Consider the following 115343-nt stretch of genomic DNA (forward strand, 5'->3'; position numbering starts at 1 on the left):
CGTCACCTGATCGCAGATTTCCTGTACCTCCTCCAGCTTGTGGCTGACGAATACAAGGCTCACTCCATTGTCTCGCAGTCTGTAAAGTATCTTGAACAAGCCCTCGGTCTCGCTATAGGTGAGCGAGGCAGTCGGCTCGTCCAACAGCAGGACACGACTTTTCAGTGACAGCGCCTTGGCAATTTCGACAAGCTGCATCTGCGCAACGGAGAGTTCCGATACGGGCGTTGCTGGATCGATGTCGAAGTGTAGAGCGTCAAGCCATTCGCGCGCGGAACGGTTTAGTTCGGCGTAATTGATTGGCTTCAGGGCCGATCGACTCATCTGTTCCAGATGAATGTTTTCGGCTACCGAGAAACGGGGGATCAGATTTCGCTCCTGATGCACGACACCAATACCGTGCGCCACAGCGTCTCGCGTATTGGAAAACTGAACCTCCTTGCCATCGATCCGCAACTGCCCGCCTGTTGGGCGGTGGTAACCGGTGATGACTTTGATCAAGGTGGATTTGCCCGCACCGTTTTCACCGAGAAGCGCGTGGATGGAGCCCGGTATCAATGAAAGGGACACGCCGTCCAAGGCTTTTACGCCTGGAAATCTTTTTTCAATGCGACGTGCCTCGAAGGTTGGAGTGATTGTCATATCACGCTCTCCTGACGGCTCTGCGCGTTCCGCGAAGCCGGTTTATGCCAACTGCGGCCAATATCAGTGTGCCAAGGACCACTTGAACCAGAAACGGATCGATTGAAAAAAGAACCAGAGCCTGCGTGATCAGTGCAACGATCACGACACCCAGGAAGGTGGCCACAACACTGACATGTCCACCAGACAGCACGGCCCCACCGATAACGGGTGCTGCAAATGACAGGATCAGCCAATCATCACCGATTGATGGTTGACCTATCTGCAGCCTGGCAACAAGCAGAGTGCCGGCACATGCTGCAATAAAGCCTGAAATCGCGTGCGCGACGATAACAACTGTGCGAACCGAGATGCCGGAGAGCGATGCGGCATGCTCATTCCCGCCGACGGCCAGGATAAAGCGACCGATCGGCAGACGAGATAGAAGATACCAGAGGGCAACAGCGATGATCACCATTGGCAATGCCAGCATCGGCACCGAACCGAATGCGAGCGCGGAGCCGAATTCCTTGACACTTTCGGGTATGTCATAGAAGGGCTGAGCCTCTGTGATGCCGAGGTTTATTCCCTTGTAGATCGACAGGGTGGCGAGCGTTATGACGAAGGCTGAGATACCGGTGATATTGATCAGCACGCCATTCACGATGCCGCACAAAGTTCCGATCGCAAGTGCCAGAACAGCGGCCACCGGAACAGGTAATCCCCAGATCTGCAGCATGCCGGCAAAAGCAATCGCAGACAGGCCCCCGATTGCACCGACAGACAGGTTCATTTGACCAATGGCGATGATGATCATCTGCGAAAAGCCGATGAGCGCATTGATGGCAATTGCCAGAAGAAGAGTCTGGATGTTGAACGACGAGAGAAAGTTCGGACTGTACCAGCGGATGGCGATAATTGCGATCAAGGTGGCGAGCAGCGGGCCGAACCAGTCAGCCTTAGCAAGCCGTGAAAAATTGATGGTCGTCATGGACGGCTCCTTTTAGGCAAGGTTGCGATAGGCAAGATAGCTGCGGCGCACCTTGTCCATGAACACAGCGACGAGAAGAAGCAGGCCCAGGAAGGTCTGCACCCAGAACCCCCCAATTTGCATGAGGAGAAGGCCGCCGGTCAGCAGTGTCACGAGCGTCGCGCCGAGACAGGTGCCTAAAACGGGGGCTTTCCCACCGTTGAGTATAGCGCCGCCGAGTACCGGGCCTAGAAATGCGGGCAGGAGCCAGTCTTGCCCAAGCTGACCGGCCATTGATGGGATCGCCGCACCGTTGCGTGCCACCAGCATCAACGCTGCGACAGCAGCCAATGCGCCGGACAGACTATGGCAAAAAACGGTGATGCGCCCGACATGGATCCCCGAAAGCTCGGCAGCTTCGGGCCGAGCACCAGACGCCAGCATTTCACGACCAAGGACAGTGCTACGATAGAGCCAAGCAAGCGCCAGAGCGACCGCGATCGTCAAGATCAACAATGGCGAGACATAGTTCAAAAGCTTCATTTTTCCGAAGCCGGTAAACTCCGGTGGAAGACCACGGAATGCCTCGCCGCGGGTCAGAAACACCATGACGCCGAAGAATATGCTCATCGTTGCAAGCGTTATGATGAAGCTGTGCAGGCCGGTTCTAACAACGGCTATACCATTGACGAAGCCGAGGGCCGCTCCCATCGCAATGCCACAGACGAGCGCGCCGGGCCAAGGCAAATGCAAAACCTCGATCGCATAGCCGCAGAACATCGCTGCGCAAACGCCCACCGCACCAACAGCCAGACTAAGCCCGCCCGTCACGATCACAGTCATCATTGACAGACCAATCATGATGTTGACGGCGGTATTACGTCCGAGAGTAAAGAGGTTGAAGGGGCTCAAAAAACCCTTCGAGGACAGACTGAAAACGATGGTGAAAATCACAATCAGCAAGATCAGACCGAATTCGTTGGATACGAAAATGCGGCTGCGCGGTGGTCCTGCCTGCAAGCTCGGTCCCTTTTCCGAGAAGGGCGTGGCGGTTGTTGGAGTATCATGCGTTGGCATGGGACATTCCCTTGGAATTCTGATCGGTAGGCGCACACATACGCCCGCTGGAACAGGCAGGCCTCGAAGCCAAACCCGCCTGCCAATTGCAAGGAAGGGACAGTTGGCCCCTTCCTTGCTTTGCGCTCAGAAGTTTATTTGCAGGTCAGGTAGTTTTCGTCGAAGCCAGCCAGGAGCTTTTTCGTCTCGTCCTGCATCGTCTTGACGTACCCATCCACCTTGCTCGCATCGACAAAAGCAGTTCCGGAGTCGATGAATTTGGTCGTCAGCGCGTTCGTCTTGAACGGCGCATCTGCCTTTATTGTGCAACCTTCACGCAGTTTGTTGACCGCGTATGCGCCGACATAAGCCTGTCCATAGGGGTTCTGAATCATTGTTCCGTCGAGGAAGCCATCTTTAACGGCTTGAAGAACCGTCTGGTCGTGATCGATGCCAACCATATGGATGCGCTTGTCACCGATTTTCCGCAGAGAGTTCGCTGCAACGACGGCAGGTACCCACGCCGTTGCGATGATGCCGTCAACCTCGCTTGCATGTGCAGCCAGATAGGCATTGATCTTTTCTTCCGCGGGTTCGGGTGCGTCGATGTCGGCGATAACCTGTATGACTTCGTCGCCGGCTTCAGCAGCGGCCTTGTTGACAGCGTCAATGCGAAGCTGCGTGTTTGGATCGACCAGGAAGCCGGTAAGATGCAGGATGCGCTTCTTTCCCGTTCCCATCGCGCGGACCAATTCCTTGGTGCCAAGATAGGCAGAATTTCCGGTGTCCGTTCCGAGGCAGAATGCCGCGGTCGACGGATCCTTGAAGCAGCCGCCGGCAGCAACAACCGGAGCGCCATTTGACGTTAACTCGTCAGCCGTCGAGACCGATCCAACAGGATCTCCTGGGAAAATGACAAAGCCATTATAGCCCTGAGACAACAAGCTCTCGAGTAACTGGTTCTGCTGCGACAATTCCCACTTCTGTGGCACTTTGTAGTCGGCAGAAGTGAGGCCGAAGTCCTTCACCGCATCCGCACCAGCCTGCTCCCACGCCGCGAAATACGGATGCGGACCACCAGGCACCAGCGCGATGGCGCTGTCACTGGCCTGAGCCATGCCTGCAAAGCTCAACCCAAACACACTTGCGGCTGCGAGGCCGCGCAAAATCCTAGACATGTAAATCCTCCTCACTTCGAAACCTCCTCGATTGTCCTTCGCCAGTGGTGAGACACAACATCGCCGTTCGATCGCTCAATCATCTCGCCACTTGCAATAACATCTTGGACACTATAATACTTGTATCCAAGCTGTAAACAGAATTTTTGGCACTGCGTTTTCAGGGAGCGCCACTATGAAAAATCGATTGCCCGAATTGCCGATCGCCAGTGACGGGGGAGCAACGCTCGGAGCGACTGGCCTTGAAGGACTCGATCTGACGCTCGATCGCCAGCGTTCGGCATCCGACCAAGTCCATGCAGTACTGCGTCGCGCCATCATCGAAGTGCGACTGACTCCGGGAAGCCCGATCAGCGAAAACTCGATCTGTCGGCAGTTTGCCGTATCCCGCACACCAGTGCGGGCAGCTATACAACGGTTGTCCGAAGAAGGACTGGTGGACGTCTATCCGCAGGTCGGCAGCTTCGTTGCGCCGATCCGGTTAACGGGCCTGCAGGACAGTCACTTCATTCGGAGATCGCTGGAGATAGCTCTGCTGAGAGAAGTCGCGCCACTTTGGACGACCGAGATGAGCAATTCCATGCGCAAGGTCATTGAAGAGCAGGAGCGCTACATCAAGGCCCGGGACGGCGACGGTTTCTTTCGCGCTGACGAAGATTTCCATCATCTGCTCGGTACATTTGCCGGTCGCGAAGGTGTCTGGCAGGCCATTCTTGCCGCCAAGGTCTCGCTCACACGGTTTCAGCGGTCATGGCAAACGGCCGAACGTCTGCACGACGTCATCGTCGAGCACCTTGCAATCGTTGATGCCTTGGATCGCGGTGAAGCGATTGAAGCAGAGCAGGCACTTGTGACGCATCTCGACATGATTTTCGTGATTTTTGACCGCATGCCGGAACAACAGCGAAAAAATTTGGCCGTCTGAATTCGGGGCGGGGAGGAAATTGATGGAATTGCGTGGAAAGACTGCCCTGGTAACGGGTGCGGCTGGAGGAATTGGCGGCGCCATCGTTGCGTCACTGACAGAGGCTGGCGCAAAGGTGTTGGCGTTTGATCGAGATGCTGATGCCCTCCGACGTCTTGGGAAAACCTGCGAGCCCGTGGTTGTCGATCTGGCGAATCCGACGGATATATCAGCGACAATGCAAGACGTTCTGGCGCGCCACGGGCAAGTCGATATCCTGGTGAATAATGCTGGCATCCTGTCGCCTAACAAGCTGGCCTCAACTACGCTTGAGGAATGGCATCGCATCATGGCGATCAATCTGGATGCAGCCCTTCTTTTAACCCAGTCTGTGGTCCCTGGAATGAAGGCGAAGCAATGGGGCCGGATCGTCAATATAGCGTCATACGCCTGGAAGTCGGGCGGCCTGACAGCAGGCACGGGCTACGCCGTCTCAAAGGCAGCGCTGGTTGGATTGACCTACTCCACGGCGCGTGAACTTACCGCTGAGGGTGTGACCGCAAACGCCGTCGCGCCAGCTTATGTGGTGTCTCCGATGATCATGGAGCAGCTCTCGAAAGAGGACCGCGACCGCCAGCTCGCCGCAATTCCGGTTGGACGATTGTGCGAGCCCGAAGAGGTTGCGCATACGGTCCGCTTCCTTGTCTCGCCGCTGAGCGGTTTCATGACCGGCACGGTGATCGACATGAACGGTGGACTTCAATTCGGCTGATCGAAGCCGCGCTCGATCTCAATCGATTGGAAAATGACGTGTCTGAAATGCATCTCTCGGAATCCGTTCTCGCGAGTCTCCCAACTGGCATTACAATCCCCGCCTACGACCGCGCGAGCATAACGCCCGGCGTCGTTCATCTGGGTGTCGGCGCGTTTCATCGTGCCCATCAAGCTGTATTCATCGACGATTGCCTCGCTCGAGGTGAAACGGAGTGGGGCATAGTTGCCGCCTCGATGCGCAGTGTCGACACCCGTGATGCCTTGGCTCCGCAGGACAATCTGTATACATACAGCGAGCGTGACGGCCGAAGTGAGACGCTACGCGTCATCGGTTCCATCATCGAGATTCTAGTCGCGCCCGAAAACCCGGCTAGACTGATCGAGCGCCTATGCGATCCGCGGGTGCGCATCGTGACGTTGACAGTGACGGAGAAGGGTTATCTTGCGAACCTCCCGGATCGAAGCTTGCTGCTTGACCACCCCGACATCCGATACGATCTCGTCCATGGTGATAAGCCGCGCACGATCCATGGTGTCCTGACCGAGGCAACCCGCCGACGCAGACAAGAAGGAGGCGTACCGTTAACGCTCCTTTCTTGTGACAACATTCCGTCAAACGGTAAAGTCCTGAAAACCTTGTTGGTTCAGTTCGCGCAGCAAGGTGATCCCGATCTCGCAAATTACATTGACCAGAACCTGTCCTGCCCCTGTGTCATGGTAGATCGCATTGTGCCTGCAACGACGGATACGGACAGGACCGCTGTCGAGCAAGGACTCGGCGTGACAGACGCCTGGCCGGTTGTAGCCGAACCATATTTCCGCTGGGTGATAGAAGATAACTTCCCCCATGGGCGCCCGGCACTGGAAGCTTCCGGTGTTGAATTTGTCGATGATGTCGAGCCTTACGAGCACATGAAGCTTAGAATGCTGAATGGCGCCCATACAGCCATTGCGGCGATCGGTCAGATCACTGGTCTGGCGACAGTTGCGGACGTCTACGGAAATCCGCATGTAAAGCGCTTCATCGATTGCTATTGGCGCGAGCTGGAACCAACTTTGTCTGCCGCAGTCAGCGGCGGAGAATATGTCGCTGGCCTCAGGCAGCGCTTCGCCAACCCCGCGCTGCAACACCGTTCTGTTCAGATTGCCTCGGATGCATCGCAAAAGGTCCCTCAACGTATTTTAGCACCACTTGGCGAGTTGATCGGCGAGAAGAAGGAACATCGCGCGGTCCTTATGGCGCTTGCGCTCTGGATCCGCTCCTGCGCGCAAAAGGATGAAAACGGGCAGATAATTGTCATCCGCGACCCTGTTTTCAATGGATGGCCCCCTGTCGATCAAAACAGTCTGACAGCCGAGGAAGTGATCGACCGCTTTATAAGCTTCGACGGCGTGTTTGGAGCGGAATGGGGAGCGAATTCGGATTTTGCCACTGAATTGGTCGATGCCTATCGCGCAATCAAAACACATGGCGCTCTGGGCGCCATAGAGCTTATTGTCTAAGGAGAGTAAAAAATGCAGGAAACCTGGCGCTGGTACGGCGAAAACGATCCTATCACGCTCGAACATGTTCGCCAGACCGGTGCGACCGGCGTGGTCACAGCTCTTCATCAAGTACCGGACGGTACATCCTGGCCAGCAGAGAAGATCAGTCGACGCAAGGCCATGATCGAAGCTGCAGGTCTTGAATGGACAGTTTGCGAATCGATCCCCATGGAGCAGTGCGTGAAGCGCGGCGATGAGAACGCGCCGAAAGCGATTTCTCGGTGGAAGGATACGCTTGCCCAGCTCGGTCGTGCGGGTGTTCCGGTCGTCTGCTATAATTTCATGCCTGTGGTTGACTGGACCCGTACTGACCTGCGCTGGCGTTCTCCGCGCGGCACTGGCCTTGCCTTGCGGTTCGAGATGACAGATTTTGTCGCCTACGACGTCTTCATTCTCCAGCGCAAAAACGCTGCCGACAGCTATGACGCAGATCTTGTTGCGCGTGCCGAGCTACGTGTCGAACAGATGAATGAGGAAGAAAAGCTACGACTGGAACGTAATATTATCGCTGGCTTACCGGGCGGTGCGCTCGTTCAGACCCGACAATCAATCGCGGCGTTGCTCGAGTCCTTCGACGGGATCGATGCAACGACGATGCAAGGCAATCTGGTGGCCTTCCTCAAGGAAGTCGTGCCGGTCGCCGAGGAATATGGCGTGCTTCTTGGCATCCATCCGGACGATCCGCCGTTTTCTCTTTTTGGCCTGCCCAGAGTGGTATCAACCCCTGAGGATATCCGTACAATCCTGAGCGCTGTCGATAGCCGCAACAATGGCATTACGCTCTGCACCGGATCCTATGGGGCTCGGGCTGACAATGATCTTGTGGCGATGGCGAGGGAGTTTGCATCACGCGTGAACTTCGCGCACCTGCGTAACGTGACCGTCGAAGCGGATGGCTCATTCTTCGAAGATGATCACCTTGATGGCGGCACCGACATGGTCTCTGTGCTGGAAATTCTGCTTCGTGAGGAGCGCCGTCGTGCAGCAGTTGGCGATGATCGTCCGGCTATTCCGTTTCGACCGGATCATGGACATCTGCTTGGAGACGATATTTTGAAAGAGACCAACCCCGGCTATTCCTATATCGGACGCGTGAAAGGCCTCGGCGAATTGCGCGGCGCAATCCGCGCGATGGCGCGCCAAATTGATCGTGAGGAGACGACAGTATGAAGACCCGCACACTCGGAACAACGGGGCTGGAACTCTCGGCATTTTCGTTTGGCGCTGCCGGAATTGGCAATCTTTACCGGGAAGTATCGCGCGACGATGCCATGGCGACGCTGGATGTCGCTTGGGATGCCGGCATACGCTATTTTGACACGGCACCACATTATGGTCATGGCCTGTCCGAGCGCAGGCTTGGTGACTACCTGCGAGACAAGCCCAGGGGATCCTACACCATTTCAAGCAAGGTCGGCAGATTGTTGAAGCCGGTTGCGGAGGACAAGATACCTGATCACGGATTTGTACGTCCCCTGCCTTTCGCGCAGGTTCACGACTATAGCTATGACGGTATCATGCGCTCCTACGAGGACAGTCTTGCGCGCCTCGGTATCAACGCCATCGACATTCTCTATATTCACGATCTCGAGGTCGCGACGCTTGGCGAGAGCGGCTACGCTCATCATTTCAAGGCGTTCATGGATGGGGGCGCAAGGGCGCTTGACGAACTGAAGTCTTCGGGCGCCGTCAAAGCAGTTGGTCTCGGGGTAAACGAGGTGCCGGCATGCCTTAACCTCCTTGCCAGTTATCCACTCGACGCGATCCTGCTGGCAGGACGCTACACCCTGCTGGACAGATCGGCGGAGCCTGAATTGCTAGACCGCTGCCGGGAAACAGGGACGCGGCTGGTCATTGGCGGCGTCTTCAACTCCGGCATTCTGGCAACCGGCGCTCGGCCGGGTGCAACATTCAATTACACCGAAGCCCCGTCGGAAATCATGAAACGGGTCAGCGCAATGGAAACAGTGACAAAGACAGCCGGCATCACGCTCGCTGCCGCTGCACTGCACTATCCGTTGGACAATCCGATCGTGGCAAGCGTGTTGATCGGAACGGCAAAGCCTTCGAGCCTGAGGCGTAATGTCGAGATGTTCGATCAATCCATTCCAGACACTCTCTGGGCAGAGCTTGATCGCCACGCAATTGGCGCGCATGGATAACTGGCTCTGGCGAAAGGTCTTGTTGCGAGCCTTTGGGCTGAGACATTCAGGCGGCGCTTTGCCAAAGAAATGCGCGACAATCGGCCGGAAAGCTTGGTGACAAACTGCATCGCGATGAAGGTGTGCCGCGAGGCACTTACGGTAATGTGGGAGCCGAACTGCAAGGCAGACGAGGGCCCGGCCCCTCGGGTGTCAACAAAGGCTCGTTTGCCATAGACGGTGGGTGTCTTGCATTGAAGGCAGACCATTCGCCTGCATGAATGTGGTCGTCTGTGATATACTTGGGCGTTGAGCTGTCCAAGCGTTCGCGTGCGGCGGGATGACAACGCTTATGCACAATCTCTGACGCAAGAAAGCGTCATAGCTGGCGTGCGATCCTAGGCGCCATAGGCGGTGAACTGGCCGATCGCATTATCGATCTGATCCAGCAGCGGCTTCTATTGTGGGGCGTCGTCACCTATTATCAATCGTCAATTATGGTTGACCGCGGGTTCTGCATCCCCCGATCATTCAGATCGGGCCATATGTGTTGGGAGTGAGGAAATGAAATCCGTCAGTTGATCGCCCAGTAGCTGAACGTGATCGCAAGCCGCCCTTTGTGCCTCTTCCGGATTGCCGGCATCAATCGCATCCATGATGCGCAGATGCTCACTCAGGGTGCTCAACATTCGGCCCGGCTGATAGGTTGCACGAAGGCGATAGGCGCCGATGCGGCGGCGCAATTGCACGGCCTGATCCGCGATAAAGTGCGTATGTGCTGCTGTATAGAGAAGGTCATGGAAGGTTTGGTTGACCTTGTAGAAAGCGATGGGGTCACCTTCCTCATAAGCCTTCGTCAGTTCGTCATGGACCCTTCGCATGGCAGCACGCTCTTGCGGGCTTGCACGGCGCGCAGCAAGCCGCGCGCACAGACCTTCGAGCGCCGACATGACATCGAACATTTCAATCAGTGCCGGGATGGACAGGATCGCTACGTGCGTGCCCTGCCGACCGCGAGTCTCCACCAGACCAATGGCCAGAAGGGATTTGATCGCTTCGCGCACAGGCGTCCGCGAGATTCCAAACCGGCGTGCCAGTTCCATCTCGTCCAAACGCTCCCCGGGCACGAGGCGACCGTCCAGGATCATCTGCTCAAGCTGTTCGCGCAATTCACCCGAACGGGTGGGCGCGCGCATGCCGTTCCCGGCAGCCGGCAAGCGGATTTCTTCCTGATCCAACTCGTTTACTCCTCTCGCCTTCCGCGGAACGGCGGCAATGATTTTTGCTATGGTCATTTATAGATATCTTTCAACGCGGCATTCAATGTGTCGAATTCAGGTAGATCAGTCGAGAAAGGCAGGTTTTGATCTTTTCCACAATCATCGCGGGTGCTTCGACCATAGGGACGTGCCCGGAATCATAGGTCACAATCTCCGTCTGCGCAAAACAAGACATCGGATCGGGATGGGCAAGCTGCGCGACCCAAGTCGAATTGAGCAAGAGCCTGGCGCAGCTGACGAGCGGCCAGCGGTCTTCGACATTCCAGGCGAATAGGTCATCCTTGATGTCGAGGGCGAAATCGGGGGGGGCCGAAGAGACCATATCTGTGGTTATTGCTTGCCGCAGCTTCTCGCTCGTCGTCGGATGGACAATATTGTCGATCATGGTCCGCATGTTCGTCTCGTAGTCGACAGCAAACTCGTCATGCCGCCGGCGGATCTCGTCGTCCGGAACTCGACCGTAATAGTCGCGGTCGGAGAGCGTATCCAGACCGATCAACCCGGCGACCCTGTCGGATGCTGCGATCGCGACCTCAGCTGCAATCGGTCCGCCCATGGAATGCCCAATGAGGTAGACGCCGCGGATATCGAGATGTGCAAGAAGATGCGCCACAGCGGCCCCCATGGCCTCGATTGTCTCACCCGTTTTTGGTGGGGCGATCATACCGCCAAATCCGGGATGGGAGACGGTGAGGACACGGAAATTATCAGCCAGTTGTGGAGCAATCAGGTTCCATTGATCTGCATTGCCGCACCAGCCGTGAATCAGAACGAGCCATGGACCTTGGCTACCAAATGTCCGGTAGCCGATGAGACCGCCGTGCGGCGCGTCCATGAGAGTAAGGGGCGCACTTGCTTGCCGTTCGTCTGTCATTGTTAGCCCTTTATGCCGCTGGTCGTCATGCCCTGGGTGAAATATTTCTGCAGTAGCAGAAACAGCAGAACGAGCGGCAGCGTCGCAACCGTGGCCCCGGCGAAGGTTTCTCCCCAGTTGGGCAATTGCGTCGGTGATCCCTGCTGGGCAATTGCGACCTGGATGACCTGGATCGATGGATCCTGGACAATGACCAGGGGCCAGAGGAAACTGTTCCACGAGAACAGAAAGGTGATCAGACCCAGAGTTAGCATCGGCACCTTCACATTGGGTAGAACGATCGAGAAGAAGATGCGGACATGCCCGGCACCATCGATCCGGGCAGCATCTTCCAGTTCGACCGGCAATTCCTCAAAGGCCTGCTTGAGAAGGAAGAGGCCGAAGGGACTGGCAATCCAGGGTATCATGATGCCGAGCAGGCTATTGGACAGCCCCAGTCCTGAAACGACCTGATAGAGCGGCACCATCAGCGCTTCAATCGGCAGAAGGAAAGTCAGCAAAATCAACAGGAAAACAAATTTCGCGCCGGGAAATGTTATGCGCGTGAGCGAATAGGCGGCCATGGAACAAAACAGCAGCGTCAGCGCCACCTGCCCACCGGCAACCATGGCGGTATTCAAAAGCGCGGTCAGCACATTCGTGCGCGCAAACAATGTCCGATAATTTTCGATTGTCGCATCGACGGGGAAAAACGCCTTCCACGACAGCGGTGTCACATCATTGAACAACGTTAGCTGATTTTTGAACGAGGACGCGACGATCCAGGCATAGGGCGCCAAGAAACAGCCGACGATCAGAACAATGACCATCGCGACAAATAGGCCGCGCCTGACTTTAACAGATCCCATGTCAGTAATTCCAGCGAGAGCGCAAGAGGGTCATCTGGATCATCGAAATGACCAATACGACGAGCAACAGCACAACGGACAGTGCTGAGGCGTATCCCGCCTGCTGCATAATGAATGCGCTGTTGTAGATATGGTAGACGATGAGGTTCGTACTCTCTTGCGGCCCGCCCTGCGTCATTAGAAATGCAGGGGCGAATGCCTGCAAGGAGAAGACCGTCATGATGACCACGACGAATAGCGTCGTGCGTGACAATAATGGAATGGTGATATTCCACAAAACCTGCCGCTTTGTTGCGCCATCGATGCGAGCGGCTTCGGTGAGCTCTGCGGGCAATCCCTGTAAACCGGCCAGAAAAAGAATAGCACCGAAGCCGACCTGTTGCCACAAGGTCATGACGATCAAGGCGGCCAGCGATTGGCTGGTTGAGGTCAAAAAGGGTTGGTTGCCGATGCCTGCGAGGTTCAAGACGCCGTTAATGAGACCATTGGATGGATCGAGCAGGAAGGACCACATGGTTGCAACCACAACCGAGGATGTGACGACCGGCAACATGATCATGGTGCGCACGAGCGCGCGGGCAGGCAGTCTGGAGTTTAGAAACAGCGCCAGTGAAAAGGCCACGGGAATGACGAAAAGTACGACGCCCAGAGCAAAAAGAAACGTGACGCCGAAGCTGGCGGCGGCATCCTCATAGTCAATCATGTCGGTGAAGTTGCGCAACCCGACGAACTTCGCCGCCGCCGGGTTGAGCAGGCTGTATTGATAGACACTGTTTCGCGCCATTACCAGCAATGGAACATACTGGAAGACCAGCAACAGGATCATGAAGGGCGCAAGAAAGCCCGCCGCAAACAACCAGTCCCGCTTTTGCCGCTGCGTGGCAGGCTTTCGCTTTTTAAGCCTTGCATTGGCCGTATCCGGTAGGAGGGTGCGTGTGGCTGACATGCTTGCGTCCATTGCTTAGCGGTCGAGGACCCGCTGAACCTTTTTCTCGGCATCCGCCATGAGTTCGGCCGGATCGCCTCCGAATGCCACGGCGCGCAGGGCGTCGGTGACAATCTTGTCGTACTGAGCAAATTTCGGACCCGGCGGACGTGGCTGGCCCCATTCTTGAAGCTGGTCGACAAAGACCTTCATCGGGTATTGGCTGTACGTCTCAAACCGGGGGAACAGGCTCTTGAGCGTGGGCAGATTGCCGCGCTGGCTGACATTCATATAAGCATATTCGCCCCAGGACATGTCGACCACGAATTTGGCCGCGATCTCAGGATGCTTCGAGCGTGCTGTCACGCCAATCGTGGTCGAGCCGGTGTGCACGATAGGCGTCTTGAAATGCGGAATGGGCGTGATGCCCCATTCGATCTTCGGATCCTTCATCAGCGCGTTGCCGGCGGCTGGCGTATCAATGTAGAAACAGGCCTTGCCATCAAAGAAGGCGTTTGGAATGCCGACCTTTGGTGCCACACCTTCCGAGTTGAACAACGACTGGTAGAATTTCAGCGCTTCGATGGCTTCTGGCGTATTCAGATAACCTTCCACCGTTTTGCCGTCACGCGACAATGCCCAGAAGGTCTTGTAGGCAGAGCTTTCCGGATCGGCGTTCGGATCACCGGCGGAACGCTGATAGATCAGGTCCTGATAGACTAGGCCGGGTTGGCCGTTGCCAAAGCGTGTCGGACCAAGGCCCCAGACGGTCGGGGAGCCGGCAGGGCCTTGCTGGCAGGACTTGAATGCTTCCAGCGCCTGTGGCCATGTCCAGGCCTCGTCAAGTGTTTGCGGTGGCTTTATGCCCGCAGCTTCAACGAGTGTCTTGTTGTAGTACATTGCCACTGTGGTCTGCTCGATGCCTGGCGAGTAGACTTCGCCCTCATAGCTGTGTTCAGCCTTGGTGGCGGGCAGGATGTCATCGTCCCAGCCCGCAGGCAGAAATTTCGTCAGCGGCAGCAGGATACCGGATGCGGCATAGGACTGTGTGTTGGGCCCATCATACACTAGAATGTCGGGCGGGTTTGAGCTTGCGGCCTGTACCGAGATGGTATCTGCAAGCTGGGCGAAAGGCACCTCGTTGACTTCGAATTGCACACAAGGGTTCTCCTTCTGCCAGGCTTCCATGGGAGCGGCATAGGGGTAGTTGCCGGGCGTGCGCAGAATGCGCAAAGTTACCGTCTGGTCTGTGCAGGTGGCGCTGTCTTGCGCAAGGGCATTTGTGCCGCATAGCGCGGTTGCCCCAAGCAGGCCGGCCATGAAGAGATTGCGGGCATTCATCAGCTGTTCTCCTTATGATATATTTCTGATCGGCGACGGTGTCGTGACGGGACGTGTCAGAGTGCACGGCCGGTATCCGGATCGAATATCGACATGCGCCCGGATGCTATGTGAAGGGATTGCAGTTCGCCCTCTGCCACAGCCAGTTCCGGCGGCAGCATGGCGCAGCAGGTGACGCCCTCAAGCGTGAAGTGAACAAGCGTGGTGGGCCCCAGCAATTCTGCCATGTCAACCGGCACCGTAAATTCGCCCTTGCCGTCGGCTAGAAAATGCTCCGGTCTGAGCCCGATCTCCACTGAACGGCCCACGTAATCCGCGATGGCGTCCATGCGCTGCTCGGGAACCGCAACAGAGACGTCACCCAGTTTCACTACGGGCACGCCGCCCTTTGAAATGACCATCGCCGGTAAAAAATTCATGGTTGGGCTGCCGATGAAGCCTGCGACAAAACGCGTGGCGGGCCGTTCGTAGAGTTCGAACGGGGTGCCCTGCTGTTCGATCCGGCCCCTGTTGAGCACCACGACACGGTCGGCGAGCGTCATGGCCTCCACCTGATCGTGTGTGACATAGATGGTGGTCGCATTCAGACGCTTGTGCAGGCGACGGATTTCCGCACGCATCTGCCCGCGCAGCTTGGCGTCAAGATTGGAGAGAGGTTCGTCGAACAGAAACACGGCAGGATCGCGAACCATCGCCCGGCCCATGGCGACGCGTTGACGCTGGCCACCGGACAATTGCTTGGGTCGCCGCTCCAACAGTGCTGCTATATCAAGTACTTCTGCTGCATTATCTACGCGCTCTCGAATTTCTGCCTTGTCCATTCCTGCAAGACGCAGACCGAAACTCATGTTCTGCGCCACAGTCATATGGGGGTAGAGCGCATAGTTCTGGAAAACCATTGCGATGTCGCGCTCGCGTGGCTCCAGTTCATCGACGCGGCGGTCGGCAATCCAGATCTGTCCGTCTGAAAGTTCCTCGAGACCTGCGATCATCCGCAACGTTGTCGACTTACCGCAACCGGAGGGGCCGACGAGAACGACGAACTCGCCACTATGAATGTCTAGGTTCAGACCCTCGATCGTATTGGCCTGGGCCTTTTCATAGGTCTTTCCCACATTCTTGAGGGACACGTCTGCCATGAGGATAATTCCGTCGTCGTGAAAAATGGATCGCGGCCTTTTGAGCCGTTGAACTGACCTTGATGGCATTTCCGTATCCTCGCAATAGCAATTCGTATACAAAAATAAGAATTCCGCAGAATTTTCATTATTTGGCGAAAAATAAGTCAATATGCCCATCATGTCTGCGTAAAATCTATGCAAAATCAACTTTCTCCTCAAGCTCCGGTGCTCTTACGAAAGAAAATGGCTCGCAAGGTGGAAAAATAATGGACAGACATGAAAATTTGAGTATGCAGAATATAGATATATGTATTCAGATAGGAGAAGAAGGTGGAACTCAACCTTGCTGGAAAGACGGCGCTGATCACGGGAGCGTCGCAGGGCATCGGCTATGCGATTGCAAAAGTTCTGGCAGCTGAAGGGTGCCACCTACACCTCGCCGCACGTAATGGCGCCGCCATGGAAGAGTTGAAGGCGGAGCTGGCGCAATATCCTGTCAAAGTGACGGTCCACGAGGCAGATCTGGGCACCACGGAAGCTATGGTCACGCTCGACAAGGCGTGCGGCGACTACGACATTCTGATGAACAATGCAGGCGACATTCCGGCCGGCAACCTCGAGGACGTGAGCGACGAAGCGATCCGCCGCGGTTTCGACCTCAAGGTCTTCGGTTATATCACGCTGGCGCGTGCTTTCTGGACCCGTCGCAAGGGTAAAGGCGGCGTGATCATCAACGTCATTGGCAATTCCGGCGAAAATTGGGATGCTGCATATTTCGCAGGCTCCACTGGCAATGCGGCCTTGATGAGCTTCACAAAGGCGCTCGGAGGCCGCAGCATGGACGACGGTATCCGGGTCGTCGGCGTTAATCCTGGTCCCGTTGATACAGCACGGATGTTCAAGATTATGAAGCGCAAAGCCATAGACATGCTGGGCGACGAATCGCGTTGGGAAGAGCTCTATGACAAATATCCCGGCAAGCGTCCGGCAACAGCGGAAGAAGTTGCCGATCTCTGCGCCTTTCTGGCTTCGCCCAAGGCCGGTTACATCAGCGGAACAGTCGTCACCATCGACGGCGGCATCGCTGCTCGTGGCTCGGTGATCTGACCGCCATGGCTGACGCACGTACCCGGAACCGCTATTTCGACGACCTATTCTCCACGCCGGATCTGGCGTGGATGGGGCAGAATACAAATCACGTACCCGCCCATCCGGCGGTTGCAGAGGCGATGATCCGCTCCATTCAGGCCGGCGAGTTCAATGCTTATGCCCCACCGATGGGTTTTGAAGCGCTGCGCAGTGCCATCGTTGCAGATCTGGGTGCGGGCGCATCCGAAGCGCTTGTCACCGAAGGTGGTGTCAATGCGCTGGCCATGATCTGCAAGGCGCGCGCGAGGCCTGGCACAACACTTGTGACGACCGATCCGACGTGGAAGTGGCCGTGCATGTTTGCCGAGCAGGCAGGTGCCGAGGTGATCCAGATACCGATCTATGATCCGGCCACCCAATATAAGCTGACGCCGGACGCACTACGTGCGGCCGTCGATGAGCGCTGCGCAATCATCTATATCGTTGATCCCAACAACCCGCTCGGCATTCGCTATGACCGTGACGAGATCAAGGCCTTTGCCGAGATTGCCCGGTCGGTCGGCGCCTTGATGATTCACGACTGCACCTATCGCGACTTTGCCGATGGCCATACGCCGGTATTGCAGGTGGCACCCGAAGGCACCGTCGTGTCGCTGAGCTTCTCCAAATGGCTGGGCCTGGCCGGCATTCGCATCGGCGCTCTGGTTGCCGAACCAAAGCTGGTTGACGAATTTTCAGCCGCCTCGACATCGGTGTTGGGTGCTTCGGTTGTGGCCCAGCGCGCGGCCATAGCCGGCCTTTCGGTGAAAGCGGAATGGATGGAGGATGTGCGCCGCATCGACCGCGACAACAAGACGATGATCATTGCCGCAGCAAAGGAGGCAGGGCTTTCTGTTCCGATCCCGGTATCGCACGGTAATTTTCTCGTACTGGAGACAATCTCCACCGGTGTCTCACCCGAGGCAATCGTCGAAGCAGCCCGTCGCGAGGGTGTGATGATCCGCCAGGGGCGCTACCACACGGCCGCATTTGGTGACCGCTTCATCAAGGTGTCAACGTCGGTGCCCGGTGCATGGGCTGAGCGCTTCTGCGAGGGCCTGCCGCGCTATATTGAAACCGCCCGTACACTTAACGACGTTCCAGCCCTCTTTTAGGGTCGGCGCGACAAACGACGAGACGAGGCAAAGAGGTCATTATGTTCGCAACCGCCAAGGATGGAACGAAGCTCTATTACGAAACCGCAGGGGAAAGCGGTACGCCGATCCTGTTCATCCACGAATTCGGTGGCAATTACGATGCGTGGGAGCCCCAGATGAGCTTCTTCGCGCGTCGGCATCGCTGCATAACCTATGCGGCGCGCGGCTACGCGCCGTCGGATATCCCAGCCGCTATGGAAATGTATTCTCAGTCGATTGCAGCTGACGATGCGGTGGCGATCCTCGATCACCTGGGGATAGAAAAGGCGCACATCATTGGCCTTTCCATGGGCGGCTTTGCCACGCTTCATTTCGGGCTGCGCACACCTGATCGGGCGCTTTCGCTGACCATTGCCGGCGCAGGTTATGGCACCGAACGGGAAACGGCGGATTACTTCCGTAATACCTCTTTGAAGGTCGCTGAGAACTTCGAGAAGGATCCAGTCGAATTTTCGAAAATCTACGCGCTTGGTGCCAGCCGCGTACAGTTCCAGAACAAGGATCCGCGCGGATGGGCAGCCTTTGCCGATCGCCTGTCCAGGCATTCCGCCGTCGGTGCTGCAAACACCATGCGGGGCGTTCAGTGCCGACGCCCGTCCTTTTGGGATCTTGAAGATGAACTGAAGCGGATGATGGTGCCGGCACTGGTGATGAGCGGCGACGAAGATGATCATTGTTTGCAGCCGTCCATCTATCTGAAGAAGATGTTGCCTGCGTCCGGTCTCGCGATCCTTCCCAAGACGGGGCATACGCTCAATCTGGAAGAGCCCGCACTTTTTAATGCGCTGGTTTCCGATTTCATCGCCCAGGTTGAGCAGGGTGCTTGGACCGTTCGCGATCCGCGCGCCGATCCCGGCCAGGTCATGCGCACGGAGTAAGCATCATGACGCCGCCCAGGATTTCCGCTGACCGGTTATGGAAACGCCTAATGGCGCTCGGGCAAGACGGTGCGTTGCCAAACGGCGGTGTCAACCGGCAGGCGCTTTCGGTGGAAGAAATCCGCGCTTGGCGCCGTGTGATCGCCTGGGGCACAGAGGCTGGCCTCGTGCCTTCCACTGATCCCGCCGGCAATCTTTTCCTGACATTCAAAGGTTCTGCTCCCCAACTAGCGCCCGTCGTCGCCGGCAGTCATATCGACTCTCAGCCGACGGGCGGCCTTTTTGACGGAGCATTCGGAACTTTGGCAGCTCTTGAGGCCGTAACCGCCATCGTCGAGGCTAATCTTGCACCAGAGCGCTCCATCGTCGTCGTTGGATGGATGAATGAGGAAGGCAGCCGCTTTGCGCCCGGTATGATGGGCTCTGAACTGTTTGCTGGGTTGCGTAGCCTCGATGATGTTCTTGCCGTTCGCGATGCGGATGGCGTCAGTGTCGGCGAGGCATTGACGCGGGTCCATGAAGCATTTCCAGACATGGAGCATCGTCCACTCGGTTTCCCCATCCATTCCTATATCGAACCGCATATCGAGCAGGCCGATCTTTTAGAGAAGTCCGGTGCCGTTATCGGCATCGTGACGGGCATCCAGGGCAAGAAAACCTACGAGGTGACGATCGCAGGGCGCGAGGCACATGCCGGCACAGAGCCAATGGAGCGTCGCCAGGATGCCGTTCAAGCCTTTGCGCGCGTCGCCTTGATGATGCAGCAGGCCATGGCCGTCGACGACAAGGTAAAATTCACTATTGGACGCCTGATGGTCGAGCCTAACGCGCCGTCAGTGGTGCCGGCCAAAGTGACTTTCCGGATCGACCTGCGCCACCCGAGCAATGCTCTTCTCGACCAATTGGACACGCAGCTGGAAGCAATCTTGATCAAAGAAGCTACACCGTGCAGTTTCAATATACGTCGTCTGGTTGACGCGCCGTCGAATGACTTCGATAGCGGTCTCATGAATGCCATCCGTTCCTCGGCAAAACGCCACGGGTTTCACCATCTCGATCTTCTCTCGGCCGCCGGGCATGATGCGCGGCAGCTGGCACCTCTCACGCGCAGTGCCATGATCTTCATTCCCTGCCAGGGTGGTATTAGCCATCACCCGGAGGAATGGGCGCAGCCGGATCATGTCGCGGCCGGCGCAGCCGTCCTTCTCGACCTGCTTCTTCAGGAAACAGGCCTTTCTTCCCACCAAGGAGACGCATGATGAGCACTGTCGATGATATGGCCGAAATGCCGGTTCAATTACCGCGCGACCCGAAAAATGCAGCCGAAGCCCGAAGCCGTTATTTCAACTCCGGCAATGCCTTCAACATCAAGCTGCCACCAGTCCGCGGGCGCATTTTCCGGGACGAACCGTGCGAAGCCTTGAGGATGGTCGCAACCGGCTTCATCCTTTGCGACCAGTCGGACCAGATGGAATGCGGCTTTCCGGCCACGACACCGCTGCTCCTGGCGCGATACGCGGTGGTGAAGGCTGGCGGCGCGCTCGACACGACCCTCGCGGCCACGGCCTCGATCTGGTACATGATCAAGGGCAAGGCAAGCCTGACTTTGAGTGACGAAAAAGTGTCACTTTCGAAAGGGGACGTATTCCTTCTGCCCGGCGGTATCGAATCCATGATCATTGCAGATGAGGACAGCCTGTTTTGGGCCGTGGGCAACGATCCTCAGCTGAAATTCGACGCATCGGCCCCCATAACCGGCGTGAACGCAGCAGTCGAGTTTGTCCACTATCCGGCCGATGAAATCGCCCATCAACTGGATGTGGTCTACAGCTCCAACGCCAACACCTCCACGTCGGGCCATGCGCTTATTTTCTCGGCCGAGCGAACCGAGGCCGCGCGGAATATTACCCCGACGATGACGCTCTCGCTCAACACATTGAAGCCGAAGAGTGAGCAGCCTCCGCACAAGCATAATTCGGCGGCCATTACCTTGGTCATCGCAGGCGATCCCGCTTACTCGATGGTTGGAGGACAAAAATGCGACTGGTCGCCCTGGGCAACGCTTGTCACGCCACCAGCCGCAAAACATAGCCACCACAATGAGGGGAGCACCCGTGCGGAATTTCTGATCGTGCAGGATGGTGGTTTCTACTACCACGCCCGCACCATGGGCTTCGAGTTCTTCTGATGCGGCTGATCATTGATACAGATACGGCGGGCGATGACACCTATTCGCTCCTGTTGGCGATGAACACCCCCGGCTCCACACTGGAAGCGGTCACCATTTGCGTTGGCAATGTGCCGTTTGACCAGCAGGTCGAAAATGCGCTTGCGACCATCGAGGCGGCTGGCTTTTCCGGCAAAGTGCCGGTCTATTGCGGAGCCCGGCGTCCCATGGTGAAGCCGTGGGAGGCCTCGACCATGCACGGCAATGACGGCATGAGCGGCGCCAATTTTCCGATAGCGCGCCAGCGCCCCGAAACGATGCATGCCGTTGACGCCATCATTGAAAAGGTAATGGCGGAACCGGGCGAAATCGATATTTTGGCACAGGCCCCACTCACCAACATAGCGCTGGCTGTCATGAAGGAGCCACGCATTGCAAAGGCGGTTCGCCATCTTTGGATCATGGGCGGCACCGACAATTCAGTTGGCAATATTACACCTTGCGCCGAATACAATTTCTTCATCGATCCAGAGGCGGCGAAGATCGTGTTTGAGGCCGGGTTCAACATTACCCTGTCGACATGGACGCTCACAATGCGGTCGAGCCTGTTCGAAGCCGATCAACTCGACGAGATTTTCGCGATGAACACCCCTTTGTCGGAATTCTACCGCAAGGTCTCAGCCGTTCCGCGGCAAACTGCCGAAGCCCGCTACGGCCGACCGCTCAGTACCCATCCGGATTCGCTGACCTGCGCTTGCGCCCTCAACCCGGACCTGATCGAATCTGCCCGCGAGGCTGTGGTGCGCATCGAGACATCCGGTGAGATCACGCGCGGATTTTCCGCTATCCACCCGCCCGTATTGGGCAATCGATGGCCGGAATATAAAGTGAATGCGCGGGTGATCGAGGCAGCGTCAAATGAGGGATTCTTCCAGATGATGAAGCAGGCCTTCGCCGAAGAATAAGCATTTTGGATTAAGATAGTTTCTTTGGCAGGGCCGCCGAAAGATTAGCTTTCGGCGCTGGTTTTTTGTTTTCCGTCACGCGACGGAAGACAAGGCCTTTTCCAGCAGATCGGCTTCGTCAGGGGAGGCATTGATACTGATGGTCACCACTGGCGGCAGTTCTTTGCCGAGCCGACCAAAATGTGCGCTCAGGCTCTCCAGCCAGACACCGCTTTACGGCAGGCCCTTAGCGTAGATGATGATAATGACATAACCGTTCTTCTGGCAATCGACGATGTCGCCGACGCAAATCTCTATCAGGTCTTCGCATATCGAAGCGCTGGCGACATGCAGTGGCATCTTGATGACGCCATCCGTGCGCCATCACAGCGCTCACAAAATGCGTGGGCGCCTCGATCCTGTGGGGTCCATAGAGTGCTGAGCTCGGGTTGACGATGAAATCCGGCACAACGGCCAGCCGGCGGCTTCTCAGGTCCTCGCGGATCATGTTGCCGTCACCTCTTCGCCTAGCAGGAATGAGTCGAATTCAACCATTGCCTTGTCGAGATTGAAATCTTGTGCGTCCATTGCAACTCCGGTCGCACGAGGAAATGACAGACCGCGTGCCTCGAACTTGAACTTCAGTTCTTCCATCGAAATGCCCATGCCTGGTCTCCGCTCGCTGCCGCCGTTCACAGCGCCTTCGGGGCGTCCACCCCATGAGGCCTTGGTGCTGGTCAGCCGTATGCCGCTGGAGGGGCTTCCATCCAAAGCGATAATGACGATGCCGTAACCGGCATCCTGGTGCATTGTCACGAGATCCACCACACCCTTGGCCAGCTTGCGGCAAAGGCGACGATAGCCCGGTGTGTCGTATTGTTTGCGCGAAGCCACCATCGAACTGCACCCAAATGGCTCATCTCCGGGCAAGGCAGTTGTTGCAGCTCGTATCCCGTCTTGACCAGGCGTTCCACCAGCGGCGAGAACACGCCGGCACATCGGACGAATTCGCTGACCTTGGCATTCTGGTTCATTAGGCAAGTGGGCAACGTAGGCGACACGTGTTGGGTTGGCTTGCATGAAAGGCGTCTCCTTGATCTTTTCGCGCCTTCGGTGACGAAGAGGGCAGTCCGGTATTCGGCTCGCCCCTGGATCAGACGGAGCAAATCGGGTGCCACGGAAGGCCGCCGCTCTGTCCCTCAGACGTTAGATGTCAAAAACAGAGACTTGACGTGTGGGAAGATTCGTATGGTGTACATAAAACATATTTATAGGATGCAAAAATAGACTAAATGGATATTTGTCTGCCTAAACATGCGTCATATGCACGGTTATTAACTGTCAACTGCCGATTTTTTTCGTAGGCGCCGGGAATATAACGCGGAAATTTAGGGCAATCGAGTCTGGCATGCCTATTGCATGTATCCTTAATAGGAATAACTGCATGCAGAAGGAATGCCGCGAATGACAAACGACGCCATGGTTTTGGCAGGCGACAATTTTCGAGGACTTCGCTCCGGCGCATTGGGCTTGTTCGACGTGCTGAAACCGGCAGTAACGAGGGCCGTTGTCCATGCAGAGCCAGTTGAAGCTGCCCCGCCGAAAGATCAGCCTCTGATCGAGCTTCGTAATGTATCGAAGACCTTCGGCACCGTCAGTGCGCTGAAGGATCTCGAAGTCCAGATCAATCCGGGCGAACTGGTAACCGTAGTCGGTCCCTCCGGTTGTGGCAAAAGCACGTTGTTCAATATTCTGGCTGGGCTTGAAGAGCCCGATCCCGGCAATATCCTGAGGCTGAAGGGCAAGAGTTCATCCGCTTCCGACCTGCTCGGCCAAGTGTCATTCATGCCCCAGCGTGACCTGCTGTTGCCGTGGCGAAATGTGATCGACAACGCGATCCTTGCGCTGGAGATCGAGGGCATGTCGCGGGCAGAAGCGCGCCGCCAAGCCATGGATATGTTGCCGGAATTCGGTCTGTCCGGTTTTGAGGCGCAATATCCCAATCAGCTCTCGGGCGGTATGCGCCAGCGCGTGGCTTTGATGCGCACCTTCCTGTTCAAGCGCGACCTGATGTTGCTCGACGAACCGTTCGGGGCTCTGGACGCCCTGACCCGTACGATGATGCAGCGCTGGCTGCTGGATGTCTGGCAAAAGTACAAACGCACGGTTCTCTTTATCACGCACGATGTGGACGAAGCCATCTTCCTTGGTGATCGCGTGCTGGTGATGACCGCCCGTCCGGGCAAGGTGAAACTCGAGCAGGCGGTCGATCTGCCGCGCCCGCGAAAGGCCGACATTGTGACCTCCCCCGAATTCATTGCACTGAAGAAGACGCTGCTCGAAGCCATCGAGGAAGAGAGCATGAAGTCCTTCCAGGTTGCCGCACACTGAGACAGACAAGGAACAGACGATGACCGATCATTATGCAGGTCGCCCCAGCCATATCCCGGAAAGCGAATGGAAGGCACGGGTAGATCTCGCCGCCTGCTACCGCATGGTGGCGCGGTTTGGAATGGACGACCTGATCTACAATCACATCTCGATGCGGGTGCCCGGTCAGGATAGCCAGTTCCTGCTCAACCCTTACGGCTTCCTGTTTGAGGAAATTACCGCTTCTAGCCTTGTGCGGATCGACACCGAGGGCAACAAGCTCGACGACACACCGTATACGGTCAACAAGGCCGCCTTCGTCATTCACGGGGCTATCCACAAATCAAGCCACGATGCCGTCTGCGTGCTGCACACGCATTCGGATGCCAGCGTAGCTGTCTCCTGCCAGACGGACGGACTTTTGCCGCTCAGTCAGTTTGCCATGCGCTTCTACCAGCGCCAGGCCTTCCACGACTATGAGGGCGTTGCGATCGACCTCGATGAACAAGCGCGCTTGATCCGCCACCTCGGTGACAACAAGGTAATGCTGATGCGCAATCACGGGATTCTCACAATAGGCCGAACGCCCGGCGAAGCCTTCATGCTGCTCTACTATTTCGAGCGTGCAGCCCGCATTCAACTGGACCTGCAGGCGGCCTCGGCATCCGGTGCGGCGCTAATTACGCCGTCGCCTGAAGTTTGCGAAAAGGCAGCCCGCCAGTTCTGGGAGAGCAAGGGCGACATTCTGATTGCCGGTGAACGGGAGTGGCCGGCCTTCCTGAGGCAACTGGATCGGGAGGGATCGGACTACCGGCAATGAATTTGGGTGGGGGACAATCAAAATCAAACAACCAACAGAGAGGTTCCATGATTAAGAGACGTAACGTACTTGCCGCCTTTGCGGCGGCCGCCTTTGGTCTTCAGGCCATGACCATGACGGCTGTTCCAGCAGTTGCCCAGGACATGGTTGATGCCAGCCTTCGTCTGAAATGGCTGACCCAGGCCCAATTTGCCGGCTTCTACGTCGCGCTGGAGAAAGGCTACTACAAGGACGAAGGCATCAACCTGACGATCAATCCTGGAGGCCCGAACCTTCTCACTGAAAACCTGGTTGCCACCGGAGCTGACACTTTCGGCCTTTCCGGCGGGACCGACAGCGTCTTTGCTGCACGCGACAAGGGTCTGCCCATCGTTTGCATCGGCGTCGCCCATCAGATTACCCCGTTCGTCTTCGTCTCGCACAAGGATGGTCCGGTACAAACAATTGCTGACTTCAAGGGCAAGAAGGTCACCACCTGGTTCACCGGCGCCAATCACGTTCTGTCGGCAATGCTGTCGAAGAACGACATCGATCCGAAGGACGTCGACATTCAGCCCCAGCAGGTTTCCGTCACCCCATTCGTCGACAAGCAAGTCGACGTTGCCACGGCAACCCGATACAATGAGCTTTACCTGATCAAGCAGCGCGTCGGTGCCGATAATCTGAACATCTTCGTCCCGGAAGACAGCGGTGTCTCTTTCCCTCGCGATACTCTGATCGTTTCGAAAAAGACTGCCGCCGACAGCCCGGAACTGGTTGAAAAGTTCCTGCGTGCCAGCGTCAGGGGCTGGAAGGACGCCTTGGCCGATCAGAAGGGCGCCATCGACATAATCATGAACATTGCGCCGACGCTTGATCGCGCCCAGCAGGAATACATGCTGGCGGAAATCAAGACCCTTATGACGGCGGGCAAGGGCGGTAGCGAAGGTCTCTTCACCATCGACCGGGATGCTGTCGGCTCGGCCAACGAACTGATGGCCGAATATGGTGTGATCTCAAAACCGGTCGATCTCGATACGACCTTCAACTCGACCTTCGTCGACAAGATCCCTGCCGAGGAAAGGCGCCTATGAGCGGCACACGCAGATTAGCAGCAGACCTGCCCGTCGATATGACGGGCAGGATCTACGCGATAGTGAAACCGATCCTGTGGCTGGCTGTTGGCGTGCTCGCGATCGAGACCATCGTCATGGCGTTCGACATTCGCCCTTATTATCTGCCAAGACCGTCGGCGATCGCACTGGCGATCATGGCCACACCTGGCGCCTATATATCCGGCCTCTGGCGCACCTTTTTGGAAACGGCGCTGGGCTTTGTTGCCGGCAGTCTGTTTGGTGTATTGATGGCGATCATATTTCATCGTTGGAACACGCTGAAAGAACTGTTTTTTCCGCTTTTCGTGGTCTCCCAGACAATCCCTGTGATCGCTTTCGGCGCTGTTGTTGTTCTCTGGTTCGGCAATACTCTGCTCGCCAAGGCCGTCATTTCCTTCTACATCAGCTTCTTGCCGGTGACGGTCAACACCATGCTCGGCTTTTCCGCCGTTGATCCGCGTCAGGTGCAATTGATGCGCAGTTTCGGCGCTGGCGACGGACAGATCCTGCGCCGTCTCTATCTTCCCTCTGCGTTGCCGCAGCTTTTCGTGGCGCTGAAACTTGCGTCGTCACTTGCCCTGGTCGGCGCGATCGTCGGCGAGTGGTTCGGTGACACGACCGGTCTTGGTGTGCTGCTCCTTCAAGCGATGTACAATGAAAACATGGTCGGTATCTGGGCCACTATCGTGGTCTCGGCATGCCTTGGCATGGGCCTCTACGGCATTGTTTCCCTTGCCGAACGCAGAATTGTTTTCTGGGGTAACGAACAATGATGACCTTTCATCGATCCGATAGCGCCCGCCAGGTCGGACGGGGAATTGCCGGCGCCCTGATGCTGGCCGCGATCTGGGAACTCTCGGCTCGCGGACTCGACCTTCCGGCCTATGTATTGCCATCCGTCTCCAGCATCTTGAGCGGGATGGCTGGCGATGCAGCTACATTGCTCCAGGCTGCCCGCTTCACCGCATCAGAAGCGCTGGCGGGCTATGTGATCGGCTGCCTTATCGGCATGGCCCTTGCGGTTCTGGCAAGCATGCTCCCAAACGTCCGCAGCGTTATCGTGCCCTTGGCAACGGCGATCAATTCCGTGCCTGTGGTCGCCTATTCGCCGCTGGTTCTCCTGTGGTTCGGCATGGGCATGGCCTCCAAGATCGTCATGGTCGCGGTCGCTGTTTCCATTACCATCTTTCTCAGCACCATCGCGGGTCTTGATCGCGTCGACCGCAAGTCGGTGGACCTCATCCGCTCGTTTGGCGCAAGTCAGCTCGCCATTCTCTGGCGCCTGCGTCTGCCAACAGCGCTGCCACTCATCATCGCCGGCATGCGTGTTTCCACCGTCCGCAGCGTGATCGTGGCCATCGTCACCGAGATGCTCGGGGCTTATGGCGGTTTGGGCTGGGTTATCTATCAAGCGGTGCTGCAGATCGACTTCGTCAAGGTCTGGGCCGCCATCATCGTCGCGTCCTCGATCAGTCTCGCCTTTTTTGGCGTGATCAGCTTCGTGGAACGCCGCTACGTATTCTGGAAGTAGGCATAGTATGACACGCAAGATACATTTCGGTCTGTTTCTCCTGGGAACCGGTAGCCATATTGCAGGCTGGCGAATACCGGGCGCGATAGACAGTTTTGAAGACATCGGCATGGTCAAGCAGATCGCCGTCGAGGCAGAGCGAGGTCTGTTCGATCTGATTTTCATGGGTGACAACCTGAACGCTGATCCTGCCGCTCACCCGTCCTACACTGCAAGGCTGGAGCCGCTGACGCTGCTGTCAGCCGTCGCCGGTGCGACGAAGCACATCGGTCTCGGCGCCACCGTATCGACCACCTATAGCGACCCCTTCACGGTTGCCCGTGTCTTTGCATCGCTCGACCATCTGAGTGGCGGGCGGGCAGCCTGGAACGCGGTTACCACAGCCAATCCGGCCGCCGCTGCAAATTTCGGCACCATTCATCCCGACCATTCAAAACGATACGAGATCGCCGAAGAGTTCCTGACCGTCGTTCGTGGTCTATGGGACTGCTGGGCGGACGACGCGATCGTCGCCGATCGTGAGACCGGCACCTATATCGACGCATCCAAAGTGCGTGCACTCGACCATGAAGGCACGCATTTCAAGGTCAAGGGACCGATCAACATCAGCCGCTCGCCTCAGGGGCATCCAATTGTGCTTCAGGCAGGCGGCTCCGTTCCCGGTCAGGAACTGGCGGCCAAATCGGCGGATTTGGTGTTCTCCGTAACGCAGGATATCGACGAGGCTCGCACCTTCTATCGTTCAGTCAAGGACCGCCTGGCGAAATACGGACGTGCTGCAGACTCCATGGTGATCCTGCCGGGCGTCATGCCCATTGTCGGGCGCACGGAGCGAGAAGCCCACGACAAACTTGCACAATTGCAAGGCTTCATCAGCGAAACAAATGCTTTGTCTCTGCTCAGTGATCGTTTTGGTATCGATATGAGCATTTATGACCTTGATGGACCGATCCCTGACAATCTGCAGCCATCGGATAATTACCATGCGTTTGCGAAAGTGATGCTCGACAAGGCCAAGCGCGAAAACATGCGCCTGCGTGATGTCTATAACCTGATGGCTGCCGCGCGAGGCCACTGGGTTCTATGTGGAACGCCGGACTATATTGCCGATACACTGGAAACGTGGTTCACCACCGGCGCTGCCGACGGCTTCAACATCATGCCATCGCATTTCCCTGACGGGCTTACTGACTTTGTCGATATGGTTGTGCCAATCCTGCAGGACCGCGGTCTCTTTCGCACGGAATATGAGGGAAAGACGTTGCGTGACCGCATGGGTTTTCAACGTCCGTCACGCGCTTAGGGAGATTTCCATATGGGTCTTATGGATCATTGTTACGAAGCTGTGGAAAGCAGCGATTTCAAAAACGGCATGTCCAGACTTGGTGCCGCCGTCAATATCGCGACGACACGCACGGACGATGGGCCATTCGGCTTCACCGCCTCTGCAGTCTGCAGTGTCAGTGATGCACCCGCCACGCTGCTGCTGTGTATCAATCGCAGCAGTTCCTGCTTTCCAGCTTTTCAACGGGCGCGGTTCTTTTGCATCAATACACTGATGCCGGGCCATCAGAGCCTTTCCAATCTGTTCGGCGGCAAGACACCGATGGCCGATCGTTTCGGCTCGGGTGAATGGGGCGAAGGTCTGTCCGGGGTTCCCGTTTTGAAGGATGCGCTGGTAAGCTTCGAATGCGAATTTTCGCATGCTGTCGATGAAGGCACACACCGCGTGATCTTTGGTCGCGTAATCGATATCCGTTGCCACCAAAGGGATGCAGCACTTCTTTACTGCCAACGTCGCTATGTAACTTGTGAGAATGATGGGTAATATGAATGATGAGTGGGCCGGGGCGCTTCACGCGCTGGCGCCTTCAGGCCGTCCACTTCGTCAAGGCTATAAGCGCCACCGCTTCTGAGCCGAGATAATCGCACATGTAATATGGCTCTATTATCGATTTCTGCTGCGTCTGCGCCACGTGCACGACCTGCTTGCAGAGTGCGGGATGGACGTGTCGTTTCCGACCGCCGCAGAAATTTCGCCTGAAGTTAGACCATCAGCTTCGTCGGCGGTCCCGCGGCAATTTTGCTGATAAATGGCATCGCGATGAGGTGGTCCTGCCCATAAAGGGACGGAAATACTGATTGTGGCACACCGTCGATGCCAACGGCTACGTTCTCAATGCCTTGCTGCAAAGCCGCACAAGCAAGGGAGCTGCTCTTCGTCTGATGCGTAAACTGCTGAAAAGAAAAGGCATCAAGCCATGCGAAGTGGTCACTGACAAGCTACGCTCTTACTCTGCCGCAAGGTAATGACACATGCCGTGTGTGGAGCACCGTTCGCATAAAGGATCCAAAAATCGGGCCGGGAATTCTCACCTTTCCGTACGAGGACGAGAGAGACGCATGATGCGGTTCAAGTCGGCGCGGCAATACCGGCATTTCGTCTCAACCCACGGCCATATCGCCAACTCCGCGTGCACGCCAATACCACCCGGCGTGAGATCGCCCTGTCGTTTAAAGTGCGAAACTCATACCGAAGCAACCGTCACGGGCTGTGCCAGATTAAGGCGATGCCAGCGCCGTCATCCCTCGTGCTCGGTTTCTGCGAGGACCTCGGAAATGACCATGAGTGCAGCGGCCACATGTCTCCGCATGGCATTTTCGGCCGCTCCAGCGTCGCGTGCGGCGATGGCTTCGCAAATTGCCCTGTGCTCTGCGCGCGAACTTTTCATCCGGTTGGAGCGATTACTGAACTGCGCACCGCGCCATGGCAGGGTTCTCAGGTTCAGTTCGGCGAGAGTTGCCGAAAGGATGGGGTTGTGCGCACCGGCACTGATGGCGGCGTGAAATTGTGTGTTGATGGCGGCATAGGCAACAGGGTCACTCGCATGTCGCTCACCTTCTTCGACAATCGAGGACAGCATCTGACGCTCGATCTCAGTCATGCGCAGGGCGGCCTTTCCGGCCATGAGCGCTTCAAGGTCACCAACTGCTTCAAAGAGCGCCTGCAATGCGTCCATATCCATGCGCTTGACGATAAAAGCCCTGCGCGCGCCACGCTCCGCCAGTCCTTCCGCGCTCAATCGGTGCAGTGCTTCGCGCACCGGCGTTCGGGACGTATTGAAGTCGTCCGCAAGTGCCTTTTCGCTCAGCATCTCTCCCGGGCGCATTATGCCGGTGACGATGCGCTCTACGATCATTGCATGGACCAGATCGGCTGCTCGACCCTGTGCTTGAACACCCATTTTTGTCACAGAAACACTTTTCTCTTGTTTATGTATACATATGCTGACAATATGAATTTAACAAAAAAAATGCGAATGCGATAGGGAGACCAATGCAGCCGTGCCTCTTGAAGTTGAGAGAGGCCTGCAGAGGTGCTCGATTTGGGCCGCAACGGCCATGATCTGGGCTTTGAAACAACCTTGGAAGGAGCGACAAAAACCAGGGGAACGTCATGGACGACACAGATCACAAGAGCATTCTCGAAGCACGCATTTCCGCCCAAATGCGTCGACGCAGTTTTTTGAAGGGTGTCGGCGCCGCAGCAGTTGCCGGTGCTGGCGCCGGGTTGCTACCCGGCATGGCGCAAGCGGCCCAAAGCGGGCATATTCGCATTGCATCCCTTTCACACATCGATACACTCGATCCGCATTTTACCGGCTTCCTGAATGCCATTCAGGTCATAAACAACATCCACAATGGTCTGCTCAAGGTCACCTATGACGGTGAGGCTGTGCGCTTCGAGCCAGATTTGGCTGAAGAATGGGTGCTTGAAGATGAAAAGACGCATCTGTTCAAGCTACGGGACGGCGTGACGTTCCACGATGGCACAGCATGCGATGCCGAGGCGGTCAAATTTTCTCTTCTGCGTGTCAAGTCGGGTGAACCCAAGTCGCCCCATGCCTGGAAATTGGCACTTCTCGAGGAAATCGAGATTGTCGATCCGCTAACGGTGCGTCTGAAATTCTCCAAGCCTTATGCCTTCCTGCCTGTCGCACTGACCGGCTCCACCGGTCGCGCCGGTACCATCGTCAGCCCGGCTGCCGTGCAGAAATATGGTGCAAATTACGGCCGTAACCCTGTTGGAACCGGTCCATTCAAATTCGTCAGTTGGCGCGAAAACGACTCGATCGAGCTCGAAGCCAACCCCGACTATTTCGAGCCGGGCATGCCGAAGATCGCCAAGGCGACCTTCCTGATCATGCGTGAGGCCTCGACGGCGGTCGCCGCTCTCATGGCCGGCCAGATCGATGGCATGTCGAATTGCCCGCTCCAGCTTCTCCCGCAGGTCGAAGCCTTTCCCGGAGCAAAGGTTTATGGCGGCATTGAAGGAAACTATTCCTTTGTCGGCATGAACACTCGCAAAGGACCTTTCGAAGACGTCAATCTTCGTCGCGCCGTTGCCTATGCGATTGATCGCCAAACGGTCATCAAGCAGGCTTATTTCGGCCGCGCCCAGCAGGCTTTCACACCGATCTCACCGCCGATGACGGGCTTTTTCGATCCCAATATCGCCTCGTCGGGCCGTGGCCATTATTTCGACTTGGACAAGGCAAAGGCATTTCGTGCCAAAGCTGCGAACCAGGGTGAGGTTGAGGCAGTCTACATCATGTCAGAGCGCACGGCCGTTTCGACCCGCGTCGCCCAGACCATCGTGCCGATGCTGGCGGAGATCGGCATCAAGGCCAAGCTTGAGTTGATGGAACCGACCGCGTGGGTGCAACGTCGCAACGATCGTGACTTCGACATGTTCGACTTCGAATGGGTCGCCGACCTTGATCCGGATGAAACGCTTTATCCGGAATTCCGCTCCGATGGTTCGTGGAACTATCCGGGCTGGGTAAACACCAATTTCGACCAGCTGTGCGCCCAAGCGCAGGGCATTCTCGACGTGAAGGAGCGGTCCAAACTCTATAATGCCGCCGAGGATCTCCTGATCGACGAGGCGCCCATCGCAATGCTCACGCATATGCCGATCTACAAGGTGTTCAGCACCAAGGTTGAGGGCTTCAACTACATTCCTGCCGACCTGATCAACCTGCATGGAATGAGCCTCACCTGATGCTTCGCAAGATCTTCTCGAAGATCGCGCAGACACTCATGGTCCTGTTTATCGTCTCCGTCGCCAGCTTCACCTTGTTGAAGCTGGCGCCGGGCGATCCGGTCCAGATTCTGCTCGGTTCAGAATATTCCCCGGAAGCCCATGCCTCGATCATGCGTGAACTGGGCCTCGATCGGCCTGTGTTCGAACAGTATCTCACCTGGGCTGGCAATTTCATGACGGGCGACTGGGGTACGTCCTACATCGCCCGCGTTGATATCTTCACCTACGCATTCGTTGAAGCCTTGCCTGTCACGTTGACCCTGGCCGCAGCCGCTCTCGGCCTTGCCGTGGTCACAGGGGTTCCGCTTGGGGTTCTATCTGCCGTGCGCAAGGATACCGTATGGGATATCGGCGTCGCGTCATGGGCGCTGACCGTGACGGCTTTTCCCTCTTTCTTTCTGGGCATTCTGCTGATCTGGGTCTTTGCGGTGAAGTTCGGGCTCTTCCCGGTCATGGGCTTCGTGGCGCCGTGGGAAGACTTCGTCGGCGGCACCTATCACATGATCTTGCCGGCGATGACGCTTTCAACCTATTTCGTCGGGATGATCGTTCGCCTGACGCGTGCCACGCTGATCGAGGTCATGGAGCAACCCTATATCGCGGCAGCGCGGGCCCGTGGCGAGCCGGAATGGCGTGTTATCTGGGTTCACGGTGTTCGCAACATCGCCATGCCGCTTGCAACGATGCTCGGGCTTCAGCTTGGCGCGCTGCTTCAGGGCGCAGTATTGACCGAAACCGTGTTCAATCTGCCGGGCATTGGCCAGATGATCACCGCAGCGGTGCTCGGGCGCGAATATGTGGTTGTGCAAGCAGGCGTAATGATGACGGCAACCCTGTTTATCCTGGTCAATCTGTTGGTCGATCTGTCCTATCCGTTCCTCGATCCCCGGCTGAGGGCACGATAATGAGTTCCACAAAAGCAACGTTTGCGCCGTCATCCGGCTCCGCCAGAAGCTCCTTCTTCATACGCCGGCCGTTCTTCACCTTGGCCTTGTTGGTCACGCTCGCTTATGTCATCGCCGCCGTCTTTGCACCCTGGATCGCGCCCTTCAGTCCTGTCGAGCAGAACATCGACGCGATGATGGTGCCGGTTGGCAGTATACCGCACTGGCTTGGCACGGACAGTTTCGGGCAGGATCTTCTCAGCCGCGTCATTCATGGTGCACGCTATGCGCTGATGATCGGTCTGCTTTCGGTACTGCTCGGCGCTGTCGGCGGCCTGGTTCTCGGCATGGCTGCGGGTCTTTCCTCCGGTTGGCTCGAATGGGTTCTCATGCGGTTGATCGATTCAATCCTGGCGCTGCCGTCGCTGGTCATGGCCGTGGCCTTCATCGCCATTCTCGGTCAGGGCGTCGACAAGGTAATCCTTGCTGTGGGATTGTCGCTGATCGGTCCGTTCGCCCGCACAGTCCGTTCAGACGTCATGCAGGTGCGCGTGCAGCTTTTCGTCGAGGCGGCGGACCTCATGGGCATCTCGCGCCTTCAGATCGTATGGCGACACATTCTGCCCAACGTCGTGTTTCCGCTCGCGGTTCAGATTACGATCCGAATTTCAGAAGCCATCCTGGTTTCGGCCTCGCTCTCTTTTATTGGCATTGGCGTCACTCCGCCGACACCCGATTGGGGTTTGATGATTGCCGAAGGACGCGGTTTCGTCAGTTTTGCTCCCTGGATGTCGGGGGTGCCCGGCATGGCGCTGGCCATATTGCTCATTGCCCTGTCCGTTGTCGGCGACGGCGTGCGCGAGGAATTCGACCCTAAACTGAGGAACGGCGCATGACAGATTGTTTGCTCGAAATCGACGGGCTGACCCTGCATCGTGGCCACAAGAAAATTCTCGATGACGTTAAACTGACACTGAAGCGTGGGGAAACGCTGGCGTTGGTGGGAGAAAGCGGTGCGGGTAAATCGACGATTGCCATGGCGCTGATGGGGCTCCTCGATCGCCGCGCCGTCGCCATTGACGGAAGTGCCCGGTTCAATGACGAGGTGGACTTGTTCAACCTGCCGGAAAAGGAGTGGACGCGCCTGCGCGGCTCTCGCCTCTCCATGGTCTTTCAAGATGCCGGAACCGCTCTTAACCCCTGCTACACCGTTGGCAGCCAGTTGATGTCAGTTCTGCGCCGCAAGCTGGGCCTTGGTGCGAAAGAAGCAAGAGAAAGGGCCGTGGAGTTGATGAAGGATGTCGGCATCAACGACGCGGTCGCCCGGCTCTCGGCCTATCCCCATCAGCTTTCCGGCGGCATGCAACAACGCATCATGGTGGCAATTGCACTCGGCTGCAAACCGGATCTGCTCTTTGCCGATGAGCCCACCTCGGCCCTTGATGTGACCATTCAGGCGCAGATCGTCCAGCTCATCCTCGATCAGACCCGCGCCAGTGGCGCAAGCTGCATCTTCGTGCTGCACGATCTGGCCCTGGCCAGTCAAGCCTGTGACCGCATTGTTGTGCTGTATGCCGGTCAGGTGATGGAAGCCGGTGATTGCGCAACCGTGCTCCGCAACCCGCTTCACCCCTATACGCGCCTGTTGAAATCCTGCGTTCTGGAAATCGGAGTGGAGGAGATGACACCGCCGGAAGGCAATGTGCCAGCCTACGACGCCATGCCCAAAGGCTGCCGCTTCGCGACCCGTTGTCCCCGCGCACTGGACTGCTGCGCGACGGAAAAGCCTGCACTCATCGAGACAGAGGGGCGGGCTATTGCCTGCTGGAACCCTGAATGAACCACGTACTTCCAAAGGAAACCAACACTGTGCTGCACGCGGGCGGCATTGGCGCAGAACCCGGTGTTTTCGAACTTCTCGACGTCCAGAAGGTCTACCAGATAACGCGTGCGAGCGGTTTGTTCGGACGCAAGAAACAGGGGCTAAAAGCGTTAGATGGTGTTCGCCTCAAAGTCGCCCGCGGCGCGAGCATCGCGTTGGTGGGCGAAAGTGGTTCCGGCAAGTCGACGCTGTTACGTGTGCTTCTCGGCCTGACGGAACCGAGCGATGGGCTGGCGCTTTATGGCGGGCGCCCTATTGCCGAAGCGCGGGCCGATGGCTTGGATTTCGCACGCGACGTGGCGATGATCTTTCAGGATGCTCGTGGTTCGCTCAATCCGCGCATGTCGGTCGCGGCCCTTGTTGCCGAGCCGCTGCGCCATTTCGGCATCTGCCCGGAGGAGGAGATTCCCGAACGCGTCGCAGCGTTGCTGGCCCGTGTCGGTCTGGCAAAGGATGCCATGCAGCGCTATCCGGCGGGGCTTTCTGGTGGGCAGGTTCGCCGCGTGGCTATCGCGCGGGCGCTGGCGTCCAATCCCTCCGTCCTGGTTGCCGACGAGGCTGTTTCCGGTCTCGACGTCTCGACGCAGGCCCAACTCCTCAACCTGCTGCGCCGCCTCCAGCGTGAAATGGGACTGACGCTTTTGTTCATCACCCATGACCTCGGTGTCGCAAGTTATCTGTGCGACGAAATCGCCATCATGTATCTCGGTCGGATCGTCGAGAGGGGGCCGACCAATGCAGTGCTTGCCAATCCTGCCCATCCCTATGCGCGTGCGCTCAGGACTGCTGCGCCCGAATTCTTCGCTCCGATCACGGAACCGCTTCCAGGCGAAATCCCAAGTCCATTGGATTTGCCGACTGGTTGCCGTTTTGCCGGACGTTGCGTCTTTGCCCGGCAGGAATGCGGGCGGGATGATCCCGTGCTAGTACAGGCGCGAGCTGATCGTGAGGTCGCCTGCTTCTTTCCACTCTATAGCTGAGGGCAGCTGCGCCTGCCCGTTTCCCAACCCGCTCCCTCTTTGATCGGAGCTTCTTTTGAAGGACCATTACGTCGATGTTCGATTTCTTTTCCGGACGGCGCCCTACGACCCTTGCCAACGATGCTATGATTGCAACCTCTCATCCGCTTTCGACAGCTGCCGGTCTTGAAATTCTCGCCGAAGGCGGCAAGGCAGTCGACGCTGCGCTCGCTGCGGTTGCTGTCCAGAGCGTTGTCGATCCTTTGATGACCGGGATTGGCGGCGATTGCTTCGCACTTTATGCGCCGGCGGGCGGTGCCGTGAAGGCCCTGAACGGTTCAGGGCGTGCGCCGGCTGGTGCCAGTGTTGCAGCACTGAAGGCGCTTGGCGTGACGGAACTGACGCAGACGAGCCCGCATTCCATCACCGTGCCCGGCGCCATTTCCGCATGGTGCCGTCTGCATGCCGATCACGGCAGCTTGCCGCTTGAGCGGCTGTTCCGTCGCGCGATCCATTACGCCGAAGCCGGTTTCCCGGTGACGCCGCGCGTCGCCATGGACTGGGCCGAAAGTGCTTCCATCGTTGCTGGTGATGCCCATGCCGCACTCCAGTATTTGCCGGGCGGCAAGTCTCCTGCAGTCGGTGAAAAACGTGCGCATCCGGCTTTGGGCGCCACGTTGCGGGCGATTGCGGCGGAGGGTGCTGCCGCCTTCTATCGCGGCGAGAAGGCCGAGCGCATGGTGGACCACCTCAAGGCGCTAGGCGGTCTGCATACGCAGGAAGACTTCGCCGCCGGTCTCGATGGTGCCCAATGGGTGGCGCCGATCTCCGCTCCCTATGGGGATGGTTACGAGATATTCGAGTGCCCACCCAATGGTCAGGGCCTCGCAGCCCTGATGATCCTTCGCATCCTTGCCGGCTTCGATCTCTCCGAAAACACGTCTGAAGCCGATCGTATTCATCTTCATGCCGAGGCGACCAAGCTTGCCTATCACCATCGCGACGCATTGCTGGCCGATCCGGACTCCTGCCCCGGATTGGCGGATACGCTTCTTTCAGACGAGGTGATCGAGACCCTGCGCGCCCGTATCGACATGAAACGGGCCGGTAAGCCCGTCCTTTGGAACGAACCGGAACATCGCGACACGATTTACCTGAGTGTCGTCGATGCCGAAGGTAACGCGCTGTCGTTCATCAATTCGATCTTTCATGGCTTCGGTTCCACGCGGCTTGAACCTGAAACCGGCGTGCTGCTCCACAGCCGCGGTTCGTCTTTCCGCCTCATCGAAGGACATCCGAATGCGATTGCGCCGAACAAGCGGCCCATGCACACCATCATTCCGGGCATGCTCTGCCGCGATGGCAAGGCGGTCATGCCTTTCGGCGTCATGGGCGGACACTATCAGGCAGCCGGTCATGCGGCTTTCATCTCGGGCGTTCTTGATCGCGGCCTTGATCTTCAGGCCGCCATGGACGCGCCGCGCAGTTTCGCATTCAACGGCGTTCTGGAAATCGAGCCAACTGTCGGAGCGACCGTGCAGGCAGACCTCGCGGCGCGTGGCCATGTCATCAAAGTGGTTACATCGCCGATCGGCGGCAGCCAGGCTATTCGCATTGATCCGATGGCCGGTCTTCTTTCTGGAGGCTCGGACAGCCGAAAGGATGGCTGTGCACTAGGCCTTTGACAGGAAGGGGCATGGCTATGCGAGCGGGCCGCATCGACGGTGTCGGTTCGGCCTACCTGCAGCAGCTGTCGCTGTGGTCTTGTGTCAAAAGTTATGGGTGGTGAGCGGACGAGCAGCTATCTTGGTGCAGAGTGACGGATATAGGATGTTGCTTGAATTTCGGATGCCTCGGTGCGAAACGCCTTGCTCGCTGTCTGATCCATGCCGGATGCAATCGCCGTGTATGTCGATGGCGCAGACTGTCAGCGGCATTTGCCGCGGATATTGCTGCATGTCTCGTCAATCAAGATCGAGCCGAAATGCTGTTTTCGAATTTTCCATCGCCTTCTATCGACCAGCCGAGGCATATGCAAAAACTCGGAGGTCAATTGCGCCACAAATGACCTCGATACCGCTGTCCTGCTGCATGACGGCAATGCTGTCGGTATTGCGGACGGTGCCGAGCCTGTGGACGACGACGAGTCCGGTGCGCCGAGGTCGCTTCTCGAGTAACGTCCCCTGCGGGGCAATGTGAACGGCGGAGCGCTTGGCACGCGCTGCTTCTGGCCACAGGGCAGAACCGGTCAATGAAGGTGGTGACAGGGAAGAGCCTCAGCTTTGCGATAACCTGCGAAGGTCCACTACAGCATCAAACGGCGCTCGCGAGCGGCGGACGTCCGGGACGCTCCACCACATCCATGGCAAGACCATAGACCCGTGATAAGGTAGCGGGCTGCATCAGGTCAGCGGCCGTACCGTTGAGCACAACCTTTCCGTGCTTCAGGGCGATGATGTGATCGGCAAAGCGGGCAGCGAGGTTGACGTCGTGAAGGACAACCACGATCGAGCGGCCGGCCTGGGAGAGTCTATGCACGAGGCTCATGACCTCGATCTGGTGGGCAATGTCGAGTGCCGAGATCGGCTCGTCAAGAAGAAGTGCATTGGCGCCCTGGGCGAGCAGCATGGCGAGCCAGGCGCGCTGGCGTTCGCCACCCGACAGCGTATCGACGGGCCGACCTTCATAATCCAACAGGCTGCATTCTACGATTGCGGCTTCGACGGCCTCTTTGTCTGCGGCAGTCGGGCGGCCAAGCGCGCCATGCCAGGGATAACGGCCGAGCGCCACGAGCTGGCGGACCGTCATGCCTTCGGCGGCCGGGGTGTATTGCGGCAGGTAGGCGAGTGCGCGAGCGTGGTCGCGCGCCGACCAGGCGTCCTGTGGACGGCCCATGGTCCGGATATCGCCGGAGAAGCGTCCAATCTGGCGCGCGAGTGCCTTCAGAAGCGTGGACTTGCCTGAACCGTTGTGGCCGATCAGAGCCACCATGCGCCCGGCCGGGATGTCGAGATCAAGGTTTTCGATCACGGCGCGCGAGGCTCTGCCGCTTCCGAGGGCGATGGTGAGATTACGGATTTCAAACAGAGGGGTCATTGCTTCTGTCTCGTCATATGCAGCAGGAGCCAGGGCGTCCCGAGAAGGGTCGCGAACAGGCCCAGCGGCAGTTCATAAGGGAAGGCGGCAAGGCGCGAGCCTGCGTCTGCCAGCATCATCAGCAAGGCTCCGATCAGCATGGAGCCTGTGGCGAAACCGCCTGCCGTGGTGAGGCCCAGCGTGCGGGCGATATGAGGGGCCATGAGTCCGACGAAACTGACGGGGCCGACCAGCACGGTTGCCGTGCCAGTCGCAATGCCGGCGGCGAGGAACAGGCTTGCCCGGGCAAAGCGCGAGACGCCGAGGCCAACGGCAATTTCGGCCCCGAGCGGCAGGATGGTCAGCCAACTCGCAGAGAGCAGACAGAAGAGCAAGAGCAAGGCGGCCAGCACCAGCAGCATGAAAGCCTCCACCGGGCCAACCGTTGAGGTCGAGCCCGAAAGCCAGGTGAGGATGACCCAGGCCCTGGCATCTCCGCCCGACATCATCGCAGAAAGCACAGCCGAGGCGAGCGCACTCAGGGCAAGGCCAGTGAGCAGGATTCGGTCTGTCGGCATGCCCGTCTTCATCGCGGCGCGGGCGACAATGGCAAGCACCACTAAGCCGCCAAGGCCGGCTGCGATCAGAAGCGTCACCGCATCGGGTGCCGGCACGAGGAATACCGCGAGACCGTAACCGAGGGCTGCACCAGAAGAGACGCCCATGACTTCGGGCGAGGCGAGCGGATTGGAGGTAGTCCGTTGCAGGATCGCACCTGCACCGGCCAGAAGCGCGCCGGCGGCAATGGCTGCTGCGAGCCGCGGCAGGCGCAGGGGCACGAAGGCGGAGGCCTGATCGACACCCAGAAGCGTCCAGCCGTCCGGGCCGCGACCAACGGCAAGGGCGAGAAGTGAACCGGCGACAAGCAGAACCGCCAGCATGGTGACATGGCGCAAGGCGGACGCGGCAAGCCTGGTTTCTCCCGCAGCCATGCAGGCAGGCGGCGTGCGCCCGGATAGCCGCGGCAAGAGCCAAAGCAGCAGCGGCCCGCCGATCAGCCCGGTGACGGCGCCGACCGGGAACATCTCGCCGACGGCATTGTCGAGCAACAGCACGCCACTGTCGCAGAGAAGAAGCAGACCGCCACCCGCCAGCATGGAGGCGAGGAGCCGCGATGTCTCGCGACGGAAGCTGAGTGCTCTGACGATCGTGGGGGCGGCGAGGCCGATAAAGCCGATGAGACCGACTTCGGCCGAGACCATGGCTGTGAGCAGAACCGCGATGGCGATCACCATGGCGCGCACCAGTCCGACGCGCATGCCGAGCGCGGCAGCTGTTTCCCCGCCGATGGAGAGAAGTTGCATGGGCCGCAGTAGACACAGGGTCAGAAGCAGGCAGACGCCGAGCACCGCTGAGAGACGGGTGACGGCGGACCAGTCCTGCTGCACCAGCGAACCACCGTTCCAGATCACCAGAGACAGGAGGTATTCGCCATGAGCGAGCGTCAAAGCAGTGGCCAGGCTCGTGGACATCAGGCCGACAAGCAAACCGACCACGACCATACGGGCGGGCTCGAAGCCGCGCCTCTGGCCAATGAAGAAGGCAAGTGTCGCCGAGGCACCGGCACCGGCCAGTGCGACCGGCAGCCGGCCGGGTGCAAGCAGTGCCGGGGCAAACAAAGTCGCGCAGACCAGGGCCAACTGCGCCGCAGCGGAGACGCCGAGCACCGTTGGATCGGCGAGCGGATTACGCAGGACACGCCGCAGGAGGCTGCCTGCAAGCCCCAGTGCCGCACCGACCAGCACTGCAACGACCGCGCGCGGCATGAGACCGTAGACGAGACGAATCTGCCCGACGGAGCGTTCGCCGGCAGGGACAAGCGCATCCACCCAGGCGCCGAAGGGAAGCAGGCTATTTGCGGCCAGAAACGACAGGACAGCGCCAGCGACAAATAGAAGCAGGGGCAAGGTTTTCATGCGGTAGCGAGGGCCTCGGCAAGACCTTCGGCGAAGGCGAGCGCCGAGGATGCGCCGCCAAAGGCATTGGTGGCAAGGAGTTGATGGACACGGCCCGCCTTGATCGGGGATAGGGCATTCCAGAGTGCAGAGCGTTGCAATTGAGAGCGGGCCGCCAGCGGCACGGGGCTGACGATGACGAAGCTGGCGTCCGGCATGTCCGCAAGACGGTCTAGCGGTACGGGCGCGGCAAAGGAGAATTGCGTGCCGTCTTGCCAGGCATTGGTAAGGCCAAGGCGCGTGAGTGTGGAACCATAGAGGCTGTCGAAGCCGAAGGCGCGGAAATGACGGGCATCGCCGAAGTCGATTAACATGACGGGGCGATCCGAATGGTGTTTCAACCGGGCCGTCATCCGGTCGAGCTGCGTCTCGGCATTCTGGCGTGCGTGCTTTCCGGATTGAGGGTCGCCCAATCGCTCCGCCAGCGTCTCAAGTGCATCGAGCGCGTGCGGCAGGGACGGCTCGCCGCGAACGAAGAATGGCAGGCTGAACACCGGGGCCACCGCCGACAACTGAGCCTCATGTCTCGTATAGAATGGGGACGAGAGGATCAGATCGGGAGCGGCAAAACGCAGCTGCTCGAAATTGGGCGTGCCGCGCAGGCCGAGATCCAGCGTTTCCGCCGGGAGGGTAACGGTGGGGCTTTCAGCCCGGAAGCGGATGAGTTCGGTTGCAGCCACCGGTGTGTGACCGATCGCCCAGGCGGTTTCCAGCATGGCCCAGTCGATCGACGCCAGACGCAGACCGACAGCGCCCGTTGGTGCCGCCAGAAGCGGAGAAGAGATGCCGGCGAAGCCTGCGGCAGCAAGCAACTGCAAAAAGGCGCGCCGGCCGTATGAGCGTTCGGATGTCACCACCGGACGGTCAGGGTTCCCATCACCGAGCGGCCAGAGCCGTAATAGCACCCGAAGGAGCCGCAATTGGCGACATAGGTTTCGTCCGTGAGGTTGTTGAGGTTGACGGCGAGCGTCGCCTTCTCCGTGACCTTGTATCGGGCGGCGAGGTCGACCAGGGTGACCGGATCCAGTTGATAGGCATTGGCATTGTCGCCGTAGCGTTCGCCGATATAGCGGATGCCGCCTGCGAGCGAGAGACCATCCAGCGCCGTGTCCTCAGCAAAATCGTAGTTCAGCCATACGCTGCCGGAGTGACGCGGCATGTTGGCCGGCATCTTGCCGTCATTTGTGCCCACTTGTTTGGCATCGTTGTAACTGTAGGCGGCCTTGACGCTCCAGCCCATGGCGATTTCGGCCGCACCCTCGATCTCGATGCCGCGGGATTTGACCTGACCGATCTGGCGCGTGCCGGACACGCCACCTTCGGTGAACGTGACGCTGACGTCGTCCTGCGTCAGGTCGTAGAGGGCAACCGAGAACAGGCCGTCGAAGGAGGTCGGTTGATATTTCAGGCCGATTTCCCACTGCTCGCCGGTGGTCGGCTTCAGCGTATTTCCCGCGATATCGGAGCCGATCTCGGGATCGAAGGAGGTGGCGTAGCTGATATAGGGCGCGAAGCCGGTGTCGAAGAGATAGGAGAGCCCGACATTGCCGGTTGTGGCGCTATCCTGTTGGTCAATGACCGTGGTGCCCGAGAAATTGTTGGTTGAGGTACCCTGCTGATCGGTCCAGTCATGACGAAGCCCGAGGGTCGCACGCCAGTGGTCGAAGGACAACTCGTCCTGGGCGTAGATACCAACCTGTTCGAGCGTAAGGTCATCAGTCTTGGTGTACCAGGGCACGCCGACCGTTGCCGAGGTCGGGCTGGTGATGTCGAGGTCAGAGGCTGTGGCAAATTCCGTCTTGGTGTTGTCGTCGTATTTGCGCAGGTCGAGGCCGAACAGCAGTTTGTGGTCGATCAGACCGGTCGCGACATCGCCGGAGAAACGCGTATCGAGATTGGCAGTCCAGGTATCTTCGTCCTGATAGATTACGCCGCGCTCGACCGTCGAAGGAGCCGTGTAGCCGGAAACGTAGAAGCCGGTATAGTCCCAGTCGAACTTCTGGAATCGGGCAGACTGGTCCAGCGCCCATCCGGTATCGAATTCGTGATGCAGTTCGTAGCCGATATTGCTCATGCGGCGGTCGGAATCGTCGATCGCGGGATCTCCGATATAGAGGTCGCGCAGGCTGTCGTCATTGCCCTGACCCGTCAGCTCGTCAGGAATGCCTGCAGGCGTGATCGGGCTATCCTTCTGGTAGGATGCAAGGAAATCGACGGTCGTCGCATCCGACGGCGACCAGCGGGTGGCGAGGCCAAGATAGCCGCGCTTGTCGGTCAGTTCGTCGATGTCCTCCTCACTGTCGCTCAGCTTGCCGGTGAACCGTGCCGCCAGCGTATCGGACAAGGCCTTGTTGGCGTCGAGGAAGACGGTCTTGTCACCGTCGATCGAAAAGCCGGTGCCAGCCTCATAGGCATCCTTGAACTGGGCATGCTTCTGGACGATGTTGATGACGCCTGCCGGCGTGCCGGAGCCGTAGAGGCTCGACGCAGGTCCCTTCAGGACCTCCACCCGTTCCAGGCCGTAGACTTCGTAGGACGGCGCCCCGGCGGAGCGCATCAGCCGCAGACCATTGAGATACTGTGCGTTCCCCATGTCAAAACCGCGCAGGACCGGGCTGTCGAAGCGCGGATCGGCGTAGGGCTCGCCGATCACGCCGGCCGTCGTCGACAGCGCCTGACCCAGCGTTTGCGCTCCGCGGTCCTCGATCTCGCTTCGCGTGACGACCGAGACCGAACGTTGCGTTTCGAGTATCGGCGTTGTCGTCTTGGTGCCTGCAACTGCAGCCTTGGCGACATATCCTTCAGCCGGCGCGGCGGCATCCGCCTGCCCGGACACGACGATTTCTTTGAGTTCGGTTGTCGCGACATCCTGGGCGACGGCTGCGGCATGCAGAGCGAGGAGACTGGCTCCGGCGAAAAGGGCGATCCTGATGTTCATGGTCCATCCGACAAGACGTGAAGAATTCATGACTAAATAAGTCTTGTTTTCTTGCGGAGCTTGAATGAATGCCGCGCGATTTGATCCAATCCGCTTCAATTTCGCAGTTTCGCCTTATTTTCTTTCGCCGCGCGCGGTGCGCATGCGCCGCCACTGGGACGGCGGCAGGCCCTGCGATGCACGGAAGGCACGGGTGAGATGGGCTTGGTCGGCAAAACCCGTAGCATCTGCGATTTCCGCAAGACCCCGATTAGTGGTCAACATCAGATCCATAGCCGCTTCGATCCGCTCGCGCGCCATCCAGCGTTGGGGCGTTTCGCCGGTGCTCTGGCAGAACGCACGGCTGAACCAGCTTTCAGACAATCCGCAGAACTCGGCAAGTTCCGAGACACTGACCCTCCGGGGAAAGGCATCCGAAACATGCTGCCGGATTGCGGATATCTGTCGCGGCGGCAAGCCGCCACTATGGTCCGTGCCTTCGTTCGTCAGATTAAGGGTCTCGGCGAGAATGGCGGATAGCAGGCCATCCAGCATCAAGGCGGGGCGCGAAGGTCTCTCCACCTCGTCGGCCACCATGCGGGCGAGCGTCCGGGCAGCGCGTATTTCGGCTTCATGGCCCAGTATGACCGTCTCGGAAAGCCTTCCGGGCCGGACCAGGCCGGCGAGCCTCTGTTGCAGTGGGCCCGCCTCAAGATGGAAATCGAGATGAGAGAATGTCTCCTCGCCCTCCATGGAGCTCCAGAGGGGCCGGCCGGCCGGCACATATAGCATTTCGACACCGGTAATGGGTTTGCCGGCCTCGCTGGTGCGCAGTGAGAGGTTGGTCGGCGGGCTCCCGAGAAAGACCACGAGGCGAGGGTCTGGAGAAAGGTAAAAGCCTGCCCCCCCAGAACGACCCTCGACATGCCAGACATCGGCAACCACACCCGGCCAACTGCGTACGCGCAGTGGCTGCAGTGTGCGATAGTTGCGGGTATGCGCCTGCATACGGGGACGAAAGGCCATGGCAACCTCCGGGACACTGCAAAGCCGTCAGATCGGTTGAATGCAATACATGATAACTTCTGTCAAGTTATTCGCACCTGCACTTTCGCCGTCCGGATGCCTACATGAGATGCGGTCGTCGCAAACCCTTTTGGCAATGAGAGTTCTGTTGATGTGAACGGCTCATCTGTCGCGTCTTCATGTGAGCCTGATATCTACAATGTTTTGTTTCCATTCATATCCGGCACCGGCAATGTCCCTAGTGCTTGTCCTGGCGAAGATAAATTCGGCCAAGGAACGACGGTTCACCGGAATGGCGTCCGGTCAGCGAACCGAGGACCAGCACGATGAGCGTCAACAGATAGGGCAGGGTCATCATCAGGTAGACCGGAATATCAGCACCGATTGCCTGCAGGCGCGGCGATAGAGCATCGGCGCTACCAAACAGTAGGGCACCGAGCAACGCGCTCACCGGGCTCCAGCGGGAAAAGATGACAAGGGCAACCGCCACCCATCCACGCGAAGCGATCATGCCCTCTACCCAGACATGGCTGGTCGCCACGCAAAGATATGCACCGGCAAATCCGCAGAGCAGGCCTGAGAAGATCACGGCAGCCATTTGTGTCAGCTGGATATCGATCCCGGCCACATCGGCGGCTGCCGGGTTCTCGCCGACCGCGCGCAGACAAAGACCGGATCGGCTGCGCTGCAACCACCACCAGAGCAGGAAAACGGCAACTGGCATAACAAGTGTTATCGGATCTTGGACGGCAATGAAGCGGCCAAAGCCTGAACTCCGTTCTATGCCAAAGAGATCGCCGAAATTGGAAATGCCCGGAAAGGTCTTTTGCACATACGGCCTGCCTATGACGCCGGTCATGCCAAGTCCGATTGCCACGACGCCCAGACCGGCGAGCGTATGATCTGCGCGAAAGACCACGGTTGCTATTCCAAACAGAAGTGAAAGGGCCGTGCCTGCAGCAGCGCCTGCGGCAAGCGCGGTCCAGGGATCGCTTCCCGACAGGACGCTGATCGCACCAGTCATGGCACCAACTGCCATCAGTCCTTCTGCACCGAGATTGAGGATGCCAGCCCGTTCGCACACGATCAGGCCCAGACTGGCGAGCAGCAAGGGCATCGCATAGCTCGGGACAATGGCTATCCAGCCGATCAGAAAATCCATGATCCGTGTCCTTTTCGTCAGCCGCGCCGGCTCAGTGAATAGGTGCTGAAGAACTGTGTCATCAGGATCGACATCAGCACCGTGCCCTGTACCAGCACGATCATTGCCTCTGAAATCGAGTAAAACACTTTGAGCACATTGCCTGCGGTAAAGATGGCACCAAGCGCGAAGGCGACGATGACAACGCCAAGTGGCTTGGCGCGGGCGAGATAGGCAATGACGATGGCACTGAAGAGGTAGCCGTTGCCGATCGACTGGTTGAGGCGATGCTCGGTTCCGGCAACGATGAGCATCCCGGCAAGCCCCGACAATGCACCCGACAGAAGAACGAGGCCAATCACGGTTCGGGCAACAGGCAGTCCGGCGGCGCGGGTCGTCTTCGCGTTGAAACCGACGGCATCGGCATGAAAGCCCAGCCGTGAATAGTCCAGTGCGAACCAGATGAGCACCGTAACGACGATCACCACGCAGAAGCCGGTATGCATCTGGCCCCAGCCGAGTGCCGCAAACTGGCTTGATGTCGAAAAGGCCTCGGTGACGGGAAAGCTGTTGGCCGGGTCGCGCCAGGCCCCAAACAGCATGTGCTGTACGAGCAGAAAGGCGACATTGCCGAGAAGCAGGGTCGTAATGACCTCGTTGACCCCGAATTTCTGTTTCAGCGCCAGCGGAACGGCGATCCAAAGAGCTCCGGCAACCACGGAGAGAAACAGCATCGCCGGCAACTGAAGCGCATCTGGGACGACACCACCGAGCGCTATCCAGGTGGCTGCCATCGCACCGAGCCAGAGCTGCCCTTCGATGCCGATATTCCAGAAACGCACCCGCATGGCAACGGCCGAAGACAGGCCGACGAGGATAAGCGGCAGAGCGGCTGTTGCGGTCTGCGCCAGACCGTCGGAGGTGAGGAAAGTGTTGATCAGGAACTCGTCGATGAGCGCTTCCGGCGGCACACCCGCACCCACAAGCAAAAGGGCAGAAATGGCAAGCCCCAGCGTGAGCCCGCCGACATAACAGAGGCTGCTCAACCAGAAACCGGGGGACTGGCGGCGGACAAGAAAGGCAGAATCAAGCATGGCCGGCCAGCAAAGCTCCGATCCAGTCCGAGGTTACATCGCTTGCGTCGCAGCTGCCGACGATGGTTCCTCTGTTCATGACGGCAACCCGATGCGACAGCGACAGTATCTCCTGCAGATCCTCGCTGATCAAAAGACAGGCGGCGCCATTCTCGACGGCACGCTGGATGGCGGCGCGCACGAACTGGGTCGACTTGATATCGAGACCGCGGGATGGAGAATGCGCAACCAATGCCGTCATATCGCGATCGAGCTCGCGTGCCAGCAACACTTTTTGCGCATTGCCACCCGACAGCAATGCGGTTGAACGCGCAGGCGATGCTCCACGAATGTCAAATTCCTTGATTGCGCTTTCCGCGTTCAACCGCATTCGCTTGCGACGCAGAAGAAGCGGACTGCCGAATTCACCATCGCAGACCCGGGTCAGCGCCAGATTGTCGGCGATTGAAAGATCACGAATGAGGCCGGTTGCGAACCGGTCTGCGGGCACGACGCGCAACCCTGCCAGACGGCGCTCGCGTGGTGTAGCGGTGGTGATATCGACGTCGCCAATCAGGATCTGACCGTCGGCAGGCACGCTTAGCCCCAGCATGCATGACACCAGTGCTTCCTGACCGTTGCCGCCAACACCGGCAATACCAAGTACTTCGCCAGAACGCAGGTCGAAACTCATGCCCGTAATGCCCTGACCTTCAGTGCCGTCACGGGAAGAAAGGCCGGATACCCGAAGATAGACCTCTCCAGGCACCCACACAGGTGGTGCACCAGATGCCAGCGTCTCACCAACCATCAATCGACCGACATCCGTTTCGGAAATATCGGCAACCACGGTGCCGGCCAATACCGTTTTTCCATGGCGCATGATGGTGATGCGGTCGCAGAATGCGGCGACCTCGCGAAACTTGTGGGTGATCAGGACGATAGCATGGCCTTGTCCCGCCAGTCGCCGGATAAAGGACAGAAGGGCTTCTGCCTCTTCCTCGGTCAGCACGGCCGTTGGCTCGTCCAGAACCAGGATGCGGGCGCCAAGCAGCAGTACCTTGACGATTTCGGCGCGCTGACGTTCGGCAATCGACAGGGTGGAAACAACACGCAATGGATCGACGGGCAACCCGATTTCGGTAGACTTGGCTCGTATTGCCGATGCCGCCTGCGCAATGCTGCGGATGGTGGCGTGGCGTCCAAGCCCGAGCAAAACGTTTTCAGCTACGGTGAAGCTGTCGACCAGTCGGAAATGCTGGTGAACCATGCCGATGCCCGCGGCTGTCGCCTCCGATGGGCGACGGGGACTGATACTCTCACCGTCAACGGCCTGCTCGCCCCTGTCGGCGGCATAAACGCCAGCTGCGACATTCATCAGCGTCGATTTCCCGGCACCATTTTCGCCCACGATCGCATGAACTTCGCCCCAGGCGAGGTCGAAGAATGCGTCGATCAGGGCTGGCTTGCCGTCGAAGGCCTTGCTGACGGCCCGCATTTCGAGCGCAGGCGGTTGACCGGCTGCAACAGCCGGCCAACCTTCTTGCTCTTTCGCCTGCAGTGTCATTGCTCGGCCGGCATGGTGCCGATGATACCCTTGACGAAATAGTTCATGTTCCAAAGGGCGCCATCATCGACCGTGCTGCCGGCGGCCACGACCTCTGTTCCGTCCTGCTTTTTCAGCGGGCCCTGGAAAGGATCGAGCTTGCCATCGATAATGGCTTGTTTGGCGTCCGCTATTTTGGACTTGGTCTCGTCGGTGACCGTTGGCCCAAATGGTGCAAGGCCAACAACGCCAGTACTCAGGCCATCAAACGCGCCGTATTCCTCGGGCATCCAGCTGCCATCGATGATCTCCTTGATCGTTGGTACGAGATATTTATCCCAGTGAAACACGACCGAGGTCTGGATTGTCTTTGGCGCAGCATGGGACATGTCGAGCTGGAAGCCGATGGATGGAACGCCCGCCTTTTCTGCAGCGTCCAGTGCTGATGTCGCGCTCAGATTGGTGGCGAGAACATCCGCCTTCTGGTCGAGGATTGCCTGGGCAACCTGACCTTCCTTGACCGGATCCCACCACGAGTTGGTAAAGACTGCTACGGTCTCGATGGACGGATCGACTGACTGAGCGCCGAGCGCGAAGCTGTTAATGTCCCAGTTCACAACACCAACGGGGAAGCCTGCCAGAATGCCGATCTTCTTGGTTTTGGTCGCCTCACCGGCAGCAATGCCGGCCAGATACCACGCCTGATAGGTGCGGGCGTAAAAGCTCTCCATATTAGGGCCGTTTTCGGTGCCTGAGGCGCTAAGAAACGCCACATTGGGATAGGCCTTGGCAGCCTCGGCCATCGGGGCCGAATATCCGTAGGTTGTGCCGACGATGATGTTGAAGCCGCGCTTCACGTAGAGATCGATTGCCGCCCGCAGCTTCGTTGCCTCTTCGGGAATGTTCTCGGTGACGGCCACTGGAACCTTGAGTTCGTCTTCAACCGCCTTTCGACCGGCTTCGATGGACTCGTTCCAGCCACCGTCGACAGCCGAGCTCGCATAGATGAAGGCAACTTTCGGCGGGCCGTCCAACGTGAAAGCGTAGACACTGGAGGTTGCAAATGTTGAAAGCAGTACCCCGGTTGCAACGGCGAGACAGGCTTTTGCCGAGTTCTTGTGCATGCGGATTGTCATTTATCGTTCCCCTATTTGCCTAAATCTGTGCCCAGCCATCGGTTGATCGCCCATGGCACTTTCGCCGTCCGGCGACGGCTTTGTATTGGAAGGTGGCCGCGCTTTCGCACGACTGAAATTGATCTTGTGCAGTGCATGAAAGCCGATTACGTTCGTTCATGCAATAAAAATAATCATGCCCAAAAATTCATCATTTTGTTCAGAATTATGGACGATCATTCTTGAATACCGAAGCGCTGACATCATTCGTGAAAATTGCCGAATTGCGTTCGCTCTCTGCGGCCGCGAAACTGTATGGCTTGCCGAAGTCGACGCTGAGCTTGCGCTTGAAGCATCTCGAGAATGATCTGAATGTGGAGCTTTTCGAACGGGTTGGTCGCAAGCTGATCCTGACCGATGCCGGGCAGACGTTGTTGACCCATGCGCGCAAGATTCAGGAGAGCTGTGATGCGGCGCGCGCCGCCGTGACCGAACTCAGCGATGATGTCGCCGGCACGCTGCGCATCGGCGCCCGTGGTGAATTCGGAACGGCTTTCTACGCGCAGATGCTGATTGCCTTTCGACGACTTTATCCCAAAGTGGACATCGAGCTTACCTTCTTTTCCACCAGCGCCTTTTTCTCGGCTGAGAGCCTGGATACGCTCGATGCCGTGATTTCCTGGGACGAGGATGAAGAGGAGGGCGAGACGCTCTCGACCGCGACCTTCGCGCTGTTTGCCAGCAAGTCCTATATCGAACGCGCTGGCATGCCCAAAAACCCGCGCGATCTCGCCGAGCATCAAGGCATCGTCTACCGCATGCCATCCGGATTGCAGCATTGGTGGTTACAGAACGGGGCTGCACGGGAAAGCATTCTGCCGCGCAGCAACCTGATCGCCAACGACTACTGGACGATCAAGTATTTTGCAGTCGCCGGCGAGGGTATCGCCTATTTGCCGCGGTTTTTCACCGCGCTCGAATGCGAACGTGGTCACCTCGTTCCCTTGCTTGATAGCTGGGCGTCAGCCGAACGGCGCGTCAGCATACAGATCACCCGTCCCCATGCGTCGTCACGCAAGATGGAGGCCTTCATGGATGTCTGTCGCCGCTATTTTTCGCCCGGTTTTGTGTTCACGGGACCGCGCTACTACGTTGAAAGCATTCACTTACCCAATGAAACAGAAGAGGGTTCATCGCCATGAAAGCAGTAGAAACCGGTAATGGCGCGCGCGTCATGAAAAACACCGGGCTTGACCCAGAGCGCGTCAGCTTCGACCAGATTCCGATTATCGATCTGGAGCCGATGTTCAGCGGCGATGAGGCGGCCAAGGAAAAGCTCGCAGCAGAACTCCGCAAGGCCTGCACGGAGGTGGGCTTTCTCTACATCAAGAACCACCACGTGCCGCAGTCGGTAATCGATTCCACCTTCGACGTGGCCGAGGATTATTTTGCGCTTCCCGACGAAACGAAGATGCAAAATCACGTTTCCAAGTCGAAGAACAATCGTGGCTATGCGGCAATGCTGGAGGAAAACACCGATCCCAGCGCGCGCGGGGATCTCCACCAGTCCTATGATATTGCGCTTGATGTGCCGGCAGGCGACCCGGATGTGTTGGCTGGCAAAGTACTCTATGGTCCCAATCAGTGGCCCGACGCCATGCCGGAGTTTCGCAAGTCGCTCGAGACCTATCACGCCGAGATGCTGAAATTGAGCGGTAACCTGCTGCATGCCTTCGCCCTGGCGCTCGACCTCGAAGAAACGTATTTCGATAAGATGGTCGACAAGCCGTTGGCGACCCTGCGCGTTCTGCATTACCCGCCGCAGTATGGCGAGGTTGACGAAAAGCAGATCGGCATCGGCGCACATTCGGATTATGAATGCTTCACGATCCTGGCGCAGAAGGAAGGTATTTCTGCCCTTCAGGTCCTGAATGCATCCGGAGACTGGATTGCTGCCGATCCGATTCCCGGCTGTTTCGTCGTCAATGTTGGTGACCAGATGGCCCGCTGGACCAATGATCTGTTTGCCTCCACTGTGCATCGGGCAATCAATCGTTCCGGTAAGGAACGTTATTCCATCCCGTTCTTCTTCGGTCCAAACTACGATACGGTCGTTGACGCTCTTCCAAGCTGTGTCGACGAAGCACATCCAGCGAAATACGAACCGGTGACCTCAGGTGAGTATATTAATGGCCGCTTCGCCGCGACCTTTGCCCATTACGGCGAAGCGCAAAAGGAGAAGGTCTGAGGCAATGGTATGATCGCGCGAGCGAGGGACGCTTATCGCAGAGCGCCCTCGCACTTCAGGCGTCCGTGGGCGAGTATTCGATTGAGGATGATCACGCCCATGCCAACCGGTGTCTGCTGGGCAAGGAATGGCTGAGCGCGCAAACGCGGTTCAGCCATGCCCTTGAATCGTCTTGTAGAAGTGTCAGACGGAGCCTGTTGGCCATAGCCGGCTCCCATGACCGCGGCCGAGCCGACAAATTTCCCAATCACGAAACGTGCTTGCGCCCCTCCGCATCGTAAAACCAGTTGTCCGGATATGGATACCACCAGTCCTGGATAACGGGCTTGTGGTCAATGATGACCATTTTGGAGCGCCGGAAAGTTTCGAGACCAAGCCTTGAAAGCTCGCGACCGAGGCCGGATTTTTTCCAGCCACCAAAGGGCAGCGCGTCGTTGTCGATCAGCGGGTTATTGACCCAGACCATTCCCGCTTCCAGACGATCTGCCGCTTCCATTGCTTCTTCCAGCGATGTGGTGAACACGGAGGCGCCAAGACCGAAATCACTGTCATTTGCCTGTTCGATCGCTTCGTCGAAGCTTGCAACCCGCATGATGGCGGCGACCGGACCGAAGCACTCCTCCCTCATTATCGCCATATCGGCAGTGCAGCCGGTGAGGATCGTCGGTTCATAGAACCATCCGACAGGTTCGCTGTCCGGGATATTCCCGCCAACTACCACAGTGGCGCCCTTTGCCTTGGCGTCTTCGACCAGGCGGATCACCTTGGCGCGCGCCGCTTCCGAGACGAGAGGGCCGATTTCTGCCTTGGCCAGGCCATTGCCAATGCGCAGCCGGAGGGTCTCCGTTGCGAATTTCTCCACAAATGCGTCATGGACGCTGTCCACCACATAGAAGCGTTCTGCGGAGGTGCAGACCTGGCCAGACATGTGGAAGGCCGCCGTCACGGCGCCGGAAGCGGCGACGTCCAATGGCGCGTTGGCGGTCACGATAAGCGGATCTGACCCACCTGCCTCAATGACCGCGGGTTTCATCTGGGCCGCTGCCGCCATGGCAACAGATTTGCCGGCCGCAACCGACCCGGTAAACGCAACGGCATGGGTCTTGGGAGATGCAATCAGCGCTTGTGCTACATCTACGCCGCCAGGCAGGCATGCGACGAGGTCATCCGGCAGTGGTTCGAAAACACCCATGAATTCCAATGTCGAAAGCGTGGTCGCCAGCGCCGGTTTGATGATGCAGCCATTGCCTGAGGCGAGTGAAGCCGCGACTGTCCAGCACATCAGGAGGATCGGAAAATTGAATGGCATGATGTGAACCGAAAGCCCCAGCGGCTCATAACGCGCGTGCTGGAACGAGCCTGCCTGGGTCGTGCCGGCAACCTTGCCGCCGTCGTCGCGCGCCATTTCCGCAAAATAGCGGAAAGCACCTGCACAATTGGCAACCTCGCCGATTGCCTCTGGATAGGGCTTGCCCATCTCCCGCGACATCAGTTCGGCACAGCGTCGCATATCCGTTGCCTCAATGCGGTTGGCGATGCGATGAAGAGTCATCGAACGGCTCTTGGCGTCGAGCTTCTTCCACTGCCGCTGGGCCGCCGTTGCAGCATCCAGCACCGCCTCGATTTCCTCAAGTGTGGTCTCGGCAATCTCACCGACAGCCCGAAGTGTTGCCGGGTCGATGACCGGATGCCGCTGTCCCTTTGCGGATAAATAGACAGGATGGCGGTAAAGGGACGGCGCCGCAGGATCGAACATGAGATTACCTTCAGTCATTGCAAGGGAACTTGTACCGCCTCTGATCAGCGAATCATGTAGACCTTCTTGATGGTCTCATGGACCGTGCAGACGCCTTTCCAGTCCTGAGGAAAGAAGGCTGCTGTATCGGGGGTGATTTCGATGATTTCACCACTCTCGTGCACATAGGTGCAGCGCCCTTCGAGGAAATGGCAAAATTCGTCGCGGGTGACATGGCAGTTCCATTTGCCTGGGGTGCAGACCCAGAGCCCACATTCGCTCTCGCCATTTGGACCTTTGTGGATCACCCGGCCCGAGGTATAACTCTCCCCTTCGATCATGGTGGGGATGACGCCCCAGTCCTTGAGGTCGTCCAGTTCCAGCGGATTGTGCATCAGCGGTGTGGTCGTCATTGTGGCTCACTTCCTAAACGAGAATGTAGATATTGCGCATCGTCTCGATGACGTTGCATTCGCCGGTCCAGCCGGCTGGAAACATGACGGCGGTACCAGGGCCGATATGAATGACCTCGCCGCCGTCAGACGTGTAAACGGCCCGCCCGGTGACAAAGTGGCAGAATTCGTCGCGGGGAATGGAAAGCCGCCAACGCCCGGGCGTGCAGACCCAAATACCCGTTTCGGGCTGATTATTTGGACCCTTGAACAACAGGCGCCCTGACGAGTGAGACTGCCCTTCGAGACTGTCTGACTGAACGCCCCAGTCCACAAGATCATCAAAAGTCGTTGCGTTATGAATATGGGGTGCAGAAGATTTCAGTGTCTCAACCACGGAATGCTCCCGTCTTCACCAGCTCATCGAGAATAGCGGCTGCCTTTTGGGGACCATTATGGGCCTGCATATGGGCTGAGGTCGCTGCAAGTTTTGACGCCATCGCGGGATTATTGATGCAGGCGTCGAGCTTGGCGGCGAGATCGGCATCAGTCCAGTCATAGCGGGGCATCCTGAATCCGTGCCCTGTCTCATCGACGCGGGTGGCATTGTCGTGGCCATCCCAGACATAAGGCATGATGATCGCAGGCTTGCCGAAGTAGAGGCACTCCGTGAAGGAGTTGTTGCCTCCGTGATGGATCACCGCATCGACCTGCGGGATGACGGACGGCTGCGGGAACCAACTGTCGATGATCACATTATCCGGCACATCTTTGTATTCGCCCATATAATCCCCGACATTGACAAGCGCCCGGTATGGGAGTGTGCCGACCGTCGCAATGATGCGCTTCAGAAGTTCGGTATCGCCGGCACCCAGGCTCCCGAACGAGACATAGAGCAGGGGCTTGTCGTTGTTCGTCTTGAAGCTCGGTACCGCATAAGGTTTCTCGGTTCGCACGCAACCTTCAAGGTATTGGAACTTGCTGGGGTCCAGCGGGTGCTCCCGTTCGAACTTTACGGCTTCAGGATAGAGCAGAAGGTTCATGAAGGGCGACGCTTCGAAGAACTGCCCAATTGGATAGGCCTCTTCACCTGCGCCCTCTAGGAACGCATTGAAGTCATCATGGATCGGCTTGATCACTGCATTGAAGTGGTCGCGATAGGCTTCGTGGCAGGCATAATCACTGGCGCTGCAGCCGGAGAGGTGAGGGGGGATCTTGGGATCCTCGATCTCGTTCTCCGAGCACGAGATGATGCGCACCCAGGGCTTGCCATACTGCTTGATCGCCGGGAACAAGATCACATTATCGACGCAGATCAGATCCGGCTCGATCTTCGCCAGTACACCCGGCAGGTCCTTCTCCGCCCATTTGGCGCTGTCGACGATGGCCGTCCAGCAATCCTTCACATAGTTGTCCACCTGGTCGTAGGGGCTTTTGCGGAAGTTCGGAATGTGTCCGTTGATAAAGTCTTCCCAGAATTTGGCCATCTGCTCCGCTGGCATCGGTTCAGATAGGTTGACCGCGTGAGCCTCAAAACCATAGCCTTCATATACCGACACGAAACCTGGGTCGGACAGGAAAACGGCCTTGTGACCAAGCGCTTCCACGGCCTGGGCAATGCCCACGGAATTCAGTGCTGGCCCGAAGGCGGCTTCCGGAAAGAATGCGATTGTTTTTGACATTGGGCTCCCCTTTCTTAGTGCGCAAACAACCTGACGCGGCGCGGATCGATTGCGATGTGAATGCTGTTTCCTGGGGCCAGACCCATAGCCGAACTGGCGGCGACCCGGACCTGGATCGGTGTCTCGCTGGCAGTGATCCGAATGTGAAGGACGCGATCGAGACCGTGATAGGCGACGTCTGCGATGCGCCCTTCAAAGCCTTCGCCCGGCGCTACCACCATCATGTTTTCGGGACGCACCGCGAGTGTCGCCATGCCCGTATCGGCGTCTACAATGGCCATACGAATGCCCGGTGCCGTAAATATTCCCTGGGTATCGACCGTGCCCTCGATGAAATTCATCACGCCAATGAAATTTGCGACGAACCTGTCAGAAGGCGTTTCGTATACCTCCTCAGGCGAGCCGCACTGCAACAATTGCCCATCCTTCAGGATCGCCATTCGGTCGGCCATCACAAGGGCCTCTTCCTGGTCGTGGGTCACAATGATGAAGGTGATGCCCACCTCGTGTTGCAGACGTTTCAATTCGAGTTGCATCCGCTCGCGCAGCTTCTTGTCGAGCGCACCCAGCGGCTCATCAAGCAACAGTACTTTCGGCCGTTTGACGAGCGCGCGTGCGAGCGCAACGCGCTGTTTCTGGCCGCCGGATAGTTGCTCGGGCTTGCGATCTGCAAATTGTGAAAGATCGGTGACCGCCATAATTTCGTCGACCCGGCGCTTGATCTCACCCTTGGCAAGGCGCTCCATCTCCAGCCCGTAAGCGAGGTTTTTGCGAACGCTCATATGGGGAAACAACGCATAGGACTGGAACATCAGATTCAAAGGTCGCTTTTCCGGCAGCAACGGAGAAATGTCCTGGCCTTCCAGCAAGATACGTCCGCCCGTCGGGTTCTCAAAACCTGCCAGCATGCGAAGCAGAGTGGTCTTGCCGCAGCCCGATGGACCGAGAAGCGCAAAAAACTCGTTTCGACGGATATCGAGAGATACGGCATCGACCGCCGTAATCGGACCGAATGACTTCGACAAACGGTCGATCGACAGGATCGGTTCTGAAGGGGGGGCGATTGCGTTCATTGCATCTGTTCTTTGTTCAGCTTCTGGGAGAGAAGCAAGGCAATTGCGCTGATGGCCATCACAATGGTCGCAAGCGCGTTGATTTCGGGCGTGATGCCGAAGCGGATCATCGAATAGATCTGGATGGGCAAGGTGATCGAGGAGCGCCCGGCGCCCGCTGTGAAGAAAGCGATGATGAACTCGTCGACCGACAGCGTGAAGGCGAGAAGTGCGCCGGCAATGATGGCCGGTAGCAGCACGGGAAATGTCACCCGCCAGAACGTCGTCCAACTGCCGGCCCCGAGATCCCGCGATGCTTCCACGATCGAATAGTCAAAATTTTTCAAGCGAGCGCGCACAACCGAGCAAACGAAAGCGAGATCGAAAATCACGTGACTGATGATGATCGTGTGCAGACCGAGGGTGACGTTCAGCAACGAGAAGAATGTGAGAAGCGCTACCGCCAGCACGATGTCAGGGATCACCATTGGCGCAAAGGCCAAGGCTTCAAATCCTGTGCTCTTGCGACGGCGGGTCTCCATGCCGATGGCGAGCAAGGTGCCGAGAATTGTGGCGATCATCGTCGCAACGATGGCGACGACCAACGTATTCCAGGCCGCACCGAGAATGTCGCTGTTACTGGCAAGAGAAACATACCACTTGATCGAAAAGCCGGACCAGGTTGTCGGCAGCCCGGCCGCGTTGAAAGACAGCAGGACAAGAACCGCGATTGGAAGGTAAAGAAAGCCAAACACGGCGACGAGCACTGTGCGTCCTGGCCATTTGGGCGATCGCAGAGCCATCAATCTGCCTCCCGGGTGCGCTCGCCCGATGCCGATTCGGTCGCGCGGGCCTGCAACATCAACAGCGCCACCATGATAACAATCAACACCATGCCGAGGGCCGCTCCGAAGGGCCAGTCATTGGCCGACAGGAACTGGTCATAGACAACATTCCCGATCATCTGGAAGCGTCCGCCGCCCAGCAGTGCTGGCGTGACGAAATTGCCGATAGACAAGACGAAGATGAACACGGCACCTGCCGCGATGCCCGGCATGGTGAGCGGCAACGTCACCCGCCAGAAGGTTTGCACAGGTCCGCCGCCAAGGTCACGGGATGCTTCCACCAGTTCCGGGTTGAGCCGTGACAGGGTAGAATAGATAGCGAGTATGACGAAGGGTAAATAATTGTAGACGAGACCAGTAATCACCGCGCCTTCGCTATAGAGCATGGAGAGTGGCTCGCCGGTATAGCCCATGCTCCGCAGCAGATTGTTAAAGAGCCCCTCGCGGTTCAAAAGCACGATCCAGGCATACGTGCGGATCAGATAATTCGACCAGAATGGTAGCACGGCAAAGAACAGCAGCGTCGGCTGACTAATGCGCGGAGCACGGCTGAGCGCATAGGCTGCAGGATAGGCAATCAGAACAGCGATCAAGGTTGCCAGTCCCGCAATCCGCGCCGATGTCAAAAAGATCTTCGCATAGAGCGGATCAACCACGCGTTGGAAATTCTCAAGCGTGAACGTGTATTCCACACCGCCCCAGACCCCGCGCTCGAAAAACGCATAGGAGAGCACGATCACGCAGGGCACGACCATGAATGCCACAAGCCACAACAGGGCCGGCAGGGCGAGCAGGTTTGGCTTGGCGGCGTTGAAGGACATGAAGGATTCCAGTGAATGGCATTCCTCCTCTCCCAAGCGGGAGAAGAGGGTTTTCACAGTGCTTCAGGCGAGATGCCTGCAGCTTAGTTGGCGGCCTTGATTTCGCTCACGATGCGCGAAAAATCCTTCTGGGCCGGTCCTAGGTCACGAAGCAGTTCGTACTGCACCAGTTCCTCGGGCTTCATCCCCATATTCGGATACTGCTCGACGAGCGACGGATCAAGGCTCTCCATGGCAGCCTTGTTGGGAACCTTGTAGAGGATGTTTTCCGCCGCCCAGGCGTGGTTCTTGGCGTCGAGGATGAAGTTGATGAACTTCATCGCAGCATCTTTGTGCTCCGACCCCTTCATCACGACGATGGTGTCGACCCACAGATCGGATCCCTCTTTCGGGATAACATATTTGATGTCGGCATTTTCACCGATGCCGTAATTGCACCAGCCATCCCAGGCATGCACGAGCGAGGCTTCGCCGGAAACCAGCTTGGAGTAGAATGTGGTGTCGTCGTAGGCCAGCAGTGTCTTCTTGGCCGAGATCAAAAGGTCCTTCACTTCTTCCAGCTTGGCTGGATCGGTTTCATTGACGGAGTAGCCCTTGGCGAGTTCGCCTGCTGCCATCAGCCAGCGATCGGTCGCCAGCATTGTGATCTTGCCCTTGATGTCGTCTGCCGGCTGCAACAGATCCATCCAGCTGTCAGGCGTGCCGCTGACAAGATCGGCGCGGTAGCAGAGTCCCGTCGTGCCCCAGGTATAGGGGACGGAATATTCCGTGCCTGGATCGTAAGCCAATGCCGAGGCTTCCGGATAGAGATTGGCAAGATTGGGTATGGCGGCCTTGTCAATTGGTTCGGCCAGTCCTTGTCCATGCAGAACTTCGGCAAACGGCGAGGAGACGAAGACGACGTCGTAGCCCTTCCCCTTGCTTGCCATGAGCTTGCCCATGATCTCTTCATTGGTGGCGTGGTTCACCACTTCTATTTCCAGACCGGTCGCCGCCTTGAAGCTATCGCCAATGTCGGGGGCCATGTAGCCGTCCCAGTTGGAAATCACGAGATCGGCCGCACTGGCGGTGCCAGCAATACTGATGATAGCTGCCGTAGCCAAAAGTTTGGCGGCGCAATGGCGCACGCTGAATCGATGTTTGGTCGTCACGGGACGCTCCCCTTTTTCGAATTCGTTCCTGCCTCTTTGGAGGCGCCGCCGCTTCTGCGGTCTCTGTCGCCTACTCAAGCAGTATTATTTATGAAAAAAATACGTCAATAGGGAATTTGAGGTTAGGCAGAATTTAGTACACAGTGCACCGCGCCCCTTGCCAATCGGTATGTATATAGGCAGCATGATCTCGACAAGAAGCAGAGGTCGCATGGCGGACAGCGCACAAAAGCCCAATCGTCGACATGTCGAATTGGCGCAAAAAATACTGGAGCTCGCAATCGAGCGTGGCATGGCACCGGGTGAACGTCTGGCAGAGCAGGCGCTCGCTAATCTTTGCAATGTCTCGCGAACCCCTGTGAGGAAGGCGCTGCAGCTGCTGGCAGACAAGGGAATGGTGGTCGCGGACACAGAAGGTGGTTACCGCTTTGCCGCCGATCCGGTCATGGCAGCACGGCTGGATAGCGAATTTTCCGGTTCAGATGAAGATGATCTGCACGGCGCAATCTTGCGTGATCTCGCCGCCGGTCGTCTTGCGGACAGTCAAACGGTGGCCGCGTTGCAGCGGCGTTATGAAGCAACGCGACAGACGGTACAAAATGCGCTGATGAAACTGTCGGAGGACAATCTGGCCGAACGCGGTGCAGGTCAGCAATGGACACTCAAGCAGTTTGCGATCGGTGCCGATGCCGCAGCAAAGAGCTTCGAATTCAGGTTGGCAAGCGAGCCATTGGCGCTGACGATGCCGGATTTCAAGCGTGACGCAACCGCGATCATGTCGCTCAGGCAATCCATGCTGATGCTGAAAGGCATGGACGAGATCAGTTTTGACCGGCGTTTGTTCGAGCGCACGGATATGGATTTTCACCTCCTGATTGCCCGCTGTTGCGGCAATCCCTTCATGGCCGAGACGCTAACGAGCCACCATCGCCGCCGCTTTGCCCTGCCGCAGACGGCGCATGTCGGAACATTCCGGCTTATGCAGTCCAATGACGAGCATCTGCTGATCCTGCAGCAGATCGAGCGCGGCCAGATGGCTCTTGCCGCAGACCTGATGCGGGTGCATCTGCAATTATCACAAACCCAGCGACCAAAGCTTGCCGGACGCGGGGTGCCCGCAGCCATCAAGCGTCTATCCCGATAGTCAGAACGTTCAGACATGAATTCCAGCAAAACCATCGCCCTCTTCCCGGAAGCCAGTTTCGGTGCGGCCCTCAATTGTGTCGGGATTGCCCAAGAGTTGCGGCGTTTGGGGGCGAGGCCCGTTTTCATATGTCACCCAGGCTTTAGTGGCGTGTTTGCAGAATATGGCTTTACGGAATATCAGCTCGGTGAGGATGATCCCTCAGCCTCCACCGACTGGAACGACTTTATCAGTCGGCATCAAGACGCGTTCAGACGATCCCCTTTGGAGCAGTTGAAAGACTATGTCGGCCCGACATGGGAAGCCATCGTCGATACTGCCGTCAAGGTGGAGGAACCGCTTCGTCAATTGCTGACACGGTTGAAACCGGATGCCATCGTGCTTGACAATGTGGTGATGTTCCCGGCGATCGCCAATGCCGGTGTTCCCTGGATCCGTGTGGTTTCCTGTGCAGAGACCGAGATCGCAGATGTGTCCGTGCCGCCCTATCTTTCAGGCTGCGGTGGATCACCGAGTTTGGAATGGACGACCTTTAGGGAGGCCTATGAGGCCGTCACAGCGTCGGCCCACAAGCGGTTTACCGGCTTTGTTGCCGATTGCGGTCTCAAGGCACCACCTGCACCTTCCTTTCTCGACCCTTCTCCCTGGCTGAACCTCCTGCTTGCGCCGGACATCATCCGCCACAACCGACAAACGCCGCTCGATCCCGATCGCTTTGTATTTCTCGATGGTTGCGTCCGCCGCGAGGCCGATTACCAGCCGCCACGGTTTGCGGCACACAACGAAGCGCCGCTGGTTCTGACCAGTTTCGGCTCGCTGGGCGCTATGGATGTCTCCATGATCAAGCGCATGATCGCAGTCTATGCTGACCTGCCTTATCGCTTTCTCGTCAATGCGGGGCCCTGGCGCGACGAGTATAGCGACGTGCCGGACAATGTCTTTGTCGATAGCTGGTTCCCCCAGCCGTCGGTTGTGAGCCAGGCGAGCTTGTTTGTCCATCACGGTGGCAACAACAGCTTCTGCGAGGCGCTCTATTTCGGCGTTCCGTCAATTGTCATGCCATATTGCTGGGACGGGCACGACAACGCACGCAGGGCATTGGAAACGAATGTCGGAGCTGCTCTCCCCCGCTATGACTGGAACGAGCGTGACCTTGTCGCCATGATCACGGATCTGCTTGGCGATGAGACGATGCGAACACGGCTGAAAACCAATGCTGCTGTCATGCAAGCGCATGCCGGCGTCAGCCGGGCAGCCAGCGCCATTCTGAAAACCATCACCGAAAGCCAGAAACCTAAACTGGCTCGGGCCTGAGACGGAAAGGACACTTCCCATGCGCGACATGCTCTTTATCGATGGTCAATGGTCGGCTCCTGCCCACGGTGGGCAGTTTACGGTGACCAATCCAGCCACAGAAGAGGTGTTTGCCCATGCACCGGCCGCCACGGCAGAGGATGTCGACCGGGCCGTGAGGGCTGCCCGCAAGGCATTCGATGAGGGGCCTTGGCCAAAGATGAGCGGCGCTGCTCGAGCCGCAACCCTGCGCAAGATTGCCGACGGCATCCTGGCGAGCAAGGAAGAGCTTGCTCGCATTGAGGTCATGGATAATGGCAAGCCACTACCGGAAGCGATTTGGGACATTGAAGATACGGCGGGCTGCTTTTCCTATTATGCCGATCTTGCCGAGCAAATGGATGTTTCAGCGGAAGAACAGATCGATCTTGGCGACAGCCGTTTCACCTCGAAGGTAGTACGCGAGCCGATTGGCGTCGCCGGCGCCATCATCCCGTGGAATTATCCTTTGCTGATGGCTTCATGGAAGGTCGCGCCGGCGCTGGCCGCAGGCTGCACAATGGTGCTCAAGCCGTCTGAACTGACCCCGCTCACGGCGCTCGAACTTGGTGCGATCGTCGAGCATGCGGGACTGCCTGCGGGTGTACTCAACATTGTTACGGGTCTTGGTCCCGACGCCGGTCAGCCGCTTTCTGAACATCCCCTGGTCGACAAACTGGCCTTCACAGGTTCCGTTCCGACGGGTAGCAAGATCATGGCCGCAGCCGCCCGCGACATCAAGAACATCAGCCTGGAACTGGGCGGAAAATCGCCCTTCGTCGTCTTTGCCGACTGCGATGTCGAAAAAGCGGTTGAATGGGTGATGTTCGGCATTTTCTGGAACCAGGGAGAGGTCTGCTCTGCCACATCTCGCGTCCTCGTCGAGGAAAGTCTGTATCCTGCCTTCCTGGAGAGGCTTGTGACAGAAGCCGCAAAAATCAAGATTGGCGATGGGCTGGAAGACGGCGTCCTTCTGGGGCCGCTGGTCTCCAAGGGCCAGCAGGAAAAGATCCTGGCAATGATTGAGCGTGGTGTCACCGGTGGCGCGCGGATCGCATATGGTGGCAAACGCCCGGCGGATCTTGCCAGGGGGTATTTTCTCGAGCCGACGATCCTCACCGATATGGATGAGGACAACACCGTCTGGCGTGAAGAAATCTTCGGCCCGGTGGTCTGCGTCAAAACCTTCCGGGATGAGGCAGACGCAATCCGCATGGCCAATGACAGCCGTTTTGGCCTTGCAGCAGCCGTCATGTCTGACGACCTTGAGCGCTGCGACCGCGTCGCCCGTGCCTTCCGTGCCGGCATTGTCTGGATCAACTGCTCACAGCCGACTTTCACGCAAGCGCCATGGGGCGGCTACAAACAATCCGGAATTGGTCGGGAGCTTGGTAGCTGGGGCCTGTCCAATTATCTCGAAGTCAAACAGATCACCAGCTTCGATGCGACGAAGACATGGGGCTGGTATATCAAGGAATAATATCTCTTGCCGCTTGGACCAAACGCGCGCCTGACCCCACAATTTCTTGCCATGGATAGGGCCGTATTTCGTCGGTGTTGCAAGCGCTTCAACTGACATGACTAGAATATTTTCAATGGAGCCCTCATGACCGGGCAAGCACGTTTTGACCCGGCGTCTCGGACGCCATTCTGGCTAGAAGGTCTTGCGCATCGGGATGACTGCCCGGCCCTTAAGCAAGACATTACCAGCGAAATCGCCATAGTTGGTGGTGGCTTCGTTGGTCTCTGGAGCGCGCTGAAGGCACGGGAACGGTGGCCTGATGCACAGATTGTCGTGGTCGAGGCCGATATCTGTGGCGTTGCTGCCAGCGGGCGCAATGGTGGCTTTTGCGCGCCCAGCATTTCCCATGGCGTGACGAACGCGCAGACACGTTGGTCCGATGAGGCCGATACGCTTATTCGGCTGGGGCGGGAAAACCTGGATGAGCTTGAAACAGATCTGCAACTCTATGGTATCGATGGCGAATTTGAACGCTCGGGCAAATTAAACCTGGCTGCAAAGCCCTGGCAGGTTGAAGGTTTGCGTGGGCTCCAGCGAAGCTATGCCCGCAACGGTATCGAGGCGCAGTTTCTGGAAGGTCAATCCCTTGCCGATCGGCTTGATAGTCCTGTCTACAGCGCGGGCCTTTTCGAGCCAAACTATGCATTGGTTCACCCGGTGAAACTGGTGCAAGGATTGCGAAGGGCCTGTCTCGATCGGGGCGTTGGCATTTACGAACACACGAGAGTAGATGCGCTTGAGCAGGTCGGTGGAAAGATCAGGCTCGCCACCGAACAAGGGAACGTGACGGCATCCAAAGTGATCATTGCCACAAATGCGGATATCCCGCTGCTCAGGCGCTTGCGCCCAATGATCCTTCCCATTTTTGATTACGCCCTTATGACAGAGCCATTATCCGACGCGCAGTTGGAGGCCATTGGTTGGACCGGTCGGTACGGTATCGCCGATAGCGGGAACCGGTTTCACTATTCGCGCAAGACCGCGGACAACCGGATCTTATGGGGTGGTTTTGATGCCATTTACCACCGGGGCCGGCGACGCGATCCCGCGCTTCTCAATCGTCAGGCGTCGTTTTCAACCCTGGAAGCCAATTTTCTTGCGGTCTTTCCCAAGCTCTCGGGTATCAAGTTTGATTATTGTTGGGGCGGTATCATCGATACGTCTGCGCGTATGACATTCTTTGCCGGCACAGCCATGTCGGGCTCCCTTGCCTATGCGTTGGGCTTTACCGGTCAAGGCGTTTCCGCATCCCGCTTTGCTGCCTTGCTGATGCTGGATATCCTGGAAGGCAAGCGAACGGAACGCACCGAGCTGAAAATGGCGCGCTGCCGTCCCGTTCCATTTCCGCCGGAACCGTTTTGCAGCCTCGCGGTGAAGTGGACCCAACGTGACCTTGAGCGCGAAGATGAGACGGGATATCGCTCCCTCATGCTTCGCACACTTGATCGCCTGGGCATCGGCTTTGCGTCTTGACGGGGGTGTTGCAAAGTCTCCTGCTAGCTCGGATTTGAAATTTGGATGGTTAAGCGGTCTGCAGTTGGGGAGTACTGGACAATTACTCTCAGCACGATTGCCGAAAAGTTGAAGCACTGATCGACCGACGATTTCAACGACAGGCAGTTTGAAGCACCTGGCTGATCGTTCAAGTGGCACCACTGTTCCAATACTTTACCCTTCACCGACCAAAACTATGGCCGGTGGTATTTCGCTTTTTTGCGCCGCATGCCTTTGCCAATGGCGCCCGTTCAGAAGCCTCAGGCCATGTTCTTGATAAATGCGCGCCATCCGCCAAGAGCGGTGATTTCCTGCGCATCCTTCAGAGCATGGGCCTCGCACAGGAAGCTCGATACGGTGGAGCCGTCATCGAGTGTCACCTTGCCGATGCCGAGCGGCGCCGGAATATTGGCGACAAACTGACCGAAGGCAGCTGCCGGAAGTTTCCAGACTTCAACTTCAAGGCCAGCGCCATCAAAGCTCGGATCGCGGATGAGGCCGGGTTTGGGGGGCGTGGTGTCCGGTAGGGCGTAAAGCCGGTAGTCGCCTGCGGTACGGCAGCTCTTAACCAGCTTGCCACCGCCGCTCGTCAATTCAGGGTTGAGCGGCATTCCGGTCAGGTGCGCGCCGACGACTACGATCTCGATCATGCCATCATCGGGTACGTATACCTTTGCAGCTTCAGGCAGGGTGGCGGTGCGATCCTTGCCCATGCCGGCTGAAAGCGCGCGATGCATCTGATCGGCAAACGGTGCAAGAGCGTCGTCGCTGAAGGCAGGTCCAACCAGTGTCACTCCTGCCGGCAGATGGCCCTCGTCATCAAAGCCGGCCGGAATGGCGATGGCTGCGTAGCCGAACAGGTTGGCAAAATTGGTGTAGCGTCCGAAATGGCTGTTCTTGACGATTGGATCGGCCAGCATGTCTTCTACTGTATAAGTGGTAGGCGAAGTTGGCAGCAAAAGTACGTCGAGCTTGGACCATTCCGCCTTGGCGCGCTGTCTCAACGCCTCAAGCTTGTACTTGCCCTCGAATGCATCCACCGCATCATAAGCACTGGCTCCCTCAATGATCTTGCGCACTGCAGGGTCGAACGCGTCTGCATGGGTTTTGATGAAGTCTTTCACCGCCGCAAGCCGCTCAGCCACCCAAGGGCCGTTATAAAGCAGTTCGGCGGCCTCGCGGAAGGGCACGTAGTCGAAGGGTACAATGGTGGCACCCAGTGATTTCGCCCGCTCGATGGCCGCGTCGTAAAGCGCTTCGACAGATGTGTTGCCATAGAATTCCCGCTCTGCACCCACCAGAACGCCGACTTTAAGGTCGGTCGTTGGCAAAGTTGCAGGCTGAGCTTCGGTGGAGAAGGGGTCATCGGCATCAAATCCATCCATCACCCGACGAATGGCGATGCCATCGCCCACGGTTGCGGCAAAGACCGTGACAACGTCCACGCTGCGGCAGGCCGGAACCACGCCGGTATTGGGCACAAGTCCCGGTGTGGGCTTTATCCCGACAAGGTTGTTGAATGCCGCCGGCACGCGCCCGGAACCCGCTGTGTCCGTGCCCAGAGCGAAACTGGCAAGGCCGGATGCGACCGAAACAGCAGAACCAGAGGATGAGCCGCCCGACACATAGTCCTTGTCGAAGACCGAACGCGGCGCGCCAAAGGGCGAGCGCGTGCCGTTGAGACCGGTTGCGAATTGATCCAGATTGGTCTTGCCGATGACGATGGCACCGGCGGCCTTCAGCCGTGCAATCAGGGTCGCATCTTTTTGCGGTTGGTATTCATAGGCAGGGCAGGCGGCGGTGGTGGGCAATCCGGCGACGTCGATATTGTCCTTTGCCGCGAAAGGTATGCCCCACAGGGCCAAGCTGTTGGGTTCGGGCGCGCGATCCATCAGATCCTTTGCCTGCATGCGCAACTGCTCGGCGGATGCGCGACTAATAAAGATGGCCGGATCGTCGACCGCGTCACAGCGAGCGATCACCTCTTCGACCAGTTGAAGCGGCGTCAGGCCGTCGGCATAGGCCGCCCGCACCGAAGAGAGGTCGAGAATAGTAGGGAGCATCAGATTTCCTCCAGAACAGCCAGGACATCGCCTGCCTTTATTGTACGACCCGGCATGGCGCGCAGTTCTCGAACGCGACCATCAGCATGGGCAGTGATTGTGATTTCCATTTTCATGGATTCGATGATGGCGAGTGTATCTCCTGCCGAGACAATCTGACCCTGTTCAACGAGGATCTTCCAGATATTGCCGGGGATTGCACTTTCGACACCGAAGCAACCCAATGGAATATCTCCAGCCTCGGCCATGTCTGCACCGTCATCGACGGTGAAGCTATCCAACCCCTGTTCCTTCCAGCGACGTCGTTCAGCCTCGAAGGCAGCCTGCTGGCTCGCCTTGAAGGTGGCGATAGAACCAGCATGGTCTGCAAGACCCGCAGCATAGTCAGCATAGGAGAAAATGCCATCTTCGATCCGGATCGGATATCCACCATGCGGGAATGCTGCGCGGGCTTGCGTCAATTCCTCGTGGCTGACGGGAAAGAAGCGAATCCGGTCAAAGAAGTCGAGGAGCCAAGGTTTGTCTTCATTGAAGAAGGGCGTTTGACGCCAGGTGTTCCAGACCTGGATTGTCCGTCCGAACAGTTGGTAGCCGCCCGGGCCTTCCATGCCATAGATGCACATATAGGCACCGCCGATGCCGACTGCGTTTTCCGGTGTCCAGGTGCGGGCCGGATTGTATTTGGTCGTCACCAACCTGTGGCGCGGATCGAGCGGCGTTGCCACCGGCGCGCCGAGATAGACGTCACCCAGGCCCATCACCAGATAGGACGCGTCAAAGATCGTGTTCTTTACTGCCTGTTCGTCGGCAAGTCCGTTGATGCGGCGGATGAATTCGATATTCGACGGACACCATGGTGCATTCGGCCGCACCAACTCTTGATACTTGCGCATGGCAAGTTCGGCGTCCGGATCATTCCAGGACAATGGCAGATACACGGTGCGGCTTGGAACCTTCACCTCTTCCGCGGACGGAAGCGTGCTCTCGATCTCCGACAGCAGGCCAAGCAGCCGGTTGCGCGTCATCGATGTTCCGTCATAGTGGATCTGTAGTGAACGAATACCAGGAGTGAGCTCGATCAGGCCCGGCTGTTTTTCCGCCTGCAAGGCCTGCATCAGCAGATGGGCTCGCAACCGAATCTCGATCGATAGTTGCATCTCTCCATATTCGACAAGCAAATTGTCGTCACCTTGGCGGCGATAGACCACCGATACGGGGCCATCGTCGCTGGAGCCGACGATCGGCGATCCTGCTTTCTCGCCGATGCCCACAACCACAGGGCCTGCGATAGTGTCATCCGGTCGGCCAACGGCATGGAAGCGGATCTTGTCGCCAGGCTTAAACTGGCCCATCTTCCATTGCTCGTCGCGGGCAATCACCGCCGGGCACACGAAACCGCCGAGGCTCGGGCCATCGGGACCTAGAATGATCGGCATGTCGCCGGTGAAATCGATCGCGCCGATGGCATAGGCATTGTCATGCAGGTTGGAAGGGTGAAGGCCCGCTTCGCCGCCGTCTTCGCGCGCCCATTTGGGGGCTGGTCCGATCAGGCGGACGCCTGTTCGCGACGAATTGAAATGCACCTCATAATCCGTTGAAAACAGCGTTTCAATGTCGCTCTCAAGGAAGAAGTCCGGCGCGCCATGTGGGCCATAGAGAACGTCGACAGACCACTTGTGGGTCAAGATTGCTGGTTGATGTGCAGGCTTGGCGCTGTCCTGCTCTGCCCGGGCAAGCCGCAACACATGGCCGGCCCGCAGCGTACCGGTGGCATTGCCACCGAACTGGCCAAGGCCAAATGTGGCGCGGGATCCCAATACCTCTGGTGCCGAAAAGCCGCCGGATACCGCAAGATAGGCGCGCTGGCCGGGCCCACGGATCGTACCAATCGAGAGGGTCTGGCCGGCATTTACCTGGATGGCCGCATTGTGCGCCACGGCTTGGCCGTCCAGCGTCATTGGCATGTCAGCACCCGAAAGTGCTATCGTCACATCGGAGAAAATCTTTAGCACCGGCCCTGCAACCGTTAGCTCCAGCGCTGCCGTCTCGTCATTATTGCCGACAAGTCGGTTGGCATGGCGGAAGGAGCGTTCGTCCATTGGTCCACTAGGCGGTACGCCCACATGCCAGAGACCGACGCGGCCGGGCAGCTCCTGCAGGCTCGACTGGGCGCCGGGGGCCACGACCTCGATGACCTCAGGCACGAAGGGGAAGTCGCGCAGCGCAGTCGTTGCCACATTGCCTTTGTCAAAAAGGTCGGAGCCGGCGATGGCTTTGAGGTAATCGAGATTGGTTTCGATACCGCAAATCGAAGTCTCTTCCAGTGCGTTTGCCAGAGCGGCGATTGCCTCGGGCCTGTTGTTGGCCGAGACAATGATCTTCGCCAGCATAGGGTCATAATATGGCGTGACCTCGGTGCCGGTCTCGATCCAGCCATCGACGCGAACGTCTTCCGGGAAGACCACTTCGGTCAGAAGTCCGGCACTCGGGCGAAAATCGGCATGTGGCATCTCCGCATAGACACGGGCCTCGATGGCAGCACCTGTGGGCTTCAATCCCTCATTGCCGGTCAGCACGTCCTCACCTGCTGCCTGACGGATCATCCACTCCACCAGATCGATGCCGAATACCGCTTCGGTGACAGGATGCTCGACCTGCAGGCGGGTGTTGACCTCAAGGAAGTAGAATTCCTGTCGCGTCGGATCATAGATGAATTCCACAGTGCCGGCGGACTGGTATTTTACCTGGCCGCCAAGAGCGACCGCTGCAGCATGCAGAGCCTCTCTGACGGTATGTGGCAGTCCTGGAGCCGGCGTTTCCTCGATCACCTTTTGGTTTCGCCGTTGCAGCGAGCAGTCCCGCTCGCCAAGCGCAATGACGCGACCCTTGCCATCGCCGAAGATCTGCACCTCGACATGGCGAGCCCTGGCAACGAAGCGTTCGATGTAGACGCGAGCGTCTCCGAAACTTGCCTTTGCCGTGCGCTGCACGCTGTCAAATGCAGCTTGCAATGCATCGGCATCCTCGCAGAGCTGCATGCCGATGCCGCCGCCGCCAGCTGTCGATTTCAACATCACCGGATAGCCGACATCTTTTGCCGCCAGCAGCGCATCCTCTGCCGTATCCAGCAGACCGGAACCAGGAAGAAGCGGGACGCCGCTCAGCCGTGCAAGCTCACGTGCCGTATGTTTCAGGCCGAAGGCCTCGATATTGTCGGGTCGCGGCCCGATGAAGGCGATGCCCTCCTTGGCCAGGCGTTCGGCAAAGTCGATATTTTCCGACAGGAAACCGTAGCCGGGATGGACAGCGTCCGCTCCGGTCTGACGGCAGGCCGCGATGACGGCATCGATATTCAGATAGCTTTCGGTGGCCGGTGCCGATCCCAGCCGCACCGCCTCGTCAGCCATCAAGACGGCACGGGAAAACCGGTCGGCATCCGAATAGACGGCGACCGATGCGACACCCAGTGTCTTCAAGCTGCGGATGATGCGAACCGCGATCTCGCCGCGGTTCGCAATCAGGACCTTTTTGAACATGATCAGGCCTTGTCGTCCCAGACCATCACGCGAATCGGCGTGGGATCGAAACCGTTGCAGGGATTGTTGATCTGAGGGCAGTTGGAAATCACCAGGAGAACATCCATCTCAGCCTTCATTTCGACATAGTCGCCGGGCGCTGAAATACCGTCGACAATGGTCATTGCACCGGATGGCTCGATCGGCACATTCATGAAGAAATTGATATTGGGCACGACATCGCGTTTGCTCATGCCGTGCCTGGACACTTCGAGCACAAAATTGTCGCGGCAAGCATGCAGATATCTGGTTTCATGCCCGAAGCGTACGGTGTTGCTTTCGCAAGAGCATGCGCCTGCTGCCGTGTCATGACGACCGCAGCTATCGGCTGTCATGGTCAGCATGGCGCGGCCTTCGTTCGACATGATCTTGGTGCCTGTCGAGATGTAGGCTGCACCTTGCATGCGCATGGTGTCCTGATTGGAATAGCGCTCGGAAAAATCGTCAGCATTGTAAAACAATGTGTCGATTGCCTGTTGGCCGTAAGAGTCCTCAATGCGCAGGATCTGGCCCTTCCTGACGATGGTGGAGAAGGGAGCTTCAGCTGGCACGTGGTGATCCTGCACCGCGTTTCCGAGGCTGCGGGCGGGAGAGGTGGCTTTAAATGGGGTCATGGTTCGGGCCTCCCTCAGGCTTGCGCGAATGCGTTGTTTTCAAATCCGCGCACGGCCTCGGCGGTGGCGATGCGGCAGAGGTCGTCTGCGGCAGGTTCGACAGCCACTATGCGGGTCACAGTCACCGGGTTGGGCGCATAGCTCTCGTTTGGATCAAGAGGGTGAGGGCAGTTGGATAAGCCGACGACCATGTCCATTTCGGCGCGCAGTTCGATATAGTCTGCACCGTTCAAGAGCTCGGGCTTCCAGCCAAATTTTCCGTCCTTGTCGACACGCACAGGTGCAAACAGTGACAGGGCTGCTGGAATGTCGCGCTTGTCGAGGCCGAGTTTGTTGGCGACGATTAAGAAGTTGTCGCGCGTGTTTCGGGTTTTGGTGTCGCCATAGCGTTTTGCGTTGGAGGCGGCAGTGGACCCGCCCATCAGGACGTCATGAGCGCCGCTCGAATCCTCGGTCACCGAAAACATGACCTTGCCCATGTCGGAGAAGATCACGCGTCCCTTGCCGAGACCGGTGGTCCATTGCAACTTCACGGTATCGGGCAGGTTCAATCTTTCAGACGGGTCATCGGCATTCCAGGACACAAGGGAAACTGTGGAGAACCCTGCGTCGAGCGAGACGCGCAATGTCTCGTTCTCCTTGATGGATGTCCACCAATACCAGCCTCCCGGAATGACTTCACAATGGACGATCTTGTCGTTGGCGATTTGGGGTGCCGGAACAGGACTTTTGCCGGGCAGGGCCTTCGGCGCGAATTGCAGGCCCTTGCGCTGATGCTCCTCATAGCGCGCACGGTTGGCGGCGATTTCCTCGGTTGAGCGTTTGATATGCACGTTTCGTCTCCTGGTGAATGCATGTCGGGCCGTCCCGACTATTGACCTGTTGTGGCCGGGTCGTCCCGGTCAGGTCGAAATGGTGCTGGCTGCCCCGCAATACGGGGCGGCCAAAGAGGCAGGTCGCGCGTGATGGTTGCACCGTAGCGAAGCTTTTCTTCGCTGCGATCGCGTCGACTCTCGAAGGCAACGACACGGGTCGCCAGCGTAAAGGCCTCGCGCATGTCGTGGGTGACCATGACAACGGTCATGGCGTTTTCGTGCCAGAGCCGTCTCATCAGGGTGTGGATTTCCGCGCGAATGCCAGGATCGAGCGCACCGAACGGCTCATCCAGCAACAGGACCTTCGGTTTCATGATCAGCGCCTGGGCCAGCGCCAATCGCTGCTGCATTCCACCGGAAAGCTGGGCCGGATATTGATGCAGAGCATGGGATAGGCCGACTTCGTCGATCAATATACGGGCTTCATCTATGGCCGCTTTTCGCGCAGTGCCAAACAACCGTCCGGTCACAGTGGCCTTGCCCATTTCCTTGCCGATCAGCACATTGCCAAGCACGCTCAGATGCGGAAAGACGGAGTAGCGCTGGAAAACTACGCCTCGGTCGGCGCCTGGTTCGCGTGGTAACGGCGTGCCGTCCATCAAGATGGTCCCGCGCGTTGGATTTTCTTGTCCCAGAAGCATGCGCAGGAAGGTGGACTTACCGCATCCCGACGGGCCGACCAAAGCCACGAAGGCGCGCGATTCTATTTCGATAGACACGTCTTCAAGCACGATATTATCGGCATATTCCTTCCACACCTTATCGATGACGAGCGCACTCATGCCTGCCGCTCCACATTCGACCAGGGAAAGACGGAGGATCGCAATCGATCCAGCAGAAGGTCGGTCATCACAGCCAGAAGGGTGATCCAGGCTACATAGGGAAAGATCACATCCATCGCCAGATAGCGCCGGACGAGGAAGATGCGGTAGCCGAGCCCGGCTTCAGAGGAGATCGCTTCGGCGGCAATCAGGAACAACCATGCCGGGCCAAGCTGCAAACGCAGTGTGTTGATCAAACGTGGCAGTATCTGTGGCAGTATGATCCTGAGGCCAATCAGCCAGGATGACCCTCCAAGTGTCTCTGCCTTGATGATCTGCTCGCGCGGCAGTGCTGACGTGGTCATCGCCAGATCGCGGATCATGATCGGCGTAACACCGATGGCGATGAGCGCGATCTTCGACGTTTCGCCAAGCCCGAGCGCGATGAACAGGATCGGCAGAAGCGCGAGCGGCGGTATCATGGATATGGCTGCTACAAATGGCGCAAGCAGAGCGCGCATATAGGGCAGCATGCCAATCAGCATGCCGATCACAAGAGCGATGATTGTTGCAATGCCGATGCCGGAGAAAAGCCGGATCAAGCTGGTGGATGTATCCATCCAGAGCAAGTAATCGCCGGTGCGGGGATCAGCCTCCAGGGCCATGCGGTCAATGGCATCGGCAAAGCCTGCAAAGCTGGGCAACAGCTTGTCATTGGCATTCTCGGCCAATCTGGCCGCAGAACCGATCATATAGGCAATCAGCACGGCGGCAAACGGCGCAATCCCGAGGAAAAGTCGGGTGCCGGGGCTCGGTCGTGTATTGATCCAACGCATTGTCTGCTCCGTGCTGAGCGATGATTGCCGGGCGCCCTGGCACCCGGCGTCGGTTCAGGCGATCACAGCTGGCCGTTGGCGGCGGCGTCCATATAAGTGGAGGTAAAGCGCATTTTCACATTGCCCTTGTCGCCGAGCACAGTGCCATCCGGCATTTCGATGCCAATGACATCGGCAGATGATGCACCATTACCAAGAAGGCCTTTCTCGAACAGGAAGTTACGGACGTGATCCATTGTGGTCGGCAGATCGGGGGACGTGGTGAAGGCGACCGCGTCTTCGGCCTTGTCGAACAGCTTGGTGGCGGCCATCTGGGCCTCAAAGCCGGTGAGATCAGTGCCGGAGGCTTGTCCCATTGCAGTTCGGGCAGCCTTGCCGTCATCACTGTCGGCCGTCATCACCGCCATCGTGTCGTACCAGATACCGGCAAGTGCCTTGCCGAAGTCTGGATTGTCTTTCAAGACATCGGTATTGGCAGCCATCAGATCGATGATTTCTCCGGGGATCTTGGAGCTGTCGAAGACATTGTGAGCGGATTGTTCTTCCATGATGGTGGAGACGAGTGGGTTCCAGGTGACGACCGATGTGACGTCGTTTGTCTGATAAGCGGCGACCATGTCGGCGTCAGAGGTGTTGACGACCTTCACATCCCGTTCGGACAAGCCAATGCTCTCCAGTGCACGGGCAAGCAGGTAGTGCGAGACCGAGAATTCGACCAGATTGACGTTCTGGCCCTTCACGTCCTCCAGCTTATCTTTCTCTTTCAGGATCAGCGCGTCATTGCCGTTGGAGAAATCACCGACGATAACGGCCGTGGTATCAACGCCACCCGCTGCCGGGATCGATAGCCCGTCCATATTGGTCAGCGTCACCGCGTCATAGGCGCCGGCGGTGAACTGGTTCATGGATTCAACATAGTCGTTGAATTGGGTGACATCGATGGTAATGCCATATTTGTCAGCCCATTTCTTGACGATGCCATGATCATTGGCATAGCCCCAGGGCATCCAGCCGACATAGATCGACCAGGCAACTTTGAAGTCCTTCTTTACTTCCGAATGGGCAACGCCCGACGCTGTTACCGCAAGCGACGTGGCGAGGCCACACATGGTCAGGAATCTCTTGAAAGTCTGCATTGATATTCCCCTTTTTTGTCTTTCTTCAAAAAAAGGGATTGGCATAGACCCAACGTCGCCAATCCCTTGGCTAACGAGGTCTCCCGGGTTTTTGTCCCGCCGTGCACCCGACAGGATGTCTCCCTGCCGGTGGCCGCTCTCGGACCAGCCGCATCTTGCGATGCGCGGAACCCTAGCGGCCAACTCTGCCACTAAAGAAGCAAACAGCGTGCCAATACGGTAATTCGCGAGAATTTTCAGACGCATGTAGGTCATATCCGTTTTCAATAAAGTCAACTTGGCGCATGAAGTGCACAAGGAATCTCCAGCTTTGCCTCTTCGCTAGGCAGGCTGCGACGATGTGATCGCATCAGGAGCAAGCTGTATCCCGCCAGCCGGCCGCACAGTCAGCCGGGCTGGCGGTTAGAGCATCAGTCGATGATCGTTTCGTCGCGGTAGTTAAGCGGTGCCTTTTGGCCACCCACCAGCGCTTCATATTTGAAGTCGTCACCGCGAGCCTTTTCAAACTCAGCCTTGGCTGCCACGATCACATCTGGTGACTGGAACAGTGTCGCAGCCGTGGTAGCCAGTGTTTCTTCTGCCAGGCGCATGCCCTTTTCTCCGATCGACATGCCACTTGCGGCAACGGCCTGCCATGAGTGGGCAGGTGTCCCTGGTACCCAGCTTGCCGTGCCCAGACCAACCGTTGGTGTGGTCCAGCTGACGTCGCCGACGTCGGTCGAGTAAGAGCCTTCCCAACCGAAGTCATAGTCTTCGACACTGAATACCTTGGCCAAGTCTTCCTTGCGTTTCATGCTTTCCTGAAGCTTGGTGGCAAATGCTGTTTCGCCCTGCGTCCATTCGATGGGGCGTGCAGCGCGCAGATTTTCGTCCATAACGCGACCAAGCGTGTCGTTGGGCAAAAGCGAATAGACACCACCGATCCGCTCGACTTCGACCGTTGTACCGGTGCCGAGTGCGGCACCTTCTGCGGCCTTTTCGATGCGCTCGAAAATTTCCGCAACCATCTTGGGGTCTGGATGGCGTACATAGAGATAGCTTTCAGCGAAGTCCGGCACCACATTCGGTGCCTTGCCGCCATTGGTGATGACATAGTGGATGCGGGTCTTTTCAGGCACATGCTCGCGCATCATGTTGACCATATAGTCCATGGCCTCGATGCCATCGAGTGCCGATCGACCCTTTTCCGGTGCCAAAGCGGCATGGGCAGAGACGCCGTGAAAGCGAAATTTGGCGCTGATATTGGCCAGCGACTTGTCCTGCCAGGCACCGTTGCTGCTACCGGGATGCCAGTGCAGGGTGATATCGACATCATCAAACAGGCCGGCGCGCACCATGAAAACTTTGCCCGAGCCACCTTCTTCGGCAGGCGTGCCATAGAGGCGGACCTGACCCTTGATATCATTCGCTGTCATCCATTCGGAAATGGCGATGGCTGCGCCAACAGAACCGGCACCAAAAAGGTTATGTCCGCAGGCGTGACCATCCGCCAGCCCGTCGATGGATTCCTTGGACGCTGTCGCGTCTTGAGAAAAACCGGGCAATGCGTCCATTTCCGCCATGATCGCAATCACAGGGCCGTCCGTGTCTCCAAAGCTTGCGACGAAGGCTGTCGGAATATCGGCCACTCCAGTCTCAACCTTGAAACCGTGCTTTTCAAGTTCGCCTGACAACAGCTTTGAGGTGTTGAACTCCTTGTAACCCAGCTCAGGATGTAGCCAGATGTCGTGCGCAATTTCGTTGATGCGAGGCGTCAACTGGTCAACGTAATCGGCGATTTGAGCCCGGCCTTCCGGGCTCAGAGGACCGGCAATGCTGATGGTTGCCGTCGATACCAGCAATGCGGCCGTCAGGTTAAACAGGGATTTCATCATCTCTCCTCTTTGTGATTGTCGAAAATTTAGCCGGACAGGTGCCCGCCTCCATCGCTGGCGGGGTTCGGCCAGTCTGATTCAGGGCAAAAGGTGCGTTAGGGGTCACCGGCTCCAGGTGGCATCCCAGAAGGATCGCGGATCGGTGACGAGGATATCTGTGATGGTCGGAGCCGGTGGGGCTATGGTCTGACCCTTGATCCGTTCCTGTAGCTCGGATTTTGCCGCCGCCACAGCACCTGGTGAGGCCAGAAGCCTGATCGCTGCCATGGCCAGTGTCTCCGATGCCATCAGTGCGCCCGGGCTTGAGGAGGAATGGCCGGAAAGCGCCGTCCAGGCCCAATGGTGGATTGGTACATTGGTCGGATAGGCCCAATTGATGCGGCCAAGTGGTACCGCCCAGCTGACATTGCCATCATCCTGGCCGTAATAGTCTATGCCGGTGTCGAAATAATCGAGCTCACGATGCAGATTGAATGGTTTGCCCGGATCGCAGACCTCCGACAATTTCGTCATCCAGGCAATATCATTGTCCGTCCAGCGCGGAGGTCCCACTTCACGCAGGCAGTCGTCGAGAATACGACCCACCGTGTCATTGCCGAGATAGCCGCGGCAATTGGCGATCTGTTCTGCGTTGAAGTCGACATTGCGATCTGCTGCAATGTTGCGAAAGGTCTCTTCCATCTTGCGGTAGCCATCCGAGACGGTGTCGAAGTCGGAATGTCGCACGGAGGCCCAAAGTCGCACTTCCTCTGGCGTCACACCGGGTGTGATGCCGGCGTGACGATAGACATGTTTGACCTGTAGACCCGGAATTTCATCCTTGATGCGCACGAATGCCGCAAACGCTGCCTCGGCTGTTTCCAGCGCATTGCGGCTCGCGACCTTGCCGCCATGGGCGCTGACGCCGGTAAAGCGGAATTCTCCGCTGGCCATGGAATGGCAGGGGCGGGCCAGTGACCCATTCTGATAGTCGCCGTGAGAGGTGATGATGGCGTCGAGATTATCGAAAGCACCGGATGCCTGGAGTGCGAGCTTACCCCAGCCGATCTCTTCGGCCGGGCATCCGATGATGTGGATTTCGCCCTGCAAGGAAAGAGCCGCCATGGCTTTTATCGCGGCAATGCCGGCCCCGGTATTCACCGGGCCGATATGGTTGTGGCCACAGCCATGGCCGGGTTTTCTCCGGTTGCCCTGTCTAAAAGGAACCGCATCATTGTGGAGCGCGGGCAGCGCATCATATTCAACCAGAATGCCGATCCGTGGCCCCTCACCATGGGTGATCTTCGCCAGAAAGGAGGTTGGTATTCCGAACGCGCCGCGTTTAACAGCAATGCCGTGGCGCTCCAGAAAGGAGCAGAGCATCTCCGATGAGGTGAACTCCATTGCGGGAAGCTCAGGAACGGCCCACATTTCTGCAAATAGAGCTTCGATTTCGCCGGCAATCTCGGCCCATTTCTGGCGCGCAGTCAGCATCGCGTCGTGCATGTCAGGCGGCCTCGTCTTTTTTGAAGGAACGGAACGCTTCCACGATTTCGTCGGATGAACGACGGGCGCCGTGCTGGAGATACTCCATATTGGCAAGGGCTGCGTCGTGAGCTTCGATCGAGGACCCGGCAACGCAATCATCAACCACGCGGCAGTGGTAGTCGTTCTGGTGCCCGTCTGCGAAGGTATAGTGCACGCAGATATTCGTCAGGCCGCCGAGCATAACGAGGGTCTCGGCCTTTAAGCCACGTAGCAGGATCGACAGGTCGGTGCCAATAAAGCCGGAATAGCGACGCTTCACGATCACGTAGTCGGTGTCGCGCAGCCCCAACTCGTCTGAAGCCAATTTGGTACCTTCCCAGTCTTCGCGAAGATGCTCGTCCTCGTCGCCATCCATCTCGCGACCGTAATCGACACCACTCTTGCGATGACTTTCCTGCAGGAAGATGATCGGTACGCCGCCCTCGCGGGCCGCATCGATCACACGGCGTGCTCTAAGCATTCTATCGACCATGCCTGGCATCAATGGAATTGAGCCATCGTCGATAAAGGCAGCCTTCTGGATGTCCACGACAATTAGCACCGGTTGTCCGACGATCATTGGGTTCTGTTTCTTTTCCATAAAAAGTCTCCTTGGAAGGTCAGTGGCGTGAACCGAGAAGTTTGGGGAGATTGCCCAGACGGGCCACGGTGATGAAGCCGCAAAGGCCGATGATCATGAAGAGGACTGCGCCGACACACATGGTGGGCGTGAAGCCCGTACGCATGTTCGAGAAGATCTTCACCGGCATGGTTTCCGCGGTGAAGCCCGCCACCATGAATGCGATCACATATTCATTGAGGCTGAATATCGCAGTGAAGATCATGCTGGAGACAATGAAGGGCATCACCATGGGAAGAGCAATCGTGCGCAGGACGTCGTTGTTGCGGGCACCCATGGTGCGGGCTGCTTCCACCAGTGACTGGTCGATGGTGCTGAAACCCAGCGAGATCATGACCAGGGGTACGGCGATAAAGGTAATTGCGTGGCTGATGATGATGTTTTCGATCTGCCCCACATGTCGGATAGCGCTCCAGAACAGCAGGAAGAGCACCGCAATCACCACCGGAGGCAGAATGAACGGAACACCTGCCATTCCAGCCAGAACCTTGGCAAACCGCGAGTTCACTCTCCATTGGGCATAGGCAACGGGAAAAGCGATGCTTGTGGCCAGCAGCGAGGCAGCAAATGCAATAACGACAGACCGCATAAAGGCGGCGGTCCACATCGGATCGGAAAAGAAGGTCTCATACCATCGAAGGCTGAGATTCTGTGGCGGGAACGTCATCTGCGCGGTGCCGTTAAAGCTGACAGCTGAGACGATCACCAAGGGGGCGGCCAGAAACAGAGCGAGGGTGACGAGGAAGAGGCGGCGGGCTGAGGTGTGAGCGAGCGATTTCACGAGGCATACCCCTTTCCGCCGATCCGCTTGATCGACAGGATCATGACACCGGTGACAATCATGAGCAGAACGGCAATGGCGGCGGCATGTGGAAGGTTTTGAGCAGATGTCGCCACTTCGCTGATGATCACGCCGATGGTCCAGTTGCGTGGGCCGCCGAGAACCAAAGGCGCAACATAGGCACCGATCGATAGCACGACCGTTGTCAGATAGGCGGTGGCGACAGGTTTGCGCATCAGTGGCAGCAACACATTGCCAAATGCCCTTATCGGCGGCGCGCCCATCGTTGCTGCTGCTTCCATGTAGGATTTATCGATCCGAGAAAGGCCTGGATAGATCGTCATCACGTTGAAGGGGACGACCACATAAACTAGGCAGGCGACCACGCCGCCGAAGCTTGGCATCAACGATACCGGTTTATCGAGCAAGCCAACCAGTACAAGGAGATTCGATACGCCGATCCGTTTTGACAGCAGAATCTGCCAGGAAAACGTAATCAGCACTTCAGAAAGTGCCAGGGTCGATAAAAGGCCGACAAGCCACACCACCTGCGCCTTACGGCTCATACGGGTGATAAAATAGGTGGCAGGAAAAGCAATGAACATGCTGATCGTGGCGACAGTGAAGGCAAGTTGCAGCGAGAATGTCAGCCCGTTTATGACCATAGGTTCAAACAGCTTGCCATAGGCCTGCAAGGACCAGCCGACACCACTGTAGACGGCGGGGTCGGTATTCGATGTACTCACTCTCAAGAGCAGGAAGAATGGCACTCCGAAGAAGGCAATGATCATGAACAGGGGCCAGACGAGGCCATACTGGAAGGGTGCCCGGTTAGGCCCCGCAGGACCGTTTGTGGCAGAATGCGACATGGTCAATCCTCCAATACGGTGGCGCTGCCAGGTGCGACGGAAATGCGAAATTCGCGTTCATGAGCCATGGTTTGCCAGCTTGCGGGAGGCAGCGATGCCAGCACCTGACCTCCATCAACATCAAGAAAGATCTCGACGCTCGATCCAAGGTCTCGCACAAACGTGACCTTGCCAAAAAGGCCCGTAGTCGCGCTTTTTGCCGGCGTCAGAATTGTGCTTTCCGGTCGCACGCAAAGCGTTACGGTTTCTCCGGTTTCAGGGTCAGCCGGCACAGCGTCGACAGCCAGTGTCAGATCGGACAACCGGACCTCAGTACGGCTTAGCAATATTGCGTCGAACAGGTTGCTTTGGCCGATGAAGTCAGCAACGAACCGATTGGCCGGACGACGGTATATCTCGACCGGGCTACCAACCTGCTGCACCTTGCCGTTCGCCATCACCACGATCTGGTCCGCAATCGTCATCGCCTCGCGCTGGTCGTGGGTGACGAAGATCGTGGTGATTTTCAGCTTGCGCTGAAGCTGACGCAGTTCAACCTGCATATGATCGCGCAGCTTGGCGTCCAGAGCCGAAAGCGGCTCGTCCATCAGGAAGAGCAGTGGCTCCTGGGCAAGCGCCCTGGCGATGGCTACGCGTTGACGTTGTCCACCGGAGAGCTGGTCGACGCGCCGGGTTTGCATGCCCGGCAAGTCGACCAGTTCCAGCAGTTCGTCGATCCGCTCTGCCCGCTGCTTCCGATCCATCACCCGGTAGCGGAAGCTGTAGCCGATATTATCAGCTACATCGAGATGTGGAAACAGTGCAAGGGCCTGAAAAACCATGCCAAAGTTTCGTTCATGGGTCGGGATATGCGTCATATCGCGCCCATCGAACAGGACCTTGCCGTCGGTGGGTTCTTCCAGCCCCGCAACAATGCGCATCAGCGTCGTTTTTCCGCAGCCGGATGGCCCCAGAAAGCAGACAAAGCTGCCTTGCTCGATTTTCAGCGAGACGTCAGATACGACGGGTGCTCCGCCAAAACTCTTCGTCAGCTTGGATATTTCCAGTCCCTGCATCATGTCAGTCCAGTTTACTCGCTGAGCATCGTCAGTAGTTTCGTGGAGATGTAGTCGGCATGCTTCACCTTGGCCGCCGAAGCGACCACGATTGGCTTGCTGTCAAACGAGACGGCAGAGAACTCTTCATCCGTCAAGTTGAGCTTGGAGCGTTCGATCAGCGGAGCGGCGCCAACATTGCGGGCAATCAATTCATGGCATTCCGGCGTGGCGCTCCAGTCGAGGAATGCGATAACGCGCTCATCCACCTCAGTGACCTTCGGCACGCACCAGGCGTTGAATCCGAGAACGGCGCCTTCCTTCGGAGCGATCGATGCAATGTCGGTGCCTTCAGCCTTCATGATCATCGATACGTCATGGAAATACATGCCGCCGATGACTTCGCCGTTCTGGTAAGCGCTCTGCATCGAGCCTTCGTCGGTCCACCACAGTTTTGTGTTGGGCTTCAGCTCACCAATCTTGGCGATAACCTTGTCGATGCCCTCTTCCGTGTCGAGGATCTGCGGACCGCCAAAATAGACCGAGGCGACGATATCGAGCAAAACGGTCGTGCCGCCGGCCTGCAGACCCCAGGCGGAAGGGCGCGGCTTCCACAATTCTTCCCAGCTGTCGGGGAGGGTTTCGAACTCTTCGGGATTGGCGACCAGGGTGATGTACCAGGCCATGGCGCCGATACCATCGATCATGCCATTATCACTGTACACAAAGCCATCCATGATGTTGCCGGTGTTCTTCAACTTGTCGGCCGCAATCGTTGACCAAAGGCCGCGCTGGCGCCCGCGGATGACGTCGGCTTGACCTGCGCAGCAGATATCCATCGGCGCGGAGCCTGCTTGAACGGCCTGCCCGAGCTGAATGAGAAACTGCGAGCTTCCCGATTGGGGAATGGATTGCACTTCGATGCCGGTCTTTTCAGTAAAGGCGGGATAGACATCCTTGGCGAACGCCTGCTCGAAAAAGCCGCCGAAGTTCGAAATCTTGAGCGGCTCGGCCGCACGTGACGAGCGGATGAATGGAGCATTGAGCGCGCCAGCTGCGACAGCCAGTGCTGCACCTTTTAGGATGGTTCTGCGCGTGGCCGGGAGGCTTTGGCGGCGGCCTGCAGATCCGGACGATTTGTTTGACGGCATGACGATTCTCCTTAGGTGAGCCTATAAATCGAATTACGCTCATAGAATACGCAATAAGTATGCCACTTATTTAAAAGCTATATAAAACATATAGATAGAGCTTTGTCTTTGAATTCTAACGAGAATGAACACTTGTGGATAGGCGAAAATATTTCCATTTGCACAAAAAATAATCGCATTGTATGCAATCTTGCATACGATGTTTATCTGTGCATGATGGTGTTCTCGGTCGGCCGTCATGAGCCGTCCGTTCAACAGGCGCCTGTCGCCGCAATGCTCGACCTCTCCTTGTCAGGAGAGTCGCAAGGAAAGCAAAGACGATGACCAACTCCAAAGACATTGTTCCAAAGCCCATGATCGTCGGAAAGCCCGCTCTGGTGGTGGTGGATATCCAGAAGTCGGGATTCATGCCGCGACCCACGACGTCCCGTCTTGAATTCATGGGTGACCATATCGAGCGTAACATGTTGGCAAAGAAGGTCATCGATGCAGCGCGTGCGGCCGACATTCCTGTGATCTTCGTCAAGGAAGAGCATCGCGACAGCCTGATCGACTTTGGTCGTGAACTGGATGGATCGGAGAGCATTCATTGCCTCGAAAGCAGCCCGGGCACACCGTTCCCGGAAGAAGAACTGGAAATGCGCCCCGACGATCTGAGGATAACCAAACGCCGGTACTCGGTGTTTTATGGCACCGAGATGGAAATTCTGCTGAAGGCCGTAAAGGCGGAGACACTATTCTTCGTCGGCGGCTTTACCGATGTTTGCATCCATTACAGCTTTGCCGATGCCCACCAGGGTGACTACTACTGCCGCGTCGTTGAAGATTGCGTGTCCGGTTCCAGCATCGCGGCCCACAACGCATCGCTGGTTGCGATGGAATATCTCCAGGCTGGCGCACTTCGTCAGGCCGAGGAGGTGATCTCTGCCTTTGCCGCCCACGGCGCACAGTCCTTATGATAAACACAGATGCCAACAAACCGCCGGGATGAGCTGCGATCGATCCTGTCGATCGCAGCCCCGTTGGCCATTACCCAGGTCAGCCAACTCATCATGAACCTGGCAGCGAGTTTCATGCTGGGCCGTATCAGCGGACCGGCACTCGCAGCCGGTGGGCTTTGTGCCGTCTTCATCCAGGCCATTTCCGTGGTGTCGCAGGGTGTGATCTCGGGATCTCATCCCTTGATGGCGGCTGCCATTGGAAAGAGTGAGCTTTCATCTGGCGCGGAGGATGAGGTCGCTTTCGCATTTGGTGGAGGTATCGTCTGGGCATTTATTTGCTCGGTGATCGGGGTCGTTATCCTGCTCTCATTGCCCAATTTTCTGCACCTGTTTTCCGTTCCGCCCGACGTTTTGGCTGGTGTTCGCAATTTCATTGTCTATGCCGCGTGGGCGTTGCCAGCGATACTGTGGATCGCGCCATTGCGGTTTTACTTTTCCGTCAGCGGAAAGGCCTGGTTGGTCATGGCAGCGATCGGCCTTGGTGCGCTATTCTATATCGCCATGCTTTGCACACTTGTCTTTGGCTATATGGGCATGCCGGCGCTTGGCGTGGGCGGGGCAGGCATCGCTTTCACCACCGCCTGGTGGTCCATTGCTTTGGGGTTGACGGCATTTTGTATTTGGCGATGTTACCTGCCCCGGGCGATGCTCAGACTGGAATTTCGGAAATGGCTGAGAGCGGCCCGCGATGTTTGGGGTGTCGGTTGGCCGATTGGCCTGATCTATGCCGGTGAATTCGGGCTGACAATCACGATGACGCTGATGGTGACCAGTTTTGGAACTGTCGCTATCGTTGCCCACCAGATCGTCAACAGCCTGAATAATATAGCCTTCAATCCAATTGTCGCTCTTGGCCAGGCGGCGACCGTTCGTGTTGCCTATCATTTGGGTGGCAACCGACCGAACAGCGCACGTATGGCCGGTAATCTCTCGCTTGTGGCGACCTTCTTGATCATGGCGTTGTTTGGTTTGATTCTGTTGTTTACGTCAGGAACAGTGACGGAACTGTTCCTGGATCCGGGTGTCGCAAGTTACACCGATATCCAGATAACAACGCATTCGCTCATCCTCATCCTGGTCGCCTTTCTTATTTTCGATGGATTGCAGGGCGTTTCCAACGGCTGTCTGCGTGGGATGAAGGATACGCGCGTTCCGCTGATCATCGGACTGTCCGGTTTCTGGCTCATAGGCATGCCGACGGCCGCAGTCCTGGCCTTTGGTTTCAATTTCGGTGTTGTCGGCATTTGGTTTGGCATACTCTCCGGAATCACCAGTGTAGCAATCATGTTGCTGTGGCGATGGCACAAAGGCAGTATGCTTGCCCAGGCGAGCGGCAAATGGGGTAACGGCTGAAAAATTTGGCGGAGACTATGTATTCGCCGATGATCAGGTTGGATGAGTGTTTCAGCATGTGGAATGACAATGGACGATAGACTGGTTGCGAAACGGGCGATCAAATCAGCCGACGGTGCAGTCGCGCGAAAGCTGACGCGTGCCGAAGAAGTGCGGGCCAAGCTTGCCGACGATATTATCGATGGGAAGCTTTATCCAGGAATGCCACTCGATGAGACCGAGATCGCTGCCCAATACGGTGTATCGAGAACGCCGTTGCGCGAAGCGATCCGCGATCTGGCGGCCATGGGGTTGGTCGAGACGAGGGCGCATCGCAGTGCCATCGTTCGGCGCCCGTCGCCTGATCATATCCGTCAGATGTTTGATGTCATGGCCGAGCTGGAAGCGCTCTGCGCCGGACTGTCAGCCGTGTGCATGACGCCCGCGGAACGTAGCGAACTTCAAGGTATCCATGATAGGTTGGCGGGCGTGCTGAGGGAAAACGACCCGAGGCATTACCACAGAGTTAACGAAGATTTCCACGGTGCCATCTATGCCGGTAGCCACAATAGCTATCTGATCGAACTGACGCTTGCGACGCGTCGCCGCCTGTCGCCCTTCAGGCGCGCCCAGTTCCTGAGTTCCGGGCGTCTCGCGAGATCCTACGCCGAGCACGACGGAATTTTGCAGGCGATTCTTCAGGGAAACCGCGACAGGGCGTCGGTTCTGATGCGCTCACATATCCTGACGGTCGAAGATTCCTATGAAGAATATGCAGGCATCAAAAGCGATGTGACCCTGGCATCACTCGGTTAGCATCGTCGTGTGTCGTTGCCCCCATTTTGCAACACGATTGTGAACGTAATTGTATTGTGCGGTGCTCTATGGGCCCGATCTTTTGAGCAGCCTGTCCATCACGACGACAAGCCGCTAACCAAATCGTCTGACTAACCCGCAGAGCATCGCCGTTGGCAAAACGACGACCCAAAGGGTTTGATCCAAGGAGAAACGGCATCCCTACGAGGAACCGCGTTCGGCTAGACGATCTTCTCATTGGCAGCTCTCGTGGCAAATCGGGGAGAGATGCACACCGCTCAGGCGACAATTTCAGGCCGGAAACAGGCCCCTTCAGACGGAGAAGGAAGCTCGGCAATTTCAGCGCCACTCTCATGCATTTCTGGCTCAAAAGGGAGACATCGCCGCCGGCTCCACCTAAGGCTCGGCTAAGCGACGGGAGGGGGAAGGGCATAGGGATAATGTTTGGCGCCATTATTACTGCACTTGAAGGCCCAGTCTCACTTGAGGGCGGTGTCAGATCGAACCGAGGTAGTACCCGATGGCCTCCTCCAATTCGGTTTCTTCATAGCCGAAATGGGAGCGTACGACCTCTTCCAGTTTTCGAAATGTGTTGCCGGCTTCAATGAAATTTTCCTCCGACGGGGCTTCCGCCAATGCATCTGCGGCACGACTCAGGCGGATTATCAACTCATGGACGACCTCGTGCTCTGGTCTGCCCCCTGAAAAGTGATCCTTCTTGAAGTATGGCTTATGAGCCGAGGAAGGATATTGAAATGGCAGGGAAAAGACACAAGGCAGAAGAGATCGTCACCAAGCTCCGCCAGGTTGACGTGTTGAATGCACAGGGCAAGTCGATGGCGGAGTCGATCCGGTCGATAGGCGTGACGGAAGTTACATATTATCGCTGGCGAGCTGAATACGGCGGCCTGAAGGGCGATCAGGTTAAGCGCCTGAAGGAACTTGAGGCAGAGAATGCCCGGCTGCGGCGTGCTGTTTCCGATCTCACTTTGGACAAGATGATCCTTGCCGAGGCCGCCAAGGGAAACTTCTGAGCCCCACCCGTCGCCGCGCTTGCGTGGATCATGTTGTTGAGGAACTGGGCGTGTCCGAGAGACGGGCATGCCGGGTTCTCGGACAGCATCGTTCCACGCAGCGCAAGATCGCCAGGACGCCTGATGATGAAGAGGCGTTGACCGCTGACATCACGGCGCTCGCGCTCCAGTACGGCCGCTATGGTTATCGCCGCATCACCGCGATGCTGCACCAGGCTGGCTGGATCGTGAACGTCAAGCGGGTCGAGCGTATCTGGCGACGGGAGGGGCTGAAAGTACCGCACAAGCAACCCAAACGCGGTCGGCTGTGGTTGAACGACAGCTCGTGCATCCGGCTTCGACCGGAATACCCGAACCATGTCTGGTCCTACGACTTCGTCGAGGATCGCACACACGATGGCAGGAAAATCCGCATGCTCAATGTGATCGACGAGTTCACAAGGGAATGCATCGCCATCAGGGTCGAGAGAAAGCTGAAGGCCGTCGATGTCATCGACGTGCTGTCTGACCTCTTTATCCTGCGCGGCATCCCCACCCATATTCGTTCCGACAACGGCCCGGAATTCATCGCCAAGGCGCTACGGGAATGGATCGCGGCGGTGGGAGCCATGACCGCCTACATCATGCCGGGCAGTCCGTGGGAAAACGGCTATTGCGAGAGCTTCAACTCGAAGCTCCGTGACGAACTGCTCAACGGAGAAATCTTCTACACACTCAAGGAGGCAAAGATCGTCATCGAAAACTGGCGACGTCACTACAACACTGTGCGGCCACACTCATCGCTGGGCTACAAGCCACCAGCACCCGAAGCAGCCATCTGGCCTCGCCAAAACGGTCCAGCGTCAACACCAGCGGTGGCCACCAGACCGAGCATGCACTAACATTCCAAACGGATCACCTCATGGGGGCAGGCCAGAGGTATGGCCAACGTCAGCAATGCACAACTGCCTCAATGTTACAGATGAGCTGATGTTCACTCCTCAAGCGTGCTCAGTCAAGACCGCTAGATTTGACGCTCCTGCGCTAGGAGGGCGTATTGGCCCCGAGGCAGTTGATGTCTTGCCGAACCGTAGGAACCGCGTGCCCTTATGGCATTTTGGCCCTATAATTAAAGTCGGCACCGTCAAGCTAACCTGTCGGCGATCGACCTGTGCGATCTTTCAGCATGACCCGAGTCACTCGTGATCGCCTTTATCGCCGCATCGGTTTCCAGATGAAGTGATTGCCCGCGTCGGGTGGCTCTATCTTCGTTTTCCGTTCAGCCTGCGCATGGTCGAAGATCTGCTGGCGGCTCGTGGGATCATGGTTTCGCACCAGACCGTGCGCCTCTGGGCGGAGAAATTCGGCAGACATTTCCCCGATGATATCCGGGACGATCGCCGGCAGGCTCGGCGACAGATGCTACCTCGATGAGGTCGTTATCTCCATTGGCGGCAAGAAATACTCGCTTTGGCGCGTCGCCGATCAGGACGGTTTTGTTCTCGACGTACTGGTGCAAAGCCGCCGCAATGCCAAGGCCGCCAAATGCCTTATGCGAAAGCCTATGAAAGGATAGGGGCACTCGCGCGCGTCATGATCACCGACAACCGATCGGGTGGCGTAACGCAGCCATTCCGATCTCAGGGACCGACTTTCGCACACGGTTTTAGTGCGGCTTCGTACTTTCAGCCTCCCGTCCGGAGGATGGCGCAACCGCAGGTTCTGATCTCTACGCCTTGCCTCGGCCAGAAGGGGCGGCGTCTTGAACAAAGTCAACGCACTCGTTTCAGCAGTTGTTGCCGCTTGCGCCGCATTATCTGCAGCACAGAGGCCGATGCCGCCGAAGAGGCGCGATATCCTCTGTCGATCGAAACTGCGGCCGGACGCTGACATTCGAAAAGGGCCTCGTCGCGAACAGTTACCGGCGGCCATAACTCGGCCGAGGTTTTCAATCTTCTGGATCCCCGAAACGTCAGGTGACTTGCCGGATCTGTCAGTTGGGTAAGGGCCTGTATGTCAGATCTGGTCCACCTGGCAAAATTCTGCGCCGGCTCCGGCTTTGGAAGCGCTTACGAGAGAGGTGTCAATGTCCGCAATGATCCGGTCTTTGAAAGTGGTATCATTAAATGCAGCGTGTTCTATCAGGGTTTTGAGGACCGTATGATTGCCCGTTTCCTTGCCCCGACTGCCATACCAAGCGTGTCAGTCTCGCGATTATGCACTGCGCAAAACTCCCCTTACCAGTCGACCTTAGCTGGTCAGAGAATAATTAGAGCATGGAGACCACTTATTTGTCGGCCCTAGGTTGCGCGAAATTAATAGATGCGCAATCATTCGTTGTTTCCAAGAGGGGGCTTGCATGAAAAAATTCCCTAATCAAATTGATGTTCACGTCGGATCACGAATACGCTTGGGTCGGACATTGCACGGGAAGAGCCAAGAGTGGCTTGGCGACAAGGTTGGCGTTACATTTCAACAAATCCAGAAATACGAAAAAGGTACAAATCGCGTTGGCGCAAGCCGGCTGCAGCAAATATCAGAAGCGCTTGATGTGCCAATCCCTTATTTCTTTGAAAGCGCTCCTGAGCAAAAAGCCGCCGATGCGCATCATGACGTTATCGGAGCCTCAACGGTTCTAAGTTCAAGGGAATGCATCCTTCTGGCGACAGCTTATTCCGCGATCGAGGACAAGACGGTGCGCCAGAGGATTCTGGCATTGGTGCGGACCCTTGCCGGTGACAGATTGGGACGCATTGCAATAGAGGACTTCACCCACATAGAGTAGTGACGTCATGGTTATCAAGTTAACCACACTGGGCACTTGCCGCCTGCAGACAGAGGATGGCCAGGCTTTGAATGTGCCAACCATGTCGCTTAAAATGTTGGCTTATCTTTGTGACTTGGGAATGCCTGTTGCCCGTCGTGAGCTCTCATTATTTCTATGGCCGATTGCAAGCACAAGCGCTGCGACAAATCTACGTTCAACGATACGGCGCCTTCTCAACGCTTTGCCTGCCAATTGCAAAGCCGTTCTGAAGCAAGAACAAGGCTACGTATCCATTGATCGCAGACTATTGATCTGGGATGTTGCGACCTCAGGGCTTGGGTCTGAACACTGCGATCTTGGTCTGGCCTGCGACGCTTTATCCTTGAGATTTCTACCGAATTCTGGTGGGGGAAATAGCCATTTCGACCATTGGGTAAGGGACGTGCGCGCACGGTTGCTCGGGCAACTTCGCTCGGCGTGTTTGAAGATCAAAGATCAGGGCCTGGATGTGGCTATGCGGGCTGATCTCAAACGTGCCAGCATGCTTCTTTTGGAGCTTGATGCCGATGACGAGGAGATCAGGACCCTCTTAATTGAGCCTCACTCACTCAACTTGCCCGTGAGACGCGACATCGAATCGTCAAAGGTCAACTCTGGAACCTTGCACGCTCAGACAAAAACCGCGGTGCCGATTTTGCCGGCGGTCGCACTACCGAGAATAGCTCTTTTACCACCAGAGACCACCTCGTCTGCAAATCGGAGCCGATCGATCGGCAATGCTCTTATTGAAGAGCTGACGATTAACCTTTGTGCTTGCAGGACATTATCGGTTGTCGCGCCTTACACCTGCGAACGGCTCCTTTCGTCGAATGACAAGGCCGAATTTCTGAAGCAGCATCATGTGTCCTATGTGCTCGACACAAGGCGTTCGGGTGAAGAGATCTTCGTGCAGCTAATCTTTATGCCGAGAGATGAAATCCTCTGGGCTCATCGCTTCAAGCTGACGTCTGACGCGCTGAATGACAACAGAACCGCCATTGCGGCAGTGATCCAAAAGTCGATCGTTCAGACTGTAAGGACAAATTCTCCTTTGTCTGATGACTTCAATAAGCAGCCATCTGTCTACTATTCATATTTGCTCGGCCTTCAAAATCTCTCCACGCTGACCCTTCCAAGTGTTCGTCGCGCTCGCAACCATTTTAAAACAGCACTGAAAGATGATGCCAAATTCGGGCCAGCTCTTGCCGGACTGTCACGAAGCCTTACCATGGAATGGCTGTTCACAGCACGTGACGACAATACCTTGCTCGAGGATGCGGAGTGCTTCTCTCGGACCGCTGTTGACTTTTCTCCTGAATTTTCGGGCGGGTTCAGGGAACTTGGTGTCAGCCAGTTGTATCTTGGCAAACTCGATGCAAGTCTCCAATCTTTGCAGACCGCTAGAGATATTAGCCCGCATTACGCCGACGCTCTCTATAGCCACGCGGATACGCTTGTCCATGCCAGCGAGCCAAGATCAGCGCTTGACCAGATGCGACTTGCAATGGAGCTCAATCCGTTGTCGCCAGACACATATTTTTGGACAGCAGCGGCGGCAAGTTATTTCCTTGAGGGCTACAGCCAAGCGCTTGGTTACATTGATGAAATGAAAGACAGTAAGCCCGTGTCTCGGTTGGCGGCCGCGTGTTGGGCTATGCTTGGAGATACGGGCAGGGCGCGTGCCTGCAGACTGCGCTTCTTGAAGGAAAATCCGGACTTCAATCTCGCGCGGTGGTTGAAGATGGTGCCGCATAAGGAGCCGTGGCAAACTGAGCTCTACATGGAGGGCCTGAGGAAGGCTGGTTTTTAACAAGGAGAACATTATGGCTAAAGTTGCGATTATCGGATTGGAAGGTGAGGACGGTCTTTGGCTTGCTGACTTCGAAAACGGGACTGTCAAGCGATTGACGCAAGAGTTGAAAGGCGACTTAGCGTCCACTGCCTCAGCGCGTCAGTTAGGAGTATCGGTTGTCAAAGGCGTAAACTACGCAGTGCTTGTGTCTTCGGCGGCCTCGGTTGCTTCAGGACATCATGAACCCTGACCTGCTTGGTGGTTTGCACCCTACTTATCGTAGCTGCACAGCGGGTGAGACCTTCTCTAAGGTCTCACCTTATTTGACGCGTCTAGGAATCACACGAATTGCAAGGCATACGGATCTCGACCGGATTGGTATACCAGTGTGGGGCGCGTATGTGCCTAATGCAAAAGCAATCGTGATTGCACAAGGCAAAGGTTTGACGGACGAGGTGGCAAAAACCTCGGCTGTCATGGAAGCTGTGGAGCGCGTCATCGCAACGCGACCTGCGTGCGGGGGAGAAGAGTTGAGCCTGACCGAGCTCTCACAGCGCTGCGTTAAAGTTCACAAATTGGATTGCCTTCTGGCTGCCGGTGCAATGGAGATCGGCGTCGATGAACGTTTGCACTGGACGTCAGCTAGGAACCTGGTTGATGGTAACGATGTTTGGGTGCCTTTTGACGCCATTCACCTTGATCGCACCATCGTCAACTCACGCTACTGGCTTTCCTCTGATGGGCTTTCCGCCGGCAATACCCGCGATGAAGCCACGCTTCATGGCTTGCTTGAGCGCGTGGAAAGGGACGCTATCACACTTTGGGAGGTTCGCTCTCTAGCCAAGCGTTACGAATGCAAGATCGCTCTTCGTCATATCAATGATCTGGAAGTTGTATCTCTTGTGCGGCGCATTGAGCAAGCTGGTCTCGAATTGGCAATGTTCGACATCACCAGTGATCTGGGTGTCCCCACGATGGTTGCTCTTTTGGCTCCTCGTCGGCCGCAAGCTCGCCGCGATCTTCGACATATAGATATTACTTTTGGCGCCGGCGCATCCTTTTCAGCAGGCGGCGCGATGCTGCGGGCCATCACCGAAGCCGTTCAGTCGCGAATGACGTATATCTCTGGCGCCAGAGATGACATTTTGCCGGATATGTTCACTCAGCCGGCACTAGCAGATCATATCGCGGCATTTGTCGCTCCTGCTCAAAAAATGCCTACGGATATTCCCTCATTGACAGTATCGGGCATCAACCATGCCCTGAAAACCCTGGTATCTCGTTTGGCCGACAAGGGGGTTGAACACATGCTTGCAATCGAGTTGGCCCCCGATTGGCTGCCCGTCAGCGTGGTGAAAGTTATTGTCCCCGAGCTTGAGAATCCTGATGGCGCGCGCCGACAACACTTCGGCATGCGGGCATTGTCGATGAGCCTGCAATGAAAGTCGTTTTTGTGGGGCCGTCATTGCCCGATGCCGCCGATGTTATCCCCCCTGACATCCAAATCAGGCCGCCAGCTTGCCAAGGTGACATCATGAAAGCCCTTCGAGACGGTGCGACCGTCATTGGTTTGATTGACGGGCAATTCGAATATGTCGCTCCGGTGTGGCACAAAGAACTGCTTTTTGCTTTGTCAAGCGGCGTAACAGTCTTAGGTGCTGCAAGCATGGGAGCACTTCGTGCCGCAGAATGTGCGCCTTATGGAATGATTGGAATCGGCCGGATATTTTCCGACTACCTATCGGGAAGACGCGTGGACGATGCCGATGTGGCACTCATACATGGCCCTGCTGAACTCAATTACCCGCCACTTTCGGTGCCCATGGTCAACGTGGATGCAACGTTGTCGAGGGCAAGAGAGCTTGGGCCGATTTGTGATCGTGATGTCGAACACCTGGCAGCGGTCGCGCGCGCAATTCACTACAAGGATCGTAGCTGGCGGCGCATTTTACGAGAAAGCCACTATAATGTAGAGTGTTATAATTCAATTATAGAGAGTTTTCTTGTTAATCAAAAACGCTTGGATGCGCTCGCTCTCCTAGAGACAATCAGGGTGAGCCAGTTCTCAATAAATCCCCGAAATGAATGGGTTTTTCAACCGACAACGATATGGCGAAAGCTTTATGGCTGAGTGTTTCCAGGCACTTGGCTTGACGGCGTTGCATCGCGTATTACGTGTGCAACGGCTTTGCAACGCGCCATCGCTGGGAGAGTGTGCAATGAATACGCAACGGCACATTCATACCTAAGGGGCATAGAGAAATGGTTGCAACCAAGACCACGCCAAGTGCAGAGCGACAACAGGACTTGCTTGCCTTGATGAACATGCTCGGATACGCGCAAAATGCCGCCAAGGACATGGGGGCAAGCGTCGCGGCGTCTCTTATTAACGATGCGGTTATCGCTCTGCTGCCATGCTTGCAAAAAGAGCTTCCAGACTCGTTGGCCGCGGGGTCCGTTGCGCAACTTTCACAGACCAGAAGTGGTCATTGTTGAGTGCAACACCGATCTTCCTCTATCAGCGGCGGATGTGTGGTCACTATATCCAACCTGGCTGGCTAAATTCACGAAGACGTTTTGCAGGAAGCTTGGCTGATCTGCGCAACAGATCGAGAGATTAAGCAGTAGTGGTGACCGAGGTTTTGGGTTTATTTTACCTCTCGATACTGAGCCGCGATATGTCGCCGACAGTTGGCGCACTAGATAATTCCGCCTCAGACCATTGGGCAAAGATATGGATCTTGGCCTATCGAAATCGTGATGGCCGTAAGATGGATCACTTCTGCTTCCGCTGACCAAGACCCATTTGTTTGGCTAAATGCGCGCGCGCATCAGCGTATCCTTTAGCGACCATCGGGTAAGCATTTGGGAGCTTCCACTTCTCACGATAGGCGGCGGGTGTGAGAGAGTGTTTGGCATTCAGATGGCGCCTGATCGCTCGAAATGCATCTCCGCATTCAAGGCAGATTACGGCATCGTGCTGAATGGATTTTCGAACGGTGACGGCAGGCTTTGGTTTTTCAATATCTATCTCGCTTTCAGTGGATTTCACCTGATTGCTCAAGGCAGTCAGCACGCTGACAATGAGGGACGGGAGTTCTGCGCCGGGCACAGCATTATTCCTGACATAAGCTGTTACGATATCAGCTGTTAGTTCGACCAGAAGGTTTCCGTCAAAAATCGTCTCATCCTGCTGCATTCTGCCTATCCTTCACAAACGGAACACATTTACAGATCGCCGTTCAAAGTAAAGTATAAGTGGTTCTCCCGCAATATTTCACTTTGATAATGATAATAAAAGCGGATATATATCGCCTAATTGAACGAAATATATACTTCGTTCCTGCAGCAGCTGTGTCGGAAAGGACGTTGATTTGCGAGAATGTAATTATTATATTAGTATATAATATTATAATTACATTCCTTGCTTTTATTGAGCTGATAATCGATCCCAGGCAGACAATCCGGTCTCGTTATTTCTAGGGTCTCCAAGCTCATATACCATTAGAATGGTGACAATCTTGGTCCCCTATATGTGTCTGATCTGACATTCGCTGGCCCATCAAAGATCAAACAGGTGAGCAGTCTGATCTTCGAGGCGGGCATTGAAATGCATTCAGTTCCATCTTTTCCAAGCGGAATTTAACAATCCTCAATCATGTCGTATTCGACATGTGCGCACAGCCGGATAACCGTGTGCGCGCGGACGGACAGCTGCTTGGTAGATCGGCATCAGACCCATGAGCCGCATCAGCCGCCGGATCCGCTTTTCGTTCACCGGATGGCCTTCGTTCTTCAAGTGCCAGGTCATCTGCCGGACACCGAAGAACGGCGTCTCTAGGAACTGTTCATCGATCTGGCGCATCAGGGCGAGGTTCATCTCACTCTCGCCCTTCGGCGTGTAATAGAAAGACGAGCGCGAGATCGACAGCAGCGAACACTGCTTGCCGACCGATAAGTCTGACTGCCTCGGCTCGATCATGCCGCGCCTCATTTCACGCCCCAGGGCTTGAGCTTTCTGGACAAAAAATCGTTGGCGACCGCCAGCTCCCCGATCTTGGCGTGGAGCTCTTTCACCTCGTCTTCGCCAATCTCTGGCTTTCGTTTGCCGCCACGTCCAAAAACGTCCGAAGCTCCTTCCAGCAGGGCACGCTTCCATTGATGGATCATGGTCGGATGAACTCCGAACCGGCTCGCCAGCTCCGAGGCCGTCTCTTCGCCCTTCAAGGCTTCAAGGGCGACTTTCGCCTTGAACTCCGGCGAATGCTGCTTGCGTTTCGACATCTCTGATCTCCTTGTTCTCGAAGACCAGCAGACAACAAATCGTAGCTTACGTCAGTGTCCGAATTTCGGGAGGTAGCTCAGTCAGCGGCAACCACAAACGACCGCGCGCAAGCAGGGTATCGGCATCTTTCGGTCCCTGAGATCCGGACTTGTGGGGCTGCGGTTCGCCTTTTTCCCAGTCCGTCAGTATTTCGTTGACAACGGCCCAACTTGCCTCGATGTTGTCGGTACGCTGAAACAGAATGGCATCTGCGGTCATGCAATCATAAAGCGACTATTCCTTGCTATTCATGCGCGCCGATTTGTAGCAAATGGGCGATATGCCAAGTTGGTCGACGTCAGCGTGATCCGCCCGGTCGTGGACAAGGTGTTTCTTTTGCGCAGACGGCGGACGCCTTGCCTTTGTCGAGACCGGGCGTGAAAAGGGGAAGTTGTCATTGCCGTTTCGCAATGACCGGCGGCATCACTGCATGATGTCCGCTTCCATAACTCTTGCGGGAGGAGCGGACATTCTTCTTTTTGCCTCGTGAAATACTTCCGAGGTCAGCCAAACTTGTTGGCCTAGCTCTAAAATGGCGCACAGCGTGAAGAATTGGTGTCGATGTCGGCCAAGCTCTTGAGAAGACGTCGCTCTCTCAAACGGGAGGCCGTCGCTATTTGGCATCTGATAGTGCATCTCAAATGGTACGCCGAGGTTCTCGTTGTTCGCGTAGACTCAATGGCCTCCAGCGTTCCGGCGATTTCTCATTCGCTAATGAACGTGGTTGTCAGCTTTGCGCTCTGGCTTCGGGCCAGCGCCAAAAGCGGAAATGCCTTTCCTTGTAGCATCAAAGTCTGGCTCACAGGATCGCGCCATCCTGTGCTTGTTTTTTCACACTGCCGCCCAGATGGTAAACTGCGAGAAAGGGTGCTGCATCTTTAAGAGACGGTGGTTGTTCCGGTTATGCAGCCGCCTACCGTAGCTTTGCCGCCAAAGCAGAGTGACTGCTTTGGCGTTTTGTACAGTTAGCGAAGCGCTATCACTCGGTTCCCAAGGAATCGAGCCTCTTGTTTCTTACGCTGTAGCAAGAAGGGATCGAGTTCTTCACTTGAAAGCGAAATGATCCCCCTAAAATGGAGATCCCTATCAGGCAGCAACAGCGGGCCGAGACGCATCGCTGCTGCCAGCCCTGTAAAGAATCAAGTCCTCGATCGAAATCAGCGGCAGACCATGCAGCTTGCAGAACTCGATCAGGTTGGGCAGACGCGCCATGGTGCCGTCGTCGTTGGCGACCTCACAGATCACGCCGGATGGTTTGGCCCCGATCAGGCGAGCGAGATCGACGGCAGCCTCCGTATGGCCAGGACGACCTAGAACACCGTCGGCATGCGCTCTTAGCGGGAAGATATGTCCCGGTCGCGCAAAGTCTTCCGGCAGCGAGGTTTCGTCCATCAGTGCCCGTACCGTCGCGGCCCGATCCGCCGCCGAAATCCCCGTCGTCGTGCCGTGGATGTAATCGACCGATACGGTGAATGCTGTCTTCAGATATTCGGTATTGTTGGGGACCATAAGCGGGATGTTGAGTGCATCCAGCCTTTCGCCTTCCATGGCAATGCACACGAGCCCGCGGGCATGCTTCATCATGAATGCGATCGTCTCCGGCGTCACATGATCTGACGCGACTATGATATCGCCTTCATTCTCACGGTCCTCGTCGTCGACCACGACGACCATGCCCCCGCGTGCGAGCGTCTCCAATGCGTCTTCAATTTTCGAAAGTGTCATTCAAGTGCCTTTCAAGGGTTACCGCGCGAGCGGCCAAAAACACGACCTGACGGTCGCCATTCTATCCCTTGGGCGAACACAGCACGCGCACCTCTCCTTGGCGGGGAGCCGCAGCAGCCGATGCTCTCTTCCATCCGGACTATGACCGTCGGCTCCGGCATCGCACCGGATCTGCTGCCTTTCACCGAGATGAAAGCGCTCGCGGGCTCCCGGCAAAGCCGGATACCGCCGGTGGGGAGTTTCGCCCCGCCCTGAGAACGGCCTTAATGTAGGGGATTGGCGCCCGGCTTTTCAAGCGCAAACTGTGCAAATTCAGGAAAATATACCCTCTTGTCGCCCAGTCGACACTCGATGACGTGAAACAAAAAAGCACGGTGCTCGCGCACCGTGCAGGCTTGGGAGGCCTTGATATTGCTGGGCGTTTACCAGCAGCAGAAGCCGCCATCGACGAGGAGGTCGACACCGGTGATGAAGCTGGAAGCGCCGGACAACAAGAAGACGGCTGGACCGACCATCTCGTCGACATTTGCCATGCGTTGCATCGGTGTCTGTTCTTCGAACTGTTTTGTTTGATGCACCATCTCAGGCCGTGTGTTCATCGGCGTGGCGGTATAGCCGGGACTGATCGTATTGACGCGAATGCCGCGTCCGACCCATTCCATCGCCATCGACTTCGTCATGTGAATGACGCCGGCCTTCGATGCATTGTAATGGCATTGGTTGAGGCCGCGATTGACGATGACCCCCGACATCGAGGCGATGTTGACGATCGAGCCGCGGCCGTTCTTTAGCATGGCATGTGCCTCGGCCTGGCACGACAGGAAGACGCCCTTCAGATTGATATCCATCATTGCCTGGAACTGCGCTTCCTCCATCTCCTCGGCCGGGTTCGCATTGGCTATGCCGGCAGCGTTAACGGCGAGTGTCAGTGGTCCCAGTTCCGTCTCTGTGCGTGCAACGGCCTCATGGAGCGCTGCGGCCTGGGTAACGTCTGCGGCGATCTTTATGCTGCGACGGCCTGCTGCCTCAATGTGGCGCGCAGTCGTTGCAAGCCCGTCATCGGTGCGGCGGTCAAGAAGCGCTACATCCGCGCCGCATTGGGCGAGCCCGATCGCAATGCGCTGGCCGATGCCGCTTCCGGCTCCCGTCACCAGTGCCACATTGTCCGAAAGATCGAAGAGTTTAGGGGCGTTTAAAGTCATGTCCGACATGGGTGGTTCTCCTGCAAATCAGATCGTAGCCAACTCCATGACCGACACGTCGTTTGCGTCGCCACGGTCGAGAATGCCGGCCTGTTTTCCCTGTGCCATCACCATGATCCGGTTTGAGACGCCGAGCACCTCTTCCAGATCCGAGCTGACCACGATGACAGCGATGCCCTGGCGGGCGAGTTCAATGATGGTGTCGTAGATCGATGAACGCGCGCCGACATCGATACCGCGCGTCGGTTCGTCGAGAACGACAACCTTCGGGTTGCGGGCCAGCCACTTGGCAAGAACGACCTTTTGCTGGTTGCCTCCGGAAAGCTCTCCGGCGTTTTGCTCGCCACGGCCCTTCACGCCAAATTTCCGGATGTAGCCGACGGCGAACTGGCTGAGACGCTTCGATGTGATCCAGCCGGTTTTCGAAACGGCATCCAGATTGGCGTAGCCGATATTCTCCGTGATCGCGTGCTCGAGAACCAGACCCTGGAGCTTGCGATCCTCGGGAACGAGTACGATGCCATTGCGGATCGCATCGCGGGGAGAACGCGGAGTGATCACCTTGCCATTGAGTACGACGTCTCCAGCGGCGATCGGGTCCGCTCCGGTGATCGCACGGACGACTTCGGTGCGCCCGGCGCCGACAAGTCCTGCGATCCCGAAGATTTCGCCTCGCTTCACCGCGAAATCTATGTTTCGGAATGTCCCTGTTGGAGAGGACAGACCGCGTACTTCAAGAATGATGTCGTCGGAAGGGACCGGTATTGCGGGGAACATGCGGTCCAGTGAGCGGCCGACCATGGCCTCGACGATGGTCCGCACCGGGACGTCGCCACTGTCAAACTCCTGCACCTTGGCGCCGTCGCGCATAACAACGATGCGGTCAGCGATCTGACGAATTTCCTCAAGTCGGTGCGAGATGTAGATGATTCCGACACCGTCGGCCTTGAGACGCTCGATCTGGCGGAAGAGGAGCTGTGTTTCTTCGCCACCAAGCGCTGCCGTTGGCTCGTCGAGGATGAGCAGGCGAGCGTTCAGTGTCATCGCCTTGGCAATTTCGATCAACTGCTGCTTGGCAGTCGACAATCCCTCGACGAGACGGTGTGGAGAAACGTTGAGGCCCAGGCGCTGGAGGCCAGCATGGGCACGTTCTTCCATCGCTTGTCGATCGATGCGTCCACCCTTGGTGAGGTAGCGGCCGACGAAAACATTCTCCGCGATCGACAATTGAGGGAGGAGCTTCAACTCCTGGTGGATCATGCCGACACCCGCATCCATGGCGGCGCGCGGTGTGGCCGGCGCATAAGGTGCGCCAAGCCATGTCATCGTGCCGGAGGTCGGCTGAACGGCGCCGGAAATAATCTTCGAAAGGGTCGATTTTCCGGCGCCGTTTTCACCCAGCAGCGCCACGACTTCGCCCGCTCTTACATCGAGGTCGATGCCATGCAGAACCTCAAGCGATCCGTAGACCTTGCGGATCTGCCGGAGTGAGAGGAGGTGAGGGAGGTCGTTGGCAGTCATGGCGCTGTCTTCCGGTCGTGATCAAGGATGCTCGGCGACGAACTTTTCAGCGTTCTCCGGCGTTGTCAGGAAGCCGGGAAGCAATTGTTCAGCTGGGAGCTTTTCGCCGGCGGCGAGCTTGATGGCGCTGTCGACCGCCAGTCGACCGATACCGCGCACCTGTTGCGTTGCCGTAGCGTCGAACCCGCCTTGGGCAAGAATCGGCAGAGCCGTCGTGTCACCGTCGAAGCCACCGACATAGACGCGCTGGGACAGGCCGGACACCTTCACCGCCTGCGCGGCACCAAGCGCCAGACCATCGGCCTGCGCGAAGATCAGCGAAACGTCGGGATGAGCTTGCAGCAGGTTCTGGCCGATGTTCAGACCTTCAGCCTGCGACCACTGCTCGCTCCACTGTTCTCCAACCAGTTCGACGCCGGTATTTTCTCCGATTGCCTTCATGCAGCCTTTGGTACGTTCCACTTCCGGTGTCGTGCCTTTCTGGCCGTGGATCATCAACATCTTACCCTTCCCGTCGGCAAGACCGATGATGTACTTGCAGACTTCGTAGGCTGAAGTCGCATTATCGGTTGCGATGAAGGTGTCGCCCGGTGCTTGGTCAGCATTGCGGTCGACGTTGACCACAGGGATGCCGGCTTCCTTGGCGAGGCGCGTCGGAACGGCGGCGGCCGCAGCGCCGGCCGGAATGTAGATGAACGCATCGATATCCTGCGTCAGAAGATCCTGCACCTGGCTCACCTGGGTCGCACTGTCGTTCTTGGCGTCGACGGTAATGACCTCGATGCCCTTCTCCTTGGCATAGGCTTCGACGCCGATCTTGATCTGGTTGAAGTAGTCAGCCTGCAGGTTCGAGACGGCGAGCCCGATCTTCTTGACCTCTTCGGCGGATGCGCCAAGGGGACTGAGAGCGGTCGTCGCCAACGCTGCGGCGGCCAGAAGCATAATCTTGAGTTTCATGGTAGATCTCCTCCGTTGTTTCGGCACCCCGTTACCATTGCAGGACCGAAGTTTTGCCCGGCATACGCCCGGCGGTGAACTGGCGGCAGTGCCGCCAAACTGATCCGCAACCGAAGCGTCACTTCCTCTTGATGGCTTCGGCTGCGACTGCGAGAGCTATGACTACGCCGATGACGACGGCCTGCGTGAAGGGCGAGACACCGAGAAGGTTGAGGCCATTACGCAGTACGCCGATAATCAGGACACCGATGATGGTTCCGAAAATGCCGCCCTTGCCGCCGCTCAGGCTCGTGCCACCGATAACAACGGCGGCAATTGTATCGAGTTCGTAGGACACGCCGGCAGTGGGCTGTACAGAATCCAGGCGCATCGCGAGCACCACGCCGGCAAGCCCGGCGAGCAGACCGGAGACGACATAAACGCCGATCGTGTAGAGGTTGACGTTGATGCCCGCCAGCCGTGCAACTTCTTGGTTTCCGCCGATCGCATAGAGTGAACGGCCGCCTGACGTATAGCGCAGATAGAGCCAGCCGAGCACGAATACGACCAGCATGACGGCCACGGTCAGGGTCAGGAACCCGCCGAAGCGCGTATAGGCGAGTAGGCTGAACCACGAAGGAAAGCCGACAATCTGTTGGCCATCGGTGATCATGTTGGCGAGACCTCGGGCGACTGACATCATCGCGAGCGTAGCGATGAACGCAGGGACCCCAAGTGCTGTAATCAGGAATCCGGATACGGCGCCCGTTGCGGCGGCAACTGCGAGTGCTAGCAGGATGCCAAGAGGAAGCGGCAGGCCCACCTGGTTCGCCAGGTACCCCATCACCATCATGGTGAGCGCAAGCACCGAACCGACGGCGAGGTCGATGCCGCCGATCAGGATCACCATGGTCATACCGACCGCCATGATCGCAAGCACTGTAATCTGGTCAAGAATGTTGAGCAGGTTGCGCGCCGACATGAATGTGTCGGTGGCAAATGAAAGGAAGAGACAAAGCAGGATGAGGCCGATTAGAGGGCCTGTCGTTCCTCGCAAGGCTGCCAGTGCATTGACGCCTGCACCGCGATCCTGGTCCGTCGCTGACACCGACATCCACTCCTCCCATGCTTTTGCCTGTCGAGCACGACGTGGCATAAATATTCATTGCTGTGTGTAAATTCGTAGCTCAGGGTTTGTTTGGCTGTCAACTACCTATCTTGTACTTGTCTGAGATTTAATTTTCATCCTTAGCTTGACACAAACGGCCGAGGTGCAATTATATAACCAGCAGTATATTTATGCACCAAGAGGTTTTCATGCAGCCGAACGATCTCGACCGCATTGCGAAGCAGATACGTCTTCGCGATCTTCAAGCCGTTTATGAAGCGGGCGCTGGCCATATCGGTGGAGAGATGTCGGCGATCGACATACTGACGGCGCTCTATTTTCACGTCCTGAAGGTCTGGCCGGACCAACCGAAGCACCCGGATCGCGACCGGTTCGTACTGTCAAAGGGCCATGTGGCCTTGGCATTTTACGTCACACTGGCAAAGCGTGGCTTCTTCCCCGAAGAAGAGATCTCGACTTTTCTGAAGCCACATTCTCGTCTTAACGGACATCCGAACTGCAACAAGGTTCCGGGCATCGAGACGAACACCGGGCCTCTCGGCCACGGCCTGCCGGTTGCCGTCGGAATGGCGAAGGCGGCCAAGCTGACGGGCGCCGCCTATCACACATTTGTTCTGACGGGTGACGGTGAGATGCAGGAAGGCTCCAACTGGGAAGCAATTTCGTCTGCCGCCCAGTTCGGCCTCGACAACCTCACCTTGATCATCGATCACAACCGTTTCCAGCAGGGGGCGTCATTGAGTGACACCAACAATATGGCGCCCTTCGGCTCCAAGCTGAAGGCCTTCGGTTGGGATGTCACAGAGATCAAGGGTAACGCCATGGACGAGATCGTTCCGGCTCTTCAGCACCGCACCGATCGTCCTCACTGCATCGTTGCCCACACCAACAAGGGCCATGGCATTTCCTTCATGCAGGACAGGGTGGACTGGCATCACAAGGTGCCGAATGCCGAACAATACAAGATTGCCGTGGCCGAGCTATCGGAGGTGCTGTGATGACTACCCTGACCATGACCGAAAAACTGCATGACTGCCGCGATGCCTTTGTAGCGGTTCTGGAACGTCTCGGTGCCGAGAATTCGAAAGTCGTCGCAGTATGCAACGACTCAGTAGGCTCCTCCAAACTGGGTGGTTTCAAGTCTAAATGGCCGGACCGGCTCGTGAATGTCGGTATTGCCGAACAAAACATGGTCGGCGTTGGCGCCGGACTTGCAAATGGGGGCCTTTTGCCCTTTGTCTGCGGCGCATCCTGCTTCCTTACAGGGCGTTCGCTCGAACAGGTCAAGGCCGACATCGCTTATTCGAACGCCAATGTGAAATTGGTCGGCATCTCCTCTGGCATGGCCTATGGCGAGCTTGGACCGACCCATCATTCCATTGAGGACTTCGCCTGGATGCGGGTTCTGCCCAATCTCCCGGTGATCGCGCCCTGTGACTCGATTGAGACTGCGGCGGCAGTTGAATGGGCAGCGCGCTATGAGGGGCCTGTGTTCCTGCGTCTGTCGCGCGTCGGCGTGCCGGATTTGCTTGAGCCCGGCCATGTGTTCGAAATGGGCAAGGCAAATCGTCTGAGAGACGGCGATGCCGTAACCTTGATCGCCAACGGCACTTTGACCCACCGTGCGATGAAGGCTGCCAAGATGCTTGCAGCGCGCGGCATTGAGGCGCGGGTGCTCAACATGGCAACGGTCCGACCGATTGATGTCGACAGCATCGTTTCTGCTGCGCGCGAAACTGGCGCTATCCTGACGGCCGAGGAGCATTCGGTTTATGGTGGTCTCGGTTCGGCCGTTGCGGAAGTGGTCGTCGCGGAAGCACCCGTCCCGATGAAGATCCTGGGTGTCCCCGGCATCTTCGCGCCAACCGGATCGGCAGAATTCCTGCTTGACGAATTCGGCATGTCACCGGAGGCGATGGCCACGGCAGCCGAAGAACTGCTGGCACGCAAGGCCGGCCGCGCGTAACGGTTTTCGACTAGATATTTCGATGTCGCCACGAAAAGGGCGGCATTTTCATCACTTGGAGCCGACATGACCACCGCAATTCTAGCCATCGACCAGGGAACCACGAACTCGAAGGCCGTGCTTGTATCGGCCAAGGGCGAGATCCTGGCGCGCGGCTCGTCACGCGTCGGCATTTCCCATCCCCAACCCGGCTGGGTGGAGCAGAGTCCCGAGCGGGTTTGGCAGTCTGTCATTGAGGCCATCGGCACATGCTTGGACGCTGCGCCGGCGGTGAGTATTGTCGGGATCGCCATTTCCAACCAGCGTGAATCCGTCACCGTCTGGGACGGTGAGACCGGCGAGCCTCTCGGTCCCGTCATAAGCTGGCAATGCCGCCGCAGTGCACGGGCATGCGCCGAACTCAAAGCCGCAGGTCATTCCGCTCGCGTCGAAGCGCTGACCGGACTGCCCATTGATCCGATGTTCCCCGGACCGAAGATGAAGTGGTTGATTGACCGCGCGCCGCCTGACCGTCCGCTGCGACTTGGCACGATCGACTCCTGGCTCATCCACCGCCTGACCGGCGGCAAGGTCCATGCCTGCGACGCCTCCAATGCGGCCCGCAGCCAGCTTCTTGATCTCAACAGCATGGTGTGGAGCGATGAACTCTGCGATCTCTTTGGAGTATCTAAGGACTACCTGCCGGAGCTGCGCGATAGCGCATCGCATTTCGGTGAAACCCTCGGCGTTCGCGGATTGCCGGACGGCATCCCTGTCGCGGCCGCGATCGGAGACAGCCACGCCGCCCTTTTTGGCCACGGCGCGTTTGCTCCCGGAGATGGAAAGGTCACCTTCGGTACCGGCTCATCGATCATGACGACCCTGCCACAGTTCATTGCGCCGAAAAACGGCATCACCACCACCATCGCCTGGTCGCTCGGCGGTCAGCCGACCTATGCCTTCGAGGGCAACATTCTTGTCTCCGCAGCCTCGCTGCCTTGGATGGCGGAGATTCTCGGCCTGGCCGATGTGCAGGCGCTGATTGATCTTGCCGAAACCGCGCCGCCGCAAGGTCCGGGCTTCGTGCCGGCCTTTGTCGGCCTGGGCGCGCCTTATTGGCAGGCCGATGCGCGTGCACTGTTTTCCGGTATCACCTTCAATACGACCCGGGCACAGATGGCGCGCGCCGTAACAGACTCGATCGCCTTCCAGGTAAACGACGTCTTCAAGGCCATGGCGGGGCAGTCGCCGGCGCCGCTTGGCCGGCTCTTTGTGGACGGCGGACCGAGCAAGAATGCCTTCCTGATGCAGTGCGTTGCAGATATGCTCGGGCATCCGGTGATCCAGTGCGATGCCGCTGAAGCCTCAGCGCTCGGCGCCGCCTATCTTGCTGGCCTCACGCTCGGACTCTGGAGGGATCTGGATGCCGTACGGGCGCTTCCAAGGAAAACGGCGGTTCAAAAGCCCAAGCCGTCGGACACTGCAGAACGTCTTGCCACCTGGCAGGAGGCAATCTTCCGCTCGACCGTTGCTGTGACTTCATCTATGGGTGAATAAAAATTCATCCACCGGAGGGTTCATGGGACGTCTCAACGAGCTGCGACTTATCGCCCGCGTCGCGCAAATGTATCACGCCGAGGGCAAACGGCAGGCGGAGATCGCCGAAATCATGCACATGTCACAGGCGACCGTGTCTCGGATGTTGAAGCGGGCCGAGATGGAAGGCATCGTGCGCACCACAATAATTCCTCCGCCGGGCACCTTCGCCGATCTGGAGATGGCGCTGCGCGAGCGCTACGGTCTCACCGAAGCGATCGTGATTGACTGTTCTGAGGACCGCGACGGCGCGATCATGGCCCGAATCGGCGAGGCTGCCGCCCATTTCGTCGAAGTCACGTTGCAACAGGACGAAATCATCGGGGTGTCCAGTTGGAGCCAGACGATCCTGCGCATGGTCGACAATATTCACCCGCTGAAGACCGGCCGCGCCAAATACATCGTCCAGATTCTCGGCGGCATGGGCGAGGCCTCGGTACAAACGCATGCGACCCAGTTGACAGCCAGGCTTGCCAAACTGACCGGTGGCGAGCCGCGGTTGTTACTCGTCCAGGGCATCACGTCCTCTCGCGAGGCAAAACTTGTTATGCTCGCCGATCCGGTCGTTCGCGGCACAATGGATCTCTTTGGTCGTTTGACGCTGGCCGTTATCGGCATCGGCGCGGTCGAACCGTCGGAACTTTTGGCCCGTTCCGGCAACGTGTTCTCGCGCCAAGAAATGGCGATGCTGCATGATGCAGGTGCCGTTGGCGAAATCTCGTTCCGCTTTTACGACCGTGATGGAAAGCCGGTCGAAACCCCGCTCAACGAGCGCGTCATTGGAATCTCGCTCGAGGATCTCAGCAAGGCAGACCGCGTCATGGCCCTTGCGGGCGGCGAATCGAAGACAGAGGCAATCGCTGGTGCCCTGAGGATGGGTGTCATCGATGTGCTGGTCACTGACAAATTTACCGCAGCGCGGCTGACGGTCTGATCTCCCATCGGGGCGGACTGTCTGACCGACTGCAATATGGAGGAGTAGAAAATGCAGCGTTTTTCCGGACAGACCGTGTTCGTCACCGGTGGCAACAAGGGGATCGGTTTCGGCATTGCCCGCCGCTTCGCCGAAGAGGGAGCAAAGGTTGCGATTGCCGCGATCGAAGCCGATACGACCGAGGCGGCGCTGCGGCTCGCAGAAGAGACGGGTGCAGAAGTGCTCGGATTGCAACTCGACGTCACGAACTCCTCTGCTGTCCATGAGGTGTATGCCGAGGCGGAGGCGCGACTTGGTTCCCTCAGCGTCTCGGTTCAAAATGCCGGCGTGATCACCATCGCCAAGGTCGAGGATCTGAGCGAGCGCGAATGGGACCTGAACCTCGACGTAAACACGAAAGGTGTGTTTCTGTGCTGCCAAGAGGCGATTGCACGCTTCCGTGCGAGTGACACGAAAGGGCGGCTGATCAACACCGCATCAGGCCAGGCGCGTCAGGGCTTCGTTTATACGCCGCATTATGCGGCATCAAAATTCGGTGTCGTCGGCCTTACCCAAAGCCTCGCTAAGGAACTGGCGAAGGAAGGCATAACCGTAAACGCGATTTGCCCAGGCATCATCCATACGGAGATGTGGGACTACAACGACCGCGTCTGGGGCAAGATGCTCGGCGACTACGGCCCCGGCGAGCTTATGGCCGAATGGGTCGAGGGGATACCGATGGGCCGCGCCGGCACACCTGCCGAAGTTGGTGCGCTCGTCGCCTTCCTGGCCTCAGCCGATGCGGCATACATCACGGGACAGACAGTCAATATAGATGGCGGATTGATTATGTCGTGATCGAACTTGCTGCCTTTAGAGAGGTGTAGCTCGCAACCCTTTTATCAACAAGATCGAGCGGGCGTCGCTGTCTTGTGGACGGGTGTTTGCGGAGCGCTTCTTGCGAGTCAAGCCGAGAGGGGATGGGTGGCTACGAGCCAAGGGTAGGATTCAGGGTTTCGAGTCACACTATCTGGCCTCGTTTGAGCGGGGCGGACGGCCTCAGATATTGGGGGTAGATCGCCGGTAATCCCTCTGCGAAATATATTGGATCTAAAAGTCGAAGTTTCTCACCAAGATTTTGGAGAAGGTTTCGATCAAGATATCGCGGTTCTGCGACACGCAAGTTGCGACAAAACTGCGCTAAGCGGAGGAAGGCTTTCCGGTTGCATAGCTTTGTTGCGAGCATACCAGCTTTTGCAAGTGGCGATCAAAGTATCGGCTAATTTCGAACGGCAGTCCGTAAACGGCCAATGAAGGAAGAGGCTATCTTGATGAGGCATGCTCGCTGGAGGTCGTGACGATATGGGATAGAACGGTAAAAGATTTGCTGATCAGGTAGAATGGAATCTCCGTATGAGCTTCAACGTGAAGGATCCCGAAGCGCATCGCCTTGCTCGGGTGATCGCCCACGCGGCCGGGCAGAGCATAAGCCGCGTTGTGGCCGACGCTTGAACACGGAAGGCCGGCCATCGATGATGGCACCGAAAAGCGCACGAAATGCCGCATAGTTCCATAATACATATTACGCGAGCGGATATTGTAGCCGGGGTACATTCTATTTCCAAGTGCGACATGCCAGTAATTTCAATGGCTTCACTTTGGAGATTTTGGCATGTCCAGATGCTACACGCAAATCACCCTCGCCGATCGCCGACGCCTTCAACAGCTGATGACAGCGAAAGTGTCCATCAACGAGATGGCGCGTCTACTGGGCCGTCATCGCTCGACGATCTTTCGTGAGATCAAGCGCAACACGTTCCATGATCGTGAACTGCCAAACTACGATGGCTACTACAGCACCCTTGCCAATGATCTGGTTCGGGAACGGCGATGCAGGCTGAGGAAGCTCAGACGTCATCCCGATTTGCGCGAGGAAATTATCAGTCAATTGAAGGCTCGCTGGTCACCGGAGCAGATTGCCGGACGCCTGGTTTCGGACGGCGTATGCCTGGTTCGTGTCTGCAAGGAAACGATCTATCGCTTCATCTACAACAAGGAGGACTACGGCCTAGCGCTCTATGAGTACCTGCCGGAAGCGCGCCGCAAACGTCGTCCATTGCGCTCGAGGAAACCACGCGACGGTGCGTTTCCATCGACGCATCGGATCTCGGAAAGGCCTGATATCGTTGGGCAAAAATTACAATTCGGTCATTGGGAGGGTGACCTGCTGATCTTTGAGCGTCCATTCGGCCAGGCAAACATCACCTCGCTTGTCGAGCGCAAGAGCCGCTACCTCGTGCTGATCAAGAACCCAAGTAGGCACTCCGGTCCGATCATGGACAAGATCATCAGATCATTCTCACCCTTGCCGGCATTCGCACGTCGAAGCTTCACCTTTGACCGTGGGACCGAGTTCGCCGGATTCAGGGCCTTGGAAGATGGGATGGGCGCATCCAGCTGCTTTTGCGATCCCAGTGCGCCATGGCAAAAAGGCACGGTCGAGAACGCCAACAAGCGTCTTCGTCGCTATCTACCCGGCAATACCGATCTGATGTCGGTGTCACAACGCGACCTGACCACGCTTGCAAGGCATCTCAACAATCAGCCGCGCAAATGCCTTGGATACAAGACGCCGGCCGAGGTCTTCATGGCCAATTTGCACGGAAGCGCGTGATCCCCTACCCTTCGGGCAGGCATGATGCAGTTGGGTTAGCTCCCCCACCGGGTGGGTTCAAGGATCAACTGCGGCCACCGAAGCGATTGTGGAAGCTCCTGATCCGACTAATCATCTTCTGACACCTGATTTTTGAAGACTGGACGATAAACTCGAACGGTTGAGATTGGCGCGTTAAGTAGCGTATCTGTGTGGACTCGCAGCCAGCGTTCATTGAGCTGTAAGACGGACATGTCGCAACACTCTTCAAGTTCTCGTCGATAGAAACTTAAAGTCTGAAAGATGAAACGCCATGCACTTACCCCCTCTGCGGTCGATCGGCGTTTTTTACCAACTCGGACGTCTCAACAGCGTGTCGAAGGCTGCTGAGTATCTGGGAGTGACGTCGTCGGCCATCAGCCAGCAGATCCGTACACTCGAGGAGCAGCTTGGAACCACTCTGGTCCGTAAGGTTGGACGAGAGGTGCGCCTTACAGAAACCGGCGAACGCTATTTCGAGATGATTGCGGAAAACATAGAGCATATCTGGGAAGCAACACGCCAGATCACAGGCGCGCGCTCAACTGAGCTTCTCAACATAAGGGCAACGCCCAGCATTTCCACCAAATGGTTGTTGCCGAGATTGCCCCGGTTCGTCGACGAGAACCCGGGTCTAGACATACGGCTTGACGGCTCAAATGAGCCGGTCGACTTCACCCGGGACAATGTCGATATCGAAATCCGCCATGGAGTGGGTCGCTGGCCCGGCATGCACGTCCAGCCTCTGGCTGAGGAGATGTTCGTGCCGGTATGCTCGCCCAAGCTTGCGACCTCGGGCAGCCTGACCTCGGCTGATCTTCAGGCGATGCGGCTCATCCATTCCGTCAAATCGCAGCTGCAGTGGTCGGTTTGGTTCTCGGCGCAGTCACTGCCGGCCGAAGGCAATTGGCAAAAGATCTATTTCGACCGTTCACACATGGCCGTCGATGCTGCTGTATCCGGGATGGGTGTGGCGCTTGAAAGCCTGTTGATGATGGAAGAGGAGCTCGAAAGCGGCAGATTGATCGTCCCCGTCGCCAACGCTGCCGGTTCTGTATTGACAACGCAATGGCTGGTGTGCCCGCCGCACCATCTGCGCCGCGGACGTGTCAAGCGTTTCATCAGCTGGATTGATCGCGAGGCCAAGGCGTGGCTAGAAAACTGCGTCGCGATACAAAAGAAATTCTAATCATTTGCATAAATTTATTCAATTGAACTACACCAATATTCGCTTGTAGTGTCTGTGTGCCGGGTGGGAGAGAGTAGCCCGGCAGAGGAGGAATTCACCAAATGTTTCTTGCACGGGCTGTCTGCCCGGAGGGATTTCTGCGTCTTCGGCGCCGATCCTGCAGTTCTTTTGGAGCCGATCTTACCCATAAACATCTAGAACCCGCGGCAGCGCGGGCGGTCAGGACAGGAGCGCCCAATGAATCTTTCATCCATGCTTGCAACCCGCAACGATAGCGGTCGCCCGGTCCGCGTCGGGATCATTGGTGCCGGCAAATTCGGCTCCATGATGCTGGCTCAGGCCAAATACATCGCCGGATATCACGTGGTTGGCGTCGCGGATCTGAATGTGAACAAGGCCCGGGAGTCCTTGAAGCGTGTAGGCTGGGATGAACTCCAATATAGTGCCAAGACACTGGCCGATGCTTTCAAGTCCGGCGCCACTTGTGTCACGGATGATGTGGCTTCGCTGGTCGCCTTCGAGGGCATCGACTGCATCATTGAGGCTACAGGCCATCCGCTCGCTGGCACTCGCCACGCGATGATGGCAATCGAAGCCTCCAAGAACATCGTCATGGTCAATGTTGAGGCCGACGTCATGTGCGGTCCCATCCTAGCCAAGAAGGCGCGGGAGAAGGGCGTGGTGTATTCGATGGCCTATGGCGACCAGCCTGCTTTCATTTGCGAACTGGTCGACTGGGTGCGCAGCTGCGGATTTGAACTGATCTCCGCCGGCAAGGGTATGAACTACGAGCCGCGCTATCGTTACTCGACGCCGGATACCGTCTGGAGTTTCTTTGGCTGGACCGATGAAGAAGTGGCGGCGGGTGATTTCAATCCGAAAATGTATAATTCTTTCACCGACGGCACCAAGGCGGCCATCGAAATGGCAGCGGTCGCCAATGGTACCGGGCTCGACTGCCCCGATGACGGCCTGGCCTTCTATCCGGCTGGCCTGCAGGATCTCGCGCAGGTGTTCAAACCGGCATCAGATGGGGGCAGGATGCCCAAAACAGGCCTGGTCGAGATCGCGGCCAGCCAGGAACCGGATGGCCGTGAGGTGCTCAACAACATCCGTTATGGGATGTTTGTCACCTTCAAGGCACCGGACGAGTACACCCGGGCCTGCTTCAAGCAATATGGCCTTCTGACAGACAAGTCTGGTTGGTACGGCTCCATGTGGCGTCCGTTCCACCTCATCGGTCTCGAGACCAGCGTCAGTGTTTTGTCGGCGGTATTGCGGGGCGAACCGACGGGATCGAGTAAGGAATATCGTGGCGATGCGGTCGCCACCGCGAAGTGCGATCTCAAGGCTGGCGACATGCTCGATGGCGAAGGTGGCTTTGCCGTCTGGGCGAATGCCATTCCCGCATCCAAGTCGCGCGCGCTGGACGCCCTGCCGATTGGTCTGGCACACAATGTTCGGCTGAAGAACGCCATCGCCAAGGATCAGGTGGTCCGCTTCTCAGACGTGGAGCTTGTCGATGACGCCGATATCGTCGCCCTGCGTACCGAGCAGAACGGAATGCTGTCAGGAGCGAGTTAAGCCATGGAGGCGAAGCCAACCACGTCAGCATTTGGGGTTGTCGCCCAGTTCGAAGTGAAGACGGGTTTGCGCGAGGAATTCCTCGCCATCGCCAGGGACGATGCCCGACATTCCATTGCCGATGAACCGGGCTGCCTACAGTTTGACATCTGCATGTCGGAGCAAGAGCCAGACCTCGTGACATTTTACGAGGTCTATCTGTCGCGCGACGCTTTCGATGCGCATCTCCAAACTCCCCATCTGGATGTGTTCCGGCGGAAATTTCCGGCTCTGGTCAATGCCGAACGCCCGGTTCAGTTCTTCTCATGTGAGCACAACCACAGGGATCTCGTCGATGTCTGAAGCTCATGTCATCCGCACCGTCGGATTTATTGGCACAGGTATCATGGGTGCGCCTATGGCCCGCAATCTGGCACGCACTGGCTTTGCCGTCACTGCCTGGAACCGGAACCCCGGCAAGGCCGAAAGGCTTGCCGTTGACGGTGTGTCGATTGCCCCAACCCCGGCGGATGCCGCGGCCGGCCAAGATGCTGTGCTGGTGATGCTAAGTTCAGGACCAGTCTGCGACGCGGTGCTGTTCGGGCCAGGCGGTGCGGTTGGCGCCATGCGATCAGAAGCGTTACTAATCGTTATGAGCTCTATCCCTGTCGAGACCGCCAAGGCGCAGGCTGAACTGGCCTCCCGATCAGGAATTGCCTATCTCGATGCACCGGTATCCGGCGGCGAGGTTGGGGCTGTCGGCGCCGCCTTGTCAATCATGGTTGGTGGTAGCGCCGCGCATGTGAAAGCTGCCACACCGATCTTTGCCGCCATGGGGAGGCCGGTTCATATCGGACCGGTGGGCACCGGCCAACTGACCAAGTTGGTCAATCAACTGACAGTTGCAAGCACAATCGTCGCCGTGGCGGAGGCGCTACTTCTTGCCCGTCAAGGCGGGGCAGACATCGCCCGTGTCCGCGAAGCGCTGATGGTTGGATTTGCAGGCTCACGCATCCTCGACCTGCACGGCCAGCGCATGATCGAAGGCGCGTTTGCGCCAGGCGGGCCTGCAAAATACCAGATCAAGGATACCGCTGCGGCGCGATCCACCGCTTCGGCGCTTGGACTCGATTTGCCGATGCTCAATCTCGCACACAAGCTGTTCAATGATCTCGTCGACCACGGTGGCGGCGATCTCGACCACAGCGCCATCATTCTCGAGCTTTCCAGGCGGAACGGACTGCCGCCTGAGGAATACGCGCCGCTGACTGCCTGACGCGACGCGGTTAACCGGCCCAGTGCCAACTGTCCGAATTTGGGAGGAAAAGACCATGAAGACCGTATTCAATTCGAAGATCGACCGCCGCTCGCTGCTGAAATATGGCAGTGGTGCTGCGGCGTTGGCATTGGCAGCCCCTGCCCTCATCAGCAGCGCGCGCGCCGCCACCACATTGCGACTGGCCGTGCCGGATCCTGCCGATTCCTCGGTTGGCCGTGCTGCAACGCAGTTTGCCGATTTCGCTAGGGAAGGCACCGGCGGCGAAGTCGTTTTTCAGGTCTTTGCCGACGGTATATTGTTCGGCAAGGACCAGAATGCGGCCGTCAACCAGCTCGGCGGCGGCTCGCTTGATGGCCTCATTCTCGCCAGCAGTGTGTATGCCTCCTTTGAACCGCGGATGAATGCGATCAGCCTGCCTTATCTGTTCAAGGATTATGACCAGTTGCGCGGCTATCTTGGTGGTGAACCGGGCAACACGCTCCTCACCTCGCTGGAGCGCTTGGACATTGTCGGCCTCGGTATCTTCCTGCGCACTTTCCGCGATGTGACCACTCGGGAAACCCCGATCACCAAGCTTGCTGATTTCAAGGGGCTAACGCTTCGTACGCCGAACAATCCACTCTGGGTGCGGCTGTTTCAGACGCTGGGTGCCAACCCGACGCCAATGGCATTCTCAGAGGTCTACAGCGCGCTGCAGCTGAAGACGATTGACGGCCAGGAAAACCCGGTTGAAGTGCCATTTAACAACAAGCTGTTCGAAGTGCAGAAGCACCTCAACATGACGCAGCACCTGGCCGACTCGTTCCTGCTTGCTTTGTCGAAATCAGCTTGGGAGAAGATTCCAGCCGAGCATCAGGATGCCGTGCGCAAGGCCGCCACCGACATGGTCAAAAAGCATGACGACGAGGAGATTGCTCAAGAAGAAGAAATCATCGTCAAGCTCAAGGGTCTCGGCATGCAAGTCAACCATTTTGAACCGGGCGAATTGGAAAAGACCCAGGAGCTCGCGCATACGATATACCCGGAATT

The 115343-nt window shown here is 57.4% G+C and carries 106 protein-coding genes, 2 pseudogenes and 2 riboswitches (2 of these 110 cut by a window edge); of the genes and pseudogenes, 53 read left to right on the forward strand and 55 right to left on the reverse strand.

Going from position 1 to position 115343, the window contains the following annotated elements:
* The 4 genes from ACQQ2Q_RS18390 to ACQQ2Q_RS18405 all read right to left on the reverse strand — a co-directional run.
* A protein-coding gene (locus ACQQ2Q_RS18390; RefSeq protein ID WP_428188580.1) for a sugar ABC transporter ATP-binding protein crosses the window boundary here: on the reverse strand, positions 1–642 show its start. The gene continues 897 nt to the left of window position 1, outside the view; only the first 642 of its 1539 coding nucleotides appear in the window; its start codon is at positions 640–642; the stop codon falls past the left edge of the window.
* Between the two features lies 1 nt (position 643).
* Complete coding sequence (locus ACQQ2Q_RS18395) at positions 644–1612, reverse strand: ABC transporter permease (protein WP_428188581.1); 969 nt, start codon at positions 1610–1612, stop codon at positions 644–646.
* Between the two features lie 12 nt (positions 1613–1624).
* A complete protein-coding gene (locus ACQQ2Q_RS18400; protein WP_428188582.1) occupies positions 1625–2668 on the reverse strand; it encodes an ABC transporter permease in 1044 nt (347 codons plus the stop codon).
* 134 nt (positions 2669–2802) lie between these two features.
* Positions 2803–3825, reverse strand: a complete 1023-nt coding sequence (locus ACQQ2Q_RS18405) for a sugar ABC transporter substrate-binding protein (protein ID WP_428188583.1) — start codon at positions 3823–3825, stop codon at positions 2803–2805.
* Positions 3826–4000: 175 nt separating this feature from the next.
* Between ACQQ2Q_RS18405 and ACQQ2Q_RS18410 the strand changes: the two genes are divergently transcribed.
* The 5 genes from ACQQ2Q_RS18410 to ACQQ2Q_RS18430 are packed head-to-tail and all read left to right on the forward strand — an operon-like array spanning position 4001 to position 9210.
* A complete protein-coding gene (locus ACQQ2Q_RS18410; RefSeq protein ID WP_428188584.1) occupies positions 4001–4750 on the forward strand; it encodes a GntR family transcriptional regulator in 750 nt (249 codons plus the stop codon).
* Positions 4751–4772: 22 nt separating this feature from the next.
* Positions 4773–5501, forward strand: coding sequence for an SDR family NAD(P)-dependent oxidoreductase (locus ACQQ2Q_RS18415; protein WP_428188585.1), 729 nt, complete (start codon positions 4773–4775; stop codon positions 5499–5501).
* A gap of 47 nt (positions 5502–5548) precedes the next feature.
* Positions 5549–7006, forward strand: coding sequence for a mannitol dehydrogenase family protein (locus ACQQ2Q_RS18420; RefSeq protein WP_428188693.1), 1458 nt, complete (start codon positions 5549–5551; stop codon positions 7004–7006).
* Positions 7007–7018: 12 nt separating this feature from the next.
* Positions 7019–8218 carry a mannonate dehydratase gene (gene uxuA / locus ACQQ2Q_RS18425; RefSeq protein ID WP_428188586.1) on the forward strand — a complete coding sequence of 400 codons (1200 nt, stop codon included), beginning with the start codon at positions 7019–7021 and terminating at the stop codon, positions 8216–8218.
* Positions 8215–9210: an aldo/keto reductase gene (locus ACQQ2Q_RS18430; RefSeq protein ID WP_428188587.1), complete on the forward strand. Its 996-nt coding sequence runs from the start codon at positions 8215–8217 to the stop codon at positions 9208–9210. Before uxuA ends, ACQQ2Q_RS18430 begins: the two co-directional genes overlap by 4 nt.
* A gap of 506 nt (positions 9211–9716) precedes the next feature.
* On the opposite strand, the gene ACQQ2Q_RS18435 is transcribed toward ACQQ2Q_RS18430, so the two are convergent.
* Genes ACQQ2Q_RS18435 through ACQQ2Q_RS18460 form a run of 6 tightly spaced genes read right to left on the reverse strand, consistent with a single transcriptional unit; the run spans position 9717 to position 15596 of the window.
* Positions 9717–10484, reverse strand: coding sequence for a GntR family transcriptional regulator (locus ACQQ2Q_RS18435; protein ID WP_428188588.1), 768 nt, complete (start codon positions 10482–10484; stop codon positions 9717–9719).
* A 25-nt stretch (positions 10485–10509) separates the two neighbouring features.
* Positions 10510–11343 (reverse strand): alpha/beta fold hydrolase, encoded by an 834-nt coding sequence (locus tag ACQQ2Q_RS18440; RefSeq protein ID WP_428188589.1) that lies wholly within the window; start codon positions 11341–11343, stop codon positions 10510–10512.
* 2 nt (positions 11344–11345) lie between these two features.
* Positions 11346–12191, reverse strand: coding sequence for a carbohydrate ABC transporter permease (locus tag ACQQ2Q_RS18445; RefSeq protein ID WP_428188590.1), 846 nt, complete (start codon positions 12189–12191; stop codon positions 11346–11348).
* Position 12192: 1 nt separating this feature from the next.
* A complete protein-coding gene (locus ACQQ2Q_RS18450) occupies positions 12193–13137 on the reverse strand; it encodes a carbohydrate ABC transporter permease (RefSeq protein WP_428188591.1) in 945 nt (314 codons plus the stop codon).
* Between the two features lie 15 nt (positions 13138–13152).
* The gene (locus ACQQ2Q_RS18455) at positions 13153–14457 is read right to left on the reverse strand and encodes an extracellular solute-binding protein (protein WP_428188592.1); all 1305 of its coding nucleotides are present in this window, start codon (positions 14455–14457) and stop codon (positions 13153–13155) included.
* Between the two features lie 56 nt (positions 14458–14513).
* Complete coding sequence (locus tag ACQQ2Q_RS18460) at positions 14514–15596, reverse strand: ABC transporter ATP-binding protein (RefSeq protein ID WP_428188593.1); 1083 nt, start codon at positions 15594–15596, stop codon at positions 14514–14516.
* Positions 15597–15908: 312 nt separating this feature from the next.
* Here ACQQ2Q_RS18460 and ACQQ2Q_RS18465 point away from each other — a divergent pair, with 312 nt between their 5' ends.
* The 6 genes from ACQQ2Q_RS18465 to ACQQ2Q_RS18490 are packed head-to-tail and all read left to right on the forward strand — an operon-like array spanning position 15909 to position 21873.
* Entirely contained in the window at positions 15909–16685 is a 777-nt protein-coding gene (locus ACQQ2Q_RS18465; RefSeq protein ID WP_428188594.1) for an SDR family oxidoreductase, read from the forward strand.
* 5 nt (positions 16686–16690) lie between these two features.
* Positions 16691–17821 (forward strand): pyridoxal phosphate-dependent aminotransferase, encoded by a 1131-nt coding sequence (locus ACQQ2Q_RS18470; RefSeq protein ID WP_428188595.1) that lies wholly within the window; start codon positions 16691–16693, stop codon positions 17819–17821.
* 38 nt (positions 17822–17859) lie between these two features.
* Positions 17860–18741, forward strand: coding sequence for an alpha/beta fold hydrolase (locus ACQQ2Q_RS18475; RefSeq protein ID WP_428188694.1), 882 nt, complete (start codon positions 17860–17862; stop codon positions 18739–18741).
* A 5-nt stretch (positions 18742–18746) separates the two neighbouring features.
* Positions 18747–20000: a Zn-dependent hydrolase gene (locus ACQQ2Q_RS18480; protein WP_428188596.1), complete on the forward strand. Its 1254-nt coding sequence runs from the start codon at positions 18747–18749 to the stop codon at positions 19998–20000.
* Positions 20000–20929: a cupin domain-containing protein gene (locus ACQQ2Q_RS18485; protein ID WP_428188597.1), complete on the forward strand. Its 930-nt coding sequence runs from the start codon at positions 20000–20002 to the stop codon at positions 20927–20929. The genes ACQQ2Q_RS18480 and ACQQ2Q_RS18485 overlap by 1 nt, the downstream gene beginning before the upstream one ends.
* The gene (locus ACQQ2Q_RS18490) at positions 20929–21873 is read left to right on the forward strand and encodes a nucleoside hydrolase (RefSeq protein ID WP_428188598.1); all 945 of its coding nucleotides are present in this window, start codon (positions 20929–20931) and stop codon (positions 21871–21873) included. The genes ACQQ2Q_RS18485 and ACQQ2Q_RS18490 overlap by 1 nt, the downstream gene beginning before the upstream one ends.
* A 483-nt stretch (positions 21874–22356) precedes the next feature.
* Here the strand turns inward: ACQQ2Q_RS18490 and ACQQ2Q_RS18495 are convergent, their stop codons facing one another.
* Positions 22357–22749: a hypothetical protein gene (locus ACQQ2Q_RS18495; RefSeq protein WP_428188599.1), complete on the reverse strand. Its 393-nt coding sequence runs from the start codon at positions 22747–22749 to the stop codon at positions 22357–22359.
* 567 nt (positions 22750–23316) lie between these two features.
* Between ACQQ2Q_RS18495 and ACQQ2Q_RS18500 the strand changes: the two genes are divergently transcribed.
* From ACQQ2Q_RS18500 to ACQQ2Q_RS18535, 8 genes and pseudogenes are all read left to right on the forward strand, one after another.
* Complete coding sequence (locus ACQQ2Q_RS18500; RefSeq protein WP_428188600.1) at positions 23317–24243, forward strand: ABC transporter ATP-binding protein; 927 nt, start codon at positions 23317–23319, stop codon at positions 24241–24243.
* A gap of 19 nt (positions 24244–24262) precedes the next feature.
* Positions 24263–25042, forward strand: coding sequence for a class II aldolase/adducin family protein (locus tag ACQQ2Q_RS18505; protein ID WP_428188601.1), 780 nt, complete (start codon positions 24263–24265; stop codon positions 25040–25042).
* A gap of 47 nt (positions 25043–25089) precedes the next feature.
* Complete coding sequence (locus ACQQ2Q_RS18510) at positions 25090–26115, forward strand: ABC transporter substrate-binding protein (protein ID WP_428188602.1); 1026 nt, start codon at positions 25090–25092, stop codon at positions 26113–26115.
* Positions 26112–26909: an ABC transporter permease gene (locus ACQQ2Q_RS18515; RefSeq protein WP_428188603.1), complete on the forward strand. Its 798-nt coding sequence runs from the start codon at positions 26112–26114 to the stop codon at positions 26907–26909. The genes ACQQ2Q_RS18510 and ACQQ2Q_RS18515 overlap by 4 nt, the downstream gene beginning before the upstream one ends.
* Positions 26906–27667, forward strand: a complete 762-nt coding sequence (locus ACQQ2Q_RS18520) for an ABC transporter permease (RefSeq protein WP_428188604.1) — start codon at positions 26906–26908, stop codon at positions 27665–27667. Before ACQQ2Q_RS18515 ends, ACQQ2Q_RS18520 begins: the two co-directional genes overlap by 4 nt.
* A gap of 7 nt (positions 27668–27674) precedes the next feature.
* On the forward strand, positions 27675–28970 hold the full coding sequence (locus ACQQ2Q_RS18525; RefSeq protein WP_428188605.1) for an LLM class flavin-dependent oxidoreductase: 1296 nt from the start codon (positions 27675–27677) through the stop codon (positions 28968–28970).
* A gap of 12 nt (positions 28971–28982) precedes the next feature.
* A complete protein-coding gene (locus ACQQ2Q_RS18530; RefSeq protein WP_428188606.1) occupies positions 28983–29495 on the forward strand; it encodes a flavin reductase family protein in 513 nt (170 codons plus the stop codon).
* 94 nt (positions 29496–29589) lie between these two features.
* Positions 29590–30136 (forward strand): annotated as a pseudogene (locus ACQQ2Q_RS18535) (IS6 family transposase); the annotation flags it as partial.
* Positions 30137–30249: 113 nt separating this feature from the next.
* Here the strand turns inward: ACQQ2Q_RS18535 and ACQQ2Q_RS18540 are convergent.
* Positions 30250–30912, reverse strand: a complete 663-nt coding sequence (locus ACQQ2Q_RS18540; RefSeq protein WP_428188607.1) for a GntR family transcriptional regulator — start codon at positions 30910–30912, stop codon at positions 30250–30252.
* 212 nt (positions 30913–31124) lie between these two features.
* Between ACQQ2Q_RS18540 and ACQQ2Q_RS18545 the strand changes: the two genes are divergently transcribed.
* The 6 genes from ACQQ2Q_RS18545 to ACQQ2Q_RS18570 all read left to right on the forward strand — a co-directional run bounded on the left by ACQQ2Q_RS18545 (position 31125) and on the right by ACQQ2Q_RS18570 (position 38184).
* Positions 31125–32732: an ABC transporter substrate-binding protein gene (locus tag ACQQ2Q_RS18545; RefSeq protein WP_428188608.1), complete on the forward strand. Its 1608-nt coding sequence runs from the start codon at positions 31125–31127 to the stop codon at positions 32730–32732.
* The gene (locus ACQQ2Q_RS18550) at positions 32732–33679 is read left to right on the forward strand and encodes an ABC transporter permease (protein WP_428188609.1); all 948 of its coding nucleotides are present in this window, start codon (positions 32732–32734) and stop codon (positions 33677–33679) included. The genes ACQQ2Q_RS18545 and ACQQ2Q_RS18550 overlap by 1 nt, the downstream gene beginning before the upstream one ends.
* On the forward strand, positions 33679–34554 hold the full coding sequence (locus ACQQ2Q_RS18555; RefSeq protein WP_428188610.1) for an ABC transporter permease: 876 nt from the start codon (positions 33679–33681) through the stop codon (positions 34552–34554). The genes ACQQ2Q_RS18550 and ACQQ2Q_RS18555 overlap by 1 nt, the downstream gene beginning before the upstream one ends.
* A complete protein-coding gene (locus ACQQ2Q_RS18560) occupies positions 34551–35498 on the forward strand; it encodes an ABC transporter ATP-binding protein (RefSeq protein WP_428188611.1) in 948 nt (315 codons plus the stop codon). Before ACQQ2Q_RS18555 ends, ACQQ2Q_RS18560 begins: the two co-directional genes overlap by 4 nt.
* Positions 35495–36520, forward strand: a complete 1026-nt coding sequence (locus ACQQ2Q_RS18565) for an oligopeptide/dipeptide ABC transporter ATP-binding protein (protein WP_428188612.1) — start codon at positions 35495–35497, stop codon at positions 36518–36520. Before ACQQ2Q_RS18560 ends, ACQQ2Q_RS18565 begins: the two co-directional genes overlap by 4 nt.
* A 74-nt stretch (positions 36521–36594) precedes the next feature.
* Entirely contained in the window at positions 36595–38184 is a 1590-nt protein-coding gene (locus tag ACQQ2Q_RS18570; RefSeq protein ID WP_428188613.1) for a gamma-glutamyltransferase family protein, read from the forward strand.
* Positions 38185–38812: 628 nt separating this feature from the next.
* Here the strand turns inward: ACQQ2Q_RS18570 and ACQQ2Q_RS18575 are convergent.
* The 9 genes from ACQQ2Q_RS18575 to ACQQ2Q_RS18615 all read right to left on the reverse strand — a co-directional run bounded on the left by ACQQ2Q_RS18575 (position 38813) and on the right by ACQQ2Q_RS18615 (position 50428).
* Positions 38813–39595, reverse strand: coding sequence for an ABC transporter ATP-binding protein (locus tag ACQQ2Q_RS18575; RefSeq protein WP_428188614.1), 783 nt, complete (start codon positions 39593–39595; stop codon positions 38813–38815).
* Positions 39592–41550, reverse strand: a complete 1959-nt coding sequence (fhuB, locus tag ACQQ2Q_RS18580; protein WP_428188615.1) for a Fe(3+)-hydroxamate ABC transporter permease FhuB — start codon at positions 41548–41550, stop codon at positions 39592–39594. The genes ACQQ2Q_RS18575 and fhuB overlap by 4 nt, the downstream gene beginning before the upstream one ends.
* On the reverse strand, positions 41547–42446 hold the full coding sequence (locus ACQQ2Q_RS18585; protein WP_428188616.1) for an ABC transporter substrate-binding protein: 900 nt from the start codon (positions 42444–42446) through the stop codon (positions 41547–41549). Before ACQQ2Q_RS18585 ends, fhuB begins: the two co-directional genes overlap by 4 nt.
* On the reverse strand, positions 42440–44527 hold the full coding sequence (locus tag ACQQ2Q_RS18590) for a TonB-dependent siderophore receptor (RefSeq protein WP_428188617.1): 2088 nt from the start codon (positions 44525–44527) through the stop codon (positions 42440–42442). The genes ACQQ2Q_RS18585 and ACQQ2Q_RS18590 overlap by 7 nt, the downstream gene beginning before the upstream one ends.
* Before the next feature lie 114 nt (positions 44528–44641).
* Positions 44642–45532: a helix-turn-helix domain-containing protein gene (locus ACQQ2Q_RS18595; RefSeq protein WP_428188618.1), complete on the reverse strand. Its 891-nt coding sequence runs from the start codon at positions 45530–45532 to the stop codon at positions 44642–44644.
* A 238-nt stretch (positions 45533–45770) separates the two neighbouring features.
* Positions 45771–46694, reverse strand: a complete 924-nt coding sequence (locus tag ACQQ2Q_RS18600) for an ABC transporter permease (protein WP_428188619.1) — start codon at positions 46692–46694, stop codon at positions 45771–45773.
* Positions 46695–46711: 17 nt separating this feature from the next.
* Positions 46712–47767, reverse strand: coding sequence for an ABC transporter permease (locus tag ACQQ2Q_RS18605; protein WP_428188620.1), 1056 nt, complete (start codon positions 47765–47767; stop codon positions 46712–46714).
* Complete coding sequence (locus ACQQ2Q_RS18610; RefSeq protein WP_428188621.1) at positions 47760–49313, reverse strand: ABC transporter ATP-binding protein; 1554 nt, start codon at positions 49311–49313, stop codon at positions 47760–47762. The genes ACQQ2Q_RS18605 and ACQQ2Q_RS18610 overlap by 8 nt, the downstream gene beginning before the upstream one ends.
* Positions 49310–50428: a BMP family ABC transporter substrate-binding protein gene (locus tag ACQQ2Q_RS18615; protein WP_428188622.1), complete on the reverse strand. Its 1119-nt coding sequence runs from the start codon at positions 50426–50428 to the stop codon at positions 49310–49312. The genes ACQQ2Q_RS18610 and ACQQ2Q_RS18615 overlap by 4 nt, the downstream gene beginning before the upstream one ends.
* Positions 50429–50649: 221 nt before the next feature.
* On the opposite strand from ACQQ2Q_RS18615, the gene ACQQ2Q_RS18620 reads away from it, so the two are divergent.
* Together ACQQ2Q_RS18620 and ACQQ2Q_RS18625 are read left to right on the forward strand one after the other, a co-directional pair.
* Positions 50650–51609 carry a LysR family transcriptional regulator gene (locus ACQQ2Q_RS18620; protein ID WP_428188623.1) on the forward strand — a complete coding sequence of 320 codons (960 nt, stop codon included), beginning with the start codon at positions 50650–50652 and terminating at the stop codon, positions 51607–51609.
* Positions 51606–52655 (forward strand): isopenicillin N synthase family dioxygenase, encoded by a 1050-nt coding sequence (locus ACQQ2Q_RS18625; RefSeq protein WP_428188624.1) that lies wholly within the window; start codon positions 51606–51608, stop codon positions 52653–52655. Before ACQQ2Q_RS18620 ends, ACQQ2Q_RS18625 begins: the two co-directional genes overlap by 4 nt.
* A 32-nt stretch (positions 52656–52687) precedes the next feature.
* Here the strand turns inward: ACQQ2Q_RS18625 and ACQQ2Q_RS18630 are convergent, their stop codons facing one another.
* The 9 genes from ACQQ2Q_RS18630 to ACQQ2Q_RS18670 form a co-directional block, all read right to left on the reverse strand.
* Complete coding sequence (locus tag ACQQ2Q_RS18630) at positions 52688–52813, reverse strand: hypothetical protein (protein WP_428188625.1); 126 nt, start codon at positions 52811–52813, stop codon at positions 52688–52690.
* Between the two features lie 89 nt (positions 52814–52902).
* The gene (locus ACQQ2Q_RS18635; protein WP_428188626.1) at positions 52903–54411 is read right to left on the reverse strand and encodes an aldehyde dehydrogenase family protein; all 1509 of its coding nucleotides are present in this window, start codon (positions 54409–54411) and stop codon (positions 52903–52905) included.
* Positions 54412–54455: 44 nt separating this feature from the next.
* Entirely contained in the window at positions 54456–54803 is a 348-nt protein-coding gene (locus tag ACQQ2Q_RS18640) for a cupin domain-containing protein (RefSeq protein WP_428188627.1), read from the reverse strand.
* Between the two features lie 13 nt (positions 54804–54816).
* Positions 54817–55179: a cupin domain-containing protein gene (locus ACQQ2Q_RS18645; RefSeq protein WP_428188628.1), complete on the reverse strand. Its 363-nt coding sequence runs from the start codon at positions 55177–55179 to the stop codon at positions 54817–54819.
* Entirely contained in the window at positions 55172–56464 is a 1293-nt protein-coding gene (locus tag ACQQ2Q_RS18650; RefSeq protein WP_428188629.1) for a nucleotide disphospho-sugar-binding domain-containing protein, read from the reverse strand. Before ACQQ2Q_RS18650 ends, ACQQ2Q_RS18645 begins: the two co-directional genes overlap by 8 nt.
* 14 nt (positions 56465–56478) lie before the next feature.
* Positions 56479–57537, reverse strand: a complete 1059-nt coding sequence (locus ACQQ2Q_RS18655) for an ABC transporter ATP-binding protein (RefSeq protein WP_428188630.1) — start codon at positions 57535–57537, stop codon at positions 56479–56481.
* Positions 57534–58319 (reverse strand): ABC transporter permease, encoded by a 786-nt coding sequence (locus tag ACQQ2Q_RS18660; RefSeq protein WP_428188631.1) that lies wholly within the window; start codon positions 58317–58319, stop codon positions 57534–57536. The genes ACQQ2Q_RS18655 and ACQQ2Q_RS18660 overlap by 4 nt, the downstream gene beginning before the upstream one ends.
* Positions 58319–59182: an ABC transporter permease gene (locus tag ACQQ2Q_RS18665; protein ID WP_428188632.1), complete on the reverse strand. Its 864-nt coding sequence runs from the start codon at positions 59180–59182 to the stop codon at positions 58319–58321. The genes ACQQ2Q_RS18660 and ACQQ2Q_RS18665 overlap by 1 nt, the downstream gene beginning before the upstream one ends.
* An 83-nt stretch (positions 59183–59265) precedes the next feature.
* Positions 59266–60333 carry a polyamine ABC transporter substrate-binding protein gene (locus ACQQ2Q_RS18670; RefSeq protein WP_428188633.1) on the reverse strand — a complete coding sequence of 356 codons (1068 nt, stop codon included), beginning with the start codon at positions 60331–60333 and terminating at the stop codon, positions 59266–59268.
* A 211-nt stretch (positions 60334–60544) separates the two neighbouring features.
* Here ACQQ2Q_RS18670 and ACQQ2Q_RS18675 point away from each other — a divergent pair, with 211 nt between their 5' ends.
* From ACQQ2Q_RS18675 to ACQQ2Q_RS18690, 4 genes are all read left to right on the forward strand, one after another.
* Positions 60545–61477: a GntR family transcriptional regulator gene (locus tag ACQQ2Q_RS18675; RefSeq protein ID WP_428188634.1), complete on the forward strand. Its 933-nt coding sequence runs from the start codon at positions 60545–60547 to the stop codon at positions 61475–61477.
* A 15-nt stretch (positions 61478–61492) separates the two neighbouring features.
* Positions 61493–62791, forward strand: coding sequence for a glycosyltransferase (locus ACQQ2Q_RS18680; RefSeq protein ID WP_428188635.1), 1299 nt, complete (start codon positions 61493–61495; stop codon positions 62789–62791).
* A gap of 19 nt (positions 62792–62810) precedes the next feature.
* Positions 62811–64289, forward strand: coding sequence for an aldehyde dehydrogenase family protein (locus tag ACQQ2Q_RS18685; protein ID WP_428188636.1), 1479 nt, complete (start codon positions 62811–62813; stop codon positions 64287–64289).
* A 126-nt stretch (positions 64290–64415) separates the two neighbouring features.
* Positions 64416–65804, forward strand: coding sequence for an NAD(P)/FAD-dependent oxidoreductase (locus ACQQ2Q_RS18690; protein WP_428188637.1), 1389 nt, complete (start codon positions 64416–64418; stop codon positions 65802–65804).
* Between the two features lie 281 nt (positions 65805–66085).
* Here ACQQ2Q_RS18690 and atzF read toward each other — a convergent pair whose 3' ends face one another.
* The 14 genes from atzF to ACQQ2Q_RS18760 all read right to left on the reverse strand — a co-directional run bounded on the left by atzF (position 66086) and on the right by ACQQ2Q_RS18760 (position 83540).
* Positions 66086–67888 (reverse strand): allophanate hydrolase, encoded by a 1803-nt coding sequence (gene atzF, locus ACQQ2Q_RS18695; protein WP_428188638.1) that lies wholly within the window; start codon positions 67886–67888, stop codon positions 66086–66088.
* Complete coding sequence (gene uca / locus ACQQ2Q_RS18700; protein WP_428188639.1) at positions 67888–71424, reverse strand: urea carboxylase; 3537 nt, start codon at positions 71422–71424, stop codon at positions 67888–67890. The genes atzF and uca overlap by 1 nt, the downstream gene beginning before the upstream one ends.
* A 2-nt stretch (positions 71425–71426) precedes the next feature.
* Positions 71427–72077 (reverse strand): urea amidolyase associated protein UAAP2, encoded by a 651-nt coding sequence (locus tag ACQQ2Q_RS18705; protein WP_428188640.1) that lies wholly within the window; start codon positions 72075–72077, stop codon positions 71427–71429.
* A 14-nt stretch (positions 72078–72091) separates the two neighbouring features.
* Positions 72092–72910, reverse strand: coding sequence for an urea amidolyase associated protein UAAP1 (locus ACQQ2Q_RS18710; RefSeq protein WP_428188641.1), 819 nt, complete (start codon positions 72908–72910; stop codon positions 72092–72094).
* Between the two features lie 38 nt (positions 72911–72948).
* Complete coding sequence (locus ACQQ2Q_RS18715) at positions 72949–73734, reverse strand: ABC transporter ATP-binding protein (protein ID WP_428188642.1); 786 nt, start codon at positions 73732–73734, stop codon at positions 72949–72951.
* Positions 73731–74549, reverse strand: coding sequence for an ABC transporter permease (locus tag ACQQ2Q_RS18720; protein ID WP_428188643.1), 819 nt, complete (start codon positions 74547–74549; stop codon positions 73731–73733). The genes ACQQ2Q_RS18715 and ACQQ2Q_RS18720 overlap by 4 nt, the downstream gene beginning before the upstream one ends.
* A 62-nt stretch (positions 74550–74611) precedes the next feature.
* Positions 74612–75685 (reverse strand): putative urea ABC transporter substrate-binding protein, encoded by a 1074-nt coding sequence (locus ACQQ2Q_RS18725; protein ID WP_428188644.1) that lies wholly within the window; start codon positions 75683–75685, stop codon positions 74612–74614.
* A gap of 78 nt (positions 75686–75763) precedes the next feature.
* Positions 75764–75872: riboswitch (guanidine-I (ykkC/yxkD leader) on the reverse strand.
* Positions 75873–76095: 223 nt separating this feature from the next.
* Positions 76096–77556, reverse strand: coding sequence for an amidohydrolase (locus ACQQ2Q_RS18730; RefSeq protein ID WP_428188645.1), 1461 nt, complete (start codon positions 77554–77556; stop codon positions 76096–76098).
* A gap of 105 nt (positions 77557–77661) precedes the next feature.
* Entirely contained in the window at positions 77662–79044 is a 1383-nt protein-coding gene (locus tag ACQQ2Q_RS18735; RefSeq protein WP_428188646.1) for a M20/M25/M40 family metallo-hydrolase, read from the reverse strand.
* A 1-nt stretch (position 79045) separates the two neighbouring features.
* Positions 79046–79666, reverse strand: coding sequence for a cysteine hydrolase family protein (locus ACQQ2Q_RS18740; protein ID WP_428188647.1), 621 nt, complete (start codon positions 79664–79666; stop codon positions 79046–79048).
* Between the two features lie 19 nt (positions 79667–79685).
* Positions 79686–80486 carry an ABC transporter permease gene (locus ACQQ2Q_RS18745; protein WP_428188648.1) on the reverse strand — a complete coding sequence of 267 codons (801 nt, stop codon included), beginning with the start codon at positions 80484–80486 and terminating at the stop codon, positions 79686–79688.
* Positions 80483–81355 carry an ABC transporter permease gene (locus ACQQ2Q_RS18750; protein ID WP_428188649.1) on the reverse strand — a complete coding sequence of 291 codons (873 nt, stop codon included), beginning with the start codon at positions 81353–81355 and terminating at the stop codon, positions 80483–80485. Before ACQQ2Q_RS18750 ends, ACQQ2Q_RS18745 begins: the two co-directional genes overlap by 4 nt.
* 2 nt (positions 81356–81357) lie before the next feature.
* Entirely contained in the window at positions 81358–82410 is a 1053-nt protein-coding gene (locus tag ACQQ2Q_RS18755) for an ABC transporter ATP-binding protein (protein ID WP_428188695.1), read from the reverse strand.
* Between the two features lie 14 nt (positions 82411–82424).
* Positions 82425–83540 (reverse strand): ABC transporter substrate-binding protein, encoded by a 1116-nt coding sequence (locus ACQQ2Q_RS18760; RefSeq protein ID WP_428188650.1) that lies wholly within the window; start codon positions 83538–83540, stop codon positions 82425–82427.
* A gap of 320 nt (positions 83541–83860) precedes the next feature.
* On the opposite strand from ACQQ2Q_RS18760, the gene ACQQ2Q_RS18765 reads away from it, so the two are divergent.
* From ACQQ2Q_RS18765 to ACQQ2Q_RS18775, 3 genes are all read left to right on the forward strand, one after another.
* Complete coding sequence (locus tag ACQQ2Q_RS18765; RefSeq protein ID WP_428188651.1) at positions 83861–84499, forward strand: cysteine hydrolase family protein; 639 nt, start codon at positions 83861–83863, stop codon at positions 84497–84499.
* A gap of 9 nt (positions 84500–84508) precedes the next feature.
* Positions 84509–85894: an MATE family efflux transporter gene (locus tag ACQQ2Q_RS18770; protein WP_428188652.1), complete on the forward strand. Its 1386-nt coding sequence runs from the start codon at positions 84509–84511 to the stop codon at positions 85892–85894.
* Between the two features lie 63 nt (positions 85895–85957).
* Entirely contained in the window at positions 85958–86689 is a 732-nt protein-coding gene (locus ACQQ2Q_RS18775; RefSeq protein WP_428188653.1) for a GntR family transcriptional regulator, read from the forward strand.
* A gap of 495 nt (positions 86690–87184) precedes the next feature.
* Here ACQQ2Q_RS18775 and ACQQ2Q_RS18780 read toward each other — a convergent pair whose 3' ends face one another.
* On the reverse strand, positions 87185–87358 hold the full coding sequence (locus tag ACQQ2Q_RS18780) for a hypothetical protein (protein ID WP_428188654.1): 174 nt from the start codon (positions 87356–87358) through the stop codon (positions 87185–87187).
* A gap of 86 nt (positions 87359–87444) precedes the next feature.
* On the opposite strand from ACQQ2Q_RS18780, the gene ACQQ2Q_RS18785 reads away from it, so the two are divergent.
* The 8 genes and pseudogenes from ACQQ2Q_RS18785 (at position 87445) to ACQQ2Q_RS18820 (ending at position 94796) form a co-directional block, all read left to right on the forward strand.
* Positions 87445–88604 (forward strand): IS3 family transposase gene (locus ACQQ2Q_RS18785; protein ID WP_428188655.1). Its coding sequence is split into 2 segments (ribosomal slippage): positions 87445–87709 and positions 87709–88604, totalling 1161 coding nucleotides; the frame shifts between segments, so codons are not numbered across the junction.
* A 284-nt stretch (positions 88605–88888) separates the two neighbouring features.
* A pseudogene (locus ACQQ2Q_RS18790) lies at positions 88889–89307 on the forward strand (IS6 family transposase); the annotation flags it as partial.
* A 754-nt stretch (positions 89308–90061) separates the two neighbouring features.
* Positions 90062–90487, forward strand: a complete 426-nt coding sequence (locus tag ACQQ2Q_RS18795; RefSeq protein WP_428188656.1) for a helix-turn-helix domain-containing protein — start codon at positions 90062–90064, stop codon at positions 90485–90487.
* A 7-nt stretch (positions 90488–90494) separates the two neighbouring features.
* Positions 90495–92318 carry a hypothetical protein gene (locus ACQQ2Q_RS18800; protein WP_428188657.1) on the forward strand — a complete coding sequence of 608 codons (1824 nt, stop codon included), beginning with the start codon at positions 90495–90497 and terminating at the stop codon, positions 92316–92318.
* Positions 92319–92331: 13 nt separating this feature from the next.
* Positions 92332–92550 carry a hypothetical protein gene (locus ACQQ2Q_RS18805; protein WP_428188658.1) on the forward strand — a complete coding sequence of 73 codons (219 nt, stop codon included), beginning with the start codon at positions 92332–92334 and terminating at the stop codon, positions 92548–92550.
* On the forward strand, positions 92540–93742 hold the full coding sequence (locus ACQQ2Q_RS18810) for a YcaO-like family protein (RefSeq protein ID WP_428188659.1): 1203 nt from the start codon (positions 92540–92542) through the stop codon (positions 93740–93742). Before ACQQ2Q_RS18805 ends, ACQQ2Q_RS18810 begins: the two co-directional genes overlap by 11 nt.
* Positions 93739–94431, forward strand: a complete 693-nt coding sequence (locus ACQQ2Q_RS18815; protein ID WP_428188660.1) for a TfuA-like protein — start codon at positions 93739–93741, stop codon at positions 94429–94431. The genes ACQQ2Q_RS18810 and ACQQ2Q_RS18815 overlap by 4 nt, the downstream gene beginning before the upstream one ends.
* 131 nt (positions 94432–94562) lie before the next feature.
* Positions 94563–94796 (forward strand): hypothetical protein, encoded by a 234-nt coding sequence (locus ACQQ2Q_RS18820; RefSeq protein WP_428188661.1) that lies wholly within the window; start codon positions 94563–94565, stop codon positions 94794–94796.
* A 280-nt stretch (positions 94797–95076) separates the two neighbouring features.
* Here the strand turns inward: ACQQ2Q_RS18820 and ACQQ2Q_RS18825 are convergent, their stop codons facing one another.
* From ACQQ2Q_RS18825 to ACQQ2Q_RS18865, 9 genes are all read right to left on the reverse strand, one after another.
* The gene (locus tag ACQQ2Q_RS18825; protein WP_428188662.1) at positions 95077–95499 is read right to left on the reverse strand and encodes a MucR family transcriptional regulator; all 423 of its coding nucleotides are present in this window, start codon (positions 95497–95499) and stop codon (positions 95077–95079) included.
* 453 nt (positions 95500–95952) lie between these two features.
* Positions 95953–96282: an IS3 family transposase gene (locus ACQQ2Q_RS18830; RefSeq protein WP_428188663.1), complete on the reverse strand. Its 330-nt coding sequence runs from the start codon at positions 96280–96282 to the stop codon at positions 95953–95955.
* 8 nt (positions 96283–96290) lie between these two features.
* Complete coding sequence (locus tag ACQQ2Q_RS18835; RefSeq protein WP_428188664.1) at positions 96291–96584, reverse strand: transposase; 294 nt, start codon at positions 96582–96584, stop codon at positions 96291–96293.
* A gap of 46 nt (positions 96585–96630) precedes the next feature.
* Complete coding sequence (locus tag ACQQ2Q_RS18840; RefSeq protein ID WP_428188665.1) at positions 96631–96843, reverse strand: hypothetical protein; 213 nt, start codon at positions 96841–96843, stop codon at positions 96631–96633.
* An 867-nt stretch (positions 96844–97710) separates the two neighbouring features.
* Entirely contained in the window at positions 97711–98349 is a 639-nt protein-coding gene (ribB, locus tag ACQQ2Q_RS18845) for a 3,4-dihydroxy-2-butanone-4-phosphate synthase (RefSeq protein ID WP_428188666.1), read from the reverse strand.
* 118 nt (positions 98350–98467) lie between these two features.
* Positions 98468–98612, reverse strand: a riboswitch (FMN riboswitch).
* A gap of 159 nt (positions 98613–98771) precedes the next feature.
* On the reverse strand, positions 98772–99560 hold the full coding sequence (locus ACQQ2Q_RS18850) for an SDR family oxidoreductase (RefSeq protein ID WP_428188667.1): 789 nt from the start codon (positions 99558–99560) through the stop codon (positions 98772–98774).
* Positions 99561–99578: 18 nt separating this feature from the next.
* Complete coding sequence (locus ACQQ2Q_RS18855) at positions 99579–101072, reverse strand: sugar ABC transporter ATP-binding protein (protein WP_428188668.1); 1494 nt, start codon at positions 101070–101072, stop codon at positions 99579–99581.
* A gap of 21 nt (positions 101073–101093) precedes the next feature.
* Complete coding sequence (locus ACQQ2Q_RS18860; protein WP_428188669.1) at positions 101094–102029, reverse strand: substrate-binding domain-containing protein; 936 nt, start codon at positions 102027–102029, stop codon at positions 101094–101096.
* Between the two features lie 118 nt (positions 102030–102147).
* Positions 102148–103122 (reverse strand): ABC transporter permease, encoded by a 975-nt coding sequence (locus tag ACQQ2Q_RS18865; protein ID WP_428188670.1) that lies wholly within the window; start codon positions 103120–103122, stop codon positions 102148–102150.
* A gap of 203 nt (positions 103123–103325) precedes the next feature.
* Here ACQQ2Q_RS18865 and ACQQ2Q_RS18870 point away from each other — a divergent pair, with 203 nt between their 5' ends.
* The 5 genes from ACQQ2Q_RS18870 (at position 103326) to ACQQ2Q_RS18890 (ending at position 108449) form a co-directional block, all read left to right on the forward strand.
* Positions 103326–104135, forward strand: coding sequence for a transketolase (locus ACQQ2Q_RS18870; protein ID WP_428188671.1), 810 nt, complete (start codon positions 103326–103328; stop codon positions 104133–104135).
* Positions 104135–105103: a transketolase family protein gene (locus ACQQ2Q_RS18875; protein ID WP_428188672.1), complete on the forward strand. Its 969-nt coding sequence runs from the start codon at positions 104135–104137 to the stop codon at positions 105101–105103. Before ACQQ2Q_RS18870 ends, ACQQ2Q_RS18875 begins: the two co-directional genes overlap by 1 nt.
* Before the next feature lie 66 nt (positions 105104–105169).
* Positions 105170–106639, forward strand: a complete 1470-nt coding sequence (locus ACQQ2Q_RS18880; RefSeq protein WP_428188673.1) for an FGGY family carbohydrate kinase — start codon at positions 105170–105172, stop codon at positions 106637–106639.
* A gap of 22 nt (positions 106640–106661) precedes the next feature.
* The gene (locus tag ACQQ2Q_RS18885; protein ID WP_428188674.1) at positions 106662–107612 is read left to right on the forward strand and encodes a sugar-binding transcriptional regulator; all 951 of its coding nucleotides are present in this window, start codon (positions 106662–106664) and stop codon (positions 107610–107612) included.
* A 51-nt stretch (positions 107613–107663) separates the two neighbouring features.
* Entirely contained in the window at positions 107664–108449 is a 786-nt protein-coding gene (locus tag ACQQ2Q_RS18890; RefSeq protein WP_428188675.1) for an SDR family oxidoreductase, read from the forward strand.
* Between the two features lie 465 nt (positions 108450–108914).
* Here the strand turns inward: ACQQ2Q_RS18890 and ACQQ2Q_RS18895 are convergent, their stop codons facing one another.
* On the reverse strand, positions 108915–109205 hold the full coding sequence (locus ACQQ2Q_RS18895; protein WP_428188676.1) for a hypothetical protein: 291 nt from the start codon (positions 109203–109205) through the stop codon (positions 108915–108917).
* A 58-nt stretch (positions 109206–109263) separates the two neighbouring features.
* On the opposite strand from ACQQ2Q_RS18895, the gene ACQQ2Q_RS18900 reads away from it, so the two are divergent.
* The 6 genes from ACQQ2Q_RS18900 to ACQQ2Q_RS18925 all read left to right on the forward strand — a co-directional run.
* Positions 109264–110265 (forward strand): IS30 family transposase, encoded by a 1002-nt coding sequence (locus ACQQ2Q_RS18900; protein ID WP_428188677.1) that lies wholly within the window; start codon positions 109264–109266, stop codon positions 110263–110265.
* Positions 110266–110557: 292 nt separating this feature from the next.
* Positions 110558–111472, forward strand: coding sequence for a LysR substrate-binding domain-containing protein (locus ACQQ2Q_RS18905; RefSeq protein WP_428188678.1), 915 nt, complete (start codon positions 110558–110560; stop codon positions 111470–111472).
* Positions 111473–111709: 237 nt separating this feature from the next.
* Complete coding sequence (locus tag ACQQ2Q_RS18910) at positions 111710–113056, forward strand: NAD(P)H-dependent oxidoreductase (protein WP_428188679.1); 1347 nt, start codon at positions 111710–111712, stop codon at positions 113054–113056.
* 3 nt (positions 113057–113059) lie between these two features.
* Positions 113060–113398: a putative quinol monooxygenase gene (locus ACQQ2Q_RS18915; protein WP_428188680.1), complete on the forward strand. Its 339-nt coding sequence runs from the start codon at positions 113060–113062 to the stop codon at positions 113396–113398.
* Positions 113391–114311: an NAD(P)-dependent oxidoreductase gene (locus ACQQ2Q_RS18920; RefSeq protein WP_428188681.1), complete on the forward strand. Its 921-nt coding sequence runs from the start codon at positions 113391–113393 to the stop codon at positions 114309–114311. Before ACQQ2Q_RS18915 ends, ACQQ2Q_RS18920 begins: the two co-directional genes overlap by 8 nt.
* Positions 114312–114366: 55 nt before the next feature.
* Positions 114367–115343: the 5' portion of a DctP family TRAP transporter solute-binding subunit gene (locus tag ACQQ2Q_RS18925; RefSeq protein ID WP_428188682.1), read on the forward strand. It continues 58 nt past the right edge of the window; 977 of the gene's 1035 nt are visible here — the first part of the coding sequence; the start codon lies at positions 114367–114369; its stop codon lies beyond the right edge, outside the window.

The organism is Agrobacterium sp. ES01 (genome assembly GCF_050320885.1).
Classification (GTDB): Bacteria; Pseudomonadota; Alphaproteobacteria; order Rhizobiales; family Rhizobiaceae; genus Allorhizobium.

Coding starts and splice junctions, on each gene's coding strand:
- ACQQ2Q_RS18765 (WP_428188651.1), top strand. CDS start 83,861: ATGACCAACTCCAAAGACATTGTTCCAAAGCCCATGATCGTCGGAAAG.
- ribB (WP_428188666.1), bottom strand. CDS start 98,349: ATGACACTTTCGAAAATTGAAGACGCATTGGAGACGCTCGCACGCGGG.
- ACQQ2Q_RS18510 (WP_428188602.1), top strand. CDS start 25,090: ATGATTAAGAGACGTAACGTACTTGCCGCCTTTGCGGCGGCCGCCTTT.
- ACQQ2Q_RS18570 (WP_428188613.1), top strand. CDS start 36,595: ATGTTCGATTTCTTTTCCGGACGGCGCCCTACGACCCTTGCCAACGAT.
- ACQQ2Q_RS18520 (WP_428188604.1), top strand. CDS start 26,906: ATGATGACCTTTCATCGATCCGATAGCGCCCGCCAGGTCGGACGGGGA.
- ACQQ2Q_RS18595 (WP_428188618.1), bottom strand. CDS start 45,532: ATGGCCTTTCGTCCCCGTATGCAGGCGCATACCCGCAACTATCGCACA.
- ACQQ2Q_RS18825 (WP_428188662.1), bottom strand. CDS start 95,499: ATGCAGCAGGATGAGACGATTTTTGACGGAAACCTTCTGGTCGAACTA.
- ACQQ2Q_RS18715 (WP_428188642.1), bottom strand. CDS start 73,734: ATGAGTGCGCTCGTCATCGATAAGGTGTGGAAGGAATATGCCGATAAT.
- ACQQ2Q_RS18610 (WP_428188621.1), bottom strand. CDS start 49,313: ATGACACTGCAGGCGAAAGAGCAAGAAGGTTGGCCGGCTGTTGCAGCC.
- ACQQ2Q_RS18440 (WP_428188589.1), bottom strand. CDS start 11,343: ATGACAGACGAACGGCAAGCAAGTGCGCCCCTTACTCTCATGGACGCG.
- ACQQ2Q_RS18615 (WP_428188622.1), bottom strand. CDS start 50,428: ATGACAATCCGCATGCACAAGAACTCGGCAAAAGCCTGTCTCGCCGTT.
- ACQQ2Q_RS18890 (WP_428188675.1), top strand. CDS start 107,664: ATGCAGCGTTTTTCCGGACAGACCGTGTTCGTCACCGGTGGCAACAAG.
- ACQQ2Q_RS18685 (WP_428188636.1), top strand. CDS start 62,811: ATGCGCGACATGCTCTTTATCGATGGTCAATGGTCGGCTCCTGCCCAC.
- ACQQ2Q_RS18905 (WP_428188678.1), top strand. CDS start 110,558: ATGCACTTACCCCCTCTGCGGTCGATCGGCGTTTTTTACCAACTCGGA.
- ACQQ2Q_RS18915 (WP_428188680.1), top strand. CDS start 113,060: ATGGAGGCGAAGCCAACCACGTCAGCATTTGGGGTTGTCGCCCAGTTC.
- ACQQ2Q_RS18450 (WP_428188591.1), bottom strand. CDS start 13,137: ATGTCAGCCACACGCACCCTCCTACCGGATACGGCCAATGCAAGGCTT.
- ACQQ2Q_RS18855 (WP_428188668.1), bottom strand. CDS start 101,072: ATGACTGCCAACGACCTCCCTCACCTCCTCTCACTCCGGCAGATCCGC.
- ACQQ2Q_RS18505 (WP_428188601.1), top strand. CDS start 24,263: ATGACCGATCATTATGCAGGTCGCCCCAGCCATATCCCGGAAAGCGAA.
- ACQQ2Q_RS18415 (WP_428188585.1), top strand. CDS start 4,773: ATGGAATTGCGTGGAAAGACTGCCCTGGTAACGGGTGCGGCTGGAGGA.
- ACQQ2Q_RS18770 (WP_428188652.1), top strand. CDS start 84,509: ATGCCAACAAACCGCCGGGATGAGCTGCGATCGATCCTGTCGATCGCA.
- ACQQ2Q_RS18420 (WP_428188693.1), top strand. CDS start 5,549: ATGCATCTCTCGGAATCCGTTCTCGCGAGTCTCCCAACTGGCATTACA.
- ACQQ2Q_RS18910 (WP_428188679.1), top strand. CDS start 111,710: ATGAATCTTTCATCCATGCTTGCAACCCGCAACGATAGCGGTCGCCCG.
- ACQQ2Q_RS18835 (WP_428188664.1), bottom strand. CDS start 96,584: ATGTCGAAACGCAAGCAGCATTCGCCGGAGTTCAAGGCGAAAGTCGCC.
- ACQQ2Q_RS18655 (WP_428188630.1), bottom strand. CDS start 57,537: ATGAACGCAATCGCCCCCCCTTCAGAACCGATCCTGTCGATCGACCGT.
- ACQQ2Q_RS18395 (WP_428188581.1), bottom strand. CDS start 1,612: ATGACGACCATCAATTTTTCACGGCTTGCTAAGGCTGACTGGTTCGGC.
- ACQQ2Q_RS18775 (WP_428188653.1), top strand. CDS start 85,958: ATGACAATGGACGATAGACTGGTTGCGAAACGGGCGATCAAATCAGCC.
- ACQQ2Q_RS18720 (WP_428188643.1), bottom strand. CDS start 74,549: ATGCGTTGGATCAATACACGACCGAGCCCCGGCACCCGACTTTTCCTC.
- ACQQ2Q_RS18400 (WP_428188582.1), bottom strand. CDS start 2,668: ATGCCAACGCATGATACTCCAACAACCGCCACGCCCTTCTCGGAAAAG.
- ACQQ2Q_RS18885 (WP_428188674.1), top strand. CDS start 106,662: ATGGGACGTCTCAACGAGCTGCGACTTATCGCCCGCGTCGCGCAAATG.
- ACQQ2Q_RS18550 (WP_428188609.1), top strand. CDS start 32,732: ATGCTTCGCAAGATCTTCTCGAAGATCGCGCAGACACTCATGGTCCTG.
- ACQQ2Q_RS18895 (WP_428188676.1), bottom strand. CDS start 109,205: ATGTACCCCGGCTACAATATCCGCTCGCGTAATATGTATTATGGAACT.
- ACQQ2Q_RS18795 (WP_428188656.1), top strand. CDS start 90,062: ATGAAAAAATTCCCTAATCAAATTGATGTTCACGTCGGATCACGAATA.
- ACQQ2Q_RS18815 (WP_428188660.1), top strand. CDS start 93,739: ATGAAAGTCGTTTTTGTGGGGCCGTCATTGCCCGATGCCGCCGATGTT.
- ACQQ2Q_RS18410 (WP_428188584.1), top strand. CDS start 4,001: ATGAAAAATCGATTGCCCGAATTGCCGATCGCCAGTGACGGGGGAGCA.
- ACQQ2Q_RS18590 (WP_428188617.1), bottom strand. CDS start 44,527: ATGAACATCAGGATCGCCCTTTTCGCCGGAGCCAGTCTCCTCGCTCTG.
- ACQQ2Q_RS18755 (WP_428188695.1), bottom strand. CDS start 82,410: ATGCAGGGACTGGAAATATCCAAGCTGACGAAGAGTTTTGGCGGAGCA.
- ACQQ2Q_RS18760 (WP_428188650.1), bottom strand. CDS start 83,540: ATGCCGTCAAACAAATCGTCCGGATCTGCAGGCCGCCGCCAAAGCCTC.
- ACQQ2Q_RS18705 (WP_428188640.1), bottom strand. CDS start 72,077: ATGACCCCATTTAAAGCCACCTCTCCCGCCCGCAGCCTCGGAAACGCG.
- uca (WP_428188639.1), bottom strand. CDS start 71,424: ATGTTCAAAAAGGTCCTGATTGCGAACCGCGGCGAGATCGCGGTTCGC.
- ACQQ2Q_RS18470 (WP_428188595.1), top strand. CDS start 16,691: ATGGCTGACGCACGTACCCGGAACCGCTATTTCGACGACCTATTCTCC.
- ACQQ2Q_RS18830 (WP_428188663.1), bottom strand. CDS start 96,282: ATGATCGAGCCGAGGCAGTCAGACTTATCGGTCGGCAAGCAGTGTTCG.
- ACQQ2Q_RS18495 (WP_428188599.1), bottom strand. CDS start 22,749: ATGGTGGCTTCGCGCAAACAATACGACACACCGGGCTATCGTCGCCTT.
- ACQQ2Q_RS18530 (WP_428188606.1), top strand. CDS start 28,983: ATGGGTCTTATGGATCATTGTTACGAAGCTGTGGAAAGCAGCGATTTC.
- atzF (WP_428188638.1), bottom strand. CDS start 67,888: ATGCTCCCTACTATTCTCGACCTCTCTTCGGTGCGGGCGGCCTATGCC.
- ACQQ2Q_RS18735 (WP_428188646.1), bottom strand. CDS start 79,044: ATGCACGACGCGATGCTGACTGCGCGCCAGAAATGGGCCGAGATTGCC.
- ACQQ2Q_RS18540 (WP_428188607.1), bottom strand. CDS start 30,912: ATGGGTGTTCAAGCACAGGGTCGAGCAGCCGATCTGGTCCATGCAATG.
- ACQQ2Q_RS18805 (WP_428188658.1), top strand. CDS start 92,332: ATGGCTAAAGTTGCGATTATCGGATTGGAAGGTGAGGACGGTCTTTGG.
- ACQQ2Q_RS18920 (WP_428188681.1), top strand. CDS start 113,391: ATGTCTGAAGCTCATGTCATCCGCACCGTCGGATTTATTGGCACAGGT.
- ACQQ2Q_RS18640 (WP_428188627.1), bottom strand. CDS start 54,803: ATGACGACCACACCGCTGATGCACAATCCGCTGGAACTGGACGACCTC.
- ACQQ2Q_RS18680 (WP_428188635.1), top strand. CDS start 61,493: ATGAATTCCAGCAAAACCATCGCCCTCTTCCCGGAAGCCAGTTTCGGT.
- ACQQ2Q_RS18480 (WP_428188596.1), top strand. CDS start 18,747: ATGACGCCGCCCAGGATTTCCGCTGACCGGTTATGGAAACGCCTAATG.
- ACQQ2Q_RS18435 (WP_428188588.1), bottom strand. CDS start 10,484: ATGACCATAGCAAAAATCATTGCCGCCGTTCCGCGGAAGGCGAGAGGA.
- ACQQ2Q_RS18840 (WP_428188665.1), bottom strand. CDS start 96,843: ATGACCGCAGATGCCATTCTGTTTCAGCGTACCGACAACATCGAGGCA.
- ACQQ2Q_RS18625 (WP_428188624.1), top strand. CDS start 51,606: ATGAAAGCAGTAGAAACCGGTAATGGCGCGCGCGTCATGAAAAACACC.
- ACQQ2Q_RS18560 (WP_428188611.1), top strand. CDS start 34,551: ATGACAGATTGTTTGCTCGAAATCGACGGGCTGACCCTGCATCGTGGC.
- ACQQ2Q_RS18485 (WP_428188597.1), top strand. CDS start 20,000: ATGAGCACTGTCGATGATATGGCCGAAATGCCGGTTCAATTACCGCGC.
- ACQQ2Q_RS18500 (WP_428188600.1), top strand. CDS start 23,317: ATGACAAACGACGCCATGGTTTTGGCAGGCGACAATTTTCGAGGACTT.
- ACQQ2Q_RS18525 (WP_428188605.1), top strand. CDS start 27,675: ATGACACGCAAGATACATTTCGGTCTGTTTCTCCTGGGAACCGGTAGC.
- uxuA (WP_428188586.1), top strand. CDS start 7,019: ATGCAGGAAACCTGGCGCTGGTACGGCGAAAACGATCCTATCACGCTC.
- ACQQ2Q_RS18690 (WP_428188637.1), top strand. CDS start 64,416: ATGACCGGGCAAGCACGTTTTGACCCGGCGTCTCGGACGCCATTCTGG.
- ACQQ2Q_RS18555 (WP_428188610.1), top strand. CDS start 33,679: ATGAGTTCCACAAAAGCAACGTTTGCGCCGTCATCCGGCTCCGCCAGA.
- ACQQ2Q_RS18860 (WP_428188669.1), bottom strand. CDS start 102,029: ATGAAACTCAAGATTATGCTTCTGGCCGCCGCAGCGTTGGCGACGACC.
- ACQQ2Q_RS18545 (WP_428188608.1), top strand. CDS start 31,125: ATGGACGACACAGATCACAAGAGCATTCTCGAAGCACGCATTTCCGCC.
- ACQQ2Q_RS18850 (WP_428188667.1), bottom strand. CDS start 99,560: ATGTCGGACATGACTTTAAACGCCCCTAAACTCTTCGATCTTTCGGAC.
- ACQQ2Q_RS18870 (WP_428188671.1), top strand. CDS start 103,326: ATGCAGCCGAACGATCTCGACCGCATTGCGAAGCAGATACGTCTTCGC.
- ACQQ2Q_RS18575 (WP_428188614.1), bottom strand. CDS start 39,595: ATGACCCCTCTGTTTGAAATCCGTAATCTCACCATCGCCCTCGGAAGC.
- ACQQ2Q_RS18605 (WP_428188620.1), bottom strand. CDS start 47,767: ATGCTTGATTCTGCCTTTCTTGTCCGCCGCCAGTCCCCCGGTTTCTGG.
- ACQQ2Q_RS18750 (WP_428188649.1), bottom strand. CDS start 81,355: ATGTCGCATTCTGCCACAAACGGTCCTGCGGGGCCTAACCGGGCACCC.
- ACQQ2Q_RS18600 (WP_428188619.1), bottom strand. CDS start 46,694: ATGGATTTTCTGATCGGCTGGATAGCCATTGTCCCGAGCTATGCGATG.
- ACQQ2Q_RS18445 (WP_428188590.1), bottom strand. CDS start 12,191: ATGGGATCTGTTAAAGTCAGGCGCGGCCTATTTGTCGCGATGGTCATT.
- ACQQ2Q_RS18660 (WP_428188631.1), bottom strand. CDS start 58,319: ATGGCTCTGCGATCGCCCAAATGGCCAGGACGCACAGTGCTCGTCGCC.
- ACQQ2Q_RS18630 (WP_428188625.1), bottom strand. CDS start 52,813: ATGGCTGAACCGCGTTTGCGCGCTCAGCCATTCCTTGCCCAGCAGACA.
- ACQQ2Q_RS18865 (WP_428188670.1), bottom strand. CDS start 103,122: ATGTCGGTGTCAGCGACGGACCAGGATCGCGGTGCAGGCGTCAATGCA.
- ACQQ2Q_RS18675 (WP_428188634.1), top strand. CDS start 60,545: ATGGCGGACAGCGCACAAAAGCCCAATCGTCGACATGTCGAATTGGCG.
- fhuB (WP_428188615.1), bottom strand. CDS start 41,550: ATGAAAACCTTGCCCCTGCTTCTATTTGTCGCTGGCGCTGTCCTGTCG.
- ACQQ2Q_RS18730 (WP_428188645.1), bottom strand. CDS start 77,556: ATGAAATCCCTGTTTAACCTGACGGCCGCATTGCTGGTATCGACGGCA.
- ACQQ2Q_RS18810 (WP_428188659.1), top strand. CDS start 92,540: ATGAACCCTGACCTGCTTGGTGGTTTGCACCCTACTTATCGTAGCTGC.
- ACQQ2Q_RS18490 (WP_428188598.1), top strand. CDS start 20,929: ATGCGGCTGATCATTGATACAGATACGGCGGGCGATGACACCTATTCG.
- ACQQ2Q_RS18565 (WP_428188612.1), top strand. CDS start 35,495: ATGAACCACGTACTTCCAAAGGAAACCAACACTGTGCTGCACGCGGGC.
- ACQQ2Q_RS18635 (WP_428188626.1), bottom strand. CDS start 54,411: ATGTTCGATCCTGCGGCGCCGTCCCTTTACCGCCATCCTGTCTATTTA.
- ACQQ2Q_RS18800 (WP_428188657.1), top strand. CDS start 90,495: ATGGTTATCAAGTTAACCACACTGGGCACTTGCCGCCTGCAGACAGAG.
- ACQQ2Q_RS18405 (WP_428188583.1), bottom strand. CDS start 3,825: ATGTCTAGGATTTTGCGCGGCCTCGCAGCCGCAAGTGTGTTTGGGTTG.
- ACQQ2Q_RS18665 (WP_428188632.1), bottom strand. CDS start 59,182: ATGTCCTTCAACGCCGCCAAGCCAAACCTGCTCGCCCTGCCGGCCCTG.
- ACQQ2Q_RS18650 (WP_428188629.1), bottom strand. CDS start 56,464: ATGTCAAAAACAATCGCATTCTTTCCGGAAGCCGCCTTCGGGCCAGCA.
- ACQQ2Q_RS18900 (WP_428188677.1), top strand. CDS start 109,264: ATGTCCAGATGCTACACGCAAATCACCCTCGCCGATCGCCGACGCCTT.
- ACQQ2Q_RS18515 (WP_428188603.1), top strand. CDS start 26,112: ATGAGCGGCACACGCAGATTAGCAGCAGACCTGCCCGTCGATATGACG.
- ACQQ2Q_RS18455 (WP_428188592.1), bottom strand. CDS start 14,457: ATGAATGCCCGCAATCTCTTCATGGCCGGCCTGCTTGGGGCAACCGCG.
- ACQQ2Q_RS18880 (WP_428188673.1), top strand. CDS start 105,170: ATGACCACCGCAATTCTAGCCATCGACCAGGGAACCACGAACTCGAAG.
- ACQQ2Q_RS18460 (WP_428188593.1), bottom strand. CDS start 15,596: ATGGCAGACGTGTCCCTCAAGAATGTGGGAAAGACCTATGAAAAGGCC.
- ACQQ2Q_RS18725 (WP_428188644.1), bottom strand. CDS start 75,685: ATGCAGACTTTCAAGAGATTCCTGACCATGTGTGGCCTCGCCACGTCG.
- ACQQ2Q_RS18430 (WP_428188587.1), top strand. CDS start 8,215: ATGAAGACCCGCACACTCGGAACAACGGGGCTGGAACTCTCGGCATTT.
- ACQQ2Q_RS18740 (WP_428188647.1), bottom strand. CDS start 79,666: ATGGAAAAGAAACAGAACCCAATGATCGTCGGACAACCGGTGCTAATT.
- ACQQ2Q_RS18820 (WP_428188661.1), top strand. CDS start 94,563: ATGGTTGCAACCAAGACCACGCCAAGTGCAGAGCGACAACAGGACTTG.
- ACQQ2Q_RS18875 (WP_428188672.1), top strand. CDS start 104,135: ATGACTACCCTGACCATGACCGAAAAACTGCATGACTGCCGCGATGCC.